Source organism: Halomonas alimentaria (assembly GCF_009902005.1).
Classification (GTDB): Bacteria; Pseudomonadota; Gammaproteobacteria; order Pseudomonadales; family Halomonadaceae; genus Halomonas; species Halomonas alimentaria.
Map to the genome: position 1 here is coordinate 798,222 of NZ_WUTT01000001.1, position 112,511 is coordinate 910,732.

Genomic DNA, 112,511 nt, shown 5'->3' on the forward strand with positions numbered 1-112,511 from the left:
CAGGGCGCAGGCGGCCTTCTGCCAGTCCAGGGTGTCGCTCGCGGGGAAGAGGGCGGCCAGGGCCCGGGCCAGGGTGGTGGTGTCGCGGGCGTCGCTGGCGTCGCCCTCCAGCCGGGCGGCGATATGCTGCTGGATCGAGCGTTCGTGGTGCCAGTAGCGGCGCAGGTAGAGGCGGGTGGCGTCGAGCACCAGCGGCGTGTTGCCGGGGCCGTCGCCGACGATCAGCGGGTGAGCGAGCGCCGTCTGCCAGTCGGTGAGGGCCAGCTCACCCAGCAGGGCGCTGGGGCGTGGCGGCGGGTCCTCCAGGCTGTCGCCCTCGGGGGGCAGCGAGAGGGCCAGGTCCGGCTCGGCCAGGGTCTGCGCCAGGTCGAGGCAAACATGGCCGCGGCCGAGCTGGTGACTGGCCAGCGCCGCGGCCAGCAGCAGCGGGGCGGGGGCGTCCGGCACCTCCCGGGCCAGGAAGGCGGCGAAGGCGCGATCCAGGGCGCGCAGCCAGCCGCGGGCCACCCAGCGGTCGAGCAGGGTGAACAGCGCCTCGCCGTCGTGCAGGGCCGCGGCCGTGGGGGGCTCGGCGGTAGGCGGGTGGTCACGCATGGCGAAGCTCCTCTGGCGTGGCGTGCTCGGCGTCGCGGAACAGGGCGTCCAGGTCCTCGATCAGCTGGCGCGGCGGGCGCTCGTGGTGCACGCCGCGGGAGGGGGCGTGGAGCCCGCGCAGGAAGACGTAGAGTGCGCCCCCCAGGTGGCGGTCGATGTCGTAGTCGGGCAGGCGTGCCCGGAGCAGGCGGTGCAGGGCCAGCAGGTAGAGGCAGTACTGCAGGTCGTAGCGCTTCTCGCGCACCGCCTCCGCCATGGCGGCCTCGCTGTAGGCCTCGTCGTCGCGGCCCAGGTGGTTGGACTTCCAGTCCAGCACGTAGAAGCGCCCCTCGTGCTCCACCACCAGGTCGATGAAGCCCTTGAGCATGCCGTTGAGCCGGTCGCGCTCGAGTGCCGGCCGGGCGGCGCCGCCCAGGGTGTGAGCGCTCACCAGGGCGTCGAGGCGGGTGGTGTCGACGTTGCGGGCGGCGAACCAGAACTCCATCTCCACCTGATAGTGAGCGCTCCCCAGCCGGTCCAGGCGCAGCGGCGCGACCTCGCCCTGCGAGGCGCTGGGCAGCGGCAGCTCGCAGGCCAGCAGGCTGCGCAGCCAGGCCTGCAGCGCCGGGATGCGATCGCGCCAGCCGCGCAGGTTGGCGCGCCGCGCCAGGGTATCGTCCAGCCGCTCGGGCTCGGCGGACAGTCGGGCGAACCCCTCCTGGCCGGCCCATTCCAGCAGACCGTGCAGGAAGGTCCCCGCCGCCGGGCCGCGGGGGAAGCGGTGCAGCGAGCCATCGCTCGTCGGCTGGCTGGGCTGGGCCGGGTCGCTGGGCTCGTCGCGCATCTCCCGGGCGGTGGCCTCGAGAGCGGTTTCAGGTTCTTCCAGAAGAGCAGGCTCCTCCTCACCCCCAATTCTCTCACCGCTGATTCTTTCACCACCCAGGCGCAGCGCCGAGTAGCTGGCGATCCACCAGTGCTCCCGGGCGCGGCGGGCTGGCGTCAGTGCCTCGCGCAGAGCCTCGCCGTTCTCCTCGACGGGCACCGCGAGATCGCTGGGCTCCGGCGCCGGCAGCACCTTCAGTTCGGTTTCTTCCGCGCCCTGGGCGAGGGGGAAGAGGGCGTCGAGCAGGCCGTCTGTCGAGAGCGGCGAGAGCGGCGCGCCGGCGGTGAGCACCTGGCCGATGGCGCTGCGCTCGAAGCCCTTGAGCGGGGCGAGGCCCAGCCAGGTGGCATGGCGGGCGCGGGTCAGCGCCACGTAGAGCTTGCGCAGGTCCTCGCCCAGCCGCTCGTCGTCGGCGCGGGCCAGCACCGTGTCGTCGGGTTCCAGCGAGAGCCGGCGGCGCCCCGCGTCGTCGTGCCAGGTAAGTGGCAGGTCGCTGGCCTTCTTCTCGCGGAAGGCGCAGATGAAGGGCAGGAAGACCAGCGGATACTCCAGCCCCTTGGACTTGTGGATGGTGATCACCTGCACCAGGTCGGCGTCGCTCTCCAGGCGCAGACGATGGGTGTCGGCCTGCGCTGGCGGCTGGGCGCGGGCCTCGCTCAGGTGGCGCAGCAGGGCGTGCTCGCCATCGAGCTCGGCACTGGCCTGCTGCAGCAGCTCGCCCAGGTGCAGAAGGTCGGTCAAATGGCGCTCACCACTGGCGCTCCTGAGCAGCCGGGTGGGCACGGCGAAGTCGGCCAGCAGCCGGTGCAGCATGGGCAGCACGCCCTGGCGCTGCCACTGGCGGTGGTAGCCCCGGAACTGCAGCACCCGCTCCTCCCAGGCCAGCTCGTCGTGCTGCAGGGCGTCGAGGTCGTTCAGGCCCATGCCCAGGCTCGGCATGGCGAGTGCGGCATGCAGGCGCCGCTCGCTGTCGGGTTCGGCGCAGGCGGTGAGCCACACCTCCAGTTCCAGGGCCGCCGGGGTCTCGAACACCCCCTCCTTGTCGGAGAGGTAGACGCTCCTGATGCCGCGATCCAGCAGCGCGCCGCGGATCGCCTTTGCCTCGTTACCGTTGTTGACCAGCACGGCAAGATCCGACGGCGCCAGCGCGCGGAAGGGCTCGCCCGGCTCCGCGAAGCCGGTGCGCCCGGCCTGGCCCTCGCGCAACAGCTCGGCCATATGGGTGGCGCAGCGCGCGGCCATCTCCTTGAAGTAGGCGCCCTTGGTGATGCCCTCCTCGGACGCGCCGTCCTCGGCCGGGAGATGCCACAGCGTCAGTGCGGGCAGGGGCTCGCCGTCGCGGGTCAGCGAATCCTTCCTGCCTTTGGCGGCCACCGGGAAGAATGGCACCGGGTTGTCCCCCTCGGGTGAGCGGAACAGGAAGGCGCCGCGGCCGGCGGGGTGGCCTTCTGCGAAGCGGAAGACGCGATTCACGGCCTCGACCATGGCGCCGGCGGAGCGGAAGTTGGTGCCGAGTGTCACGTGGCGCCCGGCGGTGTCGCGGCGCGCCTGCAGGTAGGTGTGGATATCGGCGCCGCGGAAGGCATAGATCGCCTGCTTGGGGTCGCCGATCAGCAGGATGCCGCTGGGGTCGTCGGGGTCCGGGGCCTCGGCCAGCCGGTAGACGTGGTCGAAGAGCCGATACTGCACCGGGTCGGTGTCCTGGAACTCGTCCACCAGGGCCACCGGGAACTGGCGGCGCACGTGGGCGGCCAGGGCCTCGCCGGAGGGGCCCGCGAAGGCGGTGTCGAGGCGCTCGAGCAGGTCGTCGGGGCCGAGCTCGGCACGGCGCTGCTGCACCCGACTGCGGCGTTCGCTCATCCAGCGCACGGCGTGGGCCAGCAGGTCGGCGTGGGCATCGGGCAGGGCCGCGAGTCGGTCCGGCAGTTCGGCCAGTGCATGCAGGGCCGGGTGGTCCAGGGGCTCGCCCGTCTTCCAGATCTCGGCCATGCCCTCCGGCGTCAGGCGCTTCCAGGCGGTGTCGGTCAGCGCCGGGGCGGCGAGCTCGGGGTCGCCGGCCCAGTCGCGCAGTTTCGCCAACCAGTCGGCGCGGCTCTTGCTGTTGAGCTTGCGCTGGTCGAAGGCCTTGGCGGCGGCAGCCGCTTCCAGTGCCTCCGAGAGTTCGTCGAGCCAGGCGGGCCAGGGCGCCTTGAGTTCGCCGAGCACCCGCTCGCGCTCGGCCTGCATGCTGGCAAGTGCCCCAGCGGGGGGCGGGGCGTCGGGGAGCAGCTCGGCGTCGCCCTGCAGGCGGCGCACGTCCTCGGCCAGGGCGTCGGGGGTCTCCCAGTAGCGGGTGACCACCGCCAGGGCGTCGGCGTCCAGGGCGTAGTAGAAGCTGCGCCAGTAGTCCCTGGCGACCTCGAGCTCGAGCTCCGACTGGTCGAGGTTCATCTCCAGCGAGAAGAGGCTGCCGCTCTCGAAGGCGTGCTCGCGCAACATGCGGTGGCACCAGGAGTGGATGGTGGAGACCGCGGCCTCGTCCATCCACTCGGCGGCGAGCTGCAGGCGGCGGGCGCAGGCGGGCCAGCGCTCGCGGGGGTAGCTGTCCCGCAGGGCCAGCAGCGGGTCGAATCGGGGACAGACCCCCATTTCTGATTCAGCTTCGGCGAAGAAGTCGCCCTGGTTGTCTACGAAATGGGGGTCTGTCCCCGATTCTGATTCCGATTGAAATGCATCGGCGGCCTCCACCAGCCGGGCGCGGATGCGGTCGCGCAGTTCCCGGGTGGCGGCGTTAGTGAAGGTCACCACCAGGATCTCCGGCGGGGTGAGGGCGCGGGGGAAGCTCTCGGTGTCGGTCTCGTCCCGCGGGCCCAGCACCAGGCGCACGTAGAGCAAGGCGATGGTGAAGGTCTTGCCGGTGCCGGCGCTGGCCTCTATCAGCCGGCTGCCGATGAGCGGCAGATGGATCGGATCCAGGGTGGCTGGCGTCTGGTTATCGGTGCTCATGCCTTGCCTCCCTTGCCCTTCTTCTCCTTCGGCTTGCGTACCGCGTGTAATAGCGGGGCGTAGAGCCGCTCGGCCAGTTCGGCAAAACCGCCACCCTCGGGCCAGCTCAGCATCGCCTCGAGTGTCGGCCACTGACGCATCAGGTAGGCGTCGCGGCCGCGCTCGCCGTGGTCGCCGTTGTAGCCGCTGCCGTAGTAGACGGTGTCCAGCGCCTTCCAGGCCTTGTCGTCCTCCTCGCCGACCCTGCCGGCGAGGCAGCGTTGCATGGCCTGAGGTGTGCCGCCCTTCTCCAGCCAGGCGAAGGCGGTGTCCCTGGCCAGGGGCAGGGGGGTGGCCATGCCCTGGCGCCAGGCCACGGCGATATCCGCCAGGTGCGCCCGGGCCTGCTCGGCGGGGAGCGGGGCGAGGGTGCCGCCGCCGGCGCGGGAGAGCAGTCGCGTGGTCATGGGCCCCTCGAGCTGGCCGGCCAGATGGGCGACCCAGGGCGTGAGCCAGTGCTTCCAGTGGTACTTGCCCTTGTTGACCAGGCTGCTGGTGGTGAGCAGCACCCGGCAGCGCTCCATGGCGTCGTTGACGCGCAGTTCGCCCAGCCAGTCCTCCAGCACCAGGCCGTCACTCAGCTCCCGTTGTAGGTCCAGCGAGACATCCAGCGGCTCGTGCATGGCGTGTGGCCACTCCTCGAGCACTTGGCGATAGTCGGCGAAGAGGCTGTCCATGGGTTCGACCAGCTTGTCGCGCATCCGCTCGGCGAAGCCGCCCATGGCCAGGCGCCCCTCGCGTTCCAGTCGCTCCAGGGTGGACTGCATGGCGGGCTCATGGGGCTCACCGGCCTCCACCGCCGCGCGGCTCGCCTCGATCAGCGCATGCTGCAGCTGCCAGTGGTCGAGGCCATCGAGAGTGAAGGGCTCGTGGTCGAGGCGCTCCATGGCCTCTGTTTCCAGATGGACCTTGAGGCGTGTGGTGTAGAAGGCCTGCACCGGGGCCTTGAGGAAGTTGCCCAGCTGGGCCAGGGTCAGCGGGCTCTCCTGCCGGTAGGGGGAAAGCGCAGGCTCCGCGACCGCGGTCGGCTCGGGCTCGGCATCCGGGCGATGCAGCTCGCGCCACTCGTGGGCGTAGGTGGCAAGGCTGGAGCCTTCGCGAAAGTAGTCGACGCTGAAGGGCTGCAGCGGGTGCTCGGTAGTCAGGGCTTTCAGCAGTGCCTTGCCGTCCTCGTCGCCATGTCCCGCCAGCCGCCAGCCGCGGGCGAGGTGGTCACGAAGCTGGCCGAGCAGTACCGAGGGGGGCTGCTCGGTGTTGTCGATGATGCTGCGCCCCACCCAGCTGATGCTCAGCCGATCCCGGGCCGAGAGCAGCGCCTCCAGGAACAGGTAGCGGTCGTCCTCGCGGCGCGAGCGGTCGCCGGGGCGGTAGTCCTGGGCCATCAGGTCGATGTCCAGCGGGCGCTGGACCCGCGGGTAGTCGGCGTCGTTCATGCCCAGCAGGCAGACGTGGCGGAAGGGGATGGCGCGCATCGGCATCAGGGTGGCGATGTTCACGGCCCCGGCCAGGAAGCGCTGGGAGAGGCTCGCCTCGTCCACCTGGGCGAGCCAGTGCTCGCGCACCACAGAGAGCGGCAGTGGCTCCGTGAGCCCGGCCTCCTCGGCGCTCTCCTGCCAGGCTTCCAGCGCCTGCTCGAGGCGGGTCAGTGCCATCAGGTCCTGGTCGGAGTCTGCCAGGAAGCAGGCCTCCAGCAGCTCGCGCAGCCGCTCTCCCCAGGTGTCGACGTCACAGGGCTCGGCCAGCCGACGCCACTGCGCCTCCAGAGTGTCGATCAGGCTGACCAGCGGGCCGGCCAGCGCCGCCTCCAGTCCGCCGATATCGTCATAGGGCTCCACGCCCTGCCAGGGCCCCTCGGCGGCGGCGCCCACGGCATAGCCCAGCAGCAGCCGGCGCAGGCCGAAGGCCCAGGTGTTGGCGGTGAGCCCCTCCGGGAGGTCGAGGCTCTGGCGCTGGCGGGCGTCTAGCCCCCAGCGGATGCCGGCACCCTCGATCCAGCGCCGCAGGGTGGGCAGCCCGCCCTCGGGGATGGCGAAGCGCGCGCGCACCGCCGGCACCTCCAGAAGGTCGAGCAGGTCGCTTACCGAGAGGCGCAGCTCCGGCAGGCGCAGCAGCTGTTCCAGGGCGATCAGCAGCGGCAGGCGGTGGCGGCTGGCCTGGTCGGAGAGGGTGAAGGGGATATGGCGCGGATCGTCGGCGTCCAGCCGGCCGAACACCGCCTGCACAGCGGCGGCGTACTGGTCGACGTCGGGCACCATCACCAGGATATCGCGGGGCTTGAGGGTCGGGTCCTCGCTGAAGGCGGCGAGCAGCTGGTCGTGGAGGATCTCCACCTCACGCAGGGCGCTGTGGGCGACCTGGAAGCGCAGCGAGCGGTCGCGGGCCGGGTCCACGGCGGGCCAGGCCTGGCGGGTCTCGGCCAGCGGGCGCAGCTCGAGGATATCGTCCTGCAGCTGGCGCAGCAGGCTGGGCTCGGCGTTGTTGTGGAGAGGGGAGTCGAAGAGGTCGATGCGCAGCGACTCGCCCTCGAACAGGCCGCGATAGGCCTGCTGCTCGTCGAACTCGTCCAGCAGGCGCAGGTAGTCGCGGCCCTGCTTGCCCCAGGCGGCCAGCAGCGGCTGGGCATGCAGGTGCAGCTCGGTCTCGGCGAGGTCCGCCGGCATGCCGGGACGGCGCTGCTGGCGCTTTCTTTCGGCTCGAAGGAGGTCCTTGTGCTCGATGATGTCCGCCCAGTAGTGGCGGCAGGGATTGTGCACGCAGAGCAGCACCTGGCTGACCCGCGCCATGGCGGCCAGCGCCTCCAGGGTCTGGGCCGGCAGCGAGGAGATACCGAAGACGATGACCCGGCGCGGCAGGCCGGGTGGTCGGCTCGTTGTGTCGAGCTCGCGGCAGGCCGCGAGGAAGCGCTCGTGTACCGCCGCGCGGCTGGAGGCGAGCCCCTGCTCACCGATGTCATCGCGCAGCACCCGCCACAGCTCGGCCTGCCAGCGCTGCTCCTCGGCCAGCGGACGCGACTCGCCGCGGGCGGTAAGGATCACGTCCTCGCCCGCCGCCCAGGCGGTGAGCCAGTCGGCGCGGTAGACCTGGTACTGGTCGAAGAGGTCGGCCAGGCGCTCGGCCAGCTGGTGTCGCTTGCGCAGGTCGTCGTCATCTTCCAGGAAGCGAGCCAGCGGGGCGAAGGTCGGCGAGCCGAGCAGGGCGGGCAGCAGGCGCATCAGCCGCCACACCAGCCGCGGCTTGTCGAAGGGCGAGACCGGCGGTACCTGCTCCTCGCCCAGCACGGCCCGGTAGGCCTGCCACAGGAAGCGCGCGGGCAGGGTGACGTCGAGGGCGGCGGCGATGCCGGCACCGCCGTGGGCGCGGTCCTCGGCGAGCGCCAGCTTGAGCCACTGGCTGATGCCGTTGCTCTGCACCAGGATCGACTCGTTCTCCAGCGGCCCCAGCGGGTGGCGGCGCATCCACTCCACCGCCAGGCCGCGCAGCGACTCCAGGCGGTTGCCGTGGATCACCATAAAGCCGGGTTCGAGTTCGGGGCCCTGAAGATCGAGTGGCATGGCGCGGTTCCTTCGCTGGGTGCCGGGAGACAGGATCATGGTGCCACAGGGCGGTGGTGAATGGGCTACCATCGGCACATCACGATGCACACGGAGCCCCTGACATGAGTGACTACCTGCTGGAGGAACATGCCCTGAGCCCGGGCAAGGTCTACCGCCTGCTATCGGGCAGCATCTGCCCACGCCCCATCGCCTGGGTCTCGACCCTGAACGCGGCGGGCAACGCCAACCTGGCGCCCTTCTCGTTCTTCAACGTGGTCAGCGTCAACCCGCCGGTGCTGGGCTTCTCGCCACTGCTCGACGGTGACGCCAATCCCAAGGACACCATCCGCAACCTCGGCGAGGTGGCGGAGTGCGTGGTGCATATCAGCGGCGAGGGGCTGGTGCAGGAGATGAACGCCACCAGCGCGGGGCTCGAGCACGGCGCCGACGAGTTCGTCCACGCCGGGCTCGAGAAGGTCGCCATGCCGGGCGTCTCGGTGCCGCGGGTGGCCGGCGCCCCGGTGGCCTTCGGCTGCCGGCTGCGCGAGATTCTCCGCTTCGGCGGCCAGCCACTGGCGGGCAACCTGGTGCTCGCCGAGGTGGTCTCGATCCATATCGATGATGCCCTGTGGGACGGCCGCCACGTCAGCGCCGAGGGGCTCAGGCCCATCGGGCGCATGGCCGGCAACGACTACGCCCGCTGCAGCGACCTCTTCGAGGTGGAACGCCCCGCCTCGGGCAGCTCCCTCGCCCCGGGCGAGCGTGGCCACCGACGCTGACTATGCCCGCTGCAGCGACCTCTTCGAGGTGGAACGCCCCGCCTCGGGGAGCTCCCTCGGCCAGGGCGAGCGGTGAGACTGACGCTGTTCGCGCCGGCCTGAGGGCGCCGGCGCGGCCTAAGCGTCAACCCGCAATGAACGGGAAGGCTCAGCGGTAGGTGGTGTCGAAGCGCTTGCGCAGCTCGTTCTTCTGCACCTTGCCCATGGTGTTGCGGGGCAGCCCGTCGACGAAGAACACCCGCTTGGGCTGCTTGTACCTGGCCAGTCGGCCCTGCAGGTGCTCGAGCACCTCGCCCTCGGTGAGCTCGGCGCCGGCCTTGGGCACCACCACGGCGGTGACCCCCTCGCCGAAGTCGGGGTGGGGCAGGCCGATCACCGCCGACTCCACCACGCCCTCGAGCTCGTCGATCACCTGCTCGACCTCCTTGGGGTAGACATTGAAGCCGCCGGAGATCACCAGGTCCTTGTCGCGGCCGACGATCTGCACATAGCCGTGCTCGTCCACCAGGGCCAGGTCGCCGGTGATGAAGAAGCCGTCCTCGAGCAGCTCCTCGCGGGTCTTCTCGGGCATACGCCAGTAGCCGATGAAGACGTTGGGGCCGCGCACCTGGAGCATGCCGATCTCGCCGGCTGGCACCACGTCGCCGGTCTCGCGGTCGGTGATGCGGATCTCCACCCCGGGGAGCGGCTGGCCCACGGTGCCGGCTCGGCGCGCCCCGTCGTAGGGGTTGGAGATGTTCATGTTGGTCTCGGTCATGCCGTAGCGCTCGAGGATGGCGTGGCCGGTCTTCTCCTCGAAGGCCTGGTGTGTCTCGGCGGTGAGCGGCGCCGAACCGGAGACGAACAGGCGCATCCTGGCGGTGACCTCGGGGGTGAGGCGCGAGTCGGCCACCAGGCGGGTATAGAAGGTGGGCACGCCCATCAGCACCGTTCCGCGGGGCATCTCCTCGAAGATCACGTCAGCATCGAACTTCGGCAGGAAGAGCATGCTGGCGCCGGCCATCAGGGTGACGTTGCACGCCACGAACAGCCCGTGGGTGTGGAAGATCGGCAGGGCGTGGATCAGCCGGTCGTTCTCGCTGAAGTGCCACGCCTCCATTAGGGTGGCGGCGTTGGAGCCGAGGTTGCGGTGGGTGAGCATGGCGCCCTTGGAGCGTCCGGTGGTGCCCGAGGTGTAGAGGATGGCGGCCAGATCGTTCTCCTCGCGGGGCTCCACCGTCTCGCGCGGGGTGGCCGCGGCGGCCGTTTCCATCAGGCTGCCGTCTGCCGCGGTGCCCAGGGTCTGTACCGCGGGGCATCCGGTCTCGGCGGCGATGTTCCGTGACTCCTCCACCGCGGCGGGGCGGCAGACGAAGAGCGCCGGCTCGGCGTCGGAGAGGAAGTAGCGGATCTCATCGCCGGTATAGCCGGTGTTTAGCGGCAGGTAGACGGCGCCGACACGCAGGGTGGCGAGGTAGAGCAGGATCGCCTCGGGGCTCTTGTCGACCTGCACCGCCACCCGGTCGCCCGGCGCCACGCCCAGCTCGACCAGGGCACCGGCCAGGCTTGCACTCGCGACCAGTGCGTCGGCATGGGAGTAGCGGCGCCCCTCGCGGGTGGTGATGAAGTCGGCGTCGCCGCGTTCGTGCATGCGGCGGGCGAAGGTCTCGAACAGGTTGTGGCTCATTCCCGCTCCCTTGTTCCGTGTTGTCGTCGGGTCATCGTAGCTAGAACATCGTTGCCAGCACGTCGTGTAGTTACAGCAGCATCGGCACCTCGCCCGCCTCGAAGGCGAGCAGCCAGCGCTTGCGGCCGATGCCGCCGGCGTAGCCGGTCATGCGCCCGTCGCTGCCGATCACCCGGTGGCAGGGCACCACGATGGCCAGGGGGTTCCTGCCGTTGGCCGCACCCACGGCGCGCTGGCCGCCCTTGCTGCCGAGCTGCTCGGCGAGCTCGGCGTAGTTGCGGGTCTCGCCATAGGGAATGGCCGCCAGCGCAGCCCACACCCGGCGCTGGAAGTCGGTTCCCTGTGGGGCCAGCGGCAGGTCGAAGTCGCGGCGCGTGCCGGCGAAGTACTCGGCCAGCTGCTCGCATGCCAGCTCGGTCAGGGGCCCCGGGCGAGGCGGCTCCTGCTGTTCGCTGACGAAGTCGATCTCGGTGAGGCCCTCGGCGTCGGCTCGAATCAGGATCAGCCCCAGGGCATCGGCGTCCGGGGGGCGATAGTAGTCGAGGGTGTCATGGTTCATGTCATGCTCCTGCCGGTACGTTCGGCGTCGCGGGTCCTGTATCAGGAGTCTAACGCGACTCGTGACGATGGGCAGGACGACATCGGCCCCGCTGGCACTGCCAGCGGGGCCGATGTCGTTCCAGCGAGCGCTCGTCAGACCAGCTCGCGGTGCTCCTCTCTTGCCTTGCGGCGGTCGCGCCATACGGCGCGGCAGATCAGGGCGAGTACGCCCAGCGTCAGGGCGGGCCAGATCAGCACATAGAAGGCGAACAGTGTCGTCATGGTGACGTCTCCAGTTGAGTGTCGCTGCGGTGCCGCCGGGCGGCACCGCTCGAATGGGAGCAAGCCCGCGTATTCAGCGCTGGGCGGCCAGGCCGGCAGAGGCCGGGATCGCCTCGCCCGCGTCGGGCTCGGCCTCATGGCTGTCGTAGTCGCCCACCCGGTCGCCGATGGTGGCGAAGTCGAAGTTCTCCTGGCGGCTGGTCAGGCTCATCACCACGCACACCAGTGTGCTGGTGCCGTAGGCAGTCAGCGAGGCGAGCAGCACGGTGTAGTCGCGCAGGAAGCCGGTGGCGAAGATCAGCATGGCGATCAGCGCCAGGGTCCCGGCGATGAAGCCGGCGGTGCGGCCCAGGAAGCCGAACACCATCAGGCCGATGATCACGCCGCCGCCGATGCTGGCCAGCAGCTCGAAGAACAGGCCGCCGGGGCCGGCGAGGTCGACAAGCTCGAAGCGGGCGGCGCAGAACAGCACCATGGCCACCAGCACCGAGGTGGTGAAGGCGGCGTTGGTCACGCGGTTCCAGAAGCAGCTGGCGATCACCGGGAAGACGATGGCGCCCCACAGCGCGCCCACGAACACCAGCATCACCAGGATATCCAGCGAGAAGCTGGCGAAGACGATGCCTACCATGGTGGCGGTGATCATGGTCAGGCGACCCACCAGCAGCATGCGCTTGGGATCGGCCTTGCCGCGGGCGATGTTCTTGCCATAGACGTCGGCCATCATGATCGCCGACAGCGCCGAGAGGTCGGAGTCGGCGGTGGAGGAGAGCGAGCCGATCACCAGGATGAAGAACAGCGCGATGAACACCGGCGGCAGGTATCCGGAGACCATCTGCGGGATCAGGTTGTTCATGTTGCCGTCGAGGGGCTGCACACCCAGGGTCAGGGCCATCAGGCCGATCATGCCCAGGCCGATGACGATGGCGCCGTAGCCCACGGTGGCGGTGAGGAAGGTGGGCTTGATGTGGTCCTCGTTCACCGCGAACAGGCGCTGGGAGATGGTCTGGTTACCGATGGCATAGGCCAGCACGGCGACGAAGAAGGGTGCGCCCTGCTGCAGGATCGCCTCGCTGGAGAAGAAGTTGGCCTGCTCGGCTGTCAGGTTGTCGAGGCCGGCGACCAGCTCGCTGGGGCCGCCCATGGCGAAGAACACCGCGGGAATGATCACGATGGCAATGGCCATGAGCGCCACCAGCTGGGCGAAGTCGGTCAGCACCGAGGCGCGGAAGCCGGACCACAGGGTATAGAACAGCACGCCGACGCCGGCGATGATCACCCCGGCCTGGAAGGAGAGCGGCGAGAGTACCGAGACCAGCGCGCCGGCAGCGGTGAAGTTGACCATCAGGCTGATCACGCTGCCCAGCACGTTGGAGAGGGCGAGGATCAGCTGGCTGGAGGAGCCGTGGCGGGCGTGGATCAGCTCGCCCAGGGTGTGGGCGTTGGGGGCGAGCTTGCGGAAGCGCCGGCCGAAGGGGTAGATGAAGAGGATCATCAGCGCCCCCCACAGCCCATAGTGGATGGGGCCCGAGACGCCATAGGTGTAGCCGGAGGTGGCCGCGGCGTAGAAGGAGGCCGCCCAGATCCAGGTGGCGGTCATGCTGGCCGCGCCCATGCCGAAGCCGATTCGGTGGTTGGAGACCATGTAGGCGTCGGCATCCTCGTTCTTCTTGCGGATGCCGAGCGTCATCAGGTAGGTGCCACCGTAGAAGGCGAGCAGCAGCAGGATGACGGTCAGGGTCGAGAACTGGTAGAGCGTTTCGCTGTTCAAGGGCAATCCCTCGGTAGATGGAACGGACACGTCTCTTACATGTCGGTCCAGGCCGCATGTCGGACGCAGTGGCAGAGGTGGGGCGGGTTTGCCGAATGGCCGGGCGAGCTGTCGAACGCCCAGGCGAGAGCCTGCGCAGTCGGCAACGGCGCGGCGGGGCTATCGGCAAGGCACGGCGAAAGGGCCGTGGGTAAGGCTTACCCCAGCGCGGGGGAGGCAGGTGGCGGGCGGCGCGGCATGCAGCGGCCCTTGTCGGCGTAGTGTAGCGACATGGATTCCTTCTCTTTCGATGGCGTCGTCGACGGTCAGTCGAAGGTACGGCGATCCAGTCTGCGGTGAGGCAAGACCAGGTTGGGCAGGCAGCGTGGCCGTGGCCCGTCAGGGATCGATTGTTGTATACATTGTCCTGATCCGGGGCCGTATACCCTACCCACCCGAATGACGAATGTCCAATCTGCCCTGATCAAGGGGGTAACGGGCCTCAGCTCCTGCGAAAACGACGAAATGCAAGGAGGTGCCCTCCCCGCGCAGGCTCCCGGCATGCGGTCATGCTGCCCGCCACCACCAGCGCTGACGCCACCGGCAGCCGCCAGTCCGGTGTGGCCACACCGGCCAGTACCAGGAACAGAGTGGCCAGCACCGGCACCGCATGGGCCAGGTTGCCGACCCGGTGGCCGAGCGGGTCGCGCATGGCTCGGTCCCAGGCCAGCATCGCCAGCCCGTAGGGCCCCAGCCCCAGGCTGACGGCGACCATCAGGACCTCCAGCGAGGGCAGGGCAATGATGCCCTCCAGGGCCAGGCTGGCACTGCCGGTCAGCACGCTGGCGATCAGCAGCAGGTGTGGCATGCGCTCCCCCAGGCGCCAGGCCGAGACGCGAGCGGCCAGGGAGTAGAGCGCCCAGCAAACTGCCCCGAGGGCGGCCAGCAGGTAGCCACCCCAGGCGCCCGAGACGCCGCCGGCCAGCGCCTGGGGCGCCACCAGCAGGGCCGCGCCTGAGAATGCCAGGCCGGCACCGATCAGGCTGCTCGCCGACAGCCGCCCCAGCACTAGCCACTGGCTGGCCAGCAGGAACAGCACCGGCCAGGTGTAGAGGATCAGCGCCGCCTCCTCGGCGGGGGCCAGGGTGAAGGCGGCGAAGCAGGCCCCCACCGCACCGGTGATCAGCAGCGGCACGCCCAGATAGACGAGCACGCCGTGCAGTGGGCGAAGCGGGGCATCCCGATGGCGCCGACGGCGTGCCATGGGCAGGGTGCCGAGGGCGCCGGCGAGCAGGGCCAGGGCCGAGAGACGCAGCGGCGGAAGCTCGCCTGCCTGGGCGGCCAGCAGCGGTACCAGCGCCCACAGCACCACCGCCAGCGTCGCGGCGCCACCGCCGAGCCAGGGAGAGTGGGTGAGATGCGAGCGGTGCAGCTGCATGGTCGAGCCTCCTGAGGAGTGGTCGTGGGCAGTGGGATGCTGCCGCCATGCTAGCCGTGCCATACTCATCAAGATAACGATCTTTATTGAAGGTATTCATCAAGGAGCGTGATGAATCAATGCGTGCCCCGACGCTCGACCTGAGCCTGCTGCGCACCCTGGTGGCCGTAGCCGATACCGGCAGCGTCACCGCCGCGGCACGGCGCCTGGCCTACACCCAGTCCACGGTGAGCATGCAGCTCTCGCGCCTGGAGGCAGCGCTTGGCGTGGCACTTCACGAACGGCAGGGAAGGCGCATCCGCTTCACCGCCGAGGGCGAGCGCCTGCTGGGTCATGCCCGCCGGCTGCTGGCGCTCAACGACGAGGCGCTGGCCGACATGCGTGCCCGGCGTGTCACCGGTGAGCTCAACCTGGGGATTCCCGAGGACTACGCCCCGCTGCTCACCGCGGTGTTCTCCTGGTTCCATCAGCTCTATCCGGATGTGGGGCTGCAGGTGACCTGCGGCACCAGCACCGACCTGGTGGAGCGGGTGCGTGCCGACGAGCTGGACCTGGCCCTGGTGACCCGTCAGCGGCGTTCACCGGGTGGCGAGGTGATCCGTCGTGAGCCCCTGGCCTGGGCGGTGGGGCTGGAGCGCCAGCCGCCGCTCTCCGATCCGCTGCCGTTGGCGCTCTACTCCCCCGGCGCCGACCTCTTCCGCGAGGTGGCGGAGGATGCCCTGGCCGCCGCCGGCCGTACCTGGCGGGTGGCCTATACCAGCCAGTCCATGGCCGGGCTGGCGCCGGTGGTGCAGGCGGGGCTGGCCATCGTGGTGGTCACCCGCAGCATGCTCGGTCCCCAGCTGCGCGCCCTGGACGAGTCCAGCGGCCTGCCGGCGCTGCCCGCGGTGGAACTGGCCCTGCATCGTGCCGCCCGACGCCCCACCGAGCCGGCCCGGCGCCTGGCCGAGCTGATCCGCGAGGCGCTGGCACCGATAGCTGCGGACTGAACCCGCTATGGCGGCAATAGGTCGAAAGCCGAAATCCCGAGCGTTATACTCGGGTATTGATGCCCCAACCGCCGACCGGAGCCGCCATGTTTCCCGAGTTCAGCCTGCGTTATGTCCGCCTGCCCGAGCGCTTCTATCTGCGCTTTGACCCGGTGCCGGTGCCCGAGCCGCGGCTGGTGGCCTTCAACCGGCCGCTGGCGGAGGCGCTGGGCTTCGACCTGACGACCTTCGATGAGCAGCGTGCCGCCGAGTGGTTCTCCGGCAACGTCGTGCCGCCGGGCGCCGACCCCGTCGCCCAGGCCTACGCCGGTCACCAGTTCGGTCACTTCAATCCGCGCCTGGGCGATGGCCGCGCCGTGCTGCTCGGCGAGGTGGTCGACCGCGAGGGACGGCTGCGTGATATCCAGCTCAAGGGCGCCGGCATGACACCCTTCTCCCGGGGCGCCGACGGGCGCGCGCCCCTGGGGCCGGTGCTGCGCGAGTACCTGGTCAGCGAGGCGATGCACCGGCTCGGCGTGCCCACCACCCGGGCACTGGCCGCAGTGACCAGCGGCGAGCGGGTGTTCCGGCGGGTGCCGGAGCCCGGCGCGGTGCTGACCCGGGTGGCCGCGAGCCACCTGCGCGTCGGCACCTTCCAGTACTTCGCCGCCCGCGACGATGTGGAGGCGGTACGCACCCTGGCCGATATGGCCATCGAGCGCCACTATCCACACCTTCTGGGCCCCGAGCTCGCCGAGGGGGCCGAGGGCGAGCGCTACCTGGCCCTGCTGGAGGCAGTGGCAGAGCGCCAGGCGGCGCTGGTGGCGCAGTGGATGGGCCTGGGCTTCATCCATGGCGTGATGAACACCGACAACTGCGCGATTTCCGGCGAGACCATCGACTATGGCCCCTGCGCCTTCATGGAGGCCTACTCGTCGACCATGGTATTCAGCTCCATCGACGAGCAGGGGCGCTACGCCTATCGCAATCAGCCATGGATTGCCCAGTGGAACCTGGCACGCTTCGCCGAGACGCTGATCCCGCTGATCGATGACGACCAGGAGGCGGCGATCGAGAAGGCCACCGCGGTGATCGAGCGCTATGAGACACGGTACGAGGCGGAGTGGCTGGGAGTGATGCGCGCCAAGCTGGGGCTGGCCGGGGAAGAGCAGGGCGACCGCGCGCTGGTCGAGGCCTTCCTCGAGACGCTCGCGGCCGGCCGCGCCGATTTCACCCTGGCATTTCGTCGCCTGAGTGAGGCACTGCAAGAGGATGCCCCCGCGCTCCTCGAGCTGTTCGAGGACAGCCAGGCCCTGCGCGAATGGCTGCCGCGCTGGCGCGAGCGCCTGGCCCGGGAGGCGGCCTCGCCCGAGGCGGTCGCCGCGCGCATGAACGCGACCAACCCGCTCTATATTCCCCGCAACCACCAGGTGGCGCGGGCGATCGCCGCGGCATCCGAGCATGACGACTTCGCCCCCTTCGAGGCCCTGCGCGAGGTGCTGGCCGAGCCCTATGCCGAGCAGTCCGGATACGAGGTGTACGCCGAGCCGGCGCCTGCCGCCGAACGGGTGCTGCGCACCTTCTGCGGGACCTGAGCCATCGTGGCCAGCCATCTGTAAACAAAAAAGACGCCCGGGTTTCCCCGGGCGTCTCTGTCTCGGTACCTCGGTACCGGTATTTCTCTATCGGCATTCTGGCCGGGCGGTTGCCCGGCGCAGGCGGCCTTACTTCTGCAGCTTCTCGACGTCGAAGCGGTCGGCGTTCATCACCTTGGTCCAGGCCTTGACGAAGTCCTTCACGAACTTCGCCTCGTTGTCGTCCTGGGCGTACACCTCGGCGTAGGAGCGCAGGATGGAGTTGGAACCGAACACCAGGTCAATGCGGCTGGCGGTCCACTTGGCCTGGTCGCTCTGGCGATCGCGGATCTCGTAGGTGCCGTTGCCGGCCGGCTTCCAGGCGTAGGCCATGTCGGTCAGGTTGACGAAGAAGTCGTTGGTCAGCTGACCCTCGCGATCGGTGAACACGCCGTGCTTGCTGCCGCCGTGGTTGGTACCCAGCACCCGCATGCCGCCGATCAGCACGGTCATCTCCGGGGCGGTCAGGCCCATCAGCTGGGCGCGGTCGAGCAGCATCTCCTCCGGCTTGACGATGTAATCCTTCTTCTGCCAGTTGCGGAAGCCATCGGCCAGCGGCTCCAGCGGCTCGAAGGAGTCGGCGTCGGTCATCTCGTCGCTGGCATCACCACGACCCGGGATGAAGGGCACCAGGATGTCGTGGCCGGCGGCCTTCGCGGCCTGCTCGATGCCCACGCTGCCGCCCAGCACGATCACGTCGGCCACGCTGGCACCGGTCTCGGCGGAGATCTTCTCGTAGGCCTTGAGCACTTTTGCCAGGCGCGCCGGCTCGTTGCCCTCCCAGTCCTTCTGCGGAGCCAGGCGGATACGCGCACCGTTGGCGCCGCCGCGCATGTCGGAGCCGCGGAAGGTGCGCGCGCTGTCCCAGGCGGTGCTGACCATCTCGCCGATGGAGAGGCCGCTCTCGGCGATCTTCTGCTTGACCACCTCGATGGAGTAGTCGGTGCTGCCGGCGGGGACCGGATCCTGCCAGATCATGTCCTCGTCCGGGGCGTCCGGGCCGATGTAGCGAGACTTGGGCCCCATGTCGCGGTGGATCAGCTTGAACCAGGCACGGGCGAAGCAGTCCTTGAAGTACTCGGGATCCTGGCGGAACTTGTCCAGGATCTTCCGGTAGTCAGGGTGCATCTTCATCGCCATGTCGGCGTCAGTCATGATCGGGTTGTGGCGCTTGGAGGGGTCGCTGGCGTCGACCGGCTTATCCTCCTCCTTCATGTCCACCGGCTCCCACTGCCAGGCACCGGCGGGGCTCTTCTTGAGCTCCCACTCATGATCGAGCAGGGCGTCGAAGTAGCCCATGTCGAACTGGGTCGGGTTCTTGGTCCAGGCACCCTCGATCCCGGAGGTCACCGCGTTGGCGGCCTTGCCGCCCATGTTGGGGTTGGTCCAGCCGAAGCCCTGCTCCTCGACGTCCGCGGCCTCGGGCTCCGGGCCCAGGGCGGCGGCATCGCCGTTGCCGTGACACTTGCCGACGGTGTGGCCTCCCACGGTCAGCGCCGCGGTCTCCTCATCGTTCATCGCCATGCGGGCGAAGGTCTCGCGTACCTGCTCGCCGGTCTTGATCGGGTCGGGCTGACCGTTGATCCCCTCGGGGTTCACGTAGATCAGGCCCATCTGCACCGCGGCCAGCGGGTTTTCCATGGTGTCGGGCTTGTCGACGTCACCGTAGCGCTCGTCGGAGGGAGCCAGCCACTCCTTCTCGGCGCCCCAGTAGATGTCCTTCTCGGGGTGCCAGATGTCCTCGCGGCCGAAGGAGAAGCCGAAGGTCTTGAAGCCCATGGATTCATAGGCGACGTTGCCGGCCAGGATGATCAGGTCGGCCCAGCTGATCTGGTTGCCATACTTCTTCTTGATTGGCCACAGCAGGCGACGCGCCTTGTCCAGGCTGGCGTTGTCTGGCCAGGAGTTGATCGGTGCGAAGCGCTGGTTGCCGGTGCCGCCGCCGCCGCGGCCGTCGGCGATACGGTAGGTACCCGCCGCGTGCCAGGACATGCGAATGAACAGGCCGCCGTAGTGGCCCCAGTCTGCCGGCCACCATGACTGGCTGTCGTTCATCAGGGCATGCATGTCCTTCATCAGCGCGTCGAAGTCGAGCTTGCGGACCTCCTGGCGATAGTCGAAGTCCTCGCCCATCGGGTCGGTCTTGCGATCATGCTGGTGGAGGATGTCCAGGTTGAGGGCTTCCGGCCACCAGTCCATGTTGTCGCGGCCCGTGGCGGTGTTGCCACCGTGCATGACCGGACACTTGCCTGCGTTCTGCTGATCACCCATGTTGCTCTTCCTTCCTGTCTGCGTTGAGGAGATGCCACCTCTGTATAGACGATGGCACTCCGGCGGGGAAATAAGCCTGGTCAACTCTCGGCCACAAGGCTGTCTGTGCCCTAGCTCATTCCCCTGGAGTCCTCTTCAAGCTACTCCCTGTGGATCCATTAGGACAATGCGAGATTGCCGACCCTGGCGATAGCAAATCTTTATCGTGGTTCGGCGCCAGGGCTGCTACGCCCGCCATGCAGCCGAAGGCTGAAAAAGGGACCTACCGGAACAAGCCCGAATGGTCCCTCTGTCGTTATTCCACCCCGGGGTGATGGCCGGGTTCGGCGTTGCCGCGAGGGGCGTCTCTTCGCAGGCCGTCAGTCGGCGCCGATCGCGGGGATCACCAGCGCCTTCGCCTCGCCCATCAGGAAGGCACGATTGGTCTCCAGCGCCTCGCGCAGGAAGTCCCACAGCAGGCGCACTCGGGCCAGTCGGCGCTGCTCCTGGCGGGCGGTGATCCAGAACTGGCGGTCGACGGCGACCTCCTCGGCCAGCACGCGCTCGAGCCCTGTGTCCGTCTCGGCCATGAAGCAGGGCAGCACGGCCAGCCCCGCGCCGTGGCGGCAGGCCACCTGCTGGGTGGTCACGCTGGTGCTGCGCACGGTGAAGTGGGGCGGCCGGCCCACCACCGCGGGATCCACCAGCGGCTCCAGATAACTGAGCTGCTGGCTGAAGATCAGGTCGTCGACGTAGCCGACAAGGCGATGTTCGCCCAGTTCGGCCAGGCGCGCCGGCCGCCCGTGGCGGTCGAGATAGCCCTGGCTGCCGTAGAGGCGCAGCCGGTAGTCGCATAGCCGCGAGATCACCAGGCCCGGGCTCACCGGGCGCTCAACAGTGATGGCCAGGTCCGCCTCGTGGCGGCTCAGGTTGACCACCCGGGGCAGGGCGAGCAGGTCCAGGGTGACGCCGGGATGGCGCTCGCAGAAGGCCGAGAGCAGCGGGGCGATCACCCAGGTGCCGAACCCCTCGGTGACCCCCAGGCGGATCTGTCCGCTCACCTGGTGATCCTTGTCGGAGAGGCTCTCGCCCGCCTCGAAGGCGTGGCGAGCCATCTCCTCGGCGTGGGCGAGCAGCTGCTGGCCGGCCTCGGTGAGCTGGTAGCCGTGGGTGCTGCGCTCGAAGAGCTGGGTGTTGAGCTTCTGCTCGAAGCGCCGCGTGCGCCGCGAGAGGGTGGAGTGGTCCAGCCCCAGGCGACGGGCGGCATCGGTGAGCCGCTGGCTGCGGGCCACTTCGAGGAAGATCTGGATGTCGTGCCAGTCGAGCATGCTGGGTGTTCCCGGGGTGACGGTGGTTGTGCATCAGCGCACAAGCAATGTGCCCGAGTACCCGTTGTCACGCCATGCGACCTCTGGATAGACTCGTCCTCATAGTCTTTCGTGTTTTTATACACACAAAGTCTAATGTCGGGTGACGGCAGCGAGCGCCGCGGCGTTCCACAACAACAAGCCAGCACCCTGACAGCGACAGCATCCAAGGAGTACGCCCATGTCAGTCCGCGAAATCCCCATGTACATCGACGGCCAGCCCGTCCAGTCCCAGAGCCAGGAGTGGCGCGACGTGGTCAACCCGGCTACCCAGGAAGTAGTCGCCCGGGTGCCGTTCTGCACCGCCGAGGAGGTCGAGCGCGCCGTGGCCAGCGCCAAGGAGGCCTTCAAGACCTGGCGCAAGGTACCGCTGGCCAAGCGCATGCGCATCATGCTCAAGCTGCAGGCGCTGATCCGCGACAACACCGACGAGCTTGCCGCGCTGATCACCGAGGAGCACGGCAAGACCCTGCCCGACGCCGCCGGCGAGGTGGGCCGCGGCCTGGAGGTGGTGGAGCACGCCTGCTCGATCACCTCCCTGCAGCTGGGTGAGCTGGCCGAGAACGCCGCCAACGAGGTGGATGTCTATACCCTGAACCAGCCGCTGGGCGTGGGTGCCGGCATCACCGCCTTCAACTTCCCCATCATGCTGCCCTGCTTCATGTTCCCGCTGGCCATCGCCACCGGTAACACCTTCGTGCTCAAGCCCTCCGAGCAGGACCCGAGCTCCACCATGCGCCTGGTCGAGCTGGCCCACGAGGCGGGTATCCCGGCCGGGGTGCTCAACGTGGTGCACGGCGGCCCGGACGTCGCCAACCAGATCGCCGACCATACCGACATCAAGGCGCTCTCCTTCATCGGCTCCACCCACGTGGGCTCGCTGCTCTACAACCGCGCCGCTGCTGCCGGCAAGCGCATGCAGTCGATGATGGGCGCCAAGAACCACTGTGTGGTGATGCCCGACGCCAACCGCAGCCAGGCCATCAATAACCTGCTGGGCTCCGCCTATGGCGCCGCCGGTCAGCGCTGCATGGCCAACTCCGTTGTGGTGCTGGTGGGCGAGGCCCGCGAGTGGCTGGAAGACATCGTCGAGGGCACCAGGACCATGAAGGTGGGCCCCGGCACCCAGACCGACGCCGACCTCGGCCCGCTGGTCTCGCCCCAGGCCAAGGAGCGCGTCGAGCGGTTGATCACCGCCGGCGAGAAGGAGGGCGCCAACCTGCTGGTGGACGGCCGCGGCTACCAGGTGGAGGGCTACCCGGACGGCAATTTCGTCGGACCCACCCTGTTCACCGATGTCACTCCGGAGATGACCATCTACCGTGAGGAGATCTTCGGCCCGGTGCTCTGCGTGGTCACCGTCGACACCCTCGACGAGGCGATCGAGTTCATCAACGCCAACCCCAACGGCAACGGCACCTCCATCTTCACCAACTCCGGCTGGGTGGCGCGCCGCTTCGAGAGCGACATCGACGTCGGCCAGGTGGGCATCAACGTGCCGATCCCGGTGCCGGTCGCCTACTTCAGCTTCACCGGTTCGCGCGCCTCCAAGCTCGGTGACCTGGGCCCCAACGGCAAGCAGGCCATTGCCTTCTGGACCCAGACCAAGACCGTCACCGCCCGCTGGTTCGAGCCCGAGAACGTCTCCAGCGGCATCAACAGCACCATCTCGCTGGGCTGACAACCTCCGCCCGGTAACAAGCGCGCCCCCGCCTCGAGAGAGGCGGGGGCGCTGTCGTTGTGGCCGAGAAGCGGCGCTTGGTCGAGAAGGGAGCACCGGCGGCGCTGGTGTATACGCCCTGCGCGCGGCGGGGCAGCCGCGCTTTGATTCGTTAGCGTGCACCTCTTACCATATGCGAATGCTCGACGCCGAGTCGGCCGCCCGACGTCGAGAGCTTCAAGGGCCGAAGGCTTGGCCGCTATCCAGCAGGCACCTGCCTGCGTTCTCCCAACGCTCCGGTTGACGCCGTAGAGCAAACACCAAAGGTGACACGATGCGCGCGAAGCGAAGGATCAAGTCTGCCATCGGCCGCTGGGCGGCGATCGCGTCTACCCTGTTGTTGGCGGCGTGCAGCCACTCAATGGGGATAGAGGACGCGCAGCGACAGGCGCAGAAACCGGATAACTCCCTGATGCGGGTCATTAGCGGCGATGTGTGGTATCGCGAGCGTATCGCGCTGCCCCCCGGCGCCGAGCTGACCGTGACTCTTGAGGACCAGTCGCGTGCGGACGCGCCCGCCACCGTACTCACCGACTACACCCATACTGTCGATGGGGCTCCGCCCCCGTACCCTTTTCGCCTGGTGTTCAACCCCGCGGTTATCGATGAGCGCATGACCTACGGATTACGAGCCCGAATCGAGCACAATGGCGATCTGCTTTTCATCAGCACACAGCACATTGATCCGTTTGCCGGCAAGCCCGGCGATCCGGTACGTATCCGGGTGTCGCAGCCGTGATCGCGATCCCCGCGCGATGCCGAGTGGTGCGTAGCGGGGCATCGTGACTTCAGCGGGGCGACGAAAGGCGAGTACGGCATATCTTGATCTCGGTGGTGACGTTGACGTTAACTGAAAGGCGCGCCGTAACCGCAACTCCAACTCCAACACAAGGCCCTCCATGACCGCGCCCATCAGCCGTTTCCCCGTTCCCGAATCGATCCACGACCTGCCCGAGGACATCCGCGACGCCATACTGGCGGTACAGGAGAAGGCCGGTTTCGTGCCCAACGTCTTCCTGATGCTGGCCCACCGTCCGGCGGAGTTCCGTGCCTTCTTCGCCTACCACGACGCCCTGATGGAGCGAGAGTCCGATACGCTGACCAAGGCGGAGAAGGAGATGATCGTGGTGGCCACCAGCGCCCGCAACCGCTGCCTCTACTGTGTGGTGGCCCACGGCGCGCTGGTGCGTATCTACGGCAAGGACCCGCTGCTGGCCGACCAGGTCGCCATCAACCACCGCACCGCGCCGATCAGCGAGCGTCATCGCACCATGCTGGATTTCGCCATGTATTGCGGACTCGAGGTGGGGGAGCTCACCGACGAGTGGGAGGAGCGACTGACAGCCGGCGGTTTCACCCGCGACGATATCTGGGATATCGGCGCCATCGCCGCCTTCTTCGGCCTCTCCAACCGGCTGGTCACCCTGACCGGCACCCCGCCCAACGAGGAGTTCTACCTGATGGGGCGAGTACCGCGGGAGAAGAAATAGTAGTCTCTACCGAGTCAAGAATCGCTGATAACGCAGCTCCAGTGCTTCCTGGCTCGGCCTATCCCTGTCGTTTCTGGGGATAGCGATTCGCTGGCCGTTGAGCTGCTTCATGCTTTCTAGCAGAGGCCCATCCTGTGTCGAGAGCAGGTTGTCATTCAGGTGGATGCGGTAGTCGGGGTCTATGCCGATCAAGTCGGCATCGTAGGCCCTGTGGTGTAGCCGGCTGAGCGATATGCCATTGCTCACTTCGGCGGTGCTGTCCTGATGGGTATCGGGAATGATATGCGCTGCCTCCAATAGTTGTGGCACGGGCAACCCTGTCATGGCGCAGCGATTGGAATATGCCAGCATCACTCGTGCCCGGAATTCAGCCTGATGGACTCGCGTTTTGGCTTCACGGATAACGTAGCGCTTCTCTATCTCATCGACCGTATAGGCCCCATGGCTTTCAGCGACATGGCGCGCCTGGCCAGCTCGGTCGTGCATGCTGACATGGCATAGCTCTTTGGCCAGGTCCACGTTGTCGATATAGCAGGGCCATAAGGGAAGGTAGCGGCCTGGTGCGACACCCACTAGGTAGATGATCGGGTCCTGCCTCTCGTAGCTGATTAAGAGCTGACGGTTAGCACGTTTGGCTGTTCCGCCGGCTTCAAGTGAATACCAGAAGCCGCCCTCGTCGCTCGTAGCATCGGAGTAAATATTGATACGTCCCTGCTTGGGCACCACGGTTTTGATGCTCAGGATGCCGTCTGGCATTTGCCTGGGTTGAAAGATGCCGATTGCTCGACTGGCGATGAAGAATGATTCACTATCCAAGGGAATTGGCTTAGCAATGGCCTCCCAAGGCACATCATTCGAGTATTGTTGATTGAGTGCTTCAAGGCGCCGAAAGGCTGCTTGGCGAAGACGAGTGTCAATATTCAGCAAAGCTGGTTCCCCACTCTATGCCGATAGTATCCGCTCATACTAATCAAGAAGGGTGGCTTTTACACCGTTGAGTGTATTGAGCGCTGCGAAGATCTTCTGTGCCGTCGAGTAGTCGAGCGTGTGTCGCCGGTCCCCTGGCAGGCAGGACTCTGCCTCGCTATGATGCCTCCGGCTCGTCGTGTTGCTGACAGCGGCGGGCCCACACAACACATTCACTTGTCGCCAGGGGAGTCCCGCCGCATCTGCGGGGGCTGAGAGGGCCATGCGCCGACCCTGGAACCTGATCCGGTTAATACCGGCGGAGGAAGTGCGACATGCCCTACCTGACGTCTGCCGTGCTCGGCGCGGCGCTGCTGTGCTTTGCTTTCCTGGGCCTGCGGGCCCGCCGGGCCGATGGCCCCCTCGATGACTACGTGACCGCCCGCAATTCCCAGGGCGCCCAGGCCATCGGCCTGTCGTTCCTGGCCTCCGGCATGGGCGCCTGGATCCTCTTCGCGCCGCCGGAGATCGGCGCCTTCGTGGGACCGGTGGCGCTGGCCGGCTATGCCATCGGCTCCTCGCTGCCCTTCATCGTGCTGGGGCTCTACGGTCCCGCGATCCGCCGCCACCTGCCGCAAGGCCGCAGCATCGGCGAGTTCGCCGAGGCCTGCTACGGCGCCGGGGTGCGCCGCTGGGTGGCCTTCGTCTCGGTGGCCTACATGGCGCTCTTCCTGGCCGCCGAGCTCACCGCCATCGGCGCCATCGCCGCCATCCTCTCGGATGTGCCGCCCGCGCTGGTGATCCTGGGGCTGGCGGTGGTCACCCTGGTCTACACCACGCTGGGCGGCCTGCGGGCGAGCCTCGCCACCGATCGCTGGCAGGCCTGGCTGCTGCTGGCCCTGCTGGTACTGGTGGGCGGCGTGGCCTGGTGGTGGCTGCCACCGATGCCCGCCGAGGCGAAGATGCCTGCCATTCCCGCCGGCAGTGCGCTCTCCGTGGCGCTGACCCTGGTGATCGCGGTCACTGCGGCCAACCTCTTCCACCAGGGCTACTGGCAGCGGATCTGGGCCGCCGAGGATGATCGCGCCCTGAGCCGCGGGGCGCTGCTGGGCGGCGCCAGCAGCCTGCTGGTGGTGATGGCAATCGGCGGGCTCGGCATGCTGGCGGCGATGCACGCCCTGCCGCTGGGCGAGCCGCCGATGCCCTTCTTCGCGCTGCTCTCCGCGGCGCCGGCCTGGCTGGGCCTGCCGGCCCTGGTGCTGGCGGTGACCCTGGTGGCCTCGAGCGTCGATACCCTGCAGAACGCCATCGCCTCCATGGCGGTGGCCAGCAGCGGCCGGCGCGGGCTCTCGGTGCGCGCCGCGCGCCTGGTGACGGTGGCGCTGATGGTGCCGGTGGTCTGGATGGCCCTGCAGGGCTTCTCGGTGCTGCGCCTGTTCCTGATCGCGGACCTCCTGTGTGCGGCCATCGTGGTGCCGGTGCTGCTGGGGCTGTGGCGGCGCATGTCGCCGCTGGCCGCGGTGGTCGGCGGCGTGGCCGGCATGCTCGGTGCCATCGTGCCGGGCTGGCTCAGTCAGGGCAGCCTCGCCGCCGGCGTGCTGGCGGCTACCTTCCCCGGCAGCATCCCGACGCTTCCGCCCTTCCTGGGGGCACTGGTCGGCTCGACGCTCGTCAGCCTGTTGGTCGCCTGGCTGCGTCCGGGCGAGAGGCTCCAGCCCGCCCGCGAAGGAGACGCCCGATGAACACCCGCGCCGATTTCAACGCCTGGGCCGCGCAGCAGGACGCGCCGCGCCTCACCGACTGGCTGCGCGAGATCAGCGAGCCCGACTGGTCTTCTACCGTGAACCATCCGCTGTTCGACGCCCTGGCCGAGGGGCGCCTCGCCGGTGCCGACTTCGCCGCCTACATGGCGCAGGACTACGGCTTCGTGGATCCCTTCACCGCGCTGATCGGCTTCGCCATCGGCCGGGCGCCTTGTATGGCGGACCGGGTGGTGCTGGGGCAGTTCATGGGCATGCTGACCAGCGACGAGAACAGCACCTTCCAGCGCACCTTCGAGGCCTTCGGGGTGCCGGCCTCGACGCCCGAGGCGCCGGCCTGGCTGCCCGAGACCCGGGCCTTCCAGGCGCTGCTGCGCGAGACCGGTGATGGCGGCGGCTATGCGGAGATCCTGGCGGTGCTGGTGGTCACCGAGTGGGTCTACCTGGAGTGGGCGCTGCGGGTGACGCGTGCAGGCGACCTGCACCCGCTGATGGGGGAGTGGATCGACCTGCACGACAACCCCGCCTTCCAGGAGTTCGTGGCCTGGCTGCGCCGCCGCCTGGACGAGGAGGCCGAGGCGCTCGATGACGCCGCCTTCGCCCGCATGGCCGAGTGCTTCCGTGAGACTGTGGCCAGGGAGCGAGCCTTCCACGACGCCGTGATGCCGCGCTGAGCGCACTGGGTGCATGGCCGTCGGCATGCCCGCGTTGCTGCGCAAGGAAGGCGGGAAGCCTCCCTCAGTCGAGGAAGAGGTCGGCGGGTAGCCCGAAGCGCTGGGTCAGGGCCTTGATCTGGCGCACGTTCAGGCGCCGCTTGCCGTTCAGGATCTCCGAGATCACCGATTGGGTGCCGACTTCCGGCAGGCTCGACTGGTCGAGGCCGTGCCACTGCATTAGCTGGCGGAGCATGTCGGCCCCCCTCACCTCAGGGATCGGGCGATGGGCATCGTCATATTCCTCGATGAGGTCACCCATGTGTGAGGCGAGGCTTGCCAGGGGGTGCTCCTCGTCGTCTCCGACCAGTTCCAGCAGCTCATCGAGCGCTGCGACAAGGGCATCGTAGTCGTCTTCCGATTCCGGGGCATTGAGCAGGGGGGCCACGAAGCGCCAGTGGGCGGCCGCCTGTTGGACGATGCTGGTCATGTTCACTCCTTCCAGGTGCCCCTATCGTATTCGGTATGATCGAGGACGTACTGGATATAGACCTTCTTGAATCGATAATGCACCACGGCGATGAGACGAATCTTGTTGCCGCCGATATCGAAGACATGCTGCCGGCCGACCTTGTCGGTGGCGGGAAACAGTGCCTTCATCTCGGTAAAGCTGCCGGGCTCGCTCGACTTCATGAGCCGATACCAGGCATCCAGTGCAGAGGCGGCTTGGGGCCATTTCTGCTTGGCTTCCCAGATGCGTTTCTGGGTGATGACATGCATAACGGCTGCTCTATCGCATTATGCGATAAATAGTAGCCGTCCACGTATCATGTGGCAAGGTTGGCAGGTCGTCCATGGACAGCTACATGGCTTGCGGTCCACCCTCTGAGGGTCACGCCATCTTCACAGGAGCCCTGCCATGAGCGATACCCCGAAAGATTCCCGCCGCCGCCACTCCGCCCCGGTGGTGGACGGCCCCGGCAAGGCGGCCAGCCGCGCCATGCTGCGTGCGGTGGGCTTCACCGACGCCGACTTCAGGAAGCCTCAGGTGGGCATCGCTTCCACCTGGAGCAACCTCACTCCCTGCAACAGCCATATCGACGAGCTGGCCCGCCATGCCAGCGACGGCGCGGATGCCGCCGGCGGCAAGGGGGTGATCTTCAACACCATCACCATCTCCGACGGCATCGCCAACGGCACCGAGGGCATGAAGTACTCGCTGGTGTCCCGGGAGGTGATCGCCGACTCCATCGAGACGGTGGCCGGCTGCGAGGGCTTCGACGGCCTGGTGGCCATCGGCGGTTGCGACAAGAACATGCCGGGCTGCCTGATGGGCCTGGCGCGGCTGAACCGCCCCAGCGTCTTCGTCTACGGCGGCACCATCCTGCCCGGCAAGGGCCACACCGACATCGTCTCGGTGTTCGAGGCCATGGGCGCCCACAGCCGCGGCGACATCGACCTGATCGAGCTCAAGCAGATCGAGGAGACGGCGATTCCCGGGCCCGGCTCCTGCGGCGGCATGTACACCGCCAACACCATGGCCTCGGCCATCGAGGCGCTGGGCATGAGCCTGCCGGGAAGCTCCGCCCAGAACGCCGTCTCCAACGACAAGCGCGAGGACTGTGAGGCGGCCGGTGCGGCGGTGCTCGAGCTGCTCGAACGCGACCTCAAGCCCTCGGACATCATGACCCGGGAGGCCTTCGAGAACGCCATCACCGTGGTGATCGCCCTGGGTGGCTCCACCAACGCGGTGCTGCACCTGATCGGCATGGCCCGCACCATCGGGGTGGAGCTGAGTCTCGAGGACTTCACCCGCATCGGCCGCCGCGTGCCGGTGGTGGCCGACCTGCGCCCCAGCGGCCACTACATGATGAGCGAGCTGGTGGCGATCGGCGGCATCCAGCCGCTGATGAAGATCCTGCTCGATGCCGGCCTGCTGCACGGCGACTGCCTCACCGTGACCGGAAAGACCCTGGCCGAGAACCTGGCGAGCGTCGCTCCCTATCCCGACGACCAGACGATCATCGCGGCGCTGGATGCGCCCATCAAGGCGGAGAGCCACCTGCGCATCCTCTTCGGCAACCTGGCGCCCGAGGGAGCGGTGGCCAAGATCACCGGCAAGGAGGGCACCCGCTTCGCAGGCTCCGCCCGGGTATTCGGCTCCGAGGAGGAGGCCCAGGCGCGCATCAACGACGGCACCGTGGTGGCCGGCGACGTGGTGGTGATCCGCTACGAGGGGCCGCGCGGCGGGCCCGGCATGCGCGAGATGCTCACCCCCACCTCGGCGATCATGGGCCGCGGGCTCGGCAGCGAGGTGGCGTTGATCACCGACGGGCGCTTCTCCGGCGGCAGCCACGGCTTCGTGGTCGGCCATGTGACCCCGGAGGCCTTCGACGGCGGCCCGCTGGCGCTGGTGGAGGATGGCGACCGCATCACCATCGACGCCGAGGCCGACACCATCGACGTCGACCTCACCGACGAGGAGCTGATGCGCCGCCGCGCCGCCTGGCAGCAGCCGGCGCCGCGCTATACCCGCGGGGTGCTGGCCAAGTATGCGAGGCTGGTCAGCTCGGCCAGCACCGGGGCGGTGACCGACTCACAGGAGTAGCGTCGGGCGGGGTCAGGGCTCGCAGCTGGCGGTATGCCGCAGGCGCAGGCGATTGCGCAGATAGCGTGCCAGGATATCCACGCCGATATTAAGCAGGGCGGTGATCAGGATCAGGACCATGGCCCGGTCGAAGCGGATCTCCTGGATGGCGCTGTCGACATAGAAGCCCAGGGTGGCGATGCCGAGGATGCCGAGGATGGCGGTCTCGCGCATGATGATCTCCCAGCGGTAGAAGAGCAGGGCCAGGAAGGGACCGTAGAGCCGTGGGGTCAGCTCGAAGGCGTAGCGTTCGATGCCGCGCGGGGCATCGGCACGCAGCATGATCTCGTTGCTGCGCTGGCCCACCAGGTGGCCGATGATGCCACCATTGTGGATGGCCAGTGCCACCACCGCCGGCAGCATCGAGGGGCCCCACAGCTGCAGCAGGATGAAGGCCAGCAGGTACTCGGGGGTCGAGCGCAGGATCACCAGCACGCCGTGGCCCAGCGCACCGCGCACCCGGCCGGAGAGATGGCGCCCGGTGAAATGCTGCGACACCAGCGGATACAGCATGAGCGTCAGCAGGCCGGTCGCCACCAGGGCGATCTGGGTCAGCAGCAGGGTATTCCAGATGCCCGGCAGCGCCTCGTTGGCGAGCAGGTCCCCCAGCCAGGGCATGAGCCCGGCGACCCCCTCGCCCTGGCGCAGCGGCTCGGGGACGATATCCTCGGTAAAGAAGCGCGAGACGCTCTGCCAGCGGATCGGCAGCCCCTCGCCGAGCAGGAAGGGGGCGGCCAGCAGGTAGAGGGGCAGCAGGCGCGGGCGGGCCCACAGCCTGAGGGTAGCGATCAGCGCATAGAACAGCAGCAGCAGCGCCCCCACCGTGGTGTACTGGCCCTGGGCGAACGAGGACTCCAGGTAGAAGCCCAGGGTGGGCATGCCCACGAAGCCCAGCACGGCGCTGGAGCGCAGGCCGCACTCGAGCCGGTAGGCGGTGTAGGTCGCCAGGTGCGGCCAGGCCTGGCTGAAGCGGGTGTAGGCGAGGGCCGAGACCACGCCGGTGCCATGGGGGATCACCTGCGCCGGCTGTGGGTCGCTCTCGTCGAGGATCTCGGCATAGACCTTGGCGAAGATGCCGGCATAGGGAATGGCGATGGCGAGCACGCCGGTCAGCGGGTGCAGGCCGAAGAACTGCAGGAAGATCAGTGCCCAGAACAGCTCGTGGATGGCGCGGATGAAGGCGCAGGTGGTGCGTACCGCGCGATGGCGAAACACCAGTGCCAGCAGCAGCCCCGCCGCGGCCCCCAGTCCCACGCCGACGAAGGCGAAGGCCAGGGTGCGCACGATCGCCTCGCCGAGGTAGTCCACGGCGGAGAAGTCGGGCTGTGCCAGCCCCAGGAACAGGCGGCCTAGCTCCGCCCAGGGGTCATGGGCGCTGATCTGGAAGTCGGCCACGAGCAGGCAGGCGATGGCCAGCGCCACGAAGCCCAGGCTGGTGCGCACGGTTGCCGAGTGCCACATGTCAGTAGAGCACCAGCAGGTCCCGGGCGCTGAGCCTGTGGCTCGCCTCGTCCAGGGCGATCCTGCCCTCGACGATGCCCACGACCCGGTCGGTGAAGCGCAGGGCCAGCTCCACATCATGCATGGCCAGCACCGCGGTGGGATAGGCCTCGCCCAGCGCGCTCAGTACCCGCTCGGCAAGCGGGCCGTCGAGGGCCGAGATCGGCTCGTCGGCGAGCAGCAGGTCCCCCCGCTGGTGAATCGCCCGGGCGGCGGCGACGCGCTGGCTCTGACCGCCGGACAGTTCGCCGACCGCGGTCCAGCACTTATCGGCGATGCCGAAGCGCTCGAGCAGCGGCATGATGGCCTCGATATCGCGGCGGAAGGGGCGCGCCAGGCTGACCAGGTTGTACCAGCTGGGGTGCCTGGCGAGCCCGCCCATGTAGACGTTGTGGAACACGCTCAGCGAGGGCACCAGGCCCAGCTGCTGGGGCATCAGCGCGGCCCCGTGGTGTCGCCAGTGCTGCTGCATGACCCCCAGCAGCGTCGACTTGCCGGCGCCGCTCCTGCCCACCAGGGCCACCCGCTCGCCGCGCACCAGCGTCAGGTCGAGCGGGCCGATCACGCGCGCCCCGCCGTAATCGGCCACCACATCGGTGAGGGCGAGGGCGGTCATCAATCGAGGATGTCGAGCTGCTGGCCGACCTGGCGGATGATCTCGTAGTCGGCGTTGTCCACCGGGATGAAGCCGGAGCGCGGGAAGCTCTCGAGCAGCTCGGGGTCATCCATGTCGAGCAGCGCCTGCTGGACGCGGTCGGCGAAGCCCTCGCCGAAGCGCTCGTCGACGTCGCCGCGGATCGTCCACTGGTAATCCGGGTAGGTCGGGGTCTGCCATACCACCTTGACGCTGTCAGCATCGAGGTTGCCGGCCTCGAGCTCGTTTTCCCACACGGTGTAGTTGAGGGCGCCGAGCTGGTAGGCCCCGGAGGCGACCAGCGATGCGGTGCGGCTGTGGTTGCCGCTGAAGCCGACACGCGAGAAGACCTCTTCCGGCGCTTCGCCGAAGGCCTCGCGCAGGTAGTGCTCGGGCATCAGGCGTCCGGAGGTGGAGCCCTTGGAGCCGAAGGTGAAGGTCATGTCGCGCATGGCCTCGACCAGCCCCGCGCCCTCTTCCAGGCCGGTGCTCTCGTGGGCGATGAAGTAGGTCCGGAACTCGGCGTCCTCGACGCCCTGGGCCAGGGCTCGGGAGCCGGGTACGCGCTCGCGAGCCTGCACGCCGGAGAGGCCGCCGAACCAGGCCAGCTGCACCTGGTCATTGCGGAAGGCGGTGACCGCCGCGGCGTAGGACTTCACCGGCACGAAGCGCACCTCGACCTCGAGCTCCTCCGCGAGGTAGTCGGCGACCTTCTGGAAGCGCTCCTGCAGGCGTGTCTCGTCCTCGTCGGGGATGGCGGTGAACACGAAGGGGCTGGCAGCGGCAAGCGAGGAGACGAACATCAGCGGCAGCGCCGCCGCCAATGCGCGAGGCAGGCGTCGAAGCATGGGGTGATCCTTGTGTGTGAGGGGAGCGCCATGATAGCAAAAAAACGCCCGGGCTTCCGATATCGGATAGCCCGGGCGTCGTGTCCATCGGCAGGAAAAGCGCTTCGCCTCGAGGGGCGAAGCGCCGCTCTTCAGGCCTCCAGGCGGGTCACCCGGATCGGCATGCCCTGGCGCACGGCGGCGCCACTGATGGGCTCGAGCCAGGTGCCGTCGATACTGCGGGTCGGGTCCTTGAAGCCCAGGTCGTTGATGTTGATGCCGGCGCGCAGCCACTCGAGGTCGGGCTGGGACTCGCCGTCGATCACGTGGGGGGTGGCCCCCAGGTCGCGGTGGCCGTAGCCGTGCTCGATGCCCAGTGCGCCGGGCATCACGCCTTCGCCGACCAGTGCCAGGGCGACCACGCTGCCGCCGGGGCTCTCGATGCGGATGGTATCGCCGTGCTGGATGCCGAAGCGCTCGGCATCCTGGCGGTGCATCATCACCGGGTTGTAGGGCTTGATCATGCGCAGCCGCTCGAGGCCGATGGCGTAGGAGTTCATCAGGTTGGACTTGAACGAGAACGCCAGCAATGGCCAGTCCTCCTCGGTGAACACCTCGCGCATGGCGCGACCGTCGGCCAGCGGCGGCAGGGCATGGCGCGGCACGCCGCGGTTGGGCTCGCCGGACTGGGTGTTGATGCTGGTGCCCACCTGCTCGTTGTAGACGCACAGGGTGCGTTTCCAGGCGCTGGTGAGGTTCTCGCCCTTGAAATGGTCCTTGAAGTCCTCGAAGCGACCGCCGCGGGCATAGAGGTAGGCCACCGGGCCGCGCTCCTCGGGCTTGAGGGTGCGCGCAAGCCTGGGCAGCAGCGGGGCCAGGCCGGCGTGGGCGATGTCGCTCTCGTCGGCCGCGGGCAGCGGCTCGCCCTGCATGGCCACGTTGGCGGCCGCGCGCAGGAAGAAGTCCTCGGCACGATTGAGCGGGTGCAGGTTGCCGTCGGCGTCGGGGATCGACTCGTCGCCGAAGCCCGGCAGCCCGAGGCGCTTGGCGGTGGCGATGAAGAAGCTCTCCATGGAGACCGGCTCGCCGTCTTCTGTCTTCTGCTGGCGCGGCTCCACCACCGGCCAGCAGGCGGTGGTCATCTTGCCCAGGTTGCCTTTCCAGGCGCCGGTGAAGCCCCACACCTCATACATCACCGAGTCCGGCACGATGTAGTCGGCGTAGCGGTTGGTCTCGTTGAGGAAGCCGTCGACGGCGACGAAGAGTCCCAGGCGCTTCGGGTCCTTGAGCTTGTCGGCGATCAGCCCCTCGAGGCCCGCCTGGCCGTAGATGGGGTTGGCCATGCAGCCGATCACGGCCTTGATTGGGTAGGGGTAGCCGTCCAGCGCCGAGGGCAGGTGCTCGGTGAGGGTGGGCGGTGCCAGCGAGCGCCAGGGAGCGCGGGCGGGGTAGGGGTTCTCGCCGGCGGCCACCTTGCGCTGGTACTCGGAGGACTTCTCGTAGGGGAAGCGCGAGCGGGAGAGGAAGACCCCCTTGGGGCCGCGCTTGCCAGGGAAGTTGGCCAGGTCGTAGCGGGGACCGGTGCCGACGCCGTTGAACTGGCCGCCGCCAGCGGCGCTGCCGCCCTTGCGGTTGTGGTTGCCGGCCAGCACGTTGAGCATCTGCATGCCGAAGGCGGCGTAGAAGCCGTTGCCGGACATCATCCCGCCATGAGAGTTGGTTACCGCGCGGCGGCCGTGGCTGGCGAAGCGGGTGGCCAGGTCGACGATGGTGGCCTCGGGGATGCCACAGTGCTCGGCATACTCGGCCAGGGTGTATTCGTTTGCGGACTCTCGCAGCAGCACCATGCTGCTCTTGACTCGCACGGTCTCGCCAGGCCCTTCCGAGGAACCGACGAGTTCGACGTCGCGGTCGACGAACAGCTCGGCGGCCATGACATCGGTACTCTTCGCCAGCTCGCCGTCGGCCACCACCATGGGCACGTCGGCGTCGCTGTCCGCCTCGGCCAGGCCCAGGTCGCTGGTGCGCAGGAAGCGGCCGCGGCGCGGATGGTCCTCGGCGGTGATCACCAGGTGGCTGGCATTGGTGTGGGTCGCCTCGCCGGCAGCCTCGGCGGCGGGCTGGCCGGGAAGTTCCAGGAACGCCTTGGCGTAGCCCTCGTGGTCGAGCAGCCACTGGATCATGGCCATGGCCAGGGCGCTGTCGGTGCCCGGACGGATCGGCACCCAGCGGTTGTGGTCGGCGGCGTGGGAAGCCGAGGCGTTGAGGCCCGGGTCCACCACCACATACTCCAGGGTGCCTTCGGCGCGCGCCTGGGCGATCAACCGCCCCTGGCGCTTGAAGGGGTTGCCGGCCTGGCTGGGGGCGGTGCCCACGTAGAGGATGAAGCGGGCGTTCTGGATGTCCGGCTTGGTGTGGGCGTTCTTGGCTAGATCGTCCATTACCGCGCCGGAGCCCATGCGATAGGCCAGGCCGCAGTAGGAGCCGTGGTGGCCGTAGTTGCGGGTGCCGAAGGCGTTGAAGGCGAAGCGCTTGAGCAGCGCGGAGCGGCCGTAGTCGGTGGCCTCCATCACCATCAGCTGGTTGGCCTTCGGGCCGTACTCGGGGTTCTCCGGGTCGATGGGGGTGTCGACGTCGTGGATGGCGCGCAGGCCATCCACATGGCCCTCACCGAACAGGTCGCCGCCCTCGCAGATCTCCTCGATCAGCTGCTCGAAGGACACCTTCTCCCACTCACGGCTGCCGCGCCCGCCGACCCGCTTGAGGCAGTGGGTGACGCGGAAGGGGCTGTCGATCTGCGCCATCATGGCGTTGCCGCGGGCGCATGCGGTGGAGCGGTTCTGCTGGCCCTGGTCGCCATAGGCGCTCAGCCCGCGCAGGGCCTCGACCACCGGGGTGCGCATGGGCAGGTGCTCGTCGGAGGAGAGCGGGTTGTAGGGGTTGCCGGAAACGCGCAGCACCTGGTCGGTGGCGTTGTCCACGCGCACCCGCACGCCGCACTTGGTGGTGCAGCCGTAGCAGACGGTGAAGGCCACGCGCTGGTCGGGGTTGAGGGTCAGCTCGCCGCTCTCGGGGTCGACGGTGTACTCCGGTGCAAGGGAGTTGCCGTGGATGCGGTGCTCGGGCTTCTCGCCGGCGCTGCCGGTGACGCCCTTGGCCATCTTGACCAGCGGGTCGGAGTAGCCGGCGGCGAAGGTGGCGGCACCGCCGGCGGCGGCGGCGCCCTTGAGGAAGCGGCGACGTGAGGAATCGACGGGGGACTTAGCCATGGCTGGGGGCTCCTTCGGTGGTTTCCGCAGCGCGCTGGGCGTCGGGGGGTGTTGGGGCGTGGGGGGCAGGTGAAAGATCGGCGGCGCTGCCGCCCAGGCGGGCCTGGCGCCACGGCACGAAGAGGTCGACCAGCAGGGCGGCGGCGAGCCACAGGCCGAAGGTTCCGACGATGCCGAGGATGCCGGACGAGCCGGCGGGAATGCCGTAGTGGTGGAAGCCGGCGCTGTGGCGGGCCACGGTCTGCACGTCCATCAGCACCACCCAGCGGAACATCCAGCCGACGTGCAGGGCCACCAGGCCGAGCACCCAGGCCCAGGCGTAGAGTGCCGAGCGGCGTGAGGCGGGGCGGGTGAGCAGGTAGAGCACGGCGCCGAACAGGACCAGGCCGGTGAGGCCACCCCACAGGGCAGTGCTGCGCCACTCGGCGCTGTCGCGCACTGATTCCATTGCCGCGGCCACGGAGCCGACGTTGGCGTTGATGCCGTCGAGGAACCAGCTGCCGGCGACGAGTCCGGCCACCAGGCAGGCTCCCAGCATCACCTTGAGCATCTGCCGACTGACCGTGGAGCTGCGCTCACCGGCCACGCGGTTGAGCACCAGGATCAGGCCGGTAGCGGCGATGAAGCCGGTGGCCACGAACATCGGCGGCAACCACACGGTGTGCCACAGCGGGCGGGCCTTGACGATGGCCACCTCGGCGCCGGTATAGAGCATGATGCCGGTGGAGAGGGCCAGGGTCCCCAGACCCACCAGCACCACCAGAGCGCGCGGCGTGGGGGCGTCGCCCAGCGACAGCCAGCGGGCGACGAAGCCGGCAATGCCGGGGGCCTGGCGATGGGCTTGCAGCGCCGGGCGCCAGGCGAGCCAGGCCAGCACGATCACCCCGACCACGTAGAGGGGCAGCACCAGGCTGCCGACGGACATCCAGGAGTGGCTGTTGGCGTAGGCATAGAAGTGCCAGAAGCGCAGCGGCTGGTGCAGGTCGGCGAGCAGCGCCACCGGTGCCACCAGGGTGGTGGTCAGGCAGGCGAGCAGCGCCAGGCGTGCGGTGGGCAGCCAGGCTTTCCTGCCGAACACCAGCGCCGGAGCGGCCAGCCACAGGGTGGCGTAGGAGAGCGCGATCATGAAGAAGTACTGCACCGCCCAGGGATACCAGGCGATGTCGTAGCGCGGGGCGAGCAGCTCAATGGCGGAATTCATAGCCCATCTCCTGGCCGTGGGGATCGAGGACTTCCAGGGCGACCGGCTCGGCATCGGGGCGAGTCACGAAGCGCTCGTCCATGCCGAGGTAGAAGACCTGGGGCAGGGTGTTCTTCTCCGGCTGCAGCACCATCAGCTCGTCGCGGTGCTCGGCGATCATGCGGCTGATCTGGCTCTCCGGATCACGCATGTCGCCGATGATCCGCGCGCCGCCCACGCAGCTCTCCACACAGGCCGGCAGCAGGCCGGCTTCCAGCCGGTGGGCGCAGAAGGTGCACTTATCGGCGGTCTGGGTGCGCTCGTTGATGAAGCGGGCGTCGTAGGGGCAGGCGTTGACGCAGTAGGCGCAGCCCACGCAGCGGTCGCTGTCGACCACCACGATGCCGTCCTGGCGCTGGAAGGTGGCCTCCACCGGGCAGACCGGCACGCAGGGCGGGTTCTCGCAGTGGTTGCACAGGCGCGGCAGCATGAAGGTGGCGACCTCACCGGTGTCCTGGTGCTCTACCTCGTACTGGGAGACGGTGGTGCGGAAGCTGCCCAGCGGGGCGGCGTTCTCGATATGGCACGACACGGTGCAGGCCTGGCAGCCGATGCACTGGCGCAGGTCGATGAGCATGCCGTAGCGCTTGCTGGGATCGCCTTCTCGACGGGGGGGCTGCTGGTTGATGCCGGCGCTGGCAACGCTGGAGAGCGGTATCAGGGCGGCACCCGCACTGAGGCGGGCCAGCTGGCCGAGAAGGGTGCGGCGAATGGGGTCCATGGCGCCTCCGGTGGCCTGGGTGGGGCGGAATCGTCCGCGCATTCAAGAGGTAAATCTGATACCGGAAGGCTACCTGCGACCAAGGTATATGGTCTTGATGTCTGTCAAGAGATTGCTGGCAAACTCTTAATGCTCACGTAATGATGTGCAAGCCAATGAATATCCGGGATTTTTCCGGCGAGCAGGCAGGACAAAAAACGCCCTGCCGGTGGGGCAGGGCGTTCGCTGTTCGGGGCGCGTTGCGTGATGCCGTGGCCGGGCGGCCTAGTGGGTGGCCCCCTGCTGCTCGATGGTGCGATGCACGAGGCGTAGCTCATCGATGGAGAGGTGCTCCAGCTTCCCCGCGAGGAGGTCGCTGATCTTCTGCATCGGCAGCCCGGCGCGGCGAGCGATCTCGCGGCTGCCGAGGTCTGACACGGCGATCAGCCGGGTCACGATGCGCATGAGGCGTGTACGTTGTTCCAGGTCCCTGACGTCGAGGTCAGGGCTGCTTCGCGGGGGGTCAAGAAGTTCCGCGGATCGGGACTGTCGTGCCGTGCTCATGATGCTCCATTGGGCGGTTGCGACAGGCACACTATGGCGGCTAGACGACGTTTTTGCCAGTGTCGATTGCATGCGGCTTTGGTGGTAAAGGCGACGCGCTCCCGTGGTGCCCCGCAGGCAGCGCGTCGCCGTGCTCGTCCACCTAGAACAGCAGGTTGGGCAGCCATAGCGCGATGCCCGGGAAGACGACGATCAGCGCCAGGCCAAGGATCTGCAGGGCCACGAAGGGCAGGGCAGAGCGGTAGATATCCACGATGGTGATCGACTTGGGCGCCACCGAGCGCATGTAGAACAGGTTGTAGCCGAAGGGGGGCGTCAGATAGGCCGACTGCATGCTGAGGATGAACAGCACGGCGAACCAGGTGGTGTCGAAGCCCAGGTCGCGCACGATGGGGATATACAGCGGTACCGTGATGAACAGGATGGCGAAATCATCCAGGAACATGCCGAGCACGAAGAAGCTGACCAGCATGAAAATGATCACGGTGTAGGGCGAGAGCGAAAAGTCGTAGATGAAGTCGCTGATCATCATGCCCGCGCCCAGCCCCATATAGATGCGGCTGAAGAAGACCGCGGCGATGGCGATCCAGATCAGCATGCCGGTGATCTTGGTGGTGCTCAGCATCACGTAGCGCATCAGCTCCCAACTGAGCTTGCCGCGGGTGGCGGTGAGCAGCAGGGCGCCGGCGGCGCCCACGGCAGAGGCCTCGGAAGGGGAGGTGATGCCGCCGATGATGCAGCCCAGCACCGTGGCGACCAGCAGGCCCGGGGCGATGAGATGGCGCAGCGACTGGAGCTTTTCCCTGGCCGTGTAGCGCTCCTCCGGCGGGGCCGCAGGGCCGAGATCGGGATTGAGGCGACAGCGGATCAGGATGTAGACCATGTAGATGCCTGCCAGCATCAGCCCCGGCATCAGGCCGGCGGCGAACAGCTTGCCGACCGATTCGCGGGCCAGGAAGGCATACACGATCATCAGCACGCTTGGAGGGATCAGGAAGCCCAGGGCGCCGCCGGCCATGATGGTGCCGGTGACCAGCCGCTTGTGGTAGCCACGCTTGAGCATGGCCGGCAGGGCGATGATGCCAAGGCTGACGGTGGCCGCGCCCGAGACGCCGGCCATGGCGGCGATCAGGGCACAGATCAGCACCGTGCCGACGCCGAGACCGCCGGGGGTGCTGCCCATCAGCTTGTGGATCATGCCGAACAGGGCATCGGTGATGCCCGAACGCTCCAGCACCAGCCCCATGAAGATGAACAGCGGCAGGGAGACCAGCAGGAAGTTGTCCATGGCGCTGTAGGCAGAGGCCAGCAGCAGGTCCAGGCCGCCGGGGCCAAACATCAGGTAGGCGCTGCCCATGCCGGAGATCATCAGCGCCAAGGCCAGGGGGGCCCCCATCGCCATCAGCACCAGCATGGAGAGGAACATGATGGAGGTAATTGCCACGGGCTCGAGTTCAGCCATGAGAAAGCCCTTGTTGCGACGCGCGTGACGGCGTCAGTGGAGGGAAGACAGGAGGTATTGCCGCCTAGTGCTCGGCATCGTCGCGATCCTCGCGGGGGTCAACGAAGGCGACGCCGGCCAGCCGCAGCGCGGCGCGGACTCCCTCCGCCAGGCACTGCAGCATCAGCAGCCCCACGGCCAGGGGAATGGTGGCCTTGATGGGCCAGAGGGGCGGTTGCCATACGCTGCGGTTGGAGTATTCGTCGATGCGCCAGGACTGGTAGGCGAAGTCGACCGCCATGTTCAGGACCACGCCCAGCACCACCAGCGCCAGCAGGAAGATGACCAGGTCGCAGAAGGCCTGGGCGCGGCCCGGCAGCAGGCGGTAGATGACGTCGCTGCGGACATGACCCTGATGGCGCAGGGTATAGCTGCCCGCCAGGATACTCAGGGCGCCGAAGAACATCGTCGAGAGCTCGTGTCCCCAGATGGTGGGAGAGTTGAGCATATAGCGGGCGACGACCTCGTAGAGCAGGATGCCGATGATCCCCAGCGTCAGCCAGGAGGTAGCCCTCCCGACCCAGTCGGAAAGGCCATCCTGTGCTCTGAGATAGCGGGTGACCCTACTCACTCAGGCGCCCCTGTTGAACGGCGTTGTCGATCAGGATCTCGATCGCCTGGGCGTTACGCTCGGACTTCTCGGCTTCCTCCTGCCAGATGGGCAGTGCCGCCTCCGCCAGACGACGGGAGTCTTCCTCGGGGAGCGTGGCGAACTCGAACAGGGTGCCCTCATCGATGATCTGATGGTTGCCATCCTCGAGCCAGCGGTGGATCTCCTCCAGATAGCGGTCGATCTCGGTGGTGAGAATCTGGCGCTGCTCGTCGGACATCTTGTCCCAGGTGTTGGGGTTGATCAGAGCGGTCTCGATCCAGCCCGGGTTCAGCAGGTTGATATCGGTGTAGTGCTTGGCCACTTCGTTGAGCTTGAGCTGCTCATACTCGACCGGACCACCATAGACGGCGCCGTCGATCACGCCAGTCGAGAGGCTGACATAGAGCTCCTCGCCGGGCAGGAAGACGGTGGGAATATCGAACTTCTCGAGCACCGTGGCGATCGAGCTGGTGGCGCGGATGCGCATGCTCTTGAGGTCCTCGAGGCTGGTGACCGGTTCGCGGGTCAGCAGGCCGTAGTCGCTGCCGTAGCCGCGGCCGATCAGCTTGACGCCCTGCTCCGCGTAGGCCTCGCTGATCAGCTCGTCCAGCCCCTGGTTGGCAAAGATGTCGCGGGCCTCGTCGGCGCTGACCCAGGCGCCGGGAAGACCGGCCTCGATGGTGCCGATGCCCACCTGGCCGGGCCAGTAGCTGCCGACGCCGTGGGCCACATCGATGGTGCCGCGGGCCACCGCATCCACGAACTGATCGCTGTTGACCAGCTCGCCGCCGCGGAAGAACTGGATGCGCAGCGAGCCGTCGCTGGCCTCGCGTACGCGCTCGCGCAGGTCGGCGGCGATCTCGTCGACCTCCGTGCCATAGAAGGTATGCATCCTCAGGCGTACGGTATCGGCGTAGGCCACTTGGCTGGCCACGAGTGCGGCGGCGAGCGATGTCGCCAGCGTGCCTTTGATGAGCGTTGAACGTTTCATGGGACCCCTCTGTTCCAGCAGTGGAAAGTTGTCGTTGTAGGCCCAGCGGGCCGGTACCAAGATGCGCTGCCAAGTTGAGTGAAGCACACGAAAGGTGACCATTCCATAATAATTTCGACATTATGGGGATCATTTAGTCTAATGTTTAATTAGCCCGTTAATGTTTAATTAGCCTGTTAATGTTTAATTAGCCTGTTAATGTTTAATTAGCCCGTTAATGTTAGTTGCCCCGTTAACGTTAGTTGCCCCGTTAATGTTGAATAAGGGTCGGTTAATGCCTCCCTTCACCATTGGTGAACATCCTGGTGGAGCGCACCACCGGTAACTTCCAGGTGGTGCCGGAGGCGGCTGGGGCGCGTCGAGCAGCAAGAATGTCACCCACGCCAGATGTGAGGCGCCGGAGGTTCAACAAGGGGTAGACTGACCCGGCCATGTCGTGAACACGGCGTGGCCGTGTGATTGGAGGAGCGAGGACGGCATGCACGATTTCATCATCATCGGTGGCGGCATCCTGGGGATGTCCACCGCCATGCAGCTCAAGCAGGCCTACCCCGACAGCAGGATGCTGCTGCTGGAGAAGGAGTCCGGCCCGGCCCGCCACCAGACCGGCCACAACAGCGGGGTGATCCACGCCGGGGTCTACTACACCCCGGGTAGCCTCAAGGCGCGCTTCTGTCTGGAGGGCAACCGCGCCACCAAGGCGTTCTGCGACGAGCAGGGCATCGCCTACGACACCTGCGGCAAGCTGCTGGTGGCGACCAGCGAACTCGAGATGCAGCGCATGGAGGCGCTGTGGGAGCGGACCGCCGCCAACGGCCTGGAACGCGAGTGGCTCTCCGCCGAGGCGCTGGCCGAGCGCGAACCCAATATCACCGGGCTGGGGGGAATCTTCGTGCCCTCCAGCGGCATCGTCGACTATGCCGCGGTGACCCGGGCCATGGCCGCCGAGTTCGAGCGGCTGGGTGGCGAGATCCGCTACGACGCCGAGGTCAGCGCCCTCAATGAGCGCCGCCAGGAGGTGGTGGTGACCAGCGGCGCCGGCGAGTTCACCGGTCGTTATCTGGTGACCTGTTCGGGATTGATGGCCGATCGGGTGGTGCGCATGCTGGGCCACGATCCGGGGTTCACCATCTGTCCCTTCCGTGGCGAGTACTATCGGCTGCCGGACCGCCTCAGTCGTATCGTCAATCATCTGATCTACCCGATCCCCGACCCCTCCATGCCGTTCCTGGGCGTGCATCTGACGCGGATGATCGACGGCAGTGTCACCGTGGGTCCCAATGCGGTGCTGGCCTTCAAGCGTGAGGGGTATCGGCGGCGCGACGTATCCCCACGGGACCTGGCACAGATGCTGACCGATCCCGGGATCCTCAGGGTGCTGGGCCGCAACCTGCGCCCGGGGCTTCAGGAGATGAAGAACTCCCTGCACAGGCGCGGCTATCTCGAGCTGGTGCGCAAGTACTGCCCCAGCCTGACCCTCGATGACCTCGAGCCGTGGCCGGCCGGCGTGCGCGCCCAGGCGGTGTCGCGGGATGGCAGGCTGGTGGACGACTTCCTGTTCGTGAACACCCGGCGGACCCTCAACGTGGGCAACGCCCCGTCGCCTGCGGCCACCTCGGCACTGCCCATCGGGGCGCATATCGTCGAGCAGGTGAAGGCCATGGTGGAGGGCTGAAACCGCGCCGCGACCATGGTGGCATTGCCGAAATTCCCGGAAAACGTAGAAATCAGGGGGTTGGGCTCTCACGCTGCTCGCGTGCTAGCTTGAGTCTGGACGTCGACCCGGCGTCGACAACGACAATACGACAACCTGGTTCCAGGACCGGAGGAATGCCATGAAAGCCATGAAGTATGCCGTCGCCGCCTCGCTGATCGCGACGGCCCCGCTGGCGTCCGCCCAGCAGCTCTCCATCGCCACCGGCGGTACCGGCGGCACCTACTACCCGCTGGGCGGTGGCCTGGCCGAGATGATCGGCAAGCACCTCGAGGGCTATGAGGCCGTGGCCGAGGTCACCGGCGCCTCGGTGGAAAACATGGGCCTGGTGTGGCGCGGCGACTCCGACCTCGCCCTGGCCCTGGCCGATACCGTCTACCAGGCCTACAGCGGCACCGGCGACTTCGAGGGCCGCCAGCTCGAGAACATCCGCGCACTGGCCTCGGTCTACCCCAACGCCGTGCAGCTCGTCACCCTGGCCGACTCCGGCATCGAGAGCCTCTCCGACCTCGAGGGAGAGGTGGTCTCCGTAGGCGCGCCGGGCAGTGGTACCGAACTCAACGCCCGGGCACTGCTCGAGGCCAACGGCATCACCTACGATGACTTCGACCCGCGGCGCTTGAACTTCAACGAGACCGCCGATGCCATCCGAGACGGTGACATCGCCGCCGGCTTCTGGAGCGTGGGGCCGCCCACCAGCTCGATCATGAACCTGGCCACCACCCGCGACATCCGCCTCATCGGCCTCAGTGACGAGGAGGTGGCTAACGCCCGCGAGGAGGTCTCGGTGTTCGCCCCCTACGAGCTGCGCGCCGGCCTCTATGAGGGCATGGAAGAGGGCGTGCAGAGCATCGGCATCCCCAACGTGCTGGCGGTGAGCAGCGAGATGGACGAGGAGCTCGCCTACCAGATCACCAAGATGCTTTTCGAGCGCACCGACGAGCTGATCGAGGTGCACCCGGCGGCCAACGACACCACCGTGGAGTTCAGCGTCAACTCCACGCCGATCGCCTTCCACCCCGGCGCACTGCGCTACTACGAGGAGATCGGCGCCGAGGTCCAGGACCACCAGCGTCCTGAATGATGCGTGACTTGCGCCTGACAGCAGGGCGGGCCCGACTGCCCGCCCTGCTGCTGTGTGCGGGCCTCGTCCTGGCCGGTCCCGTGGCCGGCCAGGACGAGGCCCGCCTGGTGGTGAGCAACGAGACGGGCGAGCCCCTGGTGACTCTGCCGATGGCCGAGGGCGAGGGGTGGTGCCTGGAGTGGAACCACTCGGTGGAGGGCTTCGCGGTCCTCGACTGCTATCGCCACAGCGACGGGCGCATGGTGCTCGAACGCAGCCACCTGCCCGACTTCGCCGCGGGGCTCGACCATGTCCCCGGCCGCGGTCGCCAGGTCTCGGACGGCGAGGGTGGCTACTGGATCGAGGACCTCGACGAGCCGGTGCCGGGCAACGCCTATCGCCTGCGGGTGGGCGGCCCTGCCGTCGACCACCGCCTGGTGGTGGACGACGAGCGCATCAGCTTGAGCCGGTTGGCGGCAGACCAGCCGGTCACCGTGCGCCTGGTTTCACCTGAATAAGCCTTCTCCTGAATGAACCTTCACCTGGACTGACTCATGAGTGAATCGGGCAATTCCCCCATCGTCCCCGGCAGCCAGGCGAACCATGCCCGGCCGGTGCTGTGGCTGATCACCCTGGTGGCGGTGGGCCTGTCGCTGTTCCAGCTCTACTCCGCCGGCATCGAGCCGCTGGGGCTGTTCTACCAGCGCAGCATCCACCTGATGCTGATCATGATGCTGGCCTTCCTGATGTTTCCGGTGTTCGGCCCGCGGCGGCCACGCGGGATCATCGGCTGGCTGCTCGACGCCACCTTCTTCGCCGGGGCCCTGGTGACCGGCGGCTACCTGGTGCTCTACCTCGACGAGATCATCAACCGTGCCGGCTTCTGGAGCCAGACCGACATCGTGGTCGGCTGTATCGCCACCGTTACCGTGCTGGAGGCGGCGCGCCGCGCGGTGGGCCTGGGCATGACGGTGATCGGGGTGATCGCGCTCCTCTACGCCTTCGCCGGCCCGCGCGGCGACCTCCCGTGGCTGGGCCAGTGGCTGCCCGGCATCCTGGAGCATCGCGGCTACAGCCTGGACCGTCTGGTGGGCCAGCTCTACCTGGGGCAGGAGGGCATCTTCGGCCTGCCCATGGGGGTGGCGGCCACCTATATCTTCATCTTCGTGCTGTTCGGCGCCTTCCTCGAGATCACCGGCGCCGGCAGGTTCTTCATCGACCTGGCCTATGCCGCCACCGGTCGCCAGCGTGGCGGGCCGGCCAAGGCCGCGGTGATCGCCTCGGCGGGGATGGGGTCGATCTCCGGCAGTGCCATCGCCAACGTGGTGACCACCGGCGCCTTCACCATTCCGCTGATGAAGCGCCTGGGCTACAAGCCCCACCAGGCCGGCGGCATCGAGGCGGCGGCCTCCACCGGCGGGCAGATCATGCCGCCGCTGATGGGGGCCGGCGCCTTCCTGATCGCCGAGTACACCCGGATGCCCTACCTGGAGGTGGTCAAGGTCAGCATCCTGCCGGCGATCATGTACTTCGGCACCGTCTACCTGTTCGTGCATATCATCGCCCTCAAGCAGGGCATGCAGGGGATGGCGAGGAGCGAGCTGCCCCAGATGCGCGACGTGATGGGCTACGGCTGGCACTTCCTGCTGCCGCTGGCGGTGCTGGTGTGGCTGCTGGTGATGAACATGTCGCCGATGCGGGTGGGCTATTTTGCCATCCTCACCATGCTCGCCGTGGCGGTACTGCGCTTCCTGGTGTGGTTCTTCCTCGTCGCGCCGAAACAGGGTGAGCCGGTGACCGGGGAGCGGCTCCTTGCCGCCACCCGCAGTGGACTGGTGAAGCTGCTCGGCGGTCTGGAGCTGGGCGCGCGCAATGCCGTGGCGGTCTCCATGGCCTGCGCGGTGGCCGGCATCATCGTCGGTGTGGTGGGGCTGACCGGCCTGGGGCTGAAGTTCTCCTCCATGATGCTGGCCTTCTCGGGAGGCAACCTGCTGCTGGCGCTGATCATGGTGCTGCTGGCCAGCCTGGTGCTGGGCATGGGCCTGCCGGTGACCGCCAGCTACATCGTGCTGATCGTGCTGGTGGGGCCGGCGCTCACCGCGGAGTTCGGCGTACCGCTGCTGATCGCCCACCTGGTGGTGTTCTGGTACTCCCAGGACTCCAACGTCACGCCACCCATCGCCCTGGCCGGCTTCGCCGGGGCGGCTATCGCCGGCGCCAAGCCGATGGAGACGGGCTTCCAGGCCTGGAAGTTCGCCAAGGGGCTCTACCTGATCCCGCTGTTCATGGTCTACAACCCGGAGATCATCATGGGCGGGCCCTGGCCACTGCTGATCTGGACGGCATTGACCGGCTTCCTTGCCCTGGCGGCCTTCGCGGCGGCGCTGGAGGGGTATCTGTTCGCTCGCATGGGCTGGGCGCTGCGGGTGCTGCTGCTGCCGGCTATCGTGGCGGTGTTCTACCCCAGCCTGATGGTGGAAGCCGTCGGCGCCGCGGTGATGCTGGCGGTGATCGTTGCCAACTGGCTTTCGAGCAGGCGGGGCGCGACGGCCTGACACACGAAGGCCCGCCCGGAGAACCGGGCGGGCCTTCGTGGCGTGGTCGCGGGGCGAGGCTTACTGGCTGGAAGTCTCGGCCTCGACTTCGGCTTCTGCGGAGACTTCCGCGGCCTCATCGCTGCCTGAGGCCATCTCCTTGGCGCTATCGACCAGCTCGCCGGCCTTCTCCTGGGCCGCCTCCACGGCGTCGGCGGTTACCTCGCGGGCGGAGTCCACGGCATCGGCGGTGGCGTCGCGGGCGGCATCCAGGGCGCTGGCGGTCTCTTCGGCGGCCTCGTCACCTGCGGCTTCGGCGCTCTCGGCCGCTTCGCTGGCTTCCTGGGCGGCTTCGTCGCCTGCCGCGTCCAGAGTCTCGCCCGCCTCATCGACCGCCTGCTCGGTCTCGGCGGCCGCTTCGTCCAGGGCCTGTCCGGACTCTTCGGCGGCCTCATCCAGGGCCTCTTCGGTCTCGGCGGCGGCCTCGTCCAGGGCGTCTTCGGTCTCGGTAGCGGCCTCGTCCATTGCCTCGCCGGTCTCGTCGGCGGTCTGCTCGACCTCCTGCTCGGTGGTCTCTTCCTGCTGGGTGGCCTCATCACTGTCGGAGTCGCAGCCGACGAGCAGCAGTGAGCCGGCGAGTACCGCGGTAAAGATCAGGGAACGCTTCATTGTCTGTCTCCTTGGTGGCTTCCAGATGGGCTTCTCCTTGCTGCCCATTCACCACGACCTTAGCAGGCAATGGCGCATCTAGCATGCAAACGGCTGTCTTCCGACGGCGACAGTCTGGCCTGTGGGTGTGGCTGTCCGCCTGGTCAAGATGACGCTTGAGGACTGCGGCGCTAGAATGTCCGGCTTTCCTTCATGCACTCTTTCCCGCTTTCCGCATCAGAGGCAGTCGCCGAGGAGCAGGCCATGCAGTCCGATACACAGGCGCCGAAGGTCGGCGTGATCATGGGATCCAAATCCGACTGGCCGGTGATGGAGCATGCCGTGGCGATGCTCGAGCGCCTGGGCGTGCCGTACGAGACTCGGGTGGTCTCTGCCCATCGCACTCCGGACCTGCTGTTCGACTACGCCAAGGGGGCGGCCGAGCGCGGCCTTCAGGTGATCGTCGCCGGCGCCGGGGGAGCGGCTCACCTGCCGGGCATGGTGGCTTCCCAGACCGCGCTGCCGGTGCTCGGCGTGCCGGTGGAGTCCAAGGCGCTCAAGGGCCTGGATTCGCTGCTCTCCATCGTGCAGATGCCCGGCGGCATCGCGGTAGGGACGCTGGCCATCGGCAAGGCCGGCGCCACCAACGCCGGACTGCTTGCCGCCCAGATCGTCGGCCTGCAGGACGCGACCGTGAGAGCCGCGGTGGAGGCCTTCCGAGCCGAGCAGACACAGACGGTACTCGACAACCCCGACCCCCGGCCCTGATAGCCCCAGCCCTGATAGCCCCAGCCCTGATAGAGAGACGAGTGAGGAGAAGGTTATGGAAAAAGTCATGAATATCGGCGTCCTGGGGGCCGGCCAGCTCGGCCGCATGCTGGCCCTTGCCGGCTACCCTCTGGCCAACCGCTTCACCTTCCTCGACACCACCGGTCACCCCAGCGCCGGTATCGGTGACGTGATGATCGACACCGATCGCCGCCACCTCGAGGCCTTCCTCGACAAGGTCGACCTGGTGACCTACGAGTTCGAGCACCTTCCGGTATCCCTGGTCCAGGCGATCGAGGAGGTCAGGCCGGTCTATCCGTCGAGTGAGGCGATCCGCGTCTGCCAGAACCGCGCCGAGGAGAAGGCGCTGTTCGACCGCCTGGGCATCCCCACCCCGACCTATCGCCTGGTGGAACATGCCGACGAACTGGAGGCCGCCGCCCGAGAGCTGGGCTGCCCGGTGGTGGCCAAGTCGGTCACCGAGGGCTATGACGGCAAGGGTCAGGCGGTGCTCAGGGACCCCGCCGAGGCGGCCGAGGCCTGGCGCTCGATCAACCATCCGCAGCTGATCGTGGAGGCCTTCGTCGACTTCGTACGCGAGGTGTCGATCATCGCCGTGCGTGGCCGCGACGGCGAGGTGGCCTTCTACCCCATGGCCGAGAACCAGCACGTGGACGGCATCCTGCGCTACTCCGTCGCGCCCATGCCGGACCTGGCCGACAGCATCCAGCAGACCGCCGACGGCTATATCCGCGCGCTGCTCGACGAGCTCGACTACGTGGGGGTGCTGACCCTGGAGCTGTTCCAGTGTGCCGACGGCAGCCTGCTGGCCAACGAGATGGCGCCCCGGGTGCACAACTCCGGCCACTGGTCGATCGACGGTGCGGTGACTAGCCAGTTCGAGAACCACCTGCGTGCCATCCAGGGCTTGCCGCTCGGTGACACCGCGGCGCGCATGCCGACCTGCATGGTCAACGTGATCGGCCGCGAGGGCGACCCGGCGGCCATCCTGTCCCTGCCGGATGCCCACTTGCACCGCTACGACAAGAGCGAGCGCGCCGGGCGCAAGCTGGCCCACGTCAACCTGCTGGCGCCTACTCACGCCGAGCTGCTGGAGCGGGTACGGGCCTGCGCGGCGCTGCTGCCGGACGCCCCGGCACCGCGCTTCAGCTTCGAGTAGGGCGGATTGGAGGGAGGCACCACCACGCCCGCCGTATGGCGGGCGAGCCGTCCGGGCTTCCTGGTGTTGGCGCCGCTCTGCGTGGTGCTGGGCCTGCTGCTGGCGGTGCGCCAGGGGGTGGCACCGGCAGCGCTTCAGGTGGCCCTGGTGCTGCTCGGCGGCCTGCTGGCCCACGCCGCGGTCAACCTGCTGAACGAGTACGAGGACTTCCGTTCCGGACTCGACGAGATGACCCTGCGTACGCCCTTCTCTGGCGGCAGTGGCGCCTTGCCCGAAGCTCCCGTGGCGGCGCCCGCGGTGCTGGCTGCCGGGCTCGCGGCACTGGCCGGGGTGGTGGCCATCGGCGGCTACTTCCTGTGGGCACGGGGCTGGCCGATGCTCGCCGTGGGAGTGCCAGGGCTTGCGCTGATCGTCGCCTATACGCGCTGGATCACCCGTTCCCCATGGCTTTGCCTGCTGGCGCCGGGGCTGGGTTTCGGCCCCCTGGTGATCCTGGGCAGCCTGGTCGCGCTGGGCGGCTGGCCCGATGCGACGGCACTCATCGTCGCGGCAGTGGCAGGACTGCTGGTCAGCGAGCTGCTGCTGCTCAACCAGTTTCCCGACTGTGAGGCGGATCGACGTGTCGGCCGGCGTCACCTGCCGATTCTGCTGGGGCGGCAACGTGCCGCTCGGCTGGTGGTGGTATTGCTGCTGGGCAGCCAGGCGCTGGTCGGCATTGGGGTGCTGCTCGGCGGGCTTCCCGTGGCAGCCGGACTGACCTGGCTGGTGCTACCCGGGGCGCTCTGGGTAGCCTGGCGCCTGCCCGCAGTGCTGGAGCAGCGCGCCCGGCTCGAGGCGCTGATGGGTCTTAATGTGGTGGTGCTGCTGGCCACGCTGGCGCTGCTGGCGGCCGGGTTCTGGCTCGGCTGAGCCATGCCCGCGGTGGCGTCCGCTGAGTCCCGAAGGATCGCCACCACGCTTTTTCCTGACTGCCAAGGGGCCCTCCCCATGAGCGATATGCTCTCTGCTCTGCCGTTGCACCTCAGCCCCGCCGCCACCGCCCTGGTGTTCCTGGGGTTGATTCTCTCCTCGAGCATCCTGGCCGATGCGGTGGCCAGTCGAACCCGGCTGCCGCGGATCTCGCTGCTGGTACTGGTCGGCCTGGGAGTGGCGGTGGTCCAGCAGCTGGTGCTGGGCCAGGCCGAGCCGGCGCCGCTGGATGGCCTGGGGGAGCCGCTGATCCAGCTGGCGCTGGTGATGGTGGCCTTCCTGCTGGGTGGCGAACTCACTGTCGAGCGACTGCGCAGCACTGGCCCGTTGATCCTGATTCTGTCGCTGTCGGTGATCGGCGTCGGGGCACTGCTGGTGGGGGGCGGTCTGGCGGCGTTGGGTTTCCCGCTGGCGGTGGCGGTGACGCTTGCTGCCATCTCGGTGGCCACCGACCCGGCGGCGGTCAGCGAGACGGTGCACGAGAGCGGCGACACCCGGCTGAGGGCGCGCCTGCTGCTGGGGATCGTCGCCATCGACGATGGCTGGGGCATCCTCGCCTTCGGTCTGGCCATGGCGTTGCTCGGCTGGTGGCTCTCCGGGGATGGGCATACCGCCCTGGCCATGGCCGGCTGGGAGCTGGGCGGGGCGCTGCTGCTGGGCATGGCGATCGGACTGCCGGCGGCCTGGCTCACCGGTCGGCTGCGACCCGGAGAGCCGACCCAGGTGGAGGCGCTGGCGCTGATCCTGTTGCTGGCCGGGCTCTCCAGCTGGCTCGAGGTCTCGGCGCTGCTGGCCGCCATGGTGGCCGGGGCGCTGGTCGCCAACCTGTCGCGCCACCACACCCGCTCGTTCAACGAGGTCGAGCATATCGAGTGGCCCTTCCTGGTGTTCTTCTTCGTGCTTTCGGGCGCCAGCGTCGACCTGCGCCATCTGGATGACGCCCTGTGGTTGACCCTGGCCTATATTGTGCTGCGCCTGGCGGGACGTTACCTGGGGGGCCTGCTGGGCGTGCGCCTGGCGCGCGTGCGACAGGCAGAGCTGCCGGGCAATATCGGCCTGGCGTTGACGCCCCAGGCGGGGGTGGCGATGGGCATGGCGCTGCTGGCCGCCGAGCGCTTCCCCGAGTACGGTCCGCTGCTGCTCTCCGCGGTGGTGGGCTCGACCCTGGTGTTCGAGATGCTGGGTCCGCTGCTGGTGCGGCGGGTGCTGGCTGAGCCGACAGGAGTCAAGGGGGATACCTGACGCAGCAGGCCGGCTCATGGAGCCGGCCTGCCGGGGACATCATGCAGGGCCGGGCTGCACCGGCCCTTGGGGTTACTCTTCGCCGAAGTACCGTGCGTGGATCTCGTCGTAGGTGCCATTGGCCTTGAGTTCGGCCAGGGCCTCGTTGAAGGTCTCGGCCAGCGCCTCGTCGCGCTTGCGGAAGGCGATGCCGAAGCCTTCGCCGAAGTACTCCTTGGGCTCGGTGATCATGTTGCCGACCACCTTGTAGTCGCCGGCGTCGCTGTCGAGCAGGGTGGACTTGCCGATCGGGAAGTCGAGGAACACCGCGTCGAGGCGCCCCGAATCCATGTCCAGCACCATGTCGTCGGCGGTGGCATAGCGATTGACGTCGGCCACGTCGCCATACATGTCGGTGACATAGTTGTCCTGCAGAGTGCCGCGCTGCACGCCGACGGTCAGGCCCTCGAGGCTCTCCTCGGACGGGGTACCGATCTCGGCGTCGCCGGGAGCGAACCAGGCCGACGGCGGGGTGATGTAGGGCTCGGAGAACAGCACCTGTTCACGACGCTGCTCGTTGATGGTCATCGAGGACATGATGGCGTCGTACTTGCGCGCCATCAGGCCGGGGATGATGCCATCCCAGCCCTGCACGACCCACTCGCAGTCGATGCCGATCTCGGCACACAGGGCGTTGCCCAGGTCGATGTCGAAGCCGGTGAGCTCGCCGTCCGGTGTACGGTACTCCATGGGCTCGTAGGGTACGTCGACGCCGATACGGATGTCGCGCACGTCAGCGTTGGCCGTGCCGGCCACCAGGGCGGCACCGATGGCGCCGAGGCCTAGAATCTTGCGTAGTTGCATGGGGTAGTTTCCCGTGTTGTTGGTGGAATCACCTTGTGGGTGATGACAGGCCAACCATAGCGGATCACCGAGTGGGCCGGAAGGGGGGAACCGGCGTGGAAGTAAACGCCAGTTCCCAACGCGCGTTTGACGCTCGCTCAGCCCCCCGCCGGCTTGAGGTGGGCGAGCAGGCGACGCTCCAGCCAGCGGAAGAAGTAGAGGATGGCAAAGGTCAGGCAGAGGTAGATGGCCGCCACGAACAGGAAGGCGTCGAAGGGCGCGTAGAAGCGTGCATAGACGAAACGTGCCGCTCCGGTGAGGTCCATGATGGTGACCACGCTTGCTATGGCGCTGGCGTGGAGCATGAAGATCACCTCGTTGCCGTAGGCGGGCAGGGCGCGACGGAAGGCGCTGGGCAGCACGATCCGGCGCAGCATGAGGCGATCGGACATGCCGTAGGCGCGCGCCGCCTCGATCTCGCCGCGGGCCGTGGCCTTGATGGCGCCGCGGAAGATCTCGGTGGTGTAGGCCGCGGTGTTGAGGGTGAAGGCGATCAGCGCCGGTACGAAGGGCTTCTCGAGGATCACCCACAGCCAGGTGTCCTGGATGCCCTCGACGAACACCACCCCGTAGTAGATCAGGTAGAGCTGCACCAGCAGTGGCGTGCCGCGGAACACGTAGCAGTAGAGGAAGATCGGCAGGCTGATCCAGCGATGCCGTGAGCCGCGGCCGATGGCCAGCGGCACCGCCGCCACCAGGCCGATCACCAGCGACAGGAACACCAGCTGCACGGTGGTCACCAGCCCCTCGCCGTAGTAACCGAGGGTCTGCAAGGTGAAGATGCTGTTGTCGGCGAGCAGGGCCTCGAGCCGGCTTGTCAGGGCTTCCATCACTTGACCTCCCCGAAGCCGACGTCATAGCGCTTCTGCAGGCGGGCGAAGGCCCACTCGGAGACGCTGGCGATCAGCAGGTAGACCGCCGCGACGATGATCATGAAGGTGAAGGGTTCGCGAGTCGCCTTGGAGGCCTCGGCGGCCACCCGCACCATGTCGGAGAGGCCGATCACCGAGACCAGGGCGGTGGTCTTGAGCAGCACCATCCAGTTGTTGGAGAGCCCGGGGATGGCGTGGCGCATCATCTGCGGGAAGCGGATGCGTCGGAACACCAGCCAGGGGCCCATGCCGTAGGCACGGCCGGCTTCGATCTGCCCGCTGTCCACGGCCAGGAAGGCGCCGCGGAAGGTCTCGCCCATGTAGGCGCCGAAGATCAGGCCGATGGTGATCACCCCCGCCACGAACTCGTTGACGTTGATGAAGATATCCCAGCCGAAGCGCGCGTAGAGCTGGTCGGTGATCGCGTTGATGCCGATCTGGCCACCGAAGAACAGCAGCATCATCAGCACCAGGTCGGGCACGCCGCGGATGATGGTGGTGTAGAGGGTGCCGATGGCGTGGGCCGTCCGGCTGCGTGACATCTTGGCGCTGGCGGTGATCAGGCCCAGCAGGATGGCCAGCACCAGCGACAGCACCGCCAGTTCGACGGTGATCAGCGCGCCTTCGGCGAGACGCGGGCCGTAGCCGTGAAGATCGATCATGGGACTCTCCTCGTGGGCCGGCTCAATGCTTGGGGGCCAGGAACTGCTTGAGGCGCTCGGAACGCGGGTTGTCGAACACCGCCTCGGGCGGGCCGGACTCCTCGATCACGCCCTGATGCAGGTAGATCACCTGGCTGGAGACATCGCGGGCAAAGGCCATCTCATGGGTCACCAGGATCATGGTCCGCCCCTCGTCGGCCAGGTCGCGCATGACCTTCAGCACGTCGCCCACCAGCTCGGGGTCCAGCGCGGAGGTGGGCTCGTCGAAGAGCATCACCTCGGGATCCATGGCCAGTGCCCGGGCGATGGCGCCGCGCTGCTGCTGGCCGCCGGACATCTGGGCCGGATAGGCGTCGGCGCGTTCGGTCAGGCCGACCCGCTCGAGCAGCGCCCGGGCGTGCTCGATGGCCTCCTTCTTCGGCTTGCCGAGCACATGCACCGGTGCCTCGATGATGTTTTCCAGCAGGGTCATGTGCGCCCAGAGGTTGAAGTTCTGGAAGACCATGGAGAGTCGGGCACGCATGCGTACTACCTGTTTCCAGTCGGCCGGCTCACGGCCGTGCTTCGTCTCCTTGAAGCGGATCGTCTCGCCGTGGACGATCAGGTCGCCCTCGTCGGGCTGCTCGAGCAGGTTCATGCAGCGCAGGAAGGTGCTCTTGCCGGAGCCGGAGGCTCCGATCAGGGTGATCACGTCGCCCTTGTGGGCCTCGAGCGACAGCCCCTTGAGGACTTCGGTATCGCCGAAGCGCTTGGTGATGTTGCGCACTTCCAGCGGAATCGGGGTTTCGGCCATGGGTCGGGCTCCGGGTCAGGCGTGTCGCACTGTGGGTCGGCAGGGGGGTGTCGGCCGGCCGTGACACGGGTCGGCTACGGATCGGCAAGGGGGCAAGATTCTACCTCCAGTTTATCGTTGTTATAAGACTTTCCGGCCATCCGATGGCCCGGCAAGGCCGGTCGGTCAATCGGGCGGCGGGACCGACCTGGCCAGCAGCGCCGCCCGCGCGCCGAGCTCCACCGCGGCATTGGGGAAGACCACCGACAGCGGCGTATCGCCGACGCGGGTCTCGCCCCGCTCGCCATCCTCGGCGAGCAGGGTGCCGGGGGCAAACTCGGTAAAGTTGGGGGTGTCGTCGGCGAAGGCCAGTCGGAAGGCCTCGCTGTGGCGTATCAGTTCGTGTTCGACGCGGAAGAACCGCATGCGGTCAGGCGCTTCTCGCGGTGGGGCTTGGCCCGTCAGCAGCGCCGCCAGCAGGCTTGCCATGGGCGCCAGGGGGGCCAGGTCGTTGTGGCCGAAGGGCAGGGCGTGGCCCAGTTCCAGGGTGAAGGCCTGGGCGCCATGGTAGTGCTTGCTGTAATGGGAGAAGGTCCAGCTGTGGCAGTGCTGATGCAGTACCGCCTGGATACCCGCTCCGGCCAGCCAGTGCCACTGCTCGGCGGTGGTGCGCACGCTGTCGCTGAACGGTTCCACCGCGAAGCGCGGGTAGCGGCTGCCGCGGATGGCGGTATGCAGGTCGTAATGCAGGGGCGAGCGGTCGGCATGATGGGCGAAGAAGGCATCGACTGCGGCCATCAGCTCCCGGGCCCGCTCCGGCTCCATGCCTGTCCTGTCCAGATCACGCCTAAACAGCCGGTTGAGGTTGGTTTCGATGAAGCGGGTGCCTTGTCGGGTCGCCTGCGGACTGCCGAGGAGCACCAGCACGGGGGCACCGAGCCTAAGCTCACCTGCCGCCAGGCGCTTGAGCAGGGCGTCCAGCAGCTCCATGGGCGCCGTCTCGTTGCCATGGATGCCCACCGAGAAGATGCAGGCATGGGCGTCGGTGGCAGGACTTTCTGGCACGAGCTCAAGCAATCCCTCACCCCGTGGCACGGCGCTTCCCCCGGGTAGCGTGAAGGGCGGGATGGGCTCGCCATCCAGGCAGCGCCGGAGCCAGCTCGCCAGTGGCTCGTGAGTTGCCTGCGGAGCAGGGGGGCGCGATGGGCTCATGGGCAGGATCCTGGGCAGCGGGGATACGCTTACCTTCCTCCAGCCGGTACTGCCGGGCAAGGGGGGCGTCGATGGCGTGAAAGTGATGGTGCGAGGGTGAAAGTCGCCGCCCGAGGGACCTTTGGCCTATGGGGAGGAGGCGCTGCATGGCGCTATGCTGGGTGCCGCTCACCCGTACGCCACCCACGCCCCAAGGAGCCCGCCATGCCCGCTGCCCACACTTCGTCACACGCCTCCCTGACGGACCACTATGACGCCCCGGCCCACGCCGGTTCCGCGCCGTTGCTGGTACGCCTGGAGTCGGCCTTTCGCGCCGCGGGGTGCGACCCGGCGCGCCTGAGCCTCGACGAGGTTGCCGGCATCGACCAGCTGCACCTGGGCGGGCGCCGGGCCAGCCGTCACCTGGCGGCGCTGGGTAGGCTCGCCTCCGGGGAGCGGGTGCTGGACGTGGGCTGCGGTACCGGCGGGGCCAGCCGCCTGCTGGCCGACGAGTTCGGCTGCGAGGTGGTGGGCGTCGACATCACCGCGGCCTTCGTCGAGGTGGCCGAGTGGCTCAGTGCGATGACCGGGCTCGACCGGCAGACCCGCTTCCTGTGCGCGGATGCGGCGCGCATGCCTCTGCCCGATGGCGGCTTCGACGCGGTGTGGTGCCAGCACGCACTGATGAACATGCCCGACGTGTCGACAGTGCTTGGGGAGTGGCGCCGCCTGCTGGTGCCCGGCGGGCGGGTGCTGCTCCACGAGGTGGTGGCCGGCGACAACCCCGAGCCGCTGGCGCTGCCGGTACCCTGGGCCAGTCGTCCGGCGGAGAGCCACCTGCAGGCACGGGCGGAGCTGGAGGCGCGCCTGGCCGAGGCGGGTTTCGTGCTCGAGGCGCTGGAGGATGTGACCGAGGGGGCATTGGCCTGGCGCCAGAAGCACAGCCGGCGAGAGGCGAGCGAGCCGCCTGTGGGCCCCGGGCTGCCCGGTCCGGGGCTGATCTTCGGCGAACGCTTCGTCGAGATGGGACGCAACCTGCGCGACAACCTGGCGGCGGGCAAGGTACGCATCCTGGCGGGCTGCTGGCGCCAGGCGTAGCGGGAATTTCGCTCGAGCGACAGGCGACATCTTGTCGCTCGCCGGGGTGGCTGGATATTGATCCTCGTCAAGGCGGTTCGGCCGGACGCTGCCATGCTGAATCCAGGCATGCCGTCTGGTGGCCAGCCGAAGGGAGGAGTGCGCAATGCGGGGACAGAATTCACGACCGGGGCTGCGCTGCCTGGTGGGGCTGGTGCTGCTGTGGCTGGCGCTGCTGTGGCTGGCGCTGCCGGCACTGGCCAGCACCGCAGACCACAGCCAGTTCGAGGAGCTCGAGGGGCCCTTCGCCAGCGGAGAGGAGGTCACCGAGGCCTGCCTGGGCTGCCATACCGAGGCGGCCGAGGAGGTGATGGCGACCCGTCACTGGACCTGGGAGTATCACAATCCCCTGGACGGTGAGGTGCTGGGCAAGAAGAGCATGCTCAACGGCTTCTGCATCGCCGACCGCTCAAACGAGGCCTTCTGCCAGTCGTGCCATATCGGCTACGGCTGGGAGGACGAGACCTTCGACTTCTCCAACCCCTTCAAGGTGGATTGCCTCTCCTGCCACAACACCGGGGACTACAAGAAGGTAGCGGGGCTTGCCGGGCATCCCGCCTACGAGCGCACCGAGTATCCACCGGGTTCAGGCAAGTTCCATGGACCCACCGACCTGGTGGAGGTGGCCCGGAATGTCGGCCCGACTTCCCGCGAGACCTGCGGCAGCTGCCACTTCTACGGCGGCGGCGGGGATGGCGTGAAGCATGGTGACCTCGACTCCTCGCTGGTCGATGCCCACCGCGATCTCGACGTGCATATGGCGGTGGATGGCGGCGACTTCCGCTGCAGCACCTGCCACCAGACCGAGAGCCATGCGGTGCCGGGCAGCCGCATCCAGGTCTCGGCGGTGGATGACAATCGGGCGATCCGGCGCGGCGAGCAGACCGACCGCAACCCGGCCACCTGTCAGGCCTGTCATGGCAATGCGCCCCACGAGGAGGGCCCCATGGCCACGCGGCTCAACGAGCATACCCGCGCGCTGGCCTGTCAGACCTGCCACATTCCCGCCTTCGCCCGCGGCGGGGTGCCCACCAAGATGGGCTGGGACTGGTCCACCGGCGGCCAGCTGGACGAGGACGGCAAGCCGTTCCAGCGCAAGGATGACGACGGTCACGTGATCTACGACAGCAAGAAGGGCGACTTCACCCTGGGCGAGAACGTGGTGCCCGAGTATGTCTGGTTCAACGGCGACGTCACCTTTACCACCACCGAGACCGAGATCGACCCCGACAACGCCCCGGTGCCCATCAATACCTACCACGGCACGCCGGGTGGCGAGGACTCGCGTATCTGGCCGGTGAAGCTGTTCCACGGCAAGCAGCCCTACGACACCGTGCACAACACCCTGCTGGTGCCCCATGTGGCGATACCCGACGACTCCGCCTTCTGGTTCAACTTCGACTGGGCCAAGGCGCTGGAAGCGGGCACCGAGGCCGCCGGACAGCCCTTCAGCGGCGAGTTCGATTTCGTCGAGACCACCATGCTGTGGCCCATCACCCATATGGTGGCACCCGGTGAGCAGGCCCTGAAGTGCGGCAGCTGCCATGCCGATGAGGGGCGCCTGGCGGACGTGGAGGGTGTCTGGCTGCCGGGGCGCGATCGTCATGAACTGCTCGACCGCTTCGGCTTCGGCCTGGCCGGACTGATGCTGCTGGGTGTGCTCGGCCACGGGGCCCTGCGCATCGCGACCCGCAACCGCCGCAAGGAGCACTGACATGAGCCAGCGAGTCTACCTCTTCACCCGCTTCGAGCGCTTCTGGCACTGGGGCCAGGCGGCGCTGGTGCTGGTACTGCTGTTCAGCGGCTTCGCCATTCGCGGCTACCACGACCTGCTCCACTTCGGCCCGGCGGTAAGGCTTCACGAGACGGCGGCCTGGCTGCTGATCGGGCTGTGGGTGTTCGCCATCTTCTGGCACTTCACCACCGGCCAGTGGCGCCAGTACATCCCCACCCTGGAGCGAATCGGCGCCATGGTGCGCTTCTACGCCTATGGCATCTTCCTTGGCGAGCCACATCCCTACCGGCAGACCCCGCAGCGCAAACACAACCCGCTGCAGCGTCTGGCCTACCTGGGGGTGAAGCTGGTGATCAATCCGCTGGTGTGGGTCACCGGGCTGGCCTACCTGTTCTGGGAGCCGCTGCGCGAGCTGGCTCCGGCCTGGCTGGGGCTGGAGCAGGTAGCCGGGCTGCATGTGCTCGGCGCCTTCCTGATGCTGGCCTTCGTGATCATCCACGTCTACCTGACCACCACCGGCCATACGCCGCTGGCGCATATCAAGGCGATGATCACCGGCTGGGAGACGCTGCACGACGATGAGGTGATAGAACCACGGCCCCGCAAGGGCTGAGATATAGGCTAGGAAAGATCGGAGGAGAGCAGCGACGGCCACCGCGGAAGCGGTGGCCGTCGTACATGGAGGGGGAGGTGGCGTCAGCCCTTGATGCGCTCGGTGATGGCCCGTCCCATGCCCTCGGTGGTGCCGGTGCCACCCACGTCGGGGGTGAGCACGTTCCTGTCACCCTCGGCGAGCACCGCCTCGAAGGCGGCGACGATGGCGTCGGCCGCCTCCTGGTGGCCCAGGTGCTCGAGCATCATCGCCGCCGACCAGATCTGACCGATGGGGTTGGCGATCCCCTTGCCGGCGATGTCCGGGGCGCTGCCGTGCACCGGTTCGAACAGGCTGGGGAAGGTGCCTTCCGGGTTGATGTTGGCCGAGGGCGCCACACCGATGGTGCCGGTGCAGGCCGGGCCCAGGTCGGAGAGGATGTCGCCGAACAGGTTGCTGGCCACCACCACGTCGAACCAGTCCGGATGCATCACGAAGTTGGCGGTGAGGATGTCGATATGGAACTGGTCCACCGACACCTCCGGGTAGTTCGCCCCCATCGCCTTCACGCGCTCGTCCCACCAGGGCATGGTGATGGCGATGCCGTTGGACTTGGTGGCCGAGGTGAGCTTCTTCCTCGGGCGCGACCGGGCCAGCTCATAGGCGAACCTCAGCACGCGGTCGGTGCCGTGGCGGGTCATCACCGTCTCCTGGATCACCACCTCCCGCTCGGTGCCCTCGAACATCTTGCCGCCGACGCTGGAGTACTCGCCCTCGGTGTTCTCGCGTACCACGTAGAAGTCGATGTCGCCGGGCTGCCTGTCCGCCAGCGGGCTCTTCACGCCCGGCAGCAGCCGGCAGGGGCGCAGGTTGACGTACTGGTCGAAACGGCGCCGGAACTGCAGCAGCGAGCCCCACAGCGAGACGTGGTCGGGCACGGTCTCCGGCCAGCCCACGGCGCCGTAGAAGAGGGCGTCGAAGTCCTTGAGCTGGTCGAACCAGTCGTCGGGCAGCATCTGGCCGTGCTCGGCGTAGTAGTCGCAGCTGGCGAAGTCGAAGTCGGTGAGCTCGATCTCGATGCCGAAGCGCTCGGCGGCGGCCTCCAGGGCGCGCACGCCCTCGGGCATCACCTCCTTGCCGATGCCGTCGCCGGGGATCACTGCGATGCGCTGTGCCATGTATCTACTCCTCTTCTGTGTGCCGGGAATTCTCCTACTCTAGTGCCTGACAGGCGAGAGATAATCAGGCTAGGATGCAAGGCATTGTTGACCATGAGTGGAGAGTCCATGGCGCCGCTTGATGACCTCGCCTTCTTCCAGCGCCTGGCGCGAGCCGGCAGCCTGACGGCGACCGCCCGCGACCTGGGACTCTCCCTGTCGGCGGTCAGCAAGCGTCTCAAGCAGCTCGAATCGCGCCTGGGGGTCAGCCTGGCCAGTCGCACCACCCGTCGCCTGACCCTGACGGCGGAGGGGGAGCGCTACCTGGCCGGTGGCGGGGCGATCCTCGACGAGCTGGCCGAGCTGGAGGAGGGCCTCAGTGCCCAGCGTGCCGCGCTCTCGGGGCCGCTCAAGGTCAACGCCACCTTCGGCTTCGGGCGCCGCCACGTGGCACCGCTGCTCTCCCGCTTCTGCGCCAGCCACCCGGGCGTGGAGGGCACCCTCGAGCTTACCAACTTCCCCATGACGCCGGGCGAACAGGGCGTGGACATCAGCATCCGGGTGGGTGCCCTCCCCGATTCGCGGCTCGTCGCCCAGCGCATCCTCGACAACCGCCGGATCCTCTGCGCGGCGCCCGCCTATGCCGAGCGGATGCCGGGCCTGGCGGAGCCGGCGGACCTGGCGAAGCATCCCTGCCTGGTGCTGCGCGAGAACGACAGCGACTTCGCGCTCTGGCGCTTCGAGCATCGTGGTGGCGAGCGCCCGGACCAGTCGGTCAAGGTCGCCGGGCCCCTGGCCAGCAACGACGGCGAGGTCATCGTCAACCTGGCGCTGGATGGCCACGGGGTCATCCTGCGTTCCCGCTGGGATGTCCAGTCGCACCTGGCGGACGGGCGCCTGGTGGCGCTGTTGCCCGAGTGGCAGGGCGTGCGCGCCGACTTCCATGCCGTCTATCGCCAGCGGCGTCATATCCCTGCACGGATTCGTGCTTTTGTGGACCTGCTTCGTCAGGAACTACCCGGGCGGGTGGGGTGATCTCTTTCGCAGAGGTCCCGCGTTAGACACAGCCCACCACCTTGCCAATAATGGAGTTCGATGAGGCTCGGCACTCGCTCGGAGTGTCGCGCTGGAGCAGGACGCAGGGGGCGGGTATCCGGGTAGTGCTCACAGTGGCGGGCTAGACACCCCAGGTCAGGCAGGTGACTACTGTCAGCATGCCCAGTTATAAGAAGGGAACTTCAGCCACAAGGCAAAGTCGCTAGAATGCAGATGGTAGTGCACAGGGCGTTGTATCACTTGGCTTTCAGCCACGATGTCGCAGCATGCGACGGGTACTTATGGAGGTGGATCATGAACAGGATGCAAAGATCGGCGCTTGGTGCATTGGCCCTGTCCCTTATGCTGGGCCTGGCGGCGTGCTCCGGGATGTCGACCCAGGACAGGAACACTGCCCTCGGTGCGGGCGTGGGTGCTGTCGGCGGCTCGGTCCTGACGGGAGGCAGCACGGCTGGTACCGTTGGCGGTGCCGTGGTTGGCGGCGTTATTGGCCACCAGGTCGATGACGACGATGACTGATCGGTAACAGTGGCGCAGCCGATCACCCCAATGGTGGTATCGGCTGCGCCAGCGGCTACTCTCCACAAGGTCGAACCATGTCACCGTCGCTGTGCTGCCGCCCTCCAGGGGCGTAGGACAGGTGATCCACCGTGACATCTGATACGGTCTGACGTATCCGAATCGCCGGGCGGGTGAAGAGTGTTCAAATTGTCTATCCCCGTGCAGCGGAGCCCCCAGTCGTGAACGTCATCATGTTTACCAACACCTACCTGCCCATCGTCGGCGGGGTCAGCGAGTCGGTGCAGCGCCTGGCGGTGAGCCTGCGCGAGCTTGGCCACCGGGTGCTGGTGGTGGCGCCGCGCCTGGATGGCCAGCCTGAAGCGGAGCAGGACGTGGTGCGGGTGGTTGCCATGCAGCACTTCAACGGCAGCGACTTCTCGCTGCCGGTGCCGATTCCCGGCCAGCTCCACGAGGCGGTGGAGGCTTTCGACCCGGATATCGTGCACTCTCACCACCCCTTCCTGCTCGGCGACACCGCGGCGCGCACCGCCGAGACCTATGGCCTGCCGCTGGTGTTCACCCACCACACCCTCTACGAGCATTACACCCACTACGTGCCCGGCGACTCGCCGCGTATGCAACGCTTCGCAGTGGCGCTGGCCACCGAGTACACCCGGTTGTGCGATGAGGTGATCGCGCCCAGCGAGAGCATCCGCCGGCTGCTGATCGAGCGCGGGGCCAACGCGGCGATCAGCGTGGTGCCGAGCGGCGTGGACACGCGCCGCTTCGCGGCGGGCGACGAGCGAGCCTGGCGCGAGCGGCTGGGGATTCCCGAGGAGGCCTGCGTGGTCGGCCACCTGGGGCGGCTGGCCTTCGAGAAGAACCTCGACTTCCTGGCGCACGCCGTCGGCCTGGCGCTGGGACGCGACGAGCGCCTCCACTGCCTGGTGGTGGGGGAGGGGGAGGCGCAAGCGGCCATGGAGGCGCGCTTCGAGGAGGCCGGCGTCGGCGCCAGGGTGCACTTCACCGGGCGGCTGCAGGGGCAGGCGCTGATCGATGCCTACCACGCCATGGACCTCTTCGCCTTCGCCTCCCACAGCGAGACCCAGGGCATGGTGGTGGCCGAGGCCATGGCCACCGGGCTGCCGGTGGTGGCCCTGGATGCCCCCGGGGTGCGCGAGGTGGTGCGGGACGGCGAGAACGGTCGCCTGCTGGAGGGCGACGATGCCGAGGCGATGGCCGCGGCCCTGACGGCGCTGGTCGAGCCCGCGGCGCGCTCGCCCCTGGCAGAGGGGGCGCAGCGGACCGCGGCGGCCTTCGACGAGGCCCGCTGCGCCGAGCGCTGCCTCGACGTCTACCGACGTGCCATCGCCGCCGGTGGCCCCTTCACCCATGCCGAGGAGGGGGGCTGGGAGCGGGTGAGACACCGCCTGGGGGCAGAGTGGCAGATGCTACGCCACCGTGGCAGGGTGTTGGGCAAGCTGGTCCACGCCACCTGGGAGGAGGAGCGCCCGGACTGGTGGCCCGGCGGGCCGGCGAAGTGATCAGCGCCGCCGGCGACGATCGGCCCAGCGCTTGAGCGCCACCAGCAGCAGCACCGCCAGCAGCAGGCCTCCGGCACCCCAGGCGAGCTCGCCGCGGCTCTCGGCGGTGGCCAGCTCCCCCAGCTGGCTGCCCAGCAGCGTGACCCCGGCGAGCCCGGGGGCGATCCCCAGCGCCGAGCCCACCAGATAGTCGCGCAGGCGCAGGCGAAAGGCGCCGGCCATCATGTTGGTGAGGGTGAAGGGGGCCAGCGGCAGCAGGTTGACGACGGTCATGGTGCGGATGCCGCGGCCGGAGAGGTAGCGCGAGAGCCCCCTGAGGCGCTTGCCACCATGGCGCAGCAGCGCCTCGCGGCCGATGCGCCGGCCCACCCACCAGGTGACCAGCGAGGCGCCCAGGGTGCCTGCCAGGGCGTAGCCGAAGCCCCACCAGGGGCCGAACAGCAGCCCGGTCGCGCCTACCAGCAGGCTCAGCGGGAACATCACCAGCGAGGCCCCGGCGTAGACCGCCATCACCACCAGGATCGTCCAGGGCGCGTCGCGCCAGCCGGGGGCCGAGGCGGCCAGCGCCCGCAGCGCCTCCAGGGTCAGCACTCCCTCCCGGGCCAGCCACTGCCAGCCCAGCGCCAGGCTGGCGAGCAGGGCGAGGGCGACCAGCGGCAGCAGCAGGGAGCGGGGCATAGCAGGGATCTCGGCGACAGGCGGGAGAACAGCATAAGGCCCCTGCCGGCCGAGTCCAATCGTCGGCGTCGCGCCGTCGCTGCGGCGATCGCCCGGTCAGCGGCGGCGGGAGAGCACTCGCAGCCGCGACTCGAGCAGGTCGCGGTCCAGGTAGGTCCCCTGCAGGTGGCGGGCGCCGGTGTTGGGGTCGAAGGCGCGGCGGCCATGCAGCACCCGGCGGTTGTCGAAGGCGACCATCTCGCCCGGCGCCAGGCTGAAGTCGAGCTGGAAGCGCGGCGAGTGTAGCAGCTGCCAGAAGTGGCGATAGGCGCGGTACCAGGCCGTCATGCGCTCGGCGGGCAGGCGCAGGGTATCGCGTATCCAGTTGTTGAAGCGCAACTCCACCACTCGGCCCTCGGCGTCGCAGCCGATCACTGGTGCGCGCACGGCGATGTCGTGCGTCTCGTCCTGAAAGCGGAAGTCGATGGCCTCCTCGCTGAGTACCCGGAAGGCCTCGGGATCCGCCTCGCGCAGCGCCTCGGCGACCCGGATGCCGTCGGCGAGCAGCGATTCGCCCCCCTCGGCCTCATTCTGGAGGCAGTAGAGTAGCTGGATATCCGGCGGCTGGCGCCAGTTGGGCAGGTCGATGTGAAGCGCCAGGCCGATGGCGGTGTAGGCGGCGTTGTTGGGGTTGGGCTTGGAGCGCACGTCGAAGCGGGCGCCGAAGTTGGTGGGGCGCTGGGGACCGATGCGCTCCGCCAGGCGGCTGACCTCCTCGTCGGCCAGCGGGCCCTGGTCGATCAGCGCCAGGCCGTCGCGCAGCAGCGCCTCGAGCCAGGTCGCCTCCCCCTCCGGCGTCAGGAAGTCGGCGTGGCGCACGCGCACCGGCGTGAAGCCCTCGCGCCAGGCACGACGCGCGGGGACGGGGCTCGTCACCGGTGCCTCGGGGCGGCGCTGGTGCAGCCAGCCGGCGGCGAAGCGGCTCTCGTGGCCGTCCTCCCAGCGCAGCCACAGGTGGCCTTCCTCGATGCGCGTCTCGGGCGGCGTGCTCACCTCGTCGAGCGGCACATGCAGGCGCTCGCGGGTCTGGGGGTGGCGGCACGCCGGACAGGGGCAGTGGTCGCGCAGCCAGAGCAGGGGCAGGCGGGTGCGCGCGCCGTCTTCCCAGATCAGCGCCACCGCCTCGGCTTCGGCGCGGGCCTCGCTGAGCAGCGGCCCGGCGGGGAAGGGCGCGAGCTCGGCCATGTCGGGGGCGGTGGCAGGGCGAGCGGTGTCGGCGACAAGGCTCATGGCGTCTCCTCGGGTCAGGGGATGGGGGAGGCGCTCAGGATGGGGCGTGGCGCGGGCAGTGACAAACGATTAATCTGGCGCCTATGACCCAATCCAGCTTATGAGTGACTTGGCCATGACCCCCTTGCCGCCGCTGACCTGGCTGCAGGCCTTCGAGGCCGCCGCGCGCACCCTCAGCTTCACCGCCGCCGGTCGCGAGCTGGGGGTGACCCAGGCGGCCATCAGCCAGCGCATCCGCCTGCTGGAGGACCGCCTGGGCCACAAGCTCTTCGTGCGCCACCCGCGCAGCCTCACCCTGACCCCGGCAGGCCAGGCCTGGCTGCCCAGCATCCACGACGCCTTCTCGCGCCTGGCCGAGGGAACCGCCGAGGTGTTCGGCGGCGCGGCCGACCACAGCGTGACCCTGCGCACCACCCCGGTGATCCAGCAGGACTGGCTGGCACCGCGCCTGGCTCGCCTGCGAGAGGCGCATCCCGAGGTGGCGCTGCGCCTGGTCAGCGCCATCTGGCCCGACGACTTCGGCCCCGAGGGGGCGGACATCGAGATCCGCTACGGCCACGGCGACTGGGCCGGGGTGGAGGCGCTGTCGCTGGGCGAGGAGTGGCTGGTGCCGGCCTGCGCGCCCGCCGTCGCCGAGCGGCTGCGGGCGCCGGCCGAACTGGCGGGTCATACCCTGCTGCATGCCCTGGGCTTCGGCGCCGGCTGGCCGGCCTGGCTGGAGGCGGCGGCCCTGAGCGGGCTCGAGCGCCGCTGCGACTCGCTGGCCTGCGACAACCAGGTGATGACGCTGGCGCTGGCCGCACGGGGCATCGGGGTCGCCCTGGCCCATCGCCGCCTGCTGGCCGAGCGCGACGACCTGGTGGTGCCCTTCGACCCCGGCCTGCCCTGCGCGGAGCGCTTCTGGCTGGTGCGACCGAGCCGCCGCGAGGTCGGCGACGACGCCGGGCGCGTGTGGCGCTGGCTGCTCGCCGAGCGCCAGCTCAGTGGCGGGTGAAGTACTCGCCCAGCGCCTCGAGCACTCTCTCGATGGCGTCGTCGTCGAGGTCGCGGTGGACCACCAGGCGGGTGGCGTAGAGCAGCTCGACGAGGATCCCGCGGGCGGCTAGCCAGGCGCGCAGCGGGGCGACGTGGGGCTCGGGGATGCGCAGGAACACCATGTTGGTGGCCTGGTAGGCCACCTCGAGGTCGGGCAACGCGCGGATCCCCTCGGCCAGGCGTGCGGCGCGGCGATGATCGCCGGCGAGGTCGGCCACGTGGTGGTCCAGCGCATGGTGGCAGGCGGCGGCGATGATGCCGGACTGGCGCATGCCGCCGCCCAGCACCTTGCGCCAGCGCCGGGCGCTGTCGATCAGCTCGCGGGAGCCCGCCAGGGCCGAGCCCACCGGGGCGCCGAGCCCCTTGGAGAAGCACAGCGAGACCGAGTCGAAGGGCGCGCAGAGCTCATCCAGTGAGGTGTCGCTGGCCACCGCGGCGTTGAACAGCCGGGCGCCGTCGAGGTGGGTGGCGAGGCCGTGCTCCCGGGCCAGCGCGGTGGCCGCCGCCACGTAGTCGGGATCGAGCACGCGCCCGCCGATGGTGTTCTCCAGCGCCAGCAGGCGGGTGCGGGCGAAGTGGAAGTCGTCGGGCTTGATCGCCGCGCGGATGCGCTCCAGGGGCAGCGAGCCGTCCTCGGCGTGCTCCAGCGGCTGGGGCTGGATGCCGCCGAGCACCGCGGCGCCGCCGCCCTCGTACTTGTAGGTGTGGGCCTGCTGGCCGGCGAGGTATTCGTCGCCGCGCTGGCAGTGGGCGAGCAGGGCGGCCAGGTTGCTCTGGGTGCCGCTGGGGAAGAGCAGGGCGGCGGCCTTGCCGGCGCGTTCGGCCACGGCGGCCTCGAAGCGCGCCACGCTGGGGTCGTCGCCCCAGACGTCGTCGCCCACCGGGGCGGCGTGCATCGCGTCGCGCATGGCGGCGCTGGGACGGGTGACGGTATCGCTGCGCAGGTCGATCATCGGCGCCTCCTGGGGACGGGCGGTGGGTCAGTGGCGCTCGGGATGGGCCGCGAGCGGCCGCGCGTGATACTCGGCCGGCAGGCGGGCCAGCGGCGCCTGGCGGAAGTAGCGGCCGAGCAGCGCGAAGAGCGCCGGATAGGCATCATGCAACAGGTCGGGGGCGGTGAAGAAGGCCTCGCAGCACACCGCGAAGCACTCGCCGGGGTGGGTGGCGGCGTAGTCATCGATGGGCGTGGCCTCGCCGCGCGCCAGCCGCGCCTGGAGGTCGTCCCACACCGCCATGAACACCCGGTGCCACTCCCGCGGGTCGATCTCGGCGGGCAGCGGCGGGAAGCCGTCGACGTCCAGCGAGTTGCCCAGGTCGAGCTTGTGGGCGAACTCGTGGATCAGCACGTTGAACCCCGAGAAGTCGCCGCTCTCCATCAGATCGGGGAAGGCCACCACCACCGGCCCCTGGTGGGAGGTCTCGCCGGCGCGTTCGTCGTCGTACTCGTGCATCACGCCGAATTCGTCCATCTCCTCCACCCGGCGCTGGAAGGCGTCCGGCAGCACCAGTACCTCGTGGACGTTGGCGAAGGCCTCATGATGCTCCTCCTCGGGCCAGCCCAGGGTCAGCAGGCAGGCCTGGGCGGCCAGGGCAAGCCTGGCGGGGAGGTCGAAGGGGGTGGCCTCGGCGAGCTCGGGGTGCAGGGTGACGCGCTTGGCGTGCAGGAAGCGCCAGGCACGTTGGCCCAGGCGTGCTGCCTCCTCCTCGGCCAGGGCGGCGAGCAGCGGCACGCGTCCGCGTGCCTCGGCCCAGGCGTCTTCGGGGAAGGGGTGGCGCGCCGCGAAGCGCGCCTCGCGCCAACGTTTCAGGCGCCCCAGCATCGGCTCAGCTCTCGTCGAGGTCGGCCCCGGACTTCCACGACCAGTCGCGCCAGCGCAGGTCGAAGAGGTCCTTGCGGCGATCCTTGAGGTTGGTTACCGAGCCCTCGTTGCGCACCATGGTCAGCCGCGTCAGGTCGAGGTCCGAGAACATGATCATCTCGGTGTTGGGGGTGGTCTCGGAGAGCACGGCGTCGTGTGGGAAGGCGAAGTCCGAGGGCGAGAAGACCGACGACTGTGCGTACTGGATCTCCATGTTCTCGATGGAGGGCACGTTGCCCACGCTGCCGCACAGCACCACGTAGCACTCGTTCTCGATGGCCCGGGCCTGGGCGCAGTGACGCACCCGCAGGTAGCCGTTCTTGGTATCGGTCCAGAAGGGCACGAAGAGGATGTCCATCTCCTGCTCGGCCAGCAGCCGCGGAAGCTCCGGGAACTCCACGTCGTAGCAGATCAGGATGCCGATGCGCCCGGCGTCGGTGTCGAATACCTGGAGGTCGTCGCCGCCCTCGATCACCCAGTCGCGGCGCTCCTGGGGGGTGATGTGCAGCTTGGCCTGGCGCTCCAGGGTGCCGTCGCGGTGGCACAGGTAGGCGACGTTATAGAGACGGTCGTCCTCTCCCACCTCGATCATCGAGCCGGCGATGATGTTGATGTTGCAGGAGACTGCCATGCGCGAGAGCTCGGTCTTGAACTGCTCGGTGAAGCTGGCCAGGAATCGGATGGCGGCCATCTGGTCCTGCTGGGCGGCGCGGTTCTGCAGCCCCATCAGCGGCGCATTGAACAGCTCCGGAAAGACCGCGAAGTCGCTCTTGTAGTCCGAGAGGGCGTCGACGAAGTACTCCACCTGCTGCAGCACCGCCTCCACCGAATCGAACTCACGCATCTGCCACTGCACGGCACCCACCCTTACCTGGGTCTTGCGGGTATCGAGCACCAGCTCGGCGGGCTCGTAGAGGAAGTTGTTCCATTCCAGCAGGGTGGCGTAGCCCTGGGAGCGCTCGTCCTCCGGGAGGTAGTCGCGTAGCAGGCGCTTGACCTGGAAGTCGTTGGCCAGCTGGAAGGAGAGGATGGGGTCGTGGATCTCCTTGCGCGCCACCCGGTCGATGTACTGGGTGGGGGAGAGCTCCTCGGCGTGCTGGTGGTACTGGGGGATGCGCCCGCCGGCGAGGATCGCGCGCAGGTTCAGCGAGCGACACAGCTCCTTGCGCGCGTCGTAGAGGCGCCGACCCAGGCGGTAGCCGCGGTAGTCGGGGTGGATCAGCACGTCCAGCCCGTACATGGCGTCGCCCTCGGGGGCGTCGAGGATCACCTCGCGCTTGCCGATCAGGTCGTCGTACTTGTGCGGGTTGGTGAACTCGTCGTAGTCGACCCGCACGGTCAGGGCGATGCCCACCAGGCGGCCGTCATCCTCGATGACCACCTGGCCGTCGGGGAAGGACTCGATCAGCTTCTCGATGGTGTGCCGCGACCAGGCGCCGCCGATATCGTGGTAGACGGCGTCCATCAGCGACTCGAGCTGGGGGTAGTCATCCAGCGTCAGGTTGCGAAGCGTGAGGTGCAGGTCGTCGAGGGACATGGTGCATCCTTCAGGTCAGGTGGGGCAGAGGGCAGAGTCTAGCACGAGCGATCGGTGCCGCCCTGTGCCGCGACGGGCGGGCGGCCCAGTGGCCGGGTCAGGGTCTGGGCCATGATCACGCCGGCGAGTATCAGCGCCCCGCCCAGGAAGTGGAACAGGGCGATGCGCTCGCCCAGGGCGAGCATGGCGATGATGGCGCTGAACAGCGGCATCAGGTTGATGAAGATGCTCGCCTGGCTGGCGCCGATGCGGCGGATCGCCAGCATCCACAGAAAGGTGGTGACGATGGAGGCGGGAATGCCGGCGTAGAGGATCAGGCCGACGTTGCTCGAATCGACCGGGGTCATGGGACCCAGCAGGTAGGGTGGCAGCAGGAAGAGCACGGCGAAGATCACCTGGCCGTAGAGCAGCACCCAGGGTGGCAGGTCGATGGGCCAGCGCTTGAGCATCACCCCGTAGAGGGCGTAGCAGGTGGCGGCCACCAGCATCAGGGCGTCTCCCTTCGCCACCGTCAGCTCCAGCAGCGAGAGCGGGTTGCCCTGGCCGAGCAGGACGGACACGCCGACCAGTGCCAGGGCGCCGCCGGCCACGCCGCCCAGGCTCGGCGGCTCGCGCAGGATCAGGGCGCTGAGCAGCACGGTGAGCAGCGGCACCATGGCGGCCAGGATGCCCATGTTGGTGGCGCTGGTGGTCTCGGCGGCCATGTAGGCGAGCCCCTGCCACAATCCCATGCCGAGCAGCCCCAGCACGGCGAGCTTCGGCCACTCCCGGCGGATCGTTGCCCGGTGCTTCCAGGCCGAAGGCGCCAGGAAGGGGGTGAGCACGGCGAGCGCCAGCACCCAGCGCAGGAAGGCGATGCTGCTCGGCGCGATGGCGCCGACGGTGAGCTGGTTGATGGTCATGTTGCCCGACCAGATCAGTACTGCGCCGAGGGGGGCCAGGAAGTGCAGGGGAGACATCGCGGTTCCGTATACGTTGAAAGGTGGCCGCTCATGGCCAGGGTCGTTGAATGAGCACATGGTAAACTGAACCTGCATCTCACTCCCATCGCAAGAGGGCTCTCCCATGAGCGAATCCAGGGATCCTGGCGATCCAGGCATGTCCTCACCCCATGCCGAGACCAGCGATATGCAGACCGACTATGTCGTCGGCCAGGACAATATCGAGGGGCAGCTGGGTCCCATCGGCTTCGATATCCACAACCGGGTATTCGTCGTGTCGGCGCTGGCCTCGGTGGTGTTCATAGTGCTTACCCTGCTGTTCCCCGAGCGCGCGGGCAGCCTCTTCCAGTCTATCGTCGGCTTCTCGACCGGCACCCTGGACTGGTACTTCATGATCGTGGTGGACTTCTTCATCCTGTTCTGCGTGGCGCTGGTGCTGCTGCCCTATGGCTCGGTGCGGCTGGGCGGCCCCGACGCCCGGCCCGAGTACGGATACCTTTCCTGGTTCTCGATGCTCTTCGCCGCGGGCATCGGCATCGGGTTGCTGTTCTTCGGCGTGCTGGAGCCGGTCTACCACGCCAACGTCTCGCTCCCCCTGGGGGTGGCTTCCCCCTTCGGCAGCGACGGGACGCTCGATCACGCGGCGATCGCCGACGCCAGCGCCCTCGGGCTTGCCGGCACCTACCTGCACTGGGGGCTGCACGGCTGGGCCGTCTATGTGGTGATGGCGCTGGCCCTGGCGCTCTTCACCTACAACAAGGGGTTGCCCTTCTCCATCCGTTCGGCCTTCTTCCCGATCCTCGGTGATCGCGTATGGGGCTGGTGGGGACACGTGATCGATATCCTGGCGGTCTTCTCCACCCTGTTCGGGTTGGCCACCTCCCTGGGACTCGGTGCACAGCAGGCCAATGCGGGGATGAACTTCGTGTTCGGCCTGGAGGTCAGCACCAGCTTCCAGGTCATCATCATCATCCTGGTGACGGCCGTGGCGCTGGTCTCGGTGTGGCGTGGCCTCGACGGGGGCGTGAAGAAGCTCTCCGAGATCAACATGATCCTGGCGGTGCTGTTCTTCCTGTTCGTGCTGTTTGCCGGCCCGACCCTGCTGGCGCTGAGCGGATTCTGGACGGGACTGGTGACCTACGTGACGGAGTTCATCCCGCTGTCGGCGCCCTTCGGTCGCGAGGATGACGCCTTCCGCCAGGCCTGGACCATCTTCTACTGGGCCTGGTGGATCAGCTGGGCGCCCTTCGTGGGCATGTTCATCGCGCGGGTCTCCCGCGGGCGCACGGTGCGGGAGTTCATCATCTCGGTGCTGCTGATCCCCAGCCTGTTCATCTTCATCTGGATGGGGGTGTTCGGCAGCACGGCGCTGGAGCAGCTGTATGCCGATCCGGCCGGGAGCCTGGTCAAGGAGTATGTGATCGACAACTACAGTCCGGAGCTGTCGCTGTTCGGCATGCTCAACGAGCTGCCACTGACCGGGTTGATGTCCACCCTGGCGATCTTCCTGGCGCTGGTCTTCTTCGTGACCTCCTCGGACTCCGGCTCGCTGGTGATCGACACCATCACCGCCGGGGGCAAGGTCGATGCGCCGCGCACCCAGCGCATGTTCTGGGCGACGGTGGAGGGGTTGATCGCCATCGTGCTGCTGATCGGTGGCGGCCTCTCGGCACTGCAGGCGGGTGTCACCGCGACGGCGATCCCGTTCTCGGTGGTGATGCTGCTGATGTGCTACAGCATCGTCCGGGCGCTCAACGGCGAGTTGCGGCGACGGCCTGCTGCGCCCTGAAAAGACGTGAGCCCCGACACGTCGGGGCTCACGGGGGTTGCCGGCTTGCGTGCGGACGGCGGGTCCTACATCAGGCCCAGTTTCTCCTTGGCCTCTTCCAGTAGGGCCACCGATTCGTCGTGGTCACCGGCCTGGTGGGCTTCCTCGCCGCGGGCCCGCAGGTCGCGGACCTCCTCGAGGGTGGATTCGTCGACTTCGGCGACGGTGGTGTCATCCTCCAGCGCCTGGTCAATGTCGCCCATCAGTGTCGGACACATATGCGCCCAGGCCGATGCGGAGAACAGCATGGCGGCCAGGGCGATGAGTGATTTCTTGATCATCTCGGTACCTCCCGAGCGCGGTCAGGTGAAGGCGTACCCAGCAGGCACGCCTGCCGGGTCTCACGATGGACCCGTGCCCGTTCAGTGTAGTCCGGGGTAAGGCCCCATGCTCGGGAGCGACAGCGCCCTGGATCAGCCGATGGCAGCTACGCCGGCGCGGGCGATCTGCACGTCCTGGTCGGGCTTGACGCCGGAGATGCCGACGGTGCCGGCGACCTCGCCGTCCACCAGCACCGGCACGCCACCGGCCAGCAGCGACTGCATGGGGGCGGTGACGAAGGCGGTGCGGCCGCCGTTGATCATCTCCTCGAAGGCCTGGGTCTCGCGGCGGCCGATGGCGGCATTGCGGGCCTTCTGGGCGGCCACCTCGGCGCTGAAGGGCGGGGCTGCGTCCATGCGGCGCAGGCCGAGCAGGTGGCCGCCGTCGTCGGCCACGGCGATGGTTACGCCCCAGCCGTTGGCCTCGGCCTCCTGCTGGGCGGCATCGAGGATGGCGTTGACGTCGGTCAGGGTCAGGGCTGGCTTGGTCTTCATGAGCGGTATTCCTCTTTGTGATGGAACGCTGTTGCAGGGGGAAACAAGCTCGGAGGCGGGCGCTAGGCGAGCGCCTCATCCACGATCTCTATCCAGTGGCGCACCTCGGTGCGGTTGGCGCCATTGAGGTGGGTCTGGCAACCGATGTTGGCGGTGACGATCACCTCGGGATTGCCGGCCTCGAGGTTGTCGAGCTTGTTGTCGCGCAGCTGCTTCGAGAGCTCCGGCTGGGTGATGGAGTAGGTACCCGCCGAGCCACAGCAGAGGTGGGCGTCGGCCACCGGGGTCAGCGCGAAGCCGAGCCGGGTCAGCACGCCCTCCACGGCGCCGCCGAGCTTCTGGGCGTGCTGCAGGGTGCAGGGGCAGTGGAAGGCTAGCCGGCGGCCCTGTTTTACCTCGAGGTCGTCCAGGGCCTCGTCGCGGAGCACCTCGACCAGGTCCTTCGCCAGCTCGCTCACCCGGGCAGCCTTGTCGGCGTAGTCGGGGTCGTCGGCGAGGATCTCGGCGTACTCCTTGACGAAGGCGCCGCAGCCGCTGGCGGTCTGCACGATCGCCTCGGCGCCGGATTCGATATGCGGCCACCAGGCGTCGATGTTGGCCCGCGCCCGGGCACGCCCCTCGTCCTGGGCGTTGAGGTGGAAGTCGATGGCGCCGCAGCAGCCGGCCTCGGCCACCGGAGTCAGCCCGATGCCGAGGCGATCCAGCACCCGGGCGGTGGCGGCGTTGGTGTTGGGCGAGAGCCCCGGCTGCACGCAGCCCTCCAGGATCAGCATCTGGCGGGCGTGGCGGCTGCCTTCGGGGCGCTTTCCGGCATCCACCGGGGCGGGAGGCATCTTGTCCCTGAGCACGCCCGGCACCAGCGGCCTGAAGGTGAGGCCCAGCTTGAATAGCGCCTGGAAGCGCTTCGGCTCCACCAGCGCCTTGCGCAGGCCATAGCGCAGTGCGCGCTCCGATGCCTTGCGTGGCACCCGGCGCTCGACCTCGGCGCGGCCGATATTGATCAGCTTGTGGTACTCCACCCCCGAGGGGCAGGTGGTCTCGCAGTTGAGGCAGGTGAGGCAGCGGTCGAGGTGGAGCCGGGTCTCCTCGGTCACCTTGTCGCTGCCCTCGGGGGCCTCGAGCATCTCCTTGATCAGGTAGATGCGCCCGCGCGGGCCGTCGCGCTCGTCCCCCAGCAGCTGGTAGGTGGGGCAGGTGGCGTTGCAGAAGCCGCAGTGCACGCAGGTGCGCAGCACCCGATCTGCCTCGCGGATATGCGGCTTCTGGAGGTCTTCCGCGGTGAAGTGCGTCTGCATGGTGGCGTCTCCCCGTGTCTCAGAATGCCGCGTAGAGCCGGCCCGGGTTGAAGATCCCCTTGGGGTCCAGCTGGGTCTTGAGGTTGCGGTGGTACTTCTCGACCACCGGGTCGAGCGGGGTGAAGGGTTCGTCCACCGCCTTGCCGCCGGCGCCTCGCCAGCAGGTGGCGTGGCCTCCGGCCCGGCGTGCCACCGCACGGATCGCCTCGGCGTCGGCGTCGCTGCGCACCCAGCGCTGGGCGCCGGCCCAGTCGTAGAGCACGTCGGTCTCGGCGGTGACGCCGGGCACCTCGAGCACCGGGGTGTGGTGGGGCAACGAGAGCCGCCACAGTGCGCGCGGGTCCTCGGCGGCGAAGAAGTCCAGCCGCTGCTCGCGCAGGGCCTCCCAGAAGCCGTCGAGCAACTCGTCGCCGCCCAGGCGCTCGGCGGTGGCGGCCACCGAGCTGGGGCCGCCCTCCAGGCGCAGGTGCAGGGCTCCTTCAAGCCAGGCGGCAGCGGTAATCGGCAGCGGCTGGCGGCCCCATTCGGCGAGCTTGTCCAGGGCATCGGCCAGCGGCATGTCGAGGTGCAGGCTGCGGCTGGCGCCGGGCAGCGGCAGCACCTTCATGGAGACCTCGGTGATCAGCCCCAGGGTGCCCTGGGCGCCCACCATCAGGCGCGAGAGGTCGTAGCCGGCGACGTTCTTCATCACCTGGCCGCCGAAGCGCTGCTCGCTGCCCTGGCGCATGATGATGCGGGTACCCAGCACGAAGTCGCGCACGCTGCCGGCCCAGGGCCGGCGCGGGCCGGAGAGGCCGGTGGCGATCATGCCGCCCACCGTGGCGTCGTCGCCGAAGTGGGGAGGCTCGCAGGGCAGCATCTGCCCGTTGGCCGCCAGGGCGGCCTCCAGTTCACGCAGCGGGGTGCCGGCGCGCACCGAGACGATCAGCTCCACCGGGTCGTACTCGGTGATGCCGCGGTGCTCGCGGGTGGAGAGGGTCTCGGCCTCGCCGGTGCGGCCCTGAACCTTGCGACCATAGAAGGCCTTGGTGTCGCCGCCGACGAGGCGCAGCGGGGTGCCCTCGGTCTCGGCGCGGCGGATGCGATCGGCCAGCGCCTCGCTGGCATCGTGGTTCACAACGTCGCGGCTCGGAATATCGGGTGTGGTCACCATTTCGTCGAACTCTCTCAGCCTTGGCTCTCGGGGGCCCGGGTCGGGGCGGGGGCGTCACCGGCACTCTTGGTCAGGCGGAACTCGGAGCAGCGCGCCGGCGTGGGAATGTTCTTGCCGGGGTTGAGCAGGCCATCCGGGTCGAAGGCCGCCTTGGCGGCGCGGAAGGTGACCAGCTCGCCGGGGCTGAACTGAACGCACATCTGGTGGATCTTCTCGCGGCCCACCCCGTGTTCCCCGGTGATGGTGCCACCCACCTCCACGCACAACTCGAGGATGCGGCTGCCCAGTTCCTCGGCGCGTTCGAATTCGGCGGGCTGGTTGGCATCGAAGAGGATCAGGGGGTGCATGTTGCCGTCGCCGGCATGGAAGACGTTGGCGACGCGCAGGCCGTACTCCTCGCCGAGGTCGCCGATGCCCTTGAGCACCCGGGCCAGCTCGCGGCGGGGGATGGTGCCATCCATGCAGTAGTAGTCCGGCGACATGCGGCCCACCGCCGGGAAGGCGTTCTTGCGCCCGGCCCAGAACAGTGCCCGCTCGGCCTCGTCGCGGGCCTGCTGGATGTCGGTGGCGCCGGCCTCCTCCAGCACGCGGCGCACGGTGGCGCAGTCGTCGTCGACGTCGGCCTCCACGCCGTCCAGCTCGCAGAGCAGGATCGCCTCGGCCTCAACCGGGTAACCGGCGCCGATGAAGTCCTCGGCGGCACGGATCGCCAGATTGTCCATCATCTCCAGGCCCCCGGGGATGATGCCGGCGGCGATGATGGCACCCACGGCGTCGCCGGCCTTCTCGATGTCATCGAAGCTGGCCATCAGCACCTTGGCGGTCTCGGGCTTGGGCAGCAGCTTGACGGTGATCTCGGTGACCACCCCGAGCATGCCTTCGGAGCCGTTGAACAGTGCCAGCAGGTCGAAGCCAGGGGCGTCCAGCGCGTCCGATCCCAGGGTCATGTGCTCGCCCTCGATGGTCAGCACCTCGACCTTGATGACGTTATGCACGGTGAGGCCGTACTTGAGGCAGTGCACTCCGCCGGCATTCTCGGCGACGTTGCCGCCGATGGAGCAGGCGATCTGGGAGGAGGGGTCCGGGGCGTAGTAGAGCCCGTGGGGGGCGGCCGCCTCGGAGATCGCCAGGTTGCGCACTCCGGGCTGGACCCGGGCGGTGCGCGCGTCGGGGTCGATCTCGAGGATGCGGTTGAAGCGCGACAGCACCAGCAGCACGCCGTGCTCCAGCGGCATGGCGCCACCGGAGAGGCCGGTGCCGGCGCCGCGGGTGACCACCGGTACGCCCAGGGCGTGGCAGCGCTTGAGCAGGGTCTCGACCTGCTCGAGGGTCTCGGGTAGCGCGACCAGCATCGGCAGGGCGCGATAGGCGGAGAGTCCGTCGCACTCGAAGGGGCGCAGGTCCTCCTCGCGATGCAGCAGGGTCATGCCGGGCAGTGCCTGGCGCAGGTCGGCGAGGACCTCGGCCTGGGCAATGCGGGGTGGCTCGCCGTCGAGCCGGGCGTCGTACTGGGTGTTCATCGTGGCTCCCCATGCGTCTCGTCAGGGCGGAATGGCCGGGATGGCGGCTCTCGCATCCGTGGCGCGTCTCTCGGCACTCATCACTTGTTACATTATCGTGGCAACGCTGGTGGTACTGTCCAGCCTGTGGTGCACTGGTCAGACCAGCCATTGGTCTACTGGTGTACCTGCTATATGGAAGGCTTTTCCAATGTACACTCCCAGCCTAACCGTCCGCCGCTGTCCTCGCCATGGCGGCCGGGCCCATGATATCGGCGGCCAGCCAGATGGAGGTGCCCATGTTGTCGACCCCCGATGAACCCTTCAGCGGCCAGCGCACCCCGGAAGGGGTCGCCGCTCGCCTCGAGCGGCTGATCCTCGACGGTATCTTTCGCACCGGGCAGCTGTTGCCCTCGGAGCGGCGACTGTGCGAGAGGCTGGGGGTGTCGCGCGCCTCGTTGCGCGAGGGCCTGCGCATCCTGCGCAGCAAGGGCATCATCGAGACCCGGCAGGGAAGAGGTTCCACGGTGGCCTCGCTGCTGCCGGCCCGGGAGCAGAGCCCGTTGATGCACCTCTTCCGCGACCACCCGCGCACCCTGTTCGACCTGCTCGAGGTGCGTGCCCTGCTCGAGGGCGAGTCGGCGCGGCTGGCCGCCAGCCGCGGCAATCCGGCGGACCGGGTGCTGATCACGCGGCGCTATCGCGAGATGGCCGACTACGTGGCAAGCGCCGACCCCATCGACGTCGAGCGCCTGGCGCGTCTCGACCACGCCTTCCATCTGGCGATCTCGCAGGCCTCCCACAACCCGGTGCTGGTGCACACCCTGCAGAGCCTCACCGACCTGCTGCTGAGCTCGGTGTTCGCCTCGGTGAAGAACCTCTACCACCGCCCGGAGCCCCGGGAGATGATCAATCGCCAGCACGCCAGGCTTCATGACGCCGTGGTCAAGGGTAAGCCGCAGCTGGCCCAGCGCGTGGCGCTGGAGCACCTCAACGGCCTCGGCGAGGCGCTGCGCGAGATCGAGGCGGAGGATGAGCGCCTGGAGCGTTCGGCGATGCGGCTGGAGGGGTGGGAGTAGTCCGGCGACCGAGCCTGGCGCCGCAGAAACGCAAACGCCCCCGGCCATGCCGGGGGCGATGCATTTGCGACGGGCGTGGCCCGATCAGCCGAGGCCGAGCAGCGGGTCGCTGATGCCCAGCACATAGAAGGCCACCAGCGCGATGATCCCGGTGGCGACGAGGTAGTAGATCGTCGGCAGGATCGTCTTGCGGATGGTCTCGCCCTCGCGACCGAGCAGGCCCACGGTGGCCGAGGCTGCTACCACGTTGTGGATGGCGATCATGTTGCCCGCCGCGGCACCCACGGCCTGCAGCGATACCATGAAGGCGGTGGAGAGGCCGAGCTGCTGCGCCACGTTGAACTGGAAGTCGGACAGCATCAGGTTGGAGACCGTGTTGGAGCCGGCGATGAAGGCCCCCAGGGCACCCACGGCCGGGGCGAAGAACGGATAGACTCCGCCCACGCTGTCGGCCACCAGCTGTGCCATGGCCACCGGCATGGAGACCAGGTCGGCGGCATTGACGCCGGAGTTGATCAGGATCCGCACCATGGGAATGGTGAAGATCAGCACGAAACCGGCGCCGAAGATGGTGCGGGTGGACTCGCCGAAGGCCGCCTTGAGCTCACCCAGGCGCATGCGGTGGAGCAGGGCGGTGAGCAGTACCACCATCAGCAGGATACCGCCGGGCAGGTAGAGCGGCTGGATGCTGCCGGAGACGCCGGCTTCACCCAGGATGTCGCTCCAGCCGAAGGCGAAGGAGGTCAGCGCATTCTTGAACGGCTCGATGGTGCGCGAGGCAACCAGGATCACCGCCAGCAGCACGTAGGGGACCCAGCCCATCAGGGTGGAGATCGGTGCCTTGCCGGTGACATCGTCCAGCTTGATCTCGAGCTTGCCGATCCACTGGTCGGGCCAGGAAGAGGACTCGGGGAAGTCCCAGTTGTCCCTGGGAATCAGGAAGCCGCGGCGGGCGGCCGGCACGACGATGGCCAGGCCGACCATGGCGCCGATCATCGACGGGAACTCTGGCCCGAGCAGCACACCGGCCAGCATGTAGGGCACCACGAAGCTGATGCCGGCGAAGATGGCGAAGGGGGCGATGGAGAGACCCTCCTTCCAGGAGCGGTTGGCGCCGAAGAAACGCACCATGATCACCACCATGATCAGCGGCATCAGGATGCCGACGATGCCGTGGATGACGGCAACCTCTCCGGCGATCAGGCGGAAGTACTCCATCCAGCTCGCGCCGCCGGCCTCCAGGGTCTCGGTGATGCCGGCGCGGTCGAGGCCGCCGGTGACACCTACCACGATGGGCGTGCCGACCGCACCGAAGGAGACCGGGGTGGACTGGATCATCATGCCCACCACCACGGCGGCGAGTGCGGGGAAGCCCAGCGCCACCATCAGCGGGGCGGCGACGGCGGCGGGGGTGCCGAAGCCCGAGGCGCCCTCGATGAAGCAGCCGAACAGCCAGGCAACGATGATGGCCTGCACGCGGCGGTCCGGGCTGATGCCGGAGAAGCCGTTGCGTATCGCCTTGATGCCGCCCGAGTGCTTGAGGGTATTGAGTAGCAGGATGGCGCCGAAGATGATCCACAGGATCGAGACGGTGAGGATCAGGCCCTGGAGGGTCGAGGCCATGACGCGGGTGGCGCTCATCTCCCAGGCGAACAGGCCAATGATGGCGGTGACCACGAACACGATCGGCATGGCAGTCCTGGCTGCCATGCGCAGACCGATCAGCAGCACACCGGCCAGCACCAGGGGCACGAAGGCCAGCAGTGCAAGGAGGGTGTCATTCATGGGGCAGGTTACCTCGATCAGCTGTCAGTGTGGTGTCCAACCGGCGGTGAGCCGGCCGGGTGAGTTGGTCAGCGGGACCTTAAGGCCTGATCGGTGTGCTTTCCATAGCTGGGAAATTGGTATGACCAAATTGTGATGAGCTGGCGGGAGTGCTGATATAAATCCTAACCATTTGTCAGATCAGGAGAAAAGTCGTGGTGTCGGCGGGACAGAGAGGGGCGCGCGATGATAATTGTTAGACTAATGGACAGGCGGTGACCGCTATTGGCGGCCATGGCAATCGCTGCCAGACTGCATCGGTATCACCCTGACGGTTACGCGAACGAGGAGATGGCATGACACGAGTGCTCTATGACCTGTGTGGCGTCGACGAGGGGCTGCGCTTCTCGCCCTACTGCTGGCGCGTGCGCTACGCCCTGGCCCACAAGGGGCTGGAGGTGGAGACCCGCCCCTGGCGTTTCACCGACAAGGCGGCACTGGCCTTTGCCGACCATGACAAGGTGCCGGTGCTGGTCGACGGCGAGACGGTGGTCACCGACAGCTACGAGATCATGCGCTACCTGGATCGTGCCTACCCCGAGGCGCCACTGCTGGGCGACGACCTGGCCGAGGGGCGCGCGCGCTTCCTGCGCCACTATGCCGAGCGCACCCTGCAGCCGGCCATCATGCGCACCATCATCATGGACCTGTTCAACGCCATCCACCCCGACGATCAGGCCTACTTCCGCGAGAGCCGTGAGAAGCGCTTCGGCCGCACCCTGGAGGAGTTCCACTCGCCGTCTAAGGGGCTCTCTCAGCTGGATGCCGGCCTCGAGCCGCTGCGCGGCCGGCTCAAGGAGGCGGCGTTCCTGGACGGTGACGCCCCGGCCGGTGCCGACTACCTGGTCTTCGGCTGCTTCATGTGGGCCCGCTGCGTCTCCAGCGCCGACCTGGTCTCCAACGCCGACCCGGTCCACGCCTGGCTCGAGCGCATGCTGGACCTCTACGGTGGTCTGGGGCGCAAGGCGATGCGCATCACGGACGTGGAGGGGGCCTACCGCTGAGGGGCTGGCCGGCAAAACGATGTTGCAATGCACAAAAGTGCCTGCTATGTTGCATTGCAACACAGGACATTTCGTCCTGTTCGGCCCCAGAGACGGAGGTGTTCCATGACCACCAAGGCTACCCAGCAGAAAGCGACCGAACAGTTTGAAGGGCTCTTCGTCGAGCCGGCTCGTGCCTATGGCTCGCTGGCCCTCGAGTACACCGAGAAGCTCGTCGGTGCGCAGCTCGACGCCGCGCGTCGCTACAGCGACCTGAGCCTGGCCCAGGCCCGCACCTGGATCGCGGTTCGCGATGCCGATGGCTTCAAGCAGGCCTTCGAAGGCCAGCAGAAGGCTGCCCAGGACCTCGGTGACCACGTCAAGGCCGACGTCGAGAAGCTCTCCACCCTCAACCAGGACTACCTGCAGAAGGGTCAGAAGCTGGTAGAGGAGAGCCTGAAGGCCGTCGGCAGCAAGTAAGCCGCATCCTTTTAGGCTGTGATAGCGGGCCGCCCCTCGGGGTGGCCCGCTGTCGTTGTGGCACCGGTGGGGCGCTAGCGGGACGGGTGACCGCCGTGACCGGACGCGAGTAGCGCGACTACCTCGTCGTCGCTGACCTGATCGAAGTCGGCGAAGAACCGGCCCACGGAACCGAAGCGCTCGGGCACCTCGCCGCACACTACCTCGTCGGCCAGCGTCTCCAGGCGTGCCAGGGTGTCCGGTGGGGCCACCCCCAGCGCGGCGACCAGGCGTGCGGGCCCGCGCTGGCGCAATGTGGGCAGTGCCGCGGCCATGGTCGCCCCGGTGGCGCTGCCGTCGTCCACCACCACCACGATGCGCCCGGCCGGGTCGATCGGGGAGCGCACCGGGGTGTAGCGCCGGCGGCGCTCCTCGATCAGTTCCCGTTGTCTCCCCACCTCGCGGGCAATCCAGTCGTCGCTGTACTCCCTTGCCGTCTCCTCCAGGTGCACGCTGCCATCCTCGCTTACCGCGCCGATGGCGTACTCCGGGTTGCCGGGGGCACCGATCTTTCGCACCAGCACCACATCCAGCTCGCCCCCGAGGGTGTCGGCGATGATCCGGCCCATGGGCACCCCGCCGCGGGGAATGGCCAGCACCAGCGGGTGTCGACCGGCCAGGTGGCCGAGCCTTGTGGCCAGGCGGTGTGCCGCATCGAGTCGATTTCGGAACATGGCGAGTCTCTCTCATCGGTTTCCTTCCTTCAGTCTAGAAGACGGGGAGCACGCGCAGACTGCCCCTGGCAGGGCTGGCATCGGTGCACTCCCGAGGTTGGTGGAGAAGCCGACTCGAAGGGCATGAATAAAAATGGAAGGGTTTTCCGAATCCGTTTTGTTGGGCTATTGTGTACACAGCGAGTCTGCTCGATTGTATCCAATAAACACAACAAGCGGAGATCTCTTCCATGCAAGAGCCCACCCCCAAGCGGCGCCTTGGCGCCGTCCTGCTGCTCGGCGGCCTGGTCACCGGCAGCGCCCAGGCCGCGACCTGGAGTGACACCTTCCTCGGCTACCGCTACGGCACCCAGTTCACCGAGCCCGGTAATTCACGGGATGTCGAGAAGCACGTGTTGCAGTTCACCCATGTGAGCAGCTACTCGCTGGGCCAGAACTTCCTCAACCTGGACCTGCTGCAGTCGGACAGCGCCGACCCGGCCAGCGGCGGAGATACCGGCGCCACCGAGGCCTACCTGACCTACCGTCACCAGTTGCACCTCGGCAAGCTGACCGGCGAGCCGATGGCGTTCGGACCGGTCAAGGAGGTGGCGCTGACCGGCGGCTTCGACCTCAACACCAAGAACACCGCGTTTGCGCCCCGCAAGCGCCTGCTGGTGGCGGGGCCCACGCTCAAGTTCGACGTACCCCAGGGCTTCGTCGACCTCAGCCTCTTCTATGCTCACGAGTGGAACCACTGCGGGGCGGGCTTCTGCGACGTCAACGAGGTCGAGTTCGACCCCTACTACCAGCTCAACCTGGCCTGGGGGCTGCCCTTCGAGGTCGGCGCCGCGGCGCTCAAGTTCCAGGGGTTCTACAACTACAACGGCGAGAAGGGCGAGGACTATCAGGGCATCGACACCGAGCCCGAGCAGCTGATGCGCACCTCGCTGATGCTCGATGTGGGCCAGCTGGCCTGGGGCGGGGAGAACCAGTTGTGGGCCGGTGTCGGCTACGAATACTGGCGCAACAAGTTCGGTAACCACGGCAAGCCCGGCGTGGACACCGACGCACCGACCCTGCAGCTCGAGTGGCACTTCTGATCGCCGTTAGACGACATTGATGTATACAACTTTGTATTTAATCGACGACAGATTAATGGTCATCGATGTCGACATGCGGTATCCATGGACGACGGACAATAACAGCCCCCGGATAGCCCCATCATGAAAAACAAGACTCGCAACACCTCGCTGTTCGATTTCGACGGGCGGCCGCCGGTCTACAAGGCCCTGCCCATCTCGTTGCAGCACGTGCTGGCGATGATCGCCGGTGTGATCACGCCCCCTATCATCATCGCCGGCGTGGTCGGCTCGACGCCCCAGGAGAAGCTGCTGCTGATCCAGGTGGCGGTGCTCGCCTCGGGCGTCTGCACCCTGTTCCACCTCTATGGTGTCTGGAAGTTCGGCGCGCGCCTGCCGGCCATCTTCGGCGTCGGCTTCGCCTATGTGCCGACCCTGATCGCCGTGGGCGGGCAGTTCGGCATCGAGGGGATCCTCGGTGCCCAGCTGATCGGCGGCATCACCATGATGGTGGTCGGCTACTTCATCCAGTATATCCGCCACCTCTTTCCGCCCATCGTGGCGGGAACCGTGGTGCTAGTGATCGGCCTCTCGCTCTACGACATCGCCATCCGCTACATGGCGGGTAGCGGCAACGTCAATGCCGAGGGCTTCGGCGACCTGGCGAACTGGATGGTGGGTATCATCACCCTGCTGGCAGTACTCGGCGCCTCCCAGTTCGGTCGCGGCGTGGTGCGCCTCTCGGCGATCATCGTCGGTATCCTGGTGGGCTACGCGGTGGCCCTGCCGATGGGTATGGTCGACTTCAGTTCGGTGCCCGAGGCGAGCTGGCTGGCGGTGCCGCGGTTTATGCCTTTCGAGCTGGAGTTCCACTCCGCGGCGATCGTCTCCATGGTGGTGATCTGCGTGATCAACTCGGTGCAGACCATCGGTGACCTCTCCGCCACCAGCGTGGCGGGCATGAACCGTGAGCTGAAGACCCGCGAGCTCACCGGCGGCCTGCTCGGCAACGGCCTGACTACCGCGGTGAGTTCGCTGTTCGCGGCGCTGCCCACCTCCACCTTCAGCCAGAACGTCGGCATCGTGGCCATGACCAAGGTGATCAGCCGCTCGGTTCTGGCCATCGCTGGTGTGTTCATGGTGCTGGCCGGGCTGAGTCCCAAGTTCAGCGCCATCATGACCACCATTCCCTACCCGGTGCTGGGCGGTGCCACCATCACGGTGTTCGGGATGATCACCATGACCGGCATCCAGCTGCTCATCAAGGACGAGCTCTCGGCCCGCAACGTGACCATCGTCGGCCTCTCCCTGGCCCTGGCGCTGGGCATCTCCCAGGTACCGGCGGCCATCGAGCAGTTCCCCGAGATGCTGCAGAACGTCATCGGCGGCGCGCCCATCGTGGTGGCGGCGATCACCTCCTTCGTGCTCAACCTGGTGCTGCCGCATCGCTCCCTGGCCGACGAGCGGCGCGAACGCGAGGAGATCGCCCGTGCCGACGCCGAGGCCGCGGGCCAGGGCCCGGATGCCCAGCCGGTCCCCGGCGGACGAAGCCATCTTTCATGACCCCAACGACAAGCGGGGCGCCGGCTCGCCGGCGCCCCGCTCTGGGGTAGATGGGGGCAGTGGCTGCCCCCTGCTGGCGTCACTTCCCGGCGTCGGCCCTGGCCTCCAGACGAAAGCGGGCGATGCGGTTGATCTGCTCCACCGCCGTGCGGCGCTCCTCGGCGGGATCGTTCTCCAGGCGTGTCTCGAAGGCGTCGAGGATGGCGTAGCGGTCGCTGCCCTTGACCGCCATCACGAACGGGAAGCCGAACTTCGCCTTGTAGGCGGCGTTGAGCCGTTCGAAGCGGGCCATCTCCTTCGGGGAGCACTGGTCGAGGCCGGCGCCGGCCTGCTCGCGGGTGGAGTCGTCGGTGAGCTCGCCGGCCACCGCTGCCTTGCCGGCGAGATCCGGGTGGGCGCGGATCACCTCCAGCTGGCGCTCGGCGGGGGCGGAAGCGAGCACCTCGCCCATCGCTTCGGCGAGTCCCTCGGGAGTGTCCTGTGCCACCGTGAGAGCCTTCTCCCAGGTCAGTTCGGCGACCCAGGGAGAGTGCTCATAGATCTCGCCGTAGGCGGCCACGAAGGCGGCCTTGTCCAGCTGGCTGGGTCGCGGGCTCAGGGTTCTGTCGCTCATGGTTATGCTCCTTCAGGGGGTGGTCGGTTAGTTCTGGCGAGTGCTTCGAATAAATGTATACAAAAAATGTTTTGAAATGTACTGCAAAAATGTCTAAAACTGTTTTCAAAGAGTGAGGGTAGCCTCGGGCACCTGCACCGACAAGCGAAACCCGGTTCCATTACGACAATCCACAACACGACACGAGGAGCACCACCATGGGACGCCTGACCACCCACGTACTCGACACCGCTCAGGGTCGCCCGGGAGAGGGCATCCGCATCGAGGTCTATCGCCTGGAGGGCGAGCAGCGCACCCGCCTGAAGGAGGTGGTAACCAACGATGACGGGCGCTGTGACGCGCCGATCCTCGAGGGCGAGGCGTTCGCTGCCGGCCAGTACGAGCTGGTCTTCCATGCCGGGGACTACCTGCGTGCCCAGGGTGTCGAGGCCGAGGAGCCGCGTTTCCTGGACGTGATCCCGCTGCGCTTCGGCGTGGCCGATGCCGGCGCGCACTACCATGTGCCGCTGCTGCTCTCGCCCTATGGCTACTCCACCTACCGCGGAAGCTGAGGGGCTTCCCCCGCCGAGATGCCCATAACAAGACGCTAGACGAGGCCCCCCTATGCAAGCCTATCTGCTGGATTTCGGAAACTTCATGCTGCGCTGGCTGCACGTCATCGCGGCCATCGCCTGGATCGGTGAATCCATCTACTTCGTGATGCTGGACAACGGCCTGCGCACGCCCAAGGCCGCCGAGGACCGCGACAAGGGCGTGTTCGGCGAGATGTGGGCGGTGCACGGCGGCGGCTTCTACCACAACCAGAAGTACGCCACAGCCCCGGCCAAGCTGCCCGAGGACCTGCACTGGTCGTTCTGGAAGGCCTACACCACCTGGCTGTCGGGCTTTGCGCTGTTCATCCTGCTCTACATGGCCAACCCCAGCTTCTACCTGGTCAACCCCAATGCCAGCTGGGCGTGGGCCGCCAACATGAGCGGCTGGCAGGCCAACGTGGTGGCGCTGCTGTTCCTGCTCGGCGGCTGGGTGGTCTACAACGAGCTGTGCAAGCGCATCAGTCCCAACATGACCCGTGATGGCGTGCTCAGCATCGCGGTGGCGGTGATGATGGTGGTGGTCTCCTACCTGAGCACCCAGATCTTCTCCGGCCGCGCGGCCTTCCTGCTCACCGGTGCGGTGATGGCCACCGCCATGTCGGCCAACGTCTTCTTCTGGATCATCCCGGGGCAGCGCCGAATGGTGAAGGCGATGAAGGCGGGCGAGGCCCCCAACCCGCTGGACGGCAAGCGCGGCAAGCAGCGCTCGGTGCACAACACCTACTTCACCCTGCCGGTGGTGCTGCTGATGATCAGCAATCACTACTCCTTCGCCTACTCCCATGACTACGCCTGGGTGATCATGTCGCTGTTCATCTTCGGTGGTGCACTGATCCGTCAGTTCTTCGTGCTGATGCACGCTGGCAAGATACAACCCGCCTACCCGGTGGCCGGCACCGCCCTGATCGCCGTGGCATTCTGGGTCGCCATGCCGAGCGTCGGTGGCAACGCCGGCCAGGCCCAGGCGTCGGTTTCCGTGGGCATGGCCGAGGTGCAGCCAATCATCGAGACTCGATGTGTGGCCTGCCACGCCAGCAAACCTAGTCAACCTGGCTTCAATGCCCCCCCCGCAGGGCTTGCCTACGATACCCATGAGCAGATCCTGCAGCAGCGAGACAAGATTCGTGAGGTGGTGGCCAGCGGCTATATGCCCCTGGGCAACATGACCGGGATGACCGACGAGGAGCGAGAGGCCATCGCCGCGTGGTCGGAATGATCCCTGAGTCTCCCGCATGATGACTCCCTTGACCCGCCCACGTGGCGGGTCCTCTTGTTTCGGGGCTTGTCTCGGGTCGGGGGCATGATTTCATGGGTGTCGCGTATACAATGAGGACAGCCAACCACAGGGAGCCAGGCCACATGAACCAACGTCAGGAGGTCCCCAGCCGCCGCGGCAAGAACGGCGACGGCGCGGAGCGCCACGAGGCGATCCACCGGGCGATCAGCGATGCCATCATCGAGCATCGCCTCAAGCCCGGCGCGCGCCTGCGCGAGGATGCCCTGGCGGAGGTGTTCGGGGTCAGCCGCACCGGCATCCGCAAGATCCTCCAGCGCCTGGCGCTGGAGCAGCTGGTCACCCTCACCCCACGGCGCGGTGCCAGCGTCACCCGGCCCACCGCCGAGGAAGCCCGGGAAGTCTTCGACGCTCGCCAGATGGTCGAGTGCGGGCTGATGCCCGAGGTGGCAAGGCGTATCGATGCGCAGGGTGCCCAGTCGCTGCGAGAGCTCTCCGCCCGCGAGCAGCAGGCGCTGAGAGAGGACGATCACAGCGCGGCGATCCGCCATTCGGCGGACTTCCACACCCGCCTGGCGCGCCTGGCCGGCAATGCCACCCTGGCCGACTTCGTCGAGCGACTCTGCTTCCGCTCCTCGCTGATCCTGGCGGTCTACGGGATGCCTGGCCACCTGGGGTGCGAGACCCATGACCACGATGCGCTGATCGCTCTGCTGGAGAAGGGCAGGGGGAACGAGGCCGCTGTGCGGATGGGAGAGCACCTGCGCGCCGTGGAGGCCACCCTGGCGATTGTCGAGGAGGAGCAGGAGACGCCGGACCTGCATCGTATCTTCCACGTTTGACACTCGTGGGCAGCGGCGGGCTTGCGCCGCCGAAGCGGCAGGAGTACATTTCTTGTTGTATACAAAAATGTCTCGACATTGGTGTCAGTGTCGTCATCCCAGTAACAACAAGGTGATGGAATGAGCGCTTCCTCCTATCCCCGTGACCTGATCGGCTACGGTCGCACCCCGCCCCACGCCAACTGGCCCGGCAACGCCCGGATCGCCGTGCAGTTCGTGCTCAACTACGAGGAGGGCGGGGAGAACTGCGTGCTCCATGGGGACGAGGGTTCCGAGCAGTTCCTCTCGGAGATCATCGGCGCGGCCAGCTACCCGGATCGCCACCTGAGCATGGAGTCGATCTACGAGTACGGGTCCCGGGCGGGGGTGTGGCGCATCCTGCGCGAGTTCGAGCGCCGCGGCCTGCCGCTTACCGTGTTCGGCGTGGCCATGGCGCTGGAGCGCCACCCCGAGGTGGCCCACGCCTTCAAGGAGCTGGGCCATGAAATCGCCTGCCACGGCTATCGCTGGATCCACTACCAGGAGGTGCCCGAGCACGTCGAGCGCGAGCACCTGCAGAAGGCGATGGCGATCTTCCAGCGCCTCTACGGGGAGAAGCCGCTGGGCTGGTACACCGGCCGCGACAGCCCCAACACCCGTCGTCTGGTGCTTGACGAGGGCGGCTTCCTCTACGACAGCGACTACTACGGCGACGACCTGCCGTTCTGGACCCGCGAGAAGGACAGCCAGGGTGTCGATCACGACCACCTGGTGGTGCCCTACACCCTGGACACCAACGACATGCGCTTCGCCGCGCCCCAGGGCTTCAACACCGCCGACCACTTCTTCACCTACCTGCGCGACGCCTTCGACGTGCTCTACGAGGAAGGAGAGGAGTCGCCGAAGATGCTCTCCATCGGCATGCACTGCCGCCTGCTGGGACGCCCCGGCCGCTTCCGCGCCCTGCAGCGCTTCCTCGACCATATCGAGGCCCACGACCGGGTCTGGGTGGCGCGCCGCGTGGATATCGCCCGACACTGGGTGGAGCATCATCCGGCGCCGGGGCGCTGAGTCATATCACTCGTCCGGATGCGCGGCATTCTGGCGAACATCTTTGAACTGCCGCTTCCCGAAGCGAGAGGCGCCGGGGACAGGTCTGGAGGGGGTCCTATGCCAGGGATGGCATCGGTAGCGCCCAGGGAGGGGTTCACAGCGCCCCCGAACAGGCCTGTCGCCGGATCAGCCTCGAGCGATGTCTGCCACGGGCACGGCTTTCGGCCCAAGCCTTTTCAGGACACACCATGAACCAACGCACCTACTATGCCCCGCATGGCGGGCATCCGCCCCAGACCCAGCTGCTCTCCGACCGCGCGGTGTTCACCGAGGCCTACGCCTTCATTCCCCGGGGGGTGATGCGCGACATCGTCACCAGCAATCTGCCGTTCTGGGAGAAGACCCGGTTGTGGGTGCTGGCGCGCCCGCTCTCCGGCTTCGCCGAGACCTTCTCCCAGTACATCATGGAGGTCTCCCCCGACGGCGGCAGCGAGCGCCCCGAGCCCGACCCCGAGGCCGAGGGGGTGCTCTTCGTGGTGGAGGGCGAGATGACCCTGACCCTGGCTGGCGAGCGCCACCGCATGGTGCCCGGCGGCTACGCCTTCCTGCCGCCGGGCAGCAAGTGGCAGCTGCGCAACGAATCCGACGCCCCGGTGCGCTTCCACTGGGTGCGCAAGGCCTACGAGCGGGTCGCGGGCATCGAGGTGCCGGAGCCCTTCGTGGTCAACGAGAACGATATCGCCCCCAACGAGATGCCGGGCACCGAGGGACGCTGGGCGACCACCCGCTTCGTCGACCCCGGGGACGTGCGTCACGACATGCACGTCAATATCGTCACCTTCCAGCCCGGCGCGGTGATCCCCTTCGACGAGACCCACGTCATGGAGCATGGCCTCTACGTGCTCGAGGGCAAGGCGGTCTACCACCTCAACCAGGAGTGGGTGGAGGTCGAGGCCGGCGACTTCATGTGGCTGCGCGCCTTCTGTCCCCAGGCCTGCTACGCCGGTGGCCCGGGCCCGTTCCGCTACCTGCTCTACAAGGACGTCAACCGCCACGCCGCGCTGCGGCCGGCGATGCGCTGAGATAGCGACGCAATCCGAGCATAGAGGTAACGCTCGAGGCTGATCCGGCGACAGGGCTGTTCGGGGGCGCTGTGAACCCCTCCCTGGGCGCTACCGATGCCATCCCTGGCATAGGACCCCCTCTTCGCCCTGTCCCCGGCGCCTCTCGCTCAGCACACATAGGTACCCGATCATGCTGGAACTCAAAGCCGAGACGCTGACCGCCGAGACCTTCGCCCCCTTCGGCGACGTCATCGACGCCCGCACCGCCGACTGGTTTCCCATCAACGCCGGGCGCACCCGGCGGCACCACGACCTGGCCCAGGTCGAGACCCTGGGGGAGGGCGCGCGGACCCTGATCAGCGTCTTCGTCAGCCAGCCGGTGACGCTACCCCTGGAACTCGACTTCCTGGAGCGCCATCCGCTGGGCAGCCAGGCCTTCATGCCGCTCCATGAAGAACGGTTCGTGGTGGTGGTGGCGCCACCGGGCGACGAGATCGATCCTGCCGAGGTGCGTGCCTTCGTCACCGACGGGCGCCAGGGGGTCAACTACCGCGCCGGCATCTGGCATGCCATCCAGTCGGTGCTGGAGCGGGAAGGGGAGTTCCTGGTCGTCGATCGCGGCGGCGAGGGGAACAACTGCGATGAATACCCCCTGTCGATACAGGTCGTCCTGTAACGCAGGGTTCACGGCCTCCCTACAGGTACCCAAGCCGCTGAAACGGCTTGGGTATTTTTTGGATACAAGAATATTTGAAAATATTTTCCACATAGTCTTGACGCTCCGTTGTGGCGGGCCTAGTCTCGGTATACAGAAAATGTTTCCACAAAAATAAATCCCTCAGGAGGAAGCCGTCATGGCCCGCATGACCGCCGCAGAAGCCGCCGTTCACGTGCTCCGCAAGGAAGGTATCGAGGTCGCCTTCGGCGTGCCCGGCGCCGCCATCAACCCCTTCTATGCCGCCCTGCGCAAGGTGGGAGGCGTCGACCACATCCTCGCCCGCCATGTCGAGGGCGCTTCGCACATGGCCGAGGGTTACACCCGCACCAAAGCCGGCAACATCGGGGTCTGCATCGGGACCTCGGGCCCCGCCGGCACCGACATGATCACCGGCCTCTACTCCGCCTCCGCGGACTCCATCCCGATCCTCTGCATCACCGGCCAGGCGCCCCGCGCCAAGCTGCACCAGGAGGACTTCCAGGCGGTGGACATCCGCGAGATCGCCGGGCCTGTCACCAAGTGGGCCGTCACCGTGCTGGAGCCGGCCCAGGTGCCGCGTGCCTTCCAGCAGGCCTTCCACCTGATGCGCTCGGCGCGCCCCGGCCCGGTGCTGATCGACCTGCCCATCGACGTGCAGATGAGCGAGATCGAGTTCGACCCGGACACCTACGAGCCGCTGCCGGTCTACAGGCCGACCGCTACCCGGGCCCAGGCCGAGAAGGCCATCGCCATGCTGCAGCAGGCCGAGCGGCCGCTGATCGTCGCCGGCGGCGGCATCATCAACGCCGATGCCAGCGATCGCCTGGTGGAATTCGCCGAGCTCGTCGGGGTGCCGGTGATCCCCACCCTGATGGGCTGGGGGACCATTCCCGACGACCATCCGCTGATGGCCGGCATGGTCGGGCTGCAGACCTCCCATCGCTACGGCAATGCCACCCTGCTCGAGTCGGACTTCGTGATGGGCATCGGCAACCGTTGGGCCAACCGCCACACCGGCAACGTCGAGACCTACACCCGCGGGCGCACCTTCGTGCATGTGGACATCGAGCCGACCCAGATCGGGCGCATCTTCGGCCCCGACTTCGGCATCGTGTCCGACGCCGGGGCGGCGCTCGACCTCTTCCTCGAGGTGGCCCGCGAGCTCGAGGCCGAGGGGCGGCTGCGCCAGCGCAGCCGCTGGGTCGAGGCCTGCCAGGAGCGCAAGCGCACCCTGCTGCGCAAGACTCACTTCGACGAGGTGCCGGTCAAGCCGCAGCGGGTCTACGAGGAGATGAACCGGGTCTTCAGCCGCAACACCCGCTACGTCAGCACCATCGGCCTGTCGCAGATCGCCGGTGCCCAGTTCCTCCATGTCTACCAGCCGCGTCACTGGATCAACTGCGGCCAAGCCGGCCCGCTGGGCTGGACCATCCCCGCTGCCCTGGGGGTGCGTCGCGCCGACCCCGAAGCCGAGGTGGTGGCGCTCTCCGGCGACTATGATTTCCAGTTCATGGTCGAGGAACTGGCCGCCGGCGCCCAGTTCAAGCTGCCCTGGGTGCACGTGCTGGTAAACAACTCCTACCTGGGGCTGATCCGTCAGGCCCAGCGCGGCTTCGACATGGACTACTGCGTACAGCTCGCCTTCGAGAACATCAACTGCCCCGAGATCAACGGCTACGGCGTGGACCATGTCTCGGTGGTGGAGGGGCTGGGCTGCAAGGCGCTGCGGGTCACCGAGCCCGACGCCATCGCCCCGGCCCTGGAGGAGGCCCGCCGCCTGGCCGCCGAGCATCGCGTGCCGGTGGTGGTGGAGGTAATCCTCGAGCGGGTGACCAATATCGCCATGGGCACCGACCTGGACGGCGTCAACGAGTTCGAGGCCCTGGCCGAGAACATCCAGGATGCGCCGACCTCCATCGCTTCCCTGACCTGAAACGACTACGACCCAAGGAGACCAAGATGCCCAAGTTTGCCGCCAACCTCAGCATGCTGTTCACCAAGGTGGACTTCCTCGACCGCTTCCAGGCCGCCGCAGAAGCCGGCTTCAAGGGCGTGGAATACCTCTTTCCGTACGACTTCGAGGCCGCCGAGATCAGGCGGCGCCTGGAGGACAACGGCCTGGAGCAGGTGCTGTTCAACCTGCCCGCGGGCGACTGGGCCGCCGGCGAGCGCGGCATCGCCTGCCACCCGGACCGCGTCGCCGAGTTCCGCGAGGGGGTCGAGCGCGCCATCGCCTACGCCCGCGTGCTGGGCAATACCCAGGTCAACTGCCTGGCCGGGATCAAGCCGGAGGGCGTCAGCGACGCCGAGGCACGCCAGACCCTGGTCGGGAACCTGCGCTACGCCGCCGACAAGCTCGCGGATGCCGGCATCCTGCTGATCGCCGAGCCGATCAATACCCGCGACATCCCGGGCTTCTTCCTCAACCGCACCGAGCAGGCACTCCAGATCTTCGACGAGGTGGCAGGCGACAACCTCAAGCTGCAGTACGACATCTATCACATGCAGATCATGGAGGGGGACCTGGCGCCGACCATCGAGACGCACTTCGATCGCATCGCCCATGTGCAGATCGCCGACAACCCGGGACGTCACGAACCGGGCACTGGGGAGATCAACTACCCCTTCCTGTTCGCCCACCTGGATCGCCTGGGCTACCAGGGCTGGATCGGCGCCGAGTACAAGCCCGCCGGCCGCACCCAGGAGGGCCTGGGCTGGCTGGACGCCGCCCGGTAAACATCGTCTCGACAACCCAATGACAAAAGAGAGAGATCATGAGCAAGATCGGATTTATCGGCCTCGGCATCATGGGTCGCCCCATGGCGGGCCACCTGCTGGACGCCGGCCACGAGCTCACCACCGTCAAGCGCGGCAAGCTCGACGAGACGCTGGCCAGCAAGGGCATGCAGGAGCTCGCAAGCCCCCGCGCGGTCGCCGAGCAGGCCGAGGTGATCATCACCATGGTGCCGGACACCCCGGACGTCGAGCAGGTGCTGTTCGGCGAGAATGGGGTCATCGAGGGCCTGAAGCCCGGCACCCTGGTGATCGACATGAGCTCCATCGCGCCGATCCCCACCCAGGACTTCGCCCGGCGCATCCATGAGGCCGGCGGTGAGTATGTCGACGCCCCTGTCTCCGGCGGGGAGGGCGGTGCCATCAACGCCGCCCTGACCATCATGGTCGGCGCCACCGACGAGGGTTTCACCCGGGCCAGGCCGGTCCTCGAGGTGATGGGCAAGACCATCACCCATATTGGCGGCCACGGCGCCGGCCAGACCTGCAAGGTGGCCAACCAGATCGTCGTCGCCCTGACCATCGAGGCGGTGGCCGAGGGCCTGCTGTTCGCCTCGAAGGCGGGTGCCGACGTGGCCAAGGTGCGCGAGTCGTTGCTCGGCGGCCTGGCCCAGTCGAAGATCCTCGACGTGCACGGCGAGCGCATGATCCAGCGGACCTTCGATCCCGGCTTCAAGATCAAGCTGCACCAGAAGGACCTCAACCTGGCACTGGAAGGCGCGCGCAGCCTCGACCTGGCGCTGCCCGGTACCGCCAACGCCCAGCAGCTGTTCCAGGCCTGTGCCGCCAACGGCGGCGCCGAGTGGGACCATGCCGGCATCCTGCGTGCCCTGGAGACCCTGGCCAACCACGAGGTGGGCCAGGCGTGAGTTCCGGCGTCGGCCCGGTGCTGGGCCGGCGCGGACAGGGGAGGTGACTGCTCCCCGAGGGCCTGCCGGCAGACACCGTTCGGCGACGAGCGGCAGAATCCGGTAGGCTCCGGAAGGCGGGCGTCGGGTCGTCGCACGCCTTCCGGCCGCCCCGGCGGCCTTTCCCGGTGGCAGGGGCGACCTGCTGCCGGGTCCTTTTTCGCGATCCCCGAACCCGGGGCAACGTGCATGATCCTCGAATCCGGATCGCTGCTTACGATCTCGAACCCTGATCGCTGCTTACGATCCCCGAACCCGGATCGATCACGATCCAAGAATTCCTGGATGGCCCCGGTGGGGCCATCCGCCGCAGAGGAGAACCCCATGGTCGCCACGCCGTCCCCATCCTCCCCCGAGGCCATCGCCGCGCTGTCGGCGCCGGAGGCCCTGAGTTGGCTGCGCGGCCTCGCCGACACCGCCGTGCACGCCGTGCATCCCGAAAGCCTGCTGCCCGGCGAACTGCCGCCGCCACCCGCCGGCCGCACCCAGGTAGTGGGTGCCGGCAAGGCCGCTGCCGCCATGGCCGCCGCCCTTGAGCGCGCCTGGCAGGCCCACCAGCCCGAGGCCCCTCTCGACGGGCTGGTGGTGACCCGCTATGGGCACGGTATCGAGGCTCACGAGGCGCCCTGCGAGCGCATTGAGGTACTCGAGGCCTCCCACCCCATGCCCGACGGCCTGAGCGAGGAGGCCGCCCGGCGCATGCTCGAGGCGGTGGCGCCGCTGGGCGAGGAGGACCTGGTGATCGCGCTGATCTCCGGTGGTGGCTCGGCGCTGATGAGCCTGCCGGCCCCCGGCATCTGCCTGGCCGAGAAGCAGGCGCTCAACCGCGAGCTGCTGCGCTGCGGGGCGCCGATCCGCGAGATCAACACCGTGCGCCGCCACCTCTCGGCGATCAAGGGCGGGCGCCTGGCCGCCGCGGCCCACCCCGCTCAGGTGCTGACCTGGGTGATCTCCGACGTGCCCGGCGACGACCCGACCCTGGTCGCCTCCGGCCCGACCCTGCCCGACGCCAGCACTCCGGCAGATGCCCTGGCGATCCTCGAACGCCACGGCATCGCCATCCCCGACGCGGTGCGGCGCCACCTCGAGGAGGCCGACCAGGCGCCGTCGCCCGATGACCAAGGCTTCGCCCGCGACCGTGCCCGGGTGCTGGCTCGCGCCGCCGATGCCCTGGAAGCCGCACGAGTGGCCGCCGCGACGAGTGGTATCGAGGTGCGTGTGCTGGGCGATGACCTCGAGGGCGAGGCTCGCGAGCTGGGGCGTGCCCAGGCGCACCTGGCACTCTCGAGTCAGGCGGGACTCAGCCGGCCGCTGCTGCTGCTCTCCGGCGGCGAGACCAGCGTCACGGTGCGCGGCGATGGCCGCGGCGGGCGCAACGTCGAGTACCTGCTGGGGCTCTTCGAGGCGCTTCAGGGCGCACCGGGCATCCACGCCCTGGCCATCGACACCGATGGCATCGACGGCTCCGAGGACAACGCCGGGGCCCTTATCGCCGATGCCGACTGGGCCCGTGCCCGACAGCAGGGGCTTGACCCGGCCACCTTTCTGTCACGCAATGATGCCTACACTTTCTTCCAGGCGCTGGAGCGGCTGATCGTTACCGGTCCCACGCGCACCAACGTCAACGACTTCCGTGCCATCCTGATCCTGCCGAGGACACCATGAGCCATCTCCCCCATGCCCCCATCCACGACCCCATCCGGCGTACCAAGATCGTCGCCACCCTGGGCCCCGCCAGCGACCGCGAGGGGGTGCTCGAGGCGATGATCGCCGCCGGCGTCGATGTGGTGCGCCTCAACTTCTCCCACGGCAGTGCCGATGACCATCGCCGGCGCCTCGAGCGAGTGCGCGAGATCGCCGCCCGCCAGGGCAGGAGTGTCGCCGCACTGGGCGACCTGCAGGGCCCCAAGATCCGCATCGCCCGCTTCGCCGAGGGTGCCGTGGAACTCGAGGAGGGAGACGCCTTCATCCTCGACATGGCGCTGGAAAGCGATGCGGGAACCCGGGAACGCGTGGGCTGCGATTACAAGCAGCTGATCGAGGACGTCACCCCCGGTGACCGACTGCTGCTCGACGACGGCCGGCTGGTGCTGGACGTCAGCGGCGTCGAGGGGCGCGAGATCCACACCACCGTGACCGTGGGCGGCAAGCTCTCCAACAACAAGGGCATCAACAAGCAGGGCGGTGGCCTCTCGGCTCCGGCGCTCACCGACAAGGATCGCGCGGACCTGGCCACCGCCGTGGCGATCGGCGTCGACTACCTGGCGGTCTCCTTTCCGCGCAGTGCCGCCGACATGGCCGAGGCCCGCGAGCTGCTGGGCGAGGCCGGCGCCGAAATCGGCCTGGTGGCCAAGCTCGAGCGTGCCGAGGCGGTGGCCAGCGAGGCGACTCTGGATGGCATCATCCAGTCCTGCGAGGCGGTGATGGTGGCCCGCGGCGACCTCGGCGTTGAGATCGGCGACGAGAAGCTGATCGGCACCCAGAAGCGCATCATCAAGCGCGCCCGCACCCTCAACCGCGCGGTGATCACCGCCACCCAGATGATGGAGTCGATGATCGAGTCGCCCCTGCCCACCCGGGCCGAGGTGTTCGATGTCGCCAACGCCGTGCTCGACGGCACCGACGCGGTGATGCTCTCCGCCGAGACCGCCGCCGGCGACTTCCCGGTGGAGACCATCGAGGCCATGGACCGGGTCTGCCTGGGTGCCGAGCGCGAGAAGGTCGCCCAGGAGTCGGGCCACCGCATCCACGAGGGCTTCACCCAGATCGACGAGACCATCGCGCTCTCCGCCATGTACGCCGCCAACCATCTCTCCGGCGTGGCCGCCATCGCCTGCATGACCTCCACCGGCTACACGCCGCTGATCGCCTCGCGCATCCGTTCGGGGCTGCCCATCGTGGGTCTGGCCCACAGCGCCATCGCCCAGCGGCGCATGGCGCTCTATCGCGGGGTGGTCTCGCTGCCCTTCGATACCAGCGAGATGAGCGCGGAGGAGCTCAACGACCGCGCCCTGGCGCTGCTGGTGGACAAGGGTATCGCCGAGCCCGGCGACCACGTGATCCTCACCCGGGGCGACGAGATGAACGCTCATGGCGGCACCAACACGATGAAGATCCTCGACGTCAACGCCGGCCATCTGCCCGGGCAGTGACGGTAGGCATGTAGCGACGTGCTGATCACGGGCATCCTGTATACAGGATGCCCGCTCGATGTGGTCATTCGTGCCGAAAAGTGCGATGGTGCGGCCAGGATGATCACAATGAGCGAGAGAGCATGAGCCACTCCTGGAAGGCCGACGTCGAGGCCGCCATTCGTGCCGGCGAGCGCATCAGCGACCCCTATATCGTCGAGCAGGTGCGCCAGGCGGTTCTCAGCCAGCGCCTGCCGCCGGGAACGCGCCTGCCTGAAGTGGCACTGGGCGAGATCTTCGGCGTCAGCCGCTCGGTGGTGCGTCGCGCCCTGACTCGCCTGGCCGCCGACCATGTCATCGACCAGCGTCCCAATCAGGTGGCCCGAGTGCGCTCGCCGAGTGTGGAGGAGACCCGCGAGACCTTCGCCGCCCGCCGCCTGGTGGAGGGTGAGGTGGCCGCGCTGCTCGCGGCCCAGGGGGTTGAACCTGGCGTGTTGACGGCGCTGGAGGCCGAGGCGCGGGCCGAGGCCGAAGCCTACGGCCGCAGCGACGAACCGGCACGCATCGCCCACTCCCTGACCATTCATCATCGCCTGGCTGCACTCTCGCCCAATCGTGTGCTGGGGGCCATGCTTACCGATCTGGTGATGCGCACCTCCATCGTCATCGCCCTCTACAAGCGTCCCACGCTCGGTTCCTGCTACCTGGAGGGTGACCACCCGCGGCTGCTGGCGGCCCTGGGTGCGGGGGATGCCGAGGGGGCCCGTGAAGCCGTGGTTGGCCACCTGGTGAGCCTCGAGGGACTGCTCGACCTCGGTCGCCGCGAGGAGGAGACCGACCTGCGCGCCATCTTCGCCGGCGTCGCCACAAGCTGACCTGTCCCCGGCGCCTTTCGCTATCGCCGCATGGCTAACTGCGATAGCCCTGACAGGAACACCGGGCGGGTTGTGGGCATCGGCGGGGTGTCGGACAATGCGTCCATCCATGCCCGTCGGAGCCTCGTCATGCCACTCTTTCCCCGCTCGGGATGTCGCGCCCTGCTGCTGGGGCTTGCCTTGCTGCTGTCGCCGCTGGCCATCGCCGCGGCGCCACCTACCGTGGCCGCCGCCTCAGACCTGCAGTTCGCCCTGAGCGAGGCCGCCGAGCGCTTCACTGCCGAGACCGGTCGCGAGCTGCGCCTCAACTTCGGCTCCTCCGGCAACTTCCGCCGCCAGATCGCCCAGGGGGCCCCGTTCGAGCTCTATCTCTCCGCCGACGAGGCCTATGTGCTGGCGCTGCACGAGGAAGGCCACCTCGAGAATGAGGGTGTGGTCTATGCGGTGGGTCGCCTGGCCTGGCTGCAGCCGAGAGGGCAGGGGGAGCTGCCGGGCGAGGAGGCTCCGCTGATCACAGTGCGTGAGGCGATCGACGCCCATGCGGCGGGGGAGGGGCGCCCGCGCATTGCCCTGGCCAATCCCGAGCACGCCCCCTACGGCGTGGCCGCCCGCCAGGCGCTGGAGCATGCTGGCCTGTGGGAGGCGAGCGCGCCGCTGCGGGTGCTGGGGGAGAACGTCTCCCAGGCCGCCCGCTTCGCCCTCTCCGGTGACGCCCGTGGGGGGCTGGTGGCCTGGTCACTGGCCCTGGCGCCGCCCATCGCCGAGCGCGGCGAGCATGTGCTGATTCCCGAGTCCTGGCATGCGCCGCTGGTCCAGCGCATGGCGCTGGTCGAGGGCGCCGGGGAGACGGCGCGTGCCTTCTATGCCTGGCTGCAGCAGGAGGAGGCCCGCGGGATCCTGGCCGACTATGGCTTCCGCCTCCCCGAGGATGCAGCGCCCTGATGGACTGGACCGCACTCTCGGTCTCGCTGCACCTGGCGACCCTGACCTGCCTGCTGCTGCTGCCGCTGGGAATCTGGCTGGGGCGAGCGCTGGCCACCAGCCGCTCCCGCGCCAAGCCGCTGGGCGAGGCGCTGGTGGCCCTGCCGCTGGTGATGCCACCCACGGTGCTGGGCTTCTACCTGATGCAGGCCTTCGGCGTCGAGGCGCCCTTCGGCGGGCTCTGGCAGCGGCTGTTCGGTTCGGGGCTCAACTTCACCTTCGAGGGCATCCTGCTCGCCTCCCTGGTGGCGAACCTGCCCTTCGCGGTCCAGCCGGTACAGCGCGCCTTCGAGGCGGTGCCGAGCAACCTGCGCGAGGCGGCCTGGTGCAGCGGGCTGTCGCCGGCGCATACCCTGTGGCGCATCGAGCTACCACTGGTGTGGCCGGGCATCGTCTCCGCCCTGGCCCTCACCTTCGCCCACACCCTGGGCGAGTTCGGGGTGATCCTGATGGTGGGTGGCGCCATCGACGGCGAGACCCGCACCCTGGCCATCGCCATCTACGACCGGGTGCAGGCCTTCGACGAGAGCGGCGCGGCCACCATGTCCGCAATGCTGCTGCTGGCCTCCTTCCTCACCATCGGCGTGGTCTACGGCCTGGCGGGCCGGCGCAGGTGGCGCCGTGTCTGAGCCCCTGGTTTCGTCCGCCAGCCTCGCCGTCAGCCTCCACCAGGCGGGGCCCATTCCGCTGGCCGCGGAGTTCCACTGCGCGGCCGGCGAACTGCTGGCACTTGTGGGACCCTCCGGCAGCGGCAAGACGACCCTGTTGCGTGCGGTGGCCGGGCTCTATCGCCCGGCCGGTGGACGCATCGCCTGTGGCGACGCCCTGTGGTTCGATGCCGGCAGGCGGCTCTCCCTGCCGCCACAGCGGCGCCGGGTCGGGCTGGTGTTCCAGGACTATGCGCTGTTCCCCCATCTGACCGCCCTGGGCAATGTCATGGTCGCCCTGGGCCACCTGCCCCCTGCCGAACGCCGCCGGCGCGCCGAGGAGTGGCTGACGCGGGTGCGCCTGGACGGCCTGGCCGGGCGCCATCCGGCCGAGCTCTCTGGCGGCCAGCGCCAGCGGGTGGCCCTGGCACGGGCGCTGGCGCGCAATCCCCGGGTGCTGCTGCTCGACGAGCCCTTCTCGGCGGTGGATCAGGTCACCCGTCGGCGCCTGCAGCGCGAGCTGGCGCTGCTGCGCCAGGAGATCCGCATCCCCATCGTGCTGGTGACCCACGACCTCGACGAGGCGGCGGCGCTGGCCGACCGCCTCTGCGTGCTGCACACCGGGCGCACCCTGCAGGAGGGCCAGCCGGAGTCGCTGTTCCGTCGCCCGGTGTCGCCGCAGGTGGCGCGCCTGCTCGACCGCCACAATGTGTTTACCGGCGAGGTGGTGGAGGAGGGCGGCGAGCGCCGGCTGGCCTGGGGCCCCTGGCGGCTGGAGGTGGCCGAGGGGCTGGCGTCGCTGCCGCCGGGTGCCCGGGTGGCCTGGTACCTGCCGCCCTCGGATGTGGTGCTGCACCGACGCGGGAGGCCTTCGCTGGGCGAGCGCGAGAACCCGGTGCATGCCCGGGTCGAGGAGCTGGTGGTGCTGGGCGGGATGACCTCGGTGACCCTGGCCTTCGATCACACCCCGCAGCGGCTCGGCTTCGAGATCGCCACCCACGCCGCCCGCCGCAACGGACTGGCCCGGGGCGAGGCGGTGCAGGTCTCGCTGCTCGCCGCGGGTATCCACCTGATGCCGGAGACTTCCGCCGCCGGCGATGACACCAGGAGCCTGCCATGAAACACCTCCTTCATGCCGCCATCCTCGCCCTCGGCTCGCTGGCACTGCCCGCAGCGAGCCTCGCCCAGGAACCCGCGGAGCACTTGCCACTCGCCGTTCACGGCGACTCGGGGCAGCATGACTTCCGGGTCGAGGTGGCGGATGAGCCGGCCGAGCGCAGCCGCGGACTGATGGGGCGGGAGCACCTTGCCGCCGATGCCGGCATGCTATTCCTCTATCCCGACGACCAGGCCGGCGGTAGCGGCTTCTGGATGTACCGCACCCTGATCCCGCTGGATATCGCCTTCATCGACGGGGAGGGGCGCATCGTCTCGACCCACACCATGCAGCCCTGCGGCTCGGGTGACGCCGCCGACTGCGCGGTGACCCGCCCCGGGGTGTCCTATCGGGCTGCACTGGAGGTCAATGCCGGTACCTTCGAGGCGCTCGACATCGAGGTGGGGAACTGTGTCACCTGGCCGGGGGCGGAGTCCCGCTGTGACTAGGGCCATCCCGGGCTGTCATTCAACGCTGCTCGCCCTAGAATAGTCGGATGCAGTCGCACGACTGCATCGCTTGATCCATAACCATAATTGCGTCTCGATGCCTTCGAGACGCCGCTGCAAGGACACGCCATGACTACCCATCGACCGCTTGCCAAGCTGGCCGCCGCCCTGGCCGGCGCCGCCGTGCTCTCCGCCTCGCTCTCCGTCCAGGCCCGTGAGATCGCCATCTCAACCGTGCTTTCCGACGCCTTCCCCTGGGGCCAGGCCGCCGCGAAATGGGCCGAGCTGGTGGAGGAGCGCACCGAGGGGCGCATCACCATGCGCGTCTACCCCAACTCCCAGCTGGTCAACGGTGACCAGACCCGCGAATTCTCCGCCATGCGCTCCGGTCTGATCGACGCGGCGGTGGGTTCCACGATCAACTGGTCGCCCCAGGTGCCGGAACTCAACCTCTTCTCGCTGCCCTTCCTGCTGCCCGACGAGGCGGCGGTGGATGCGGTCACCGGCGGCGAGGCCGGCGAGATGGTCTTCGCGGCCATCGAGTCCCGCGACGTGATTCCGCTGGGCTGGGGCGAGAACGGTTTCCGCCAGCTCTCCAACTCGCGGGGGGCGATCGATGAGCCTGCTGATCTCGAGGGGCTGAAGATTCGCGTGGTGGGCTCGCCGCTGTTCCAGGACACCTTCGACGCCCTGGGCGCCGACCCCACCCAGATGAGCTGGGCCGACGCCAAGCCCGCGCTGACCACCGGCGCGGTGGACGGCCAGGAGAACCCGCTCTCGGTGTTCGACGTGGCGCGCATCGACCAGGTGGGTCAGGAGCACCTGACCCTGTGGAACTATATGAACGATCCGCTGATCTTCGCCGTGAACCGCCAGGTGTGGGAGTCCCTCGAGGAGGGTGACCGCGAGATCCTGCGCGAGGCCGCAGTGGAAGCGGGCGAGTGGGAGATCGCCATGACCCGCGAGGAGGAGAGCGAGCGGCTGGCCGCCATCCAGGAGCGCGGCGTCACCGTCACCGAGCTCTCCGATGAGCAGTACCAGGCCTTTGTCGAGGCTACCGCCGGTGTTCACGACGAGTGGATTCCCAAGATCGGCGAAGAGATCGTCGAGGCCGCCCGTGCCTCTGTCGAGTCGCGCTGATCCCCGCCCTTCCTTCCGACTGACCGGCCGGCCCTAGTGGCCGGCCGCTGCCTTGTGAGGTAACCCATGATCCCTTCCCCGGACGCCAGGCCGGAGCGCTGGCTGGCCGCCCTGGCCCTGGTGATCATCTCGCTGATCAGCCTGGGTAACGTGGTGACCCGCTACATCACCGGCGGCTCACTGGCCTTTACCGAGGAGCTCTCGGTGTTCCTGCTGGTGGTACTGACCTTCGCCGGCGCCGCCGTGGCGCTGCGCCGTAACGGCCATATCCGCATCGGCATGCTGGAGCGGGCCCTGCCGACCGGGCCGCGCCGGCTGCTGGTGCTCTTCCAGGGTGTCTGCGGCATCGCCGTGCTGGGCCTGATCAGCTGGTTCGGCGCCAAGCTGGCCTGGCAGGAGTACCAGTGGGGGACCCTCTCGCCGGGGTTGGGGCTGCCCCAGTGGTGGTATATCGTCTGGCTGCCACTCCTGGCAGCGGTGATGCTGGTGCGCCAGCTGCAGCAGACATGGGACCGCCTGCGCGGGAGGCTCGACGATGAGTCCTGACCTGTGGATGCTGCTGGCCTTCACCGGCTTCTTGATCGCCGGGGTCCCGGTCGCCTTCTCCCTGGCGCTGGCCGGTGCCACGGGAATACTGGCCGGGCTGTCGCCGGCGATGCTGGCGACGCTGGGCACCAACACCTACAACAGCATCGCCAAGTACCCGCTGATCGCCATCCCGCTGTTCATCCTTACCGGGCTGATCTTCGAGCGCTCCGGTGTCGCGCTGCGCCTGGTGCGCTTCGCCCAGGCGCTGATCGGCCCGCGCCACGGCGGCCTGGCGCTGGTGGCGGTGCTGGTGTGCATGATCATGGGGGGCATGAGTGGCTCGGGGCCGGCGGATGCCGCCGCGGTGGCCATGGTGATGCTGCCCAGCATGACGAAGGCCGGCTACCCGAAGCCGTTCTCGGCCACGCTGATCGCCGCTTCGGCCTCCACGGCGATCCTGATCCCGCCCTCGGTGGCACTGATCCTTTACTCCATCGTCGTGCCCGGGGTCGACCTGCGGGCGCTTTTCGCCGCCGGGCTCTTCCCCGGGGTACTGGCCGGTCTGGCCCTGCTGGTGCCGGCACTGATCGTCTCCAGGCGTTATGGTTGGGAAGGGCGGGGCTGGGAAGGCGGCATGTCGGTGGCGGGCGCGGAGCGCCTCAGGGTGGGCGAGACCTTCAAGCAGGCGCTGCCGGCGCTGTTCGCGCCAATATTGATCCTCGGCGGGCTGCGCTCGGGGCTCTTTACTCCCACCGAGGCCGCGGTGGTGGCGGTGGCCTACGGCGTGGTGATCGGACTCTTCGTCACCCGCGAGCTCGGCTGGCGCGATCTCTGGGCGCTGTTCGGCGAGGCGGCGGTGATCTCCGGCGTGGTGATGCTGATCATCGCCCTGGCGGGCATCTTCGCCTGGGCGGGCACCATGCTTGGCACCTTCCGCCACCTGGCGGAGTGGATCATCTCGCTCTCCGACAGCGGCGTCGTGCTGCTGGTGCTGGTCATGCTGGCGGTGCTGGCCGCCGGCATGCTGCTCGACGCCATCTCCATCTACCTGATCATGATGCCGATCCTGATCCCGGTGATGCAGCACTTCGAGTGGAATCCGGTGTGGTTCGGCATCCTGCTGGCGATGAACATCGCCATCGGCCAGTTCACCCCGCCGGTGGCGGTCAACCTGATGGTGACCACCGAAGTGGCGAAGATCCGCCTGGAGCAGACCGTGGGCTGGGCGCTGCTGTTCGTCGTCGCCATGGCCGGCGCCCTGGCGCTGGTGGCGGTGTTCCCGGAGATCGCCCTGTGGTTGCCGCGAACCCTCGGCTACAACGTGGGGTAGGGCACTGGTCGCGCTCTTGATGCTGCCCGGAGATTGCCCTGTGGTTGCCGCGAACCCTCGGATACAACGTGGGGTAGGTTGCTACCCTGCCTGCAGCTCGTCGAGCATACGCCGGAAGAGCGCGGCGCTCCTGGCATCGAAGAGCACGAAGCGCACCCGCTCCAGGTGCGGGCAGCGGGGCAGGGTGGTGGACACCGTCTCCAGTGCCACCCGCGCGGCCTCCTCCAGCGGGTAGCCAAAGGCGCCGGCGGAGAGCGCCGGGAAGGCGATGGAGTGCAGGCCCTCGCGTTCGGCAAGCTCCAGGGCGTTGCGATAGCAGTCGGCGAGCAGTGCCTCCGCCGGCTCATCCACGCCGTAGACCGGCCCCAGGCAGTGGATCACGTACTGGTTGGGCAGCGCGAAGGCTGCGGTGATCACCGCCTCGCCCGGGCGGATCGGCGCCAGGGAGCGGCAGGCGCGGTCGAGCTCGGGGCCGGCGGCGCGGTGCAGGGCACCGGCCACGCCGCCGCCGGGGCGCAGCTGGGCGTTGGCGGCGTTGACCACCGCCTCGATGTCGGGCTGCCTGGCGATATCGCCCTGGATACATTCGATCATGCGGCCTCCTCGGTTGCGTTCGTTCAGGGTTGCCACAGTGGCAGCCCGGCCAGGTCGTCGCGACGGTCGCGGGAGAGCGGCAGCTGCTCCCGGGCCTCGGCGAGGGCCTGTCTGGAGAGTGACAGCCGGCGCCACGCCTCGTGCGGGCCGAAATCCTCGGCGGCATGGGCTTCGTCCACCAGCGGCGGACAGAGCAGGGAGTGGCCCCAGGCCTCGCCGGCGCGGTTGAGACTCAGCCACCACTGCTGGTTCTCCATGGCGCGGGCGGTGACGAAGGCGTGCCAGCTGGCGAAGGAGAAGTCGCGGGTGAAGGCCACCGGGTGCAGCACTAGCTCCACCCCCTCGGCGGCCAGGCGCCGCGCCAGTTCGGGGAAGCGCAGGTCGTAGCAGATCATCACACCGACCCGCCAGCCGGCGATGTCCACCACCAGCAGAGACTCGCCGGGCGTGAAATGGGCCGCTTCGGCGGAGGCACCGAACTGGGCACAGTGCAGCTTGTCGTAGACCCCGGCCAGGGCGCCATCCGGCCCCACCAGCACCTGACTGATATGACGCCCCTGCTCGCCACGACGGGCCGTGCCGTAGGCGATGGTGGAGCCCAGGCGTCGGGCCAGCTCGCTGAAGCGTTCGTAGACGGGCCCTTGCAGGTCATCATCCAGATCTCTCAGACACGCGAAGGCGCTGCTGCCGTACTCCAGGGTGGTAAGCTCGGGCAGCACGATCAGGTCGGGGCTGTACGCCTCGCAGCGCGCCTCGATCTCCCGGGTCAGGTGGCGCAGCCAGGCGAGCTGGTCGCCCCGGCAGCGGATGGCGGGTATGGCGGGTTGGCAGGCGAGCAGTTCCATGGGATCTCCTGGGGCATGCGACCTCCCGGCACCTGCGACCAAGAGGCGCGGGTGCCATTCGCGGTGGCCGGTCTATAATCGGCGCCGTGCATCTCTTACCCCTCAGGCTATCAGGAGTCCCGATGTTCTTCCCGCCACGCTTCGCGCCTATGGTCTTCGCCGTGCTGATGTCGCTCTACATGGTCAGCCTCATGACCTTCGTGATCACCTGGGTCAACACCGGCCTGGGCGAAGGCTTCGTGGGGCGCTGGTGGCGCGCCTTCTATATCGCCTGGCCTATCGCCTTCTCGTTGATACTGGTCGGTGCGCCAAGACTGCAACGCCTTACCGCAAGGCTCATTCGCAAGCCCTAAATGGTAGCCGCCGGATGAAAGGGGTGTTGCGATTTCCTGGCTTTTTCGCGACATTCGTTGCAAATCGGCGCACAAAGTTGCAACTCAAGCCTCGTCCCTGTACCAATAGCCTCCCCCCGATAACCGATGCCGGCACCGCCTCCCGTGGCGGAAGCCCTGGGCCCCTGTGCCAGGGCGCCGGACGCGACAACATGAGGAGGCGAGATGAACCAGAGCGTCAATATCGAGCTCGGCAGCCCCGCGGCCGAGGCCTTCGAGGCCCGTCAGTTCAAGGTCTACACCCACCGCCAGCTCGACAAGATCGAAGCGATCCAGAACCTGCCTGACGACCTGCGCTTCGACATGCGGGTCGTCAGCCAGGTGCTGCCGTTCCGGGTCAACGAGTACGTGATCGAGGAGCTGATCGACTGGGACAGGGTGCCCGAAGACCCGGTCTTCCAGCTCACCTTCCCTCAGCGCGGCATGCTGCTTCCCGAGCACTTCGAGGAGGTGGCCGAGCTGATGCGCCGCGAGGCCTCCGCCGCCGAGATGAAGCCGGTGATCGAGCGCATCCGCTCCGAACTCAACCCGCATCCGGCGGGGCAGATGGACCTCAACCTGCCGCTGCTCGATGGCGAGCCGCTGCCCGGCATGCAGCACAAGTACCGCGAGACGGTGCTGTTCTTCCCCAGCCAGGGGCAGGTCTGCCACAGCTACTGCACCTTCTGCTTCCGCTGGGCGCAGTTCGTCGGCGACAAGGACCTGAAGTTCGCCTCCAATGAAGCGGATTCCCTGCACCGCTACCTGGCTGAGCACACCGAGGTCACCGACCTGCTGATGACCGGCGGCGACCCCATGGTGATGAAGGCCAAGCACCTGCGTCAGTACCTGGAGGGGCTGATGGCGCCTGAGCTGGATCACGTTCAGGACATCCGCATCGGTACCAAGAGCCTGACCTTCTGGCCCTACCGCTTCGTCACCGACCCGGACGCTGAGGATATCCTCGAGTTGTTCAGAGAGTTGGTGGCTGCTGGGAAACATGTCGCCTTCATGGCGCACTTCAACCACTGGAAGGAGATGGACACCCCCATCTGCCGCGAGGCGATCCGCCGCATCCGCGCCACCGGGGCGGAGATCCGTACCCAAGCGCCGTTGCTCAAGCACATCAACGACGATGCCGACCAGTGGGCACGCATGTGGACCACCCAGGTGCGCCTGGGGATGATCCCGTATTACATGTTTGTGGAGCGCGACACCGGCGCCCGCCACTACTTCGAGGTGCCGCTGGTGCGAGCCTGGGAGATCTACCGCGAGGCGATGAAGCAGGTGCCGGGCCTGGCGCGCACCGCCCGTGGGCCCTCCATGTCTGCCGATCCGGGCAAGGTGGAGATCCAGGGGGTCACCGAGATTCAGGGCGAGAAGGTCTTTGTGCTGCGTTTCATCCAGGGTCGCGACAGCGACTGGGTGCAGCGGCCGTTCTTCGCGAAATACGACGAAGAAGCCACCTGGCTCAACCACCTGCAGCCGGCGCTGGGGGAGAGCGAGTTCTTCTACGAGGCCGAGTTCACGGCCATGAAGGACGAGAAGCAGGCGTTGATCATGAAGGCATCGTGAGGCAGCGGTGAGTTCTATTCAGCAAGGGCCGCTACGTGCGCCCCTTGCTGCATTGCATCAAGAGATTAACGCTTCATAAACGCTCGTCGGGACTAGACTAGGGGTGAACAAACCCGTCGGCCATGTTCTGCCGGCCTTGCTTCCGGTCATTATCCCCGGAGAAGTTTTTTCGCTAAAGTAGAAAGGGGTGGTAGATTCGGAGCCCGGTGTGGTCTCGGTCTCGCCGCTCGATTGCCGACAACGTCAAAGAGGTATGTCCATGAAACGCCATGCATTCTCTGCTGCTGCCTTCACCGGTGCGCTCCTGGGGGCCGCGATGTTCGCGTCGCCGGCCATGGCGCAGGATGAAGAGAGGTTCATCACCATCGGTACCGGTGGCCAGACCGGCGTCTACTATGTGGTCGGCCAGTCCGTCTGCCGCCTGGTAAATCGTCTGGAAGACGCCAACATCAAGTGTAATGCGCCCTCCACCGGCGGCTCGGTGGCCAACGTCAACGGCATCAAGTCCGGTCAGCTGGACATGGGCGTGGTGCAGTCCGACGTCCAGTACCAGGCCTACAACGGCACCGGCAACTTCGAAGGCGACGCCTACGAGGACCTGCGTGCGGTGTTCCGTGTCCACGGCGAGCCGCTGACCCTGCTGGCCCGTGCCGATTCCGGCATCGAGACCCTCGATGACCTGGAAGGCAAGCGCGTCAACATCGGTAACCCCGGCTCCGGTCAGCGCAACACCATGGAAGTGGTGATGGAAGCCAAGGGCTGGACCGAGGACACCTTTGCCCTGGCCTCCCAGCTGGATGCCGCCGAGCAGGCCGCGGCCCTGGCCGACAACAACGTCGATGCGATGGTGTATGTGGTGGGTCACCCCAACGGCTCCATTCAGGAAGCCACCACTACCGTGGATGCGCGCCTGATCCCGCTGAACGGCGAAGCCATCGACGGCATCGTCGAGGAATTCCCCTACTACTCCAAGTCGGTGATCCCCGGCGGCCTCTACAAGGGCAACGACGAGGATGTCGATACCTTCGGCGTGGCGGCGACCTTCGTGACAACCGCCCAGGCTGACGAGGACATCGTCTACCAGACCGTCAAGGCGATCTTCGACAACTTCGATCGCTTCAAGCAGCTGCACCCGGCCTTCGAGAATCTCGATCCGGAAGAGATGGTCTCCTCAGGCCTCTCCGCACCGCTGCATGACGGAGCTGCCCGCTACTATCGCGAGCAGGGCTGGATCGAGTGATCCGAAGACCTGAGGTGATCTCACCTCGGTGAAGAATGCGCGGTCACCCGAGGGGGCCGCGCATTCTGTTTGGGATGCTCAAGGGCATCACCAGCAGGGGTTCCCAGGGCAAACGTTACAGAGCAGGGCACGCTTATGACTGAGGACAACAAGAGGGCCGCCGGGCACGAGGTCGACCTGGAGGATATGGTCGCCTCGAGCGATTCGGGGGCTCGCAAGCCGGCCGGGACGCCGGGCAAGCTGCTGGTCAGCATTGCCGCCGCCTGGTCGCTCTTCCAGCTTTGGATCGCATCCCCGATCCCCTTCATACTGGGCTTCGGCGTCTTCAATGCCACCGAGTCCCGCTCCATCCACCTGGCCTTCGCACTCTTCCTGGCCTACATGGCCTATCCGGCACTCAAGCGCTCGCCGCGTGACCGTATCCCCGTCCAGGATTGGGTGCTGGCGGCGGCGGCGGCCTTCTGTGGCGCCTACATGTTCATGTTCTATGAACAGCTCGCCCAGCGCCCGGGGGCGCCGATCCTGCAGGACGTGATCATCGGGGTGGCGGGTATCGTGCTGCTGCTGGAGGCCACGCGACGGGCGCTCGGTCCGCCGCTGATGATCGTGGCATCGGTCTTTCTTATCTACAGCCTGGCCGGCCCTTACATGCCGGGCATCCTCTCTCACGGTGGGGTCAGCCTCTTCGGCCTGGTCAACCACCAGTGGCTGACCACTCAGGGGGTCTTCGGCATCGCCCTCGGGGTCTCGACCAGCTTCGTCTTCCTGTTCGTGCTGTTCGGCGCCCTGCTCGACAAGGCCGGGGCCGGCAACTACTTCATCAAGGTTGCCTTCTCGCTGCTCGGCCACTACAAGGGCGGGCCGGCCAAGGCCGCCGTGGTGGCCTCGGCCATGACTGGCCTGATCTCCGGCTCCTCCATCGCCAACGTGGTGACCACCGGCACCTTCACCGTGCCGATGATGAAGCGCGTCGGCTTCTCGGCCGAGAAGGCCGGTGCCGTTGAGGTGGCATCTTCGGTCAACGGCCAGATCATGCCGCCGGTGATGGGCGCTGCGGCCTTCCTGATGGTCGAGTACGTGGGCATCTCCTATGTCGAGGTGATCAAGCACGCCTTCCTGCCGGCGCTGATCTCCTATATCGCCCTGGTCTATATCGTTCATCTGGAAGCCATGAAGGCCAACATGCAGGGGCTGCAGAGCAGCAATCCGCCCAAGCCCCTGGTGCGCAAGGTGATCGGCTTCCTCGGCGGCCTGCTGCTGATGATGATCACGGCCCTCGCGGTCTACTACGGCCTGGGCTGGCTCAAGCCGGTGCTGGGCGATGCCACGCCCTGGGTGGTCGCGGTCGCCCTGACGGTGATCTATGTCGCGCTGCTCAAGCTGGCCGCGGGGTATCCCGAGCTCGAGCTCGACGACCCGGACACCCCCATCTACAAGTTGCCCCAGACCAAGCCCACGGTGCTGGTCGGCCTGCAATACATCCTGCCGGTGATCGTGCTGGTCTGGTGCCTGATGGTGGAGCGCCTCTCGCCGGGGCTGTCGGCCTTCTGGGCGACGGTGTTCATGATCTTCATCATCCTCACCCAGCGTCCGATTACCTCGATCTTCCGCGGTCGCAGCGACATGGCGGCGGACCTGCGCGAGGGGGCCCTGGACCTGTGGAACGGCCTGGTCACCGGTGCCCGCAACATGATCGGCATCGGCATCGCCACCGCCACCGCCGGCATCATCGTCGGCGCGGTCTCCCAGACCGGCGTCGGCCTGGTACTCGCCGAGGTGGTGGAAACCCTTGCCATGGGCAACCTGATGCTGATCCTGCTGCTTACCGCGGTGCTCAGCCTGATCCTCGGCATGGGCCTGCCCACCACGGCCAACTACATCGTGGTGTCGGCGCTGCTGGCGCCGGTCATCGTCAACCTGGGGGCGGAGAACGGCCTGCTGGTACCGCTGATCGCGGTGCACCTGTTCGTGTTCTACTTCGGGATCATGGCGGACGTCACCCCACCGGTGGGGCTCGCCTCCTTCGCCGCGGCAGCGGTCTCGGGGGGTGACCCGATCCGCACCGGCTTCCAGGCCTTCTACTACAGCCTACGCACCGCGGCATTGCCGTTCCTGTTCATCTTCAACACCGACCTGCTGCTGATTGATGTGACCTTCCTGCAGGGTATTCTGATCTTCGTGGTGTCGACCATCGCCATGCTGATCTTCGCCGCGGCGACCCAGGGCTTCATGATCACCCGCAGCCGCTGGTACGAGTCCATCGTACTGCTGCTGGTGGCCTTCACCCTGTTCCGGCCGGGCTTCTGGATGGACAGGATCCACGACCCCTACCAGTCGGTGCCGCCGGCCCAGTTCGCCGAG

99 protein-coding genes and 1 riboswitch (2 of these 100 cut by a window edge) are annotated in these 112,511 nt (G+C 67.9%); of the genes, 53 read left to right on the plus strand and 46 right to left on the minus strand.

The genetic code is table 11. The features are described 5' to 3' along the window. The 3 genes in view from recD to recC are tightly spaced (each overlapping or abutting the next) and all read right to left on the minus strand, a layout consistent with a single transcriptional unit that may run on beyond the window. On the minus strand, positions 1-594 hold the start of the coding sequence (gene recD / locus GRB96_RS03895) for an exodeoxyribonuclease V subunit alpha (protein WP_161430691.1). It extends 1,575 nt beyond the left edge of the window; the window shows 594 of its 2,169 coding nt (coding positions 1-594); its start codon is at positions 592-594; its stop codon lies beyond the left edge, outside the window. Then, the gene (recB, locus tag GRB96_RS03900) at positions 587-4,441 is read right to left on the minus strand and encodes an exodeoxyribonuclease V subunit beta (RefSeq protein ID WP_161430693.1); all 3,855 of its coding nucleotides are present in this window, start codon (positions 4,439-4,441) and stop codon (positions 587-589) included. The genes recD and recB overlap by 8 nt, the downstream gene beginning before the upstream one ends. Further along, entirely contained in the window at positions 4,438-8,031 is a 3,594-nt protein-coding gene (gene recC / locus GRB96_RS03905; RefSeq protein WP_161430695.1) for an exodeoxyribonuclease V subunit gamma, read from the minus strand. The genes recB and recC overlap by 4 nt, the downstream gene beginning before the upstream one ends. A gap of 104 nt (positions 8,032-8,135) precedes the next feature. On the opposite strand from recC, the gene GRB96_RS03910 reads away from it, so the two are divergent. After that, on the plus strand, positions 8,136-8,792 hold the full coding sequence (locus tag GRB96_RS03910) for a flavin reductase family protein (RefSeq protein ID WP_161430697.1): 657 nt from the start codon (positions 8,136-8,138) through the stop codon (positions 8,790-8,792). 148 nt (positions 8,793-8,940) lie between these two features. On the opposite strand, the gene GRB96_RS03915 is transcribed toward GRB96_RS03910, so the two are convergent. From GRB96_RS03915 to GRB96_RS03930, 5 genes are all read right to left on the minus strand, one after another. Further along, positions 8,941-10,458, minus strand: a complete 1,518-nt coding sequence (locus tag GRB96_RS03915; RefSeq protein ID WP_161430699.1) for a malonate--CoA ligase — start codon at positions 10,456-10,458, stop codon at positions 8,941-8,943. Between the two features lie 70 nt (positions 10,459-10,528). After that, positions 10,529-11,017, minus strand: coding sequence for a methylated-DNA--[protein]-cysteine S-methyltransferase (locus tag GRB96_RS03920; RefSeq protein ID WP_161430701.1), 489 nt, complete (start codon positions 11,015-11,017; stop codon positions 10,529-10,531). Between the two features lie 134 nt (positions 11,018-11,151). Continuing rightward, complete coding sequence (locus GRB96_RS15645; protein WP_232911341.1) at positions 11,152-11,280, minus strand: putative transporter small subunit; 129 nt, start codon at positions 11,278-11,280, stop codon at positions 11,152-11,154. Between the two features lie 73 nt (positions 11,281-11,353). After that, the gene (locus GRB96_RS03925; RefSeq protein ID WP_161430703.1) at positions 11,354-13,051 is read right to left on the minus strand and encodes a sodium:solute symporter family protein; all 1,698 of its coding nucleotides are present in this window, start codon (positions 13,049-13,051) and stop codon (positions 11,354-11,356) included. A 481-nt stretch (positions 13,052-13,532) separates the two neighbouring features. Next, the gene (locus GRB96_RS03930) at positions 13,533-14,468 is read right to left on the minus strand and encodes a DMT family transporter (protein WP_161430705.1); all 936 of its coding nucleotides are present in this window, start codon (positions 14,466-14,468) and stop codon (positions 13,533-13,535) included. Between the two features lie 119 nt (positions 14,469-14,587). Between GRB96_RS03930 and GRB96_RS03935 the strand changes: the two genes are divergently transcribed. Both GRB96_RS03935 and GRB96_RS03940 read left to right on the plus strand, forming a co-directional pair. Then, entirely contained in the window at positions 14,588-15,457 is an 870-nt protein-coding gene (locus tag GRB96_RS03935; RefSeq protein ID WP_161430707.1) for a LysR substrate-binding domain-containing protein, read from the plus strand. Positions 15,458-15,543: 86 nt separating this feature from the next. Then, positions 15,544-17,031 carry a protein adenylyltransferase SelO gene (locus GRB96_RS03940; RefSeq protein WP_161430709.1) on the plus strand — a complete coding sequence of 496 codons (1,488 nt, stop codon included), beginning with the start codon at positions 15,544-15,546 and terminating at the stop codon, positions 17,029-17,031. A 129-nt stretch (positions 17,032-17,160) separates the two neighbouring features. Here the strand turns inward: GRB96_RS03940 and katG are convergent, their stop codons facing one another. Next, on the minus strand, positions 17,161-19,341 hold the full coding sequence (gene katG / locus GRB96_RS03945; protein ID WP_161430711.1) for a catalase/peroxidase HPI: 2,181 nt from the start codon (positions 19,339-19,341) through the stop codon (positions 17,161-17,163). Between the two features lie 359 nt (positions 19,342-19,700). Beyond that, on the minus strand, positions 19,701-20,648 hold the full coding sequence (locus GRB96_RS03950; protein ID WP_161430713.1) for a LysR family transcriptional regulator: 948 nt from the start codon (positions 20,646-20,648) through the stop codon (positions 19,701-19,703). Positions 20,649-20,868: 220 nt separating this feature from the next. On the opposite strand from GRB96_RS03950, the gene GRB96_RS03955 reads away from it, so the two are divergent. The 3 genes from GRB96_RS03955 (at position 20,869) to GRB96_RS03965 (ending at position 23,897) form a co-directional block, all read left to right on the plus strand. Further along, positions 20,869-22,368 (plus strand): CoA-acylating methylmalonate-semialdehyde dehydrogenase, encoded by a 1,500-nt coding sequence (locus GRB96_RS03955; RefSeq protein WP_161430716.1) that lies wholly within the window; start codon positions 20,869-20,871, stop codon positions 22,366-22,368. A 313-nt stretch (positions 22,369-22,681) separates the two neighbouring features. After that, on the plus strand, positions 22,682-23,146 hold the full coding sequence (locus tag GRB96_RS03960) for a YbaY family lipoprotein (RefSeq protein WP_161430718.1): 465 nt from the start codon (positions 22,682-22,684) through the stop codon (positions 23,144-23,146). A 160-nt stretch (positions 23,147-23,306) separates the two neighbouring features. Further along, a complete protein-coding gene (locus tag GRB96_RS03965) occupies positions 23,307-23,897 on the plus strand; it encodes a peroxidase-related enzyme (RefSeq protein WP_161430719.1) in 591 nt (196 codons plus the stop codon). Positions 23,898-23,903: 6 nt separating this feature from the next. Here GRB96_RS03965 and GRB96_RS03970 read toward each other — a convergent pair whose 3' ends face one another. Next, positions 23,904-24,824, minus strand: a complete 921-nt coding sequence (locus tag GRB96_RS03970; RefSeq protein WP_161430721.1) for an HNH endonuclease — start codon at positions 24,822-24,824, stop codon at positions 23,904-23,906. A gap of 214 nt (positions 24,825-25,038) precedes the next feature. Continuing rightward, positions 25,039-25,149: riboswitch (TPP riboswitch) on the plus strand. Here GRB96_RS03970 and GRB96_RS03975 point away from each other — a divergent pair. Continuing rightward, a complete protein-coding gene (locus tag GRB96_RS03975) occupies positions 25,139-26,545 on the plus strand; it encodes an SLC5/6 family protein (RefSeq protein WP_161430723.1) in 1,407 nt (468 codons plus the stop codon). (Overlaps the previous riboswitch by 11 nt.) Further along, the gene (locus GRB96_RS03980; protein ID WP_161430725.1) at positions 26,542-27,237 is read left to right on the plus strand and encodes a TenA family protein; all 696 of its coding nucleotides are present in this window, start codon (positions 26,542-26,544) and stop codon (positions 27,235-27,237) included. The genes GRB96_RS03975 and GRB96_RS03980 overlap by 4 nt, the downstream gene beginning before the upstream one ends. A 64-nt stretch (positions 27,238-27,301) precedes the next feature. On the opposite strand, the gene GRB96_RS03985 is transcribed toward GRB96_RS03980, so the two are convergent. Next, complete coding sequence (locus GRB96_RS03985) at positions 27,302-27,706, minus strand: helix-turn-helix domain-containing protein (protein ID WP_161430726.1); 405 nt, start codon at positions 27,704-27,706, stop codon at positions 27,302-27,304. 2 nt (positions 27,707-27,708) lie between these two features. Then, positions 27,709-27,996 (minus strand): type II toxin-antitoxin system HigB family toxin, encoded by a 288-nt coding sequence (locus GRB96_RS03990; RefSeq protein ID WP_161430729.1) that lies wholly within the window; start codon positions 27,994-27,996, stop codon positions 27,709-27,711. Between the two features lie 139 nt (positions 27,997-28,135). Between GRB96_RS03990 and ilvD the strand changes: the two genes are divergently transcribed. Then, positions 28,136-29,824 (plus strand): dihydroxy-acid dehydratase, encoded by a 1,689-nt coding sequence (ilvD, locus tag GRB96_RS03995; RefSeq protein ID WP_161430731.1) that lies wholly within the window; start codon positions 28,136-28,138, stop codon positions 29,822-29,824. 12 nt (positions 29,825-29,836) lie between these two features. On the opposite strand, the gene GRB96_RS04000 is transcribed toward ilvD, so the two are convergent. The 10 genes from GRB96_RS04000 to dctP form a co-directional block, all read right to left on the minus strand. Next, positions 29,837-31,324: a PhnE/PtxC family ABC transporter permease gene (locus tag GRB96_RS04000; protein ID WP_161430733.1), complete on the minus strand. Its 1,488-nt coding sequence runs from the start codon at positions 31,322-31,324 to the stop codon at positions 29,837-29,839. A 1-nt stretch (position 31,325) separates the two neighbouring features. After that, positions 31,326-31,979: an ATP-binding cassette domain-containing protein gene (locus tag GRB96_RS04005; protein WP_161430734.1), complete on the minus strand. Its 654-nt coding sequence runs from the start codon at positions 31,977-31,979 to the stop codon at positions 31,326-31,328. Beyond that, on the minus strand, positions 31,979-32,845 hold the full coding sequence (locus tag GRB96_RS04010; protein ID WP_161430736.1) for a putative selenate ABC transporter substrate-binding protein: 867 nt from the start codon (positions 32,843-32,845) through the stop codon (positions 31,979-31,981). Before GRB96_RS04010 ends, GRB96_RS04005 begins: the two co-directional genes overlap by 1 nt. Before the next feature lie 131 nt (positions 32,846-32,976). Then, positions 32,977-36,093, minus strand: a complete 3,117-nt coding sequence (locus GRB96_RS04015) for a molybdopterin dinucleotide binding domain-containing protein (RefSeq protein ID WP_161430738.1) — start codon at positions 36,091-36,093, stop codon at positions 32,977-32,979. Continuing rightward, positions 36,086-37,294 (minus strand): NrfD/PsrC family molybdoenzyme membrane anchor subunit, encoded by a 1,209-nt coding sequence (gene nrfD / locus GRB96_RS04020; RefSeq protein ID WP_161430740.1) that lies wholly within the window; start codon positions 37,292-37,294, stop codon positions 36,086-36,088. Before nrfD ends, GRB96_RS04015 begins: the two co-directional genes overlap by 8 nt. Continuing rightward, positions 37,278-38,054 (minus strand): sulfate reduction electron transfer complex DsrMKJOP subunit DsrO, encoded by a 777-nt coding sequence (gene dsrO, locus GRB96_RS04025; protein ID WP_023005138.1) that lies wholly within the window; start codon positions 38,052-38,054, stop codon positions 37,278-37,280. Before dsrO ends, nrfD begins: the two co-directional genes overlap by 17 nt. A gap of 264 nt (positions 38,055-38,318) precedes the next feature. Beyond that, a complete protein-coding gene (locus GRB96_RS15750) occupies positions 38,319-38,669 on the minus strand; it encodes an XRE family transcriptional regulator (protein WP_332875608.1) in 351 nt (116 codons plus the stop codon). A 70-nt stretch (positions 38,670-38,739) separates the two neighbouring features. After that, positions 38,740-40,059, minus strand: coding sequence for a TRAP transporter large permease (locus GRB96_RS04035; protein WP_161430742.1), 1,320 nt, complete (start codon positions 40,057-40,059; stop codon positions 38,740-38,742). A 64-nt stretch (positions 40,060-40,123) separates the two neighbouring features. Continuing rightward, the gene (locus tag GRB96_RS04040; RefSeq protein ID WP_161430744.1) at positions 40,124-40,669 is read right to left on the minus strand and encodes a TRAP transporter small permease subunit; all 546 of its coding nucleotides are present in this window, start codon (positions 40,667-40,669) and stop codon (positions 40,124-40,126) included. After that, on the minus strand, positions 40,662-41,681 hold the full coding sequence (gene dctP, locus GRB96_RS04045; protein WP_161430746.1) for a TRAP transporter substrate-binding protein DctP: 1,020 nt from the start codon (positions 41,679-41,681) through the stop codon (positions 40,662-40,664). Before dctP ends, GRB96_RS04040 begins: the two co-directional genes overlap by 8 nt. A gap of 478 nt (positions 41,682-42,159) precedes the next feature. Between dctP and lhgO the strand changes: the two genes are divergently transcribed. The 4 genes from lhgO (at position 42,160) to GRB96_RS04065 (ending at position 47,013) form a co-directional block, all read left to right on the plus strand. Continuing rightward, positions 42,160-43,356 (plus strand): L-2-hydroxyglutarate oxidase, encoded by a 1,197-nt coding sequence (lhgO, locus tag GRB96_RS04050; RefSeq protein WP_161430747.1) that lies wholly within the window; start codon positions 42,160-42,162, stop codon positions 43,354-43,356. A 160-nt stretch (positions 43,357-43,516) separates the two neighbouring features. Then, the gene (locus GRB96_RS04055) at positions 43,517-44,479 is read left to right on the plus strand and encodes a TAXI family TRAP transporter solute-binding subunit (RefSeq protein ID WP_161430749.1); all 963 of its coding nucleotides are present in this window, start codon (positions 43,517-43,519) and stop codon (positions 44,477-44,479) included. Beyond that, positions 44,476-44,976, plus strand: a complete 501-nt coding sequence (locus GRB96_RS04060; RefSeq protein WP_420841741.1) for a DUF1850 domain-containing protein — start codon at positions 44,476-44,478, stop codon at positions 44,974-44,976. The genes GRB96_RS04055 and GRB96_RS04060 overlap by 4 nt, the downstream gene beginning before the upstream one ends. A 36-nt stretch (positions 44,977-45,012) precedes the next feature. Beyond that, positions 45,013-47,013 carry a TRAP transporter permease gene (locus GRB96_RS04065; RefSeq protein ID WP_161430752.1) on the plus strand — a complete coding sequence of 667 codons (2,001 nt, stop codon included), beginning with the start codon at positions 45,013-45,015 and terminating at the stop codon, positions 47,011-47,013. Between the two features lie 60 nt (positions 47,014-47,073). Here GRB96_RS04065 and GRB96_RS04070 read toward each other — a convergent pair whose 3' ends face one another. Continuing rightward, entirely contained in the window at positions 47,074-47,661 is a 588-nt protein-coding gene (locus tag GRB96_RS04070; protein WP_161430754.1) for a hypothetical protein, read from the minus strand. A 243-nt stretch (positions 47,662-47,904) separates the two neighbouring features. Here GRB96_RS04070 and purE point away from each other — a divergent pair, with 243 nt between their 5' ends. From purE to GRB96_RS04090, 4 genes are all read left to right on the plus strand, one after another. Beyond that, positions 47,905-48,408 carry a 5-(carboxyamino)imidazole ribonucleotide mutase gene (gene purE / locus GRB96_RS04075; RefSeq protein WP_161430757.1) on the plus strand — a complete coding sequence of 168 codons (504 nt, stop codon included), beginning with the start codon at positions 47,905-47,907 and terminating at the stop codon, positions 48,406-48,408. A 67-nt stretch (positions 48,409-48,475) separates the two neighbouring features. After that, positions 48,476-49,588 (plus strand): 5-(carboxyamino)imidazole ribonucleotide synthase, encoded by a 1,113-nt coding sequence (locus GRB96_RS04080; protein WP_161432990.1) that lies wholly within the window; start codon positions 48,476-48,478, stop codon positions 49,586-49,588. A gap of 6 nt (positions 49,589-49,594) precedes the next feature. After that, positions 49,595-50,497 carry a prenyltransferase gene (locus tag GRB96_RS04085; protein ID WP_161430759.1) on the plus strand — a complete coding sequence of 301 codons (903 nt, stop codon included), beginning with the start codon at positions 49,595-49,597 and terminating at the stop codon, positions 50,495-50,497. Between the two features lie 78 nt (positions 50,498-50,575). After that, positions 50,576-51,799: a cation:proton antiporter gene (locus GRB96_RS04090; protein ID WP_161430761.1), complete on the plus strand. Its 1,224-nt coding sequence runs from the start codon at positions 50,576-50,578 to the stop codon at positions 51,797-51,799. A 72-nt stretch (positions 51,800-51,871) separates the two neighbouring features. Here the strand turns inward: GRB96_RS04090 and GRB96_RS04095 are convergent, their stop codons facing one another. The 5 genes from GRB96_RS04095 to GRB96_RS04115 form a co-directional block, all read right to left on the minus strand. Then, a complete protein-coding gene (locus GRB96_RS04095; protein ID WP_161430764.1) occupies positions 51,872-52,642 on the minus strand; it encodes a transporter substrate-binding domain-containing protein in 771 nt (256 codons plus the stop codon). A gap of 137 nt (positions 52,643-52,779) precedes the next feature. Then, positions 52,780-53,511 carry an ABC transporter permease gene (locus GRB96_RS04100; RefSeq protein WP_161430765.1) on the minus strand — a complete coding sequence of 244 codons (732 nt, stop codon included), beginning with the start codon at positions 53,509-53,511 and terminating at the stop codon, positions 52,780-52,782. Continuing rightward, entirely contained in the window at positions 53,511-54,215 is a 705-nt protein-coding gene (locus GRB96_RS04105) for an ABC transporter permease (RefSeq protein ID WP_161430768.1), read from the minus strand. Before GRB96_RS04105 ends, GRB96_RS04100 begins: the two co-directional genes overlap by 1 nt. 22 nt (positions 54,216-54,237) lie before the next feature. Next, on the minus strand, positions 54,238-55,008 hold the full coding sequence (locus GRB96_RS04110) for an ABC transporter ATP-binding protein (RefSeq protein WP_161430769.1): 771 nt from the start codon (positions 55,006-55,008) through the stop codon (positions 54,238-54,240). Between the two features lie 165 nt (positions 55,009-55,173). Then, positions 55,174-56,199, minus strand: coding sequence for a succinylglutamate desuccinylase (locus GRB96_RS04115; RefSeq protein ID WP_161430772.1), 1,026 nt, complete (start codon positions 56,197-56,199; stop codon positions 55,174-55,176). Between the two features lie 204 nt (positions 56,200-56,403). Here GRB96_RS04115 and GRB96_RS04120 point away from each other — a divergent pair, with 204 nt between their 5' ends. The 3 genes from GRB96_RS04120 (at position 56,404) to GRB96_RS04130 (ending at position 59,663) form a co-directional block, all read left to right on the plus strand. Beyond that, on the plus strand, positions 56,404-57,276 hold the full coding sequence (locus GRB96_RS04120; RefSeq protein ID WP_161430773.1) for a class I SAM-dependent methyltransferase: 873 nt from the start codon (positions 56,404-56,406) through the stop codon (positions 57,274-57,276). A 145-nt stretch (positions 57,277-57,421) separates the two neighbouring features. Further along, positions 57,422-59,029 carry a tetrathionate reductase family octaheme c-type cytochrome gene (locus GRB96_RS04125; RefSeq protein WP_161430775.1) on the plus strand — a complete coding sequence of 536 codons (1,608 nt, stop codon included), beginning with the start codon at positions 57,422-57,424 and terminating at the stop codon, positions 59,027-59,029. A 1-nt stretch (position 59,030) separates the two neighbouring features. Next, positions 59,031-59,663, plus strand: a complete 633-nt coding sequence (locus GRB96_RS04130; protein ID WP_161430777.1) for a cytochrome b/b6 domain-containing protein — start codon at positions 59,031-59,033, stop codon at positions 59,661-59,663. Positions 59,664-59,746: 83 nt separating this feature from the next. Here GRB96_RS04130 and GRB96_RS04135 read toward each other — a convergent pair whose 3' ends face one another. Then, positions 59,747-60,820, minus strand: a complete 1,074-nt coding sequence (locus GRB96_RS04135; RefSeq protein ID WP_161430778.1) for a tartrate dehydrogenase — start codon at positions 60,818-60,820, stop codon at positions 59,747-59,749. 108 nt (positions 60,821-60,928) lie between these two features. Here GRB96_RS04135 and GRB96_RS04140 point away from each other — a divergent pair, with 108 nt between their 5' ends. From GRB96_RS04140 to GRB96_RS04150, 3 genes are all read left to right on the plus strand, one after another. Next, positions 60,929-61,834 carry a LysR family transcriptional regulator gene (locus GRB96_RS04140; protein ID WP_161430780.1) on the plus strand — a complete coding sequence of 302 codons (906 nt, stop codon included), beginning with the start codon at positions 60,929-60,931 and terminating at the stop codon, positions 61,832-61,834. Positions 61,835-62,149: 315 nt separating this feature from the next. Beyond that, a complete protein-coding gene (locus GRB96_RS04145) occupies positions 62,150-62,374 on the plus strand; it encodes a glycine zipper 2TM domain-containing protein (RefSeq protein ID WP_161430782.1) in 225 nt (74 codons plus the stop codon). A 221-nt stretch (positions 62,375-62,595) separates the two neighbouring features. Then, the gene (locus GRB96_RS04150) at positions 62,596-63,900 is read left to right on the plus strand and encodes a glycosyltransferase (RefSeq protein WP_338074006.1); all 1,305 of its coding nucleotides are present in this window, start codon (positions 62,596-62,598) and stop codon (positions 63,898-63,900) included. Here the strand turns inward: GRB96_RS04150 and GRB96_RS04155 are convergent, their stop codons facing one another. Together GRB96_RS04155 and GRB96_RS04160 are read right to left on the minus strand one after the other, a co-directional pair. Continuing rightward, a complete protein-coding gene (locus GRB96_RS04155; protein WP_161430784.1) occupies positions 63,901-64,578 on the minus strand; it encodes a TVP38/TMEM64 family protein in 678 nt (225 codons plus the stop codon). A gap of 96 nt (positions 64,579-64,674) precedes the next feature. After that, positions 64,675-65,847, minus strand: a complete 1,173-nt coding sequence (locus GRB96_RS04160; RefSeq protein WP_240894120.1) for a TauD/TfdA family dioxygenase — start codon at positions 65,845-65,847, stop codon at positions 64,675-64,677. 115 nt (positions 65,848-65,962) lie between these two features. Between GRB96_RS04160 and GRB96_RS04165 the strand changes: the two genes are divergently transcribed. Then, positions 65,963-66,841 carry a LysR substrate-binding domain-containing protein gene (locus GRB96_RS04165; RefSeq protein ID WP_161430786.1) on the plus strand — a complete coding sequence of 293 codons (879 nt, stop codon included), beginning with the start codon at positions 65,963-65,965 and terminating at the stop codon, positions 66,839-66,841. Here GRB96_RS04165 and ltaE read toward each other — a convergent pair. From ltaE to GRB96_RS04185, 4 genes are read right to left on the minus strand one after another with little or no spacing between them, the layout of a single operon-like run. Continuing rightward, positions 66,828-67,835, minus strand: a complete 1,008-nt coding sequence (gene ltaE / locus GRB96_RS04170; RefSeq protein WP_161430788.1) for a low-specificity L-threonine aldolase — start codon at positions 67,833-67,835, stop codon at positions 66,828-66,830. The genes GRB96_RS04165 and ltaE overlap by 14 nt on opposite strands. 27 nt (positions 67,836-67,862) lie before the next feature. Further along, positions 67,863-68,702, minus strand: a complete 840-nt coding sequence (locus GRB96_RS04175) for a M90 family metallopeptidase (protein ID WP_161430790.1) — start codon at positions 68,700-68,702, stop codon at positions 67,863-67,865. A 4-nt stretch (positions 68,703-68,706) separates the two neighbouring features. Beyond that, a complete protein-coding gene (locus GRB96_RS04180; protein WP_161430792.1) occupies positions 68,707-70,278 on the minus strand; it encodes a bifunctional GNAT family N-acetyltransferase/carbon-nitrogen hydrolase family protein in 1,572 nt (523 codons plus the stop codon). A gap of 38 nt (positions 70,279-70,316) precedes the next feature. Continuing rightward, the gene (locus GRB96_RS04185) at positions 70,317-71,237 is read right to left on the minus strand and encodes a DMT family transporter (RefSeq protein WP_161430794.1); all 921 of its coding nucleotides are present in this window, start codon (positions 71,235-71,237) and stop codon (positions 70,317-70,319) included. 169 nt (positions 71,238-71,406) lie between these two features. Between GRB96_RS04185 and GRB96_RS04190 the strand changes: the two genes are divergently transcribed. Continuing rightward, the gene (locus GRB96_RS04190) at positions 71,407-73,008 is read left to right on the plus strand and encodes a BCCT family transporter (protein ID WP_205743589.1); all 1,602 of its coding nucleotides are present in this window, start codon (positions 71,407-71,409) and stop codon (positions 73,006-73,008) included. 65 nt (positions 73,009-73,073) lie between these two features. Here the strand turns inward: GRB96_RS04190 and GRB96_RS04195 are convergent, their stop codons facing one another. The 5 genes from GRB96_RS04195 to glcD form a co-directional block, all read right to left on the minus strand. After that, positions 73,074-73,328 (minus strand): hypothetical protein, encoded by a 255-nt coding sequence (locus GRB96_RS04195; RefSeq protein WP_161430795.1) that lies wholly within the window; start codon positions 73,326-73,328, stop codon positions 73,074-73,076. 132 nt (positions 73,329-73,460) lie between these two features. Continuing rightward, positions 73,461-73,862, minus strand: coding sequence for a GlcG/HbpS family heme-binding protein (locus tag GRB96_RS04200; protein ID WP_161430797.1), 402 nt, complete (start codon positions 73,860-73,862; stop codon positions 73,461-73,463). A 62-nt stretch (positions 73,863-73,924) separates the two neighbouring features. Continuing rightward, positions 73,925-75,157: a glycolate oxidase subunit GlcF gene (gene glcF, locus GRB96_RS04205; RefSeq protein WP_161430799.1), complete on the minus strand. Its 1,233-nt coding sequence runs from the start codon at positions 75,155-75,157 to the stop codon at positions 73,925-73,927. A gap of 19 nt (positions 75,158-75,176) precedes the next feature. Beyond that, on the minus strand, positions 75,177-76,310 hold the full coding sequence (gene glcE, locus GRB96_RS04210) for a glycolate oxidase subunit GlcE (RefSeq protein WP_161430801.1): 1,134 nt from the start codon (positions 76,308-76,310) through the stop codon (positions 75,177-75,179). A gap of 14 nt (positions 76,311-76,324) precedes the next feature. After that, entirely contained in the window at positions 76,325-77,830 is a 1,506-nt protein-coding gene (gene glcD / locus GRB96_RS04215; RefSeq protein WP_161430803.1) for a glycolate oxidase subunit GlcD, read from the minus strand. A 278-nt stretch (positions 77,831-78,108) separates the two neighbouring features. On the opposite strand from glcD, the gene glcC reads away from it, so the two are divergent. Then, positions 78,109-78,888 (plus strand): transcriptional regulator GlcC, encoded by a 780-nt coding sequence (gene glcC, locus GRB96_RS04220; protein WP_161430805.1) that lies wholly within the window; start codon positions 78,109-78,111, stop codon positions 78,886-78,888. An 84-nt stretch (positions 78,889-78,972) separates the two neighbouring features. Here the strand turns inward: glcC and GRB96_RS04225 are convergent, their stop codons facing one another. Next, positions 78,973-80,673, minus strand: coding sequence for an L-lactate permease (locus GRB96_RS04225; RefSeq protein WP_161430807.1), 1,701 nt, complete (start codon positions 80,671-80,673; stop codon positions 78,973-78,975). 335 nt (positions 80,674-81,008) lie between these two features. Between GRB96_RS04225 and GRB96_RS04230 the strand changes: the two genes are divergently transcribed. Both GRB96_RS04230 and GRB96_RS04235 read left to right on the plus strand, forming a co-directional pair. Beyond that, positions 81,009-81,716 carry a glutathione S-transferase family protein gene (locus GRB96_RS04230; RefSeq protein WP_161430809.1) on the plus strand — a complete coding sequence of 236 codons (708 nt, stop codon included), beginning with the start codon at positions 81,009-81,011 and terminating at the stop codon, positions 81,714-81,716. Positions 81,717-81,821: 105 nt separating this feature from the next. Further along, positions 81,822-82,175 carry a phasin family protein gene (locus GRB96_RS04235; RefSeq protein ID WP_161430811.1) on the plus strand — a complete coding sequence of 118 codons (354 nt, stop codon included), beginning with the start codon at positions 81,822-81,824 and terminating at the stop codon, positions 82,173-82,175. 74 nt (positions 82,176-82,249) lie between these two features. On the opposite strand, the gene GRB96_RS04240 is transcribed toward GRB96_RS04235, so the two are convergent. Further along, on the minus strand, positions 82,250-82,888 hold the full coding sequence (locus GRB96_RS04240) for a phosphoribosyltransferase (RefSeq protein ID WP_161430812.1): 639 nt from the start codon (positions 82,886-82,888) through the stop codon (positions 82,250-82,252). 230 nt (positions 82,889-83,118) lie between these two features. Here GRB96_RS04240 and GRB96_RS04245 point away from each other — a divergent pair, with 230 nt between their 5' ends. Together GRB96_RS04245 and GRB96_RS04250 are read left to right on the plus strand one after the other, a co-directional pair. Beyond that, entirely contained in the window at positions 83,119-83,970 is an 852-nt protein-coding gene (locus tag GRB96_RS04245; protein ID WP_161430814.1) for an outer membrane protein OmpK, read from the plus strand. A 123-nt stretch (positions 83,971-84,093) separates the two neighbouring features. Next, the gene (locus GRB96_RS04250) at positions 84,094-85,512 is read left to right on the plus strand and encodes a uracil-xanthine permease family protein (RefSeq protein ID WP_161430817.1); all 1,419 of its coding nucleotides are present in this window, start codon (positions 84,094-84,096) and stop codon (positions 85,510-85,512) included. Positions 85,513-85,591: 79 nt separating this feature from the next. Here the strand turns inward: GRB96_RS04250 and uraD are convergent, their stop codons facing one another. After that, positions 85,592-86,125 carry a 2-oxo-4-hydroxy-4-carboxy-5-ureidoimidazoline decarboxylase gene (gene uraD / locus GRB96_RS04255; protein ID WP_161430819.1) on the minus strand — a complete coding sequence of 178 codons (534 nt, stop codon included), beginning with the start codon at positions 86,123-86,125 and terminating at the stop codon, positions 85,592-85,594. A 197-nt stretch (positions 86,126-86,322) separates the two neighbouring features. Between uraD and uraH the strand changes: the two genes are divergently transcribed. The 19 genes from uraH to GRB96_RS04350 all read left to right on the plus strand — a co-directional run bounded on the left by uraH (position 86,323) and on the right by GRB96_RS04350 (position 105,525). Next, positions 86,323-86,676, plus strand: a complete 354-nt coding sequence (gene uraH, locus GRB96_RS04260) for a hydroxyisourate hydrolase (protein WP_161430821.1) — start codon at positions 86,323-86,325, stop codon at positions 86,674-86,676. A 52-nt stretch (positions 86,677-86,728) separates the two neighbouring features. Further along, entirely contained in the window at positions 86,729-87,934 is a 1,206-nt protein-coding gene (locus tag GRB96_RS04265) for a urate hydroxylase PuuD (RefSeq protein ID WP_161430823.1), read from the plus strand. Positions 87,935-88,077: 143 nt separating this feature from the next. Continuing rightward, positions 88,078-88,794 carry a GntR family transcriptional regulator gene (locus GRB96_RS04270; protein ID WP_161430825.1) on the plus strand — a complete coding sequence of 239 codons (717 nt, stop codon included), beginning with the start codon at positions 88,078-88,080 and terminating at the stop codon, positions 88,792-88,794. 120 nt (positions 88,795-88,914) lie between these two features. Further along, positions 88,915-89,844 (plus strand): allantoinase PuuE, encoded by a 930-nt coding sequence (puuE, locus tag GRB96_RS04275; protein WP_161430826.1) that lies wholly within the window; start codon positions 88,915-88,917, stop codon positions 89,842-89,844. Between the two features lie 230 nt (positions 89,845-90,074). After that, positions 90,075-90,908: a bifunctional allantoicase/(S)-ureidoglycine aminohydrolase gene (locus GRB96_RS04280; RefSeq protein WP_161430828.1), complete on the plus strand. Its 834-nt coding sequence runs from the start codon at positions 90,075-90,077 to the stop codon at positions 90,906-90,908. Between the two features lie 172 nt (positions 90,909-91,080). After that, a complete protein-coding gene (locus tag GRB96_RS04285) occupies positions 91,081-91,566 on the plus strand; it encodes an ureidoglycolate lyase (protein ID WP_161430830.1) in 486 nt (161 codons plus the stop codon). A gap of 178 nt (positions 91,567-91,744) precedes the next feature. Next, entirely contained in the window at positions 91,745-93,520 is a 1,776-nt protein-coding gene (gcl, locus tag GRB96_RS04290) for a glyoxylate carboligase (RefSeq protein WP_161430832.1), read from the plus strand. Between the two features lie 26 nt (positions 93,521-93,546). Beyond that, complete coding sequence (hyi, locus tag GRB96_RS04295) at positions 93,547-94,323, plus strand: hydroxypyruvate isomerase (RefSeq protein ID WP_161430833.1); 777 nt, start codon at positions 93,547-93,549, stop codon at positions 94,321-94,323. Between the two features lie 38 nt (positions 94,324-94,361). After that, entirely contained in the window at positions 94,362-95,249 is an 888-nt protein-coding gene (locus GRB96_RS04300; RefSeq protein ID WP_161430835.1) for a 2-hydroxy-3-oxopropionate reductase, read from the plus strand. Positions 95,250-95,612: 363 nt separating this feature from the next. After that, entirely contained in the window at positions 95,613-96,953 is a 1,341-nt protein-coding gene (locus tag GRB96_RS04305; protein ID WP_161430837.1) for a glycerate kinase type-2 family protein, read from the plus strand. Beyond that, positions 96,950-98,440 carry a pyruvate kinase gene (pyk, locus tag GRB96_RS04310; protein ID WP_161430839.1) on the plus strand — a complete coding sequence of 497 codons (1,491 nt, stop codon included), beginning with the start codon at positions 96,950-96,952 and terminating at the stop codon, positions 98,438-98,440. Before GRB96_RS04305 ends, pyk begins: the two co-directional genes overlap by 4 nt. 122 nt (positions 98,441-98,562) lie before the next feature. Then, on the plus strand, positions 98,563-99,294 hold the full coding sequence (locus GRB96_RS04315; RefSeq protein WP_161430841.1) for a GntR family transcriptional regulator: 732 nt from the start codon (positions 98,563-98,565) through the stop codon (positions 99,292-99,294). Between the two features lie 129 nt (positions 99,295-99,423). Continuing rightward, positions 99,424-100,236 carry a molybdate ABC transporter substrate-binding protein gene (gene modA, locus GRB96_RS04320; RefSeq protein ID WP_161430843.1) on the plus strand — a complete coding sequence of 271 codons (813 nt, stop codon included), beginning with the start codon at positions 99,424-99,426 and terminating at the stop codon, positions 100,234-100,236. Continuing rightward, positions 100,236-100,904, plus strand: a complete 669-nt coding sequence (gene modB, locus GRB96_RS04325) for a molybdate ABC transporter permease subunit (protein WP_161430845.1) — start codon at positions 100,236-100,238, stop codon at positions 100,902-100,904. Before modA ends, modB begins: the two co-directional genes overlap by 1 nt. Further along, positions 100,897-102,042 carry an ABC transporter ATP-binding protein gene (locus GRB96_RS04330; protein ID WP_338074007.1) on the plus strand — a complete coding sequence of 382 codons (1,146 nt, stop codon included), beginning with the start codon at positions 100,897-100,899 and terminating at the stop codon, positions 102,040-102,042. Before modB ends, GRB96_RS04330 begins: the two co-directional genes overlap by 8 nt. Further along, entirely contained in the window at positions 102,039-102,527 is a 489-nt protein-coding gene (locus GRB96_RS04335) for a DUF192 domain-containing protein (RefSeq protein ID WP_161430847.1), read from the plus strand. The genes GRB96_RS04330 and GRB96_RS04335 overlap by 4 nt, the downstream gene beginning before the upstream one ends. A 129-nt stretch (positions 102,528-102,656) precedes the next feature. Continuing rightward, complete coding sequence (locus GRB96_RS04340; RefSeq protein ID WP_161430850.1) at positions 102,657-103,667, plus strand: DctP family TRAP transporter solute-binding subunit; 1,011 nt, start codon at positions 102,657-102,659, stop codon at positions 103,665-103,667. A 66-nt stretch (positions 103,668-103,733) separates the two neighbouring features. Then, on the plus strand, positions 103,734-104,213 hold the full coding sequence (locus GRB96_RS04345) for a TRAP transporter small permease (protein ID WP_205743485.1): 480 nt from the start codon (positions 103,734-103,736) through the stop codon (positions 104,211-104,213). Continuing rightward, positions 104,203-105,525 carry a TRAP transporter large permease gene (locus GRB96_RS04350; RefSeq protein WP_161430852.1) on the plus strand — a complete coding sequence of 441 codons (1,323 nt, stop codon included), beginning with the start codon at positions 104,203-104,205 and terminating at the stop codon, positions 105,523-105,525. Before GRB96_RS04345 ends, GRB96_RS04350 begins: the two co-directional genes overlap by 11 nt. Before the next feature lie 81 nt (positions 105,526-105,606). Here the strand turns inward: GRB96_RS04350 and GRB96_RS04355 are convergent, their stop codons facing one another. Further along, the gene (locus GRB96_RS04355; RefSeq protein ID WP_161430853.1) at positions 105,607-106,119 is read right to left on the minus strand and encodes a macro domain-containing protein; all 513 of its coding nucleotides are present in this window, start codon (positions 106,117-106,119) and stop codon (positions 105,607-105,609) included. Between the two features lie 23 nt (positions 106,120-106,142). Continuing rightward, positions 106,143-106,964, minus strand: coding sequence for a carbon-nitrogen hydrolase family protein (locus GRB96_RS04360; protein ID WP_161430855.1), 822 nt, complete (start codon positions 106,962-106,964; stop codon positions 106,143-106,145). A 122-nt stretch (positions 106,965-107,086) separates the two neighbouring features. Here GRB96_RS04360 and GRB96_RS04365 point away from each other — a divergent pair, with 122 nt between their 5' ends. The 4 genes from GRB96_RS04365 to GRB96_RS04380 form a co-directional block, all read left to right on the plus strand. After that, a complete protein-coding gene (locus GRB96_RS04365) occupies positions 107,087-107,317 on the plus strand; it encodes a DUF2798 domain-containing protein (RefSeq protein WP_161430857.1) in 231 nt (76 codons plus the stop codon). Positions 107,318-107,521: 204 nt separating this feature from the next. Further along, a complete protein-coding gene (locus tag GRB96_RS04370) occupies positions 107,522-108,910 on the plus strand; it encodes a KamA family radical SAM protein (RefSeq protein ID WP_161430859.1) in 1,389 nt (462 codons plus the stop codon). A 259-nt stretch (positions 108,911-109,169) separates the two neighbouring features. Continuing rightward, positions 109,170-110,150: a TAXI family TRAP transporter solute-binding subunit gene (locus GRB96_RS04375; RefSeq protein WP_161430862.1), complete on the plus strand. Its 981-nt coding sequence runs from the start codon at positions 109,170-109,172 to the stop codon at positions 110,148-110,150. 135 nt (positions 110,151-110,285) lie between these two features. Then, positions 110,286-112,511, plus strand: the 5' portion of a protein-coding gene (locus tag GRB96_RS04380; RefSeq protein ID WP_161430864.1) for a TRAP transporter permease. Its footprint extends 369 nt past the window's final position; only the first 2,226 of its 2,595 coding nucleotides appear in the window; it begins with the start codon at positions 110,286-110,288; its stop codon lies beyond the right edge, outside the window.

Coding starts and splice junctions, on each gene's coding strand:
- GRB96_RS04190 (WP_205743589.1), top strand. CDS start 71,407: ATGCAGACCGACTATGTCGTCGGCCAGGACAATATCGAGGGGCAGCTG.
- GRB96_RS04145 (WP_161430782.1), top strand. CDS start 62,150: ATGAACAGGATGCAAAGATCGGCGCTTGGTGCATTGGCCCTGTCCCTT.
- GRB96_RS04010 (WP_161430736.1), bottom strand. CDS start 32,845: ATGCTTCGACGCCTGCCTCGCGCATTGGCGGCGGCGCTGCCGCTGATG.
- GRB96_RS04015 (WP_161430738.1), bottom strand. CDS start 36,093: ATGGCTAAGTCCCCCGTCGATTCCTCACGTCGCCGCTTCCTCAAGGGC.
- puuE (WP_161430826.1), top strand. CDS start 88,915: ATGAGCGCTTCCTCCTATCCCCGTGACCTGATCGGCTACGGTCGCACC.
- GRB96_RS04080 (WP_161432990.1), top strand. CDS start 48,476: ATGAATATCGGCGTCCTGGGGGCCGGCCAGCTCGGCCGCATGCTGGCC.
- GRB96_RS04055 (WP_161430749.1), top strand. CDS start 43,517: ATGAAAGCCATGAAGTATGCCGTCGCCGCCTCGCTGATCGCGACGGCC.
- GRB96_RS04375 (WP_161430862.1), top strand. CDS start 109,170: ATGAAACGCCATGCATTCTCTGCTGCTGCCTTCACCGGTGCGCTCCTG.
- GRB96_RS04035 (WP_161430742.1), bottom strand. CDS start 40,059: ATGGCTGAACTCGAGCCCGTGGCAATTACCTCCATCATGTTCCTCTCC.
- GRB96_RS03965 (WP_161430719.1), top strand. CDS start 23,307: ATGACCGCGCCCATCAGCCGTTTCCCCGTTCCCGAATCGATCCACGAC.
- hyi (WP_161430833.1), top strand. CDS start 93,547: ATGCCCAAGTTTGCCGCCAACCTCAGCATGCTGTTCACCAAGGTGGAC.
- GRB96_RS03935 (WP_161430707.1), top strand. CDS start 14,588: ATGCGTGCCCCGACGCTCGACCTGAGCCTGCTGCGCACCCTGGTGGCC.
- GRB96_RS04230 (WP_161430809.1), top strand. CDS start 81,009: ATGACACGAGTGCTCTATGACCTGTGTGGCGTCGACGAGGGGCTGCGC.
- GRB96_RS04285 (WP_161430830.1), top strand. CDS start 91,081: ATGCTGGAACTCAAAGCCGAGACGCTGACCGCCGAGACCTTCGCCCCC.
- GRB96_RS04240 (WP_161430812.1), bottom strand. CDS start 82,888: ATGTTCCGAAATCGACTCGATGCGGCACACCGCCTGGCCACAAGGCTC.
- GRB96_RS04185 (WP_161430794.1), bottom strand. CDS start 71,237: ATGTCTCCCCTGCACTTCCTGGCCCCCCTCGGCGCAGTACTGATCTGG.
- GRB96_RS04195 (WP_161430795.1), bottom strand. CDS start 73,328: ATGATCAAGAAATCACTCATCGCCCTGGCCGCCATGCTGTTCTCCGCA.
- uraD (WP_161430819.1), bottom strand. CDS start 86,125: ATGAGCGACAGAACCCTGAGCCCGCGACCCAGCCAGCTGGACAAGGCC.
- GRB96_RS04165 (WP_161430786.1), top strand. CDS start 65,963: ATGACCCCCTTGCCGCCGCTGACCTGGCTGCAGGCCTTCGAGGCCGCC.
- gcl (WP_161430832.1), top strand. CDS start 91,745: ATGGCCCGCATGACCGCCGCAGAAGCCGCCGTTCACGTGCTCCGCAAG.
- pyk (WP_161430839.1), top strand. CDS start 96,950: ATGAGCCATCTCCCCCATGCCCCCATCCACGACCCCATCCGGCGTACC.
- glcE (WP_161430801.1), bottom strand. CDS start 76,310: ATGGTGACCACACCCGATATTCCGAGCCGCGACGTTGTGAACCACGAT.
- GRB96_RS04265 (WP_161430823.1), top strand. CDS start 86,729: ATGCAAGCCTATCTGCTGGATTTCGGAAACTTCATGCTGCGCTGGCTG.
- GRB96_RS03975 (WP_161430723.1), top strand. CDS start 25,139: ATGCCCTACCTGACGTCTGCCGTGCTCGGCGCGGCGCTGCTGTGCTTT.
- ltaE (WP_161430788.1), bottom strand. CDS start 67,835: ATGATCGACCTGCGCAGCGATACCGTCACCCGTCCCAGCGCCGCCATG.
- GRB96_RS03950 (WP_161430713.1), bottom strand. CDS start 20,648: ATGCTCGACTGGCACGACATCCAGATCTTCCTCGAAGTGGCCCGCAGC.
- modB (WP_161430845.1), top strand. CDS start 100,236: ATGGACTGGACCGCACTCTCGGTCTCGCTGCACCTGGCGACCCTGACC.
- GRB96_RS03955 (WP_161430716.1), top strand. CDS start 20,869: ATGTCAGTCCGCGAAATCCCCATGTACATCGACGGCCAGCCCGTCCAG.
- GRB96_RS04155 (WP_161430784.1), bottom strand. CDS start 64,578: ATGCCCCGCTCCCTGCTGCTGCCGCTGGTCGCCCTCGCCCTGCTCGCC.
- recC (WP_161430695.1), bottom strand. CDS start 8,031: ATGCCACTCGATCTTCAGGGCCCCGAACTCGAACCCGGCTTTATGGTG.
- ilvD (WP_161430731.1), top strand. CDS start 28,136: ATGAGCGATACCCCGAAAGATTCCCGCCGCCGCCACTCCGCCCCGGTG.
- GRB96_RS04225 (WP_161430807.1), bottom strand. CDS start 80,673: ATGAATGACACCCTCCTTGCACTGCTGGCCTTCGTGCCCCTGGTGCTG.
- GRB96_RS04115 (WP_161430772.1), bottom strand. CDS start 56,199: ATGAGCCCATCGCGCCCCCCTGCTCCGCAGGCAACTCACGAGCCACTG.
- glcD (WP_161430803.1), bottom strand. CDS start 77,830: ATGAACACCCAGTACGACGCCCGGCTCGACGGCGAGCCACCCCGCATT.
- glcC (WP_161430805.1), top strand. CDS start 78,109: ATGTTGTCGACCCCCGATGAACCCTTCAGCGGCCAGCGCACCCCGGAA.
- nrfD (WP_161430740.1), bottom strand. CDS start 37,294: ATGAATTCCGCCATTGAGCTGCTCGCCCCGCGCTACGACATCGCCTGG.
- GRB96_RS04160 (WP_240894120.1), bottom strand. CDS start 65,847: ATGAGCCTTGTCGCCGACACCGCTCGCCCTGCCACCGCCCCCGACATG.
- GRB96_RS04305 (WP_161430837.1), top strand. CDS start 95,613: ATGGTCGCCACGCCGTCCCCATCCTCCCCCGAGGCCATCGCCGCGCTG.
- GRB96_RS04180 (WP_161430792.1), bottom strand. CDS start 70,278: ATGTCCCTCGACGACCTGCACCTCACGCTTCGCAACCTGACGCTGGAT.
- GRB96_RS04345 (WP_205743485.1), top strand. CDS start 103,734: ATGATCCCTTCCCCGGACGCCAGGCCGGAGCGCTGGCTGGCCGCCCTG.
- GRB96_RS04350 (WP_161430852.1), top strand. CDS start 104,203: ATGAGTCCTGACCTGTGGATGCTGCTGGCCTTCACCGGCTTCTTGATC.
- GRB96_RS04315 (WP_161430841.1), top strand. CDS start 98,563: ATGAGCCACTCCTGGAAGGCCGACGTCGAGGCCGCCATTCGTGCCGGC.
- GRB96_RS04175 (WP_161430790.1), bottom strand. CDS start 68,702: ATGCTGGGGCGCCTGAAACGTTGGCGCGAGGCGCGCTTCGCGGCGCGC.
- glcF (WP_161430799.1), bottom strand. CDS start 75,157: ATGCAGACGCACTTCACCGCGGAAGACCTCCAGAAGCCGCATATCCGC.
- GRB96_RS03940 (WP_161430709.1), top strand. CDS start 15,544: ATGTTTCCCGAGTTCAGCCTGCGTTATGTCCGCCTGCCCGAGCGCTTC.
- GRB96_RS04130 (WP_161430777.1), top strand. CDS start 59,031: ATGAGCCAGCGAGTCTACCTCTTCACCCGCTTCGAGCGCTTCTGGCAC.
- GRB96_RS04370 (WP_161430859.1), top strand. CDS start 107,522: ATGAACCAGAGCGTCAATATCGAGCTCGGCAGCCCCGCGGCCGAGGCC.
- GRB96_RS04200 (WP_161430797.1), bottom strand. CDS start 73,862: ATGAAGACCAAGCCAGCCCTGACCCTGACCGACGTCAACGCCATCCTC.
- uraH (WP_161430821.1), top strand. CDS start 86,323: ATGGGACGCCTGACCACCCACGTACTCGACACCGCTCAGGGTCGCCCG.
- GRB96_RS15750 (WP_332875608.1), bottom strand. CDS start 38,669: ATGCAATCGACACTGGCAAAAACGTCGTCTAGCCGCCATAGTGTGCCT.
- GRB96_RS03960 (WP_161430718.1), top strand. CDS start 22,682: ATGCGCGCGAAGCGAAGGATCAAGTCTGCCATCGGCCGCTGGGCGGCG.
- GRB96_RS04340 (WP_161430850.1), top strand. CDS start 102,657: ATGACTACCCATCGACCGCTTGCCAAGCTGGCCGCCGCCCTGGCCGGC.
- GRB96_RS04060 (WP_420841741.1), top strand. CDS start 44,476: ATGATGCGTGACTTGCGCCTGACAGCAGGGCGGGCCCGACTGCCCGCC.
- GRB96_RS04270 (WP_161430825.1), top strand. CDS start 88,078: ATGAACCAACGTCAGGAGGTCCCCAGCCGCCGCGGCAAGAACGGCGAC.
- GRB96_RS04245 (WP_161430814.1), top strand. CDS start 83,119: ATGCAAGAGCCCACCCCCAAGCGGCGCCTTGGCGCCGTCCTGCTGCTC.
- dsrO (WP_023005138.1), bottom strand. CDS start 38,054: ATGGACCCCATTCGCCGCACCCTTCTCGGCCAGCTGGCCCGCCTCAGT.
- GRB96_RS15645 (WP_232911341.1), bottom strand. CDS start 11,280: ATGACGACACTGTTCGCCTTCTATGTGCTGATCTGGCCCGCCCTGACG.
- GRB96_RS04250 (WP_161430817.1), top strand. CDS start 84,094: ATGAAAAACAAGACTCGCAACACCTCGCTGTTCGATTTCGACGGGCGG.
- GRB96_RS04360 (WP_161430855.1), bottom strand. CDS start 106,964: ATGGAACTGCTCGCCTGCCAACCCGCCATACCCGCCATCCGCTGCCGG.
- GRB96_RS04105 (WP_161430768.1), bottom strand. CDS start 54,215: ATGATCGATCTTCACGGCTACGGCCCGCGTCTCGCCGAAGGCGCGCTG.
- GRB96_RS04110 (WP_161430769.1), bottom strand. CDS start 55,008: ATGGCCGAAACCCCGATTCCGCTGGAAGTGCGCAACATCACCAAGCGC.
- GRB96_RS04120 (WP_161430773.1), top strand. CDS start 56,404: ATGCCCGCTGCCCACACTTCGTCACACGCCTCCCTGACGGACCACTAT.
- GRB96_RS03930 (WP_161430705.1), bottom strand. CDS start 14,468: ATGCAGCTGCACCGCTCGCATCTCACCCACTCTCCCTGGCTCGGCGGT.
- lhgO (WP_161430747.1), top strand. CDS start 42,160: ATGCACGATTTCATCATCATCGGTGGCGGCATCCTGGGGATGTCCACC.
- GRB96_RS04000 (WP_161430733.1), bottom strand. CDS start 31,324: ATGTGGCACTCGGCAACCGTGCGCACCAGCCTGGGCTTCGTGGCGCTG.
- GRB96_RS04280 (WP_161430828.1), top strand. CDS start 90,075: ATGAACCAACGCACCTACTATGCCCCGCATGGCGGGCATCCGCCCCAG.
- GRB96_RS03910 (WP_161430697.1), top strand. CDS start 8,136: ATGAGTGACTACCTGCTGGAGGAACATGCCCTGAGCCCGGGCAAGGTC.
- GRB96_RS04300 (WP_161430835.1), top strand. CDS start 94,362: ATGAGCAAGATCGGATTTATCGGCCTCGGCATCATGGGTCGCCCCATG.
- GRB96_RS04065 (WP_161430752.1), top strand. CDS start 45,013: ATGAGTGAATCGGGCAATTCCCCCATCGTCCCCGGCAGCCAGGCGAAC.
- GRB96_RS04355 (WP_161430853.1), bottom strand. CDS start 106,119: ATGATCGAATGTATCCAGGGCGATATCGCCAGGCAGCCCGACATCGAG.
- purE (WP_161430757.1), top strand. CDS start 47,905: ATGCAGTCCGATACACAGGCGCCGAAGGTCGGCGTGATCATGGGATCC.
- GRB96_RS04005 (WP_161430734.1), bottom strand. CDS start 31,979: ATGACCGCCCTCGCCCTCACCGATGTGGTGGCCGATTACGGCGGGGCG.
- GRB96_RS04070 (WP_161430754.1), bottom strand. CDS start 47,661: ATGAAGCGTTCCCTGATCTTTACCGCGGTACTCGCCGGCTCACTGCTG.
- GRB96_RS04140 (WP_161430780.1), top strand. CDS start 60,929: ATGGCGCCGCTTGATGACCTCGCCTTCTTCCAGCGCCTGGCGCGAGCC.
- GRB96_RS04365 (WP_161430857.1), top strand. CDS start 107,087: ATGTTCTTCCCGCCACGCTTCGCGCCTATGGTCTTCGCCGTGCTGATG.
- GRB96_RS04235 (WP_161430811.1), top strand. CDS start 81,822: ATGACCACCAAGGCTACCCAGCAGAAAGCGACCGAACAGTTTGAAGGG.
- GRB96_RS04090 (WP_161430761.1), top strand. CDS start 50,576: ATGAGCGATATGCTCTCTGCTCTGCCGTTGCACCTCAGCCCCGCCGCC.
- recB (WP_161430693.1), bottom strand. CDS start 4,441: ATGAGCACCGATAACCAGACGCCAGCCACCCTGGATCCGATCCATCTG.
- GRB96_RS03915 (WP_161430699.1), bottom strand. CDS start 10,458: ATGAGCCACAACCTGTTCGAGACCTTCGCCCGCCGCATGCACGAACGC.
- GRB96_RS03980 (WP_161430725.1), top strand. CDS start 26,542: ATGAACACCCGCGCCGATTTCAACGCCTGGGCCGCGCAGCAGGACGCG.
- GRB96_RS04335 (WP_161430847.1), top strand. CDS start 102,039: ATGAAACACCTCCTTCATGCCGCCATCCTCGCCCTCGGCTCGCTGGCA.
- GRB96_RS03920 (WP_161430701.1), bottom strand. CDS start 11,017: ATGAACCATGACACCCTCGACTACTATCGCCCCCCGGACGCCGATGCC.
- dctP (WP_161430746.1), bottom strand. CDS start 41,681: ATGAAACGTTCAACGCTCATCAAAGGCACGCTGGCGACATCGCTCGCC.
- GRB96_RS03985 (WP_161430726.1), bottom strand. CDS start 27,706: ATGACCAGCATCGTCCAACAGGCGGCCGCCCACTGGCGCTTCGTGGCC.
- modA (WP_161430843.1), top strand. CDS start 99,424: ATGCCACTCTTTCCCCGCTCGGGATGTCGCGCCCTGCTGCTGGGGCTT.
- GRB96_RS04100 (WP_161430765.1), bottom strand. CDS start 53,511: ATGGAAGCCCTGACAAGCCGGCTCGAGGCCCTGCTCGCCGACAACAGC.
- GRB96_RS04135 (WP_161430778.1), bottom strand. CDS start 60,820: ATGGCACAGCGCATCGCAGTGATCCCCGGCGACGGCATCGGCAAGGAG.
- GRB96_RS04095 (WP_161430764.1), bottom strand. CDS start 52,642: ATGCAACTACGCAAGATTCTAGGCCTCGGCGCCATCGGTGCCGCCCTG.
- GRB96_RS04125 (WP_161430775.1), top strand. CDS start 57,422: ATGCGGGGACAGAATTCACGACCGGGGCTGCGCTGCCTGGTGGGGCTG.
- katG (WP_161430711.1), bottom strand. CDS start 19,341: ATGGGTGATCAGCAGAACGCAGGCAAGTGTCCGGTCATGCACGGTGGC.
- GRB96_RS03990 (WP_161430729.1), bottom strand. CDS start 27,996: ATGCATGTCATCACCCAGAAACGCATCTGGGAAGCCAAGCAGAAATGG.